The organism is Streptomyces sp. STR69 (assembly GCF_024519455.1).
In the GTDB taxonomy this organism is placed as follows: Bacteria; Actinomycetota; Actinomycetes; order Streptomycetales; family Streptomycetaceae; genus Streptomyces.
In genome coordinates this window covers 1-115,343 of the sequence record NZ_JALJRY010000028.1, presented here as the reverse complement: position 1 = coordinate 115,343, position 115,343 = coordinate 1, and the positions used below count along the sequence as shown (strand labels likewise).

Sequence of the window (115,343 nt, the reverse complement as noted above, 5' to 3'; positions counted from 1 at the left end):
TCGGGCCGACGTCCCGCACGCTGTTCGCGGCCTGGTTCACGGCGTACGACCCCGAACTCCGGTACTACTCGCCCGGGTTGATCATGCACCTCAGGATGGCCGAGGAGGCGGGCCGGCACGGCGTGCGGCTCATGGACCTGGGGCGCGGCGACAAGGAGTGGAAGGACTGGCTCAAGACCCGCGAGCTGCGCGTGGGGGAAGGTTTCGCCACCCGCCCCCACCCGGTGGCGACCGCCCACCGCCTGTGGCGCCGCCCGGTCCGCGGCCTGCGCAACACGGTCCTGGCCCACCAGTCCCTGCGCGACCCGGCGGACCGCCTCCTCAAGACGGTGGGCGCGCTGCGCACGTCCGGCCGGGCGGCGCTCAAGAAGTGACGACGCGGCAACGTCGGCTCCGAAGGGGCCCTGGGCCGGGAAGCGGGTCGAGGGCCCCTTTTTTGGTGCCCCGGGTCCGCCCGTCACCCGCACGACAGGCAGCCGTGGTAGACAACGCCGATGAAGGTCGGAGTTGTTGGGTACCCGGCCGGCGGGCGACCGCGCGACAACAGGAAGGGGCAACCCGTGCTTCTGAAGACCTTCCGCTGGTCGTTCGCGGTCACCGCGCTCGGCCTGGCCCTGGGAGTCTGGTACGGCGGCTGGACGGCGTTCGGCGTCATCGCGATCCTGGCCGTCCTGGAGATCTCGCTGTCCTTCGACAACGCGGTGGTCAACGCCGGGATCCTGAAGAAGATGTCCGCCTTCTGGCAGAAGATCTTCCTCACGGTGGGCGTCCTGATCGCCGTGTTCGGCATGCGCCTGGCGTTCCCGGTGGTCATCGTCGCCGTCACGGCGAAGAAGAACCCGATCGACGCGGTCAACCTCGCCCTCACCGACAAGGACCGCTACGAACAGCTGGTCACCGACGCCCACCCGGCGATCGCGGCCTTCGGCGGCATGTTCCTGCTGATGATCTTCCTGGACTTCATCTTCGAGGACCGGGACATCAAGTGGCTGGGCTGGCTGGAACGCCCGCTCGCCAGGCTCGGCAAGGTCGACATGCTTTCGGTCTGCCTCGCCCTGATCGTCCTGCTGATCACGTCCTTCACCTTCGCGACCCACGCCCACCAGCACGGCGGCGCCCACGCCGACAAGGCCCAGACGGTCCTCGTCTCCGGCATCGCCGGCCTGATCACCTACATGGTCGTCGGCGGGCTCTCCGGCTTCTTCGAGGACCGCCTGGAGGCGGAGGAGGAACGGGAACGCGAGGGCGAACGCCCGGCGGTGGTGCTGGCGGGCCAGGCCGCGTTCTTCATGTTCCTCTACCTCGAAGTCCTGGACGCGTCCTTCTCCTTCGACGGCGTGATCGGCGCCTTCGCCATCACCAACGACATCGTCCTGATGGCGCTGGGCCTGGGCATCGGCGCGATGTACGTCCGCTCGCTGACGGTCTACCTGGTCCGCCAGGGCACCCTGGACGACTACGTCTACCTGGAACACGGCGCCCACTACGCGATCGGCGCCCTCGCCGTGATCCTCATGGTCACCATCCAGTACCAGATCAACGAGGTCATCACCGGCCTCGTCGGCGTCCTCCTGATCGGCTGGTCGTTCTGGTCCTCGGTCCGCCGCAACCGGGCGCTCGGGGAGGCGGGGGAGACGGCGGAGGCCGAGGACGCGGATGCGGCGAGAGTGCCGTAGCCCGGAAGAAGTCGCGGACCTCGCCCCTTGGCGAACGGAGTTGCACCCCGGTGAGTCATGGCACCGTCGATGTCTTCGTCAACTACCGCACGGCCGACACCGGTTACGGAGCGGCGGCGTGCTACGAGTCGCTGGCACGCGCCTTCGGGCCCGAGCGGGTCTTCCGCGACTGTGTGTCGATGCGGCCCGGCGAGCTCTACCCGCAGGCGATTCGGCAGGCCTTGGAGGAGACCCGGATCCTGCTGGTGCTCATCGGGCCGGACTGGTTCGCCGAGGACGCGGACACCGGCCGGCGGCTGGTGGACCGCGAGGACGACTGGGTACGCCGTGAGATCCGCCGCGCCTTCGAACGGGACATCCCCGTGGTGCAGGTGACGCTCGACGGCGCTCCTCTCGTCGTAGCGGACGAACTCCCGTCGGACATCGCGCGGTTGGCGCACTGCCAGGCGAGGCGCATCGCCCACCAGGCCCTCGGGGCCGACGTACGGCGGCTGGCGGACGGGATCACCGACCTGGTGCCGGAGCTGCTGCTCCCCGATCTGTTCCCTCCCCAACGGGAGTTGCCCGCCGAGCCGCTGCCCAGCATGCTGCTCCAGGCCGACTACGGCGTGGTCCCGTTCGAGCGGGCCGACGACGAACTGCCGCGCCTGGCCGAGTGGTTGGCGGCGCCGGACCAGCTCGCCGCGCGGCTGCTGACCGGACCGGGCGGCCAGGGCAAGACCCGGCTGGCGCACCGGCTCGTCGAACAGGCCAGGGCGGAGGGCTGGACGGCGGGTCTGCTCGCCGAACAGGTACCCGGGCCGGTGCTCGACCGCATTCACGAGTTCCGCGGTCCGTTGCTCGTCGTCGTCGACTACGCCGAAGGCCGCACTGATCAAATCGCCGCCGTCGCCTCGGAGTTGATCGCCCGCCCCGCCGAGCAGGGACCGGCACGGCTGCTGCTCGCCCGGTCCTCGGGCGTGTGGCCGCATCTGCTGCGCCGCCACCGCGACGACCGAATCTCGCTTCTCTTCACCGACCTGGCCGCGCACCCGCTGCTCTCGGTCGTCGCCGCGCCGGACGACCGCCCCGCCGAGTACGACCGGGCCCTGCGTGCCTTCGCGGCCCGGCTGGGGCGGCCCGTGCCGGTGACGGCCGCGCAGGCAGCGCCGGACGCGCTCGGCTCGGCACGGTACGACCGGGTGCTGGACGTGCACGCCGCGGCGCTGGCGGCGCTCCTCGACGGGGTCGTGGCGGACGCCGTACGGGATGCGGTACCGGGTGTCGTACCGGCCCGGCGCGATCCGCTGCTGCGGGTCCTCGACCACGAACGGCGCTACTGGGCGGCAACGGCAGTGCCGCACGAGCTGCCGGTGCCCGGGAGTCTGCGCAACGACCAAGTGGTCGCGGCGGCAACGCTGTTCATGGCGCGCGGCACGGCGGAGGCCCGCACGCTGCTCACCGCGCTGCCCACGTTCGACGGCGCGGGCCACGACGCCGTGGAGCGCCACCTGCGCTGGCTCGACGCCCTGTATCCCGGTCCCGACACCCTCAACCCGCTGCGTCCGGACCGGCTCGGCGAGGATCTGGTGGCGAGCACGCTCCTCGACCAGCCGGAGTTCGTCGGGTGGGTGGCACCGGTCGTGGGGGAGGTCCAGGTCACGCGGGCGCTGACGGTGCTGGGACGGGCCGCGCCGCGCCACCCGCACGTGAGGAGGGCGATGACCGACCTGCTGACAGCGGACCCGGCGGCCAGGCTGCCGCTCGCGATCGCCGTCGCCACGCAGTTGCAGGACACCACGCTGGTAGGGGTGTTGAGCGAGGTGAGCGGTGCCGCCGCCGGGCAGGGGCTCGATCTGGCGGAGTCCGTGCTCGGCCATCTGCCCGACAGCAGCCTGGCGTTGGCCGCGTACATGGTCGTCAGCACCCGGGCCGCCCTCGACGCGGAACGGCGCAAGGAGCGGCCCGACGCGGAGACGCTCGCCCAGCTGACCCACAACCTGTCGCTGCGGCTGACCGCCGTGAACCAGCACGACACAGCCCTCGTGCATGCCGCCGAGGCCGTCCAGCTGTACTCGCAACTGGCGGACGAAGAACCGGAGTTCACCCCGGACCTGGGCTCGGCGCTGAACACCCTCGCCGGCGCCCACTCCCACTCCGGTTTCCCCGAAGAAGGCCTCGAAGCGGCGGCCCGCAGCTGCGAACTCCTGAGCAGGGTCGCCGACAACTCCCCCGAGAACCGCCAGCGTTACGCCACCGCGCTCACCAACTACGGCAACACACTAGGTGACTTGACCCGCCACATGGAGGCGGTCGCCGCCGCGGAACACGCGCTGGAACTGACGACGGCACTCCACGAAGAGGCCCCGGACGAGGACCGGGTGGAATGTCTGTACCGGCTGGCGAACGCCCAGCACAACCTCTCCGCGATCCGGGCCGGGGCCGGCCTGCACGACGGCGCGCTGGCCGCCGCCAGGGAAGCGGCCCGGATCTTCCGGGACCTCGACGCAGCCAACAGCGACCGCTTCCGGGACGCCTACGTACGGGCCCTGGGCAACCTCAGCGGAGCCCACTCCGAACTACGACAGCCCCAGGAAGCGGCCGACGTCGCGGAGACCGCCGTACACCTGGCCCGTGACCTGGTGGACCGCCACGGAGAGGGATACCTCCACTTCATGGCGGACGTACTGAACAACGGCGGAGCGGCACTTCGTCGACTGGGCCGCCACGACGAGGCCATAGCCCAACTCACCGAGGCCGTGGCCCTCTACCGGACCCTCGCCGCCGTATCCCCGGCCAACGAGCTGCCCGCGCTGGCCGGCGCGCTCCACAACCTCGGCGACTGCCTCCTCGACACCAGACAGCTCTACAAGGCGCACGACGTCTACGACGAGTCGATCGACATCTACCGCAAACTCGCCGACCCCCGCCCGGACGCCACCGAGCCCGACCTCGCCGAAACCCTCCTGGCCCAGGCCGACGTCCTGCACGAACTGGGCGACTACGAGGAGGCGTTGACACTCGCCGCGGAAGCCGCCGAGATCCTACGGCGACTGGTCGACTCCGGCGGACCGGTACTGCACCGCAAGCTCGCGAAGGCGCTGCACCTGCTCGCACTGATCCACGAGGAGCTGGACCAAGGTCCCGAAGCCGTCGACTGCGCGGCGAGCGCGGCCGGATTGCTGGGTGAGCTGGTCGCAGCGGAGCCGGAAGACCTCTTCGACCTGCGTGCCGAGTGGGCGACCACACTGTTCACCTACGGCCGCGTACTCGACGACAACGACCAACCTGACCGCGCCGTCGTACCGTTCGCGCAGGCGACAGAGGTGCTGCGCGCACTGCTCCGGGAAGCCGACGAAGCCACCGACCACGACCACGACCGGGACGGCGAGCGCGACTTGCTGGGCGGAGTGCTGAACGACCATGCCATCAGCCTCAGTTCGCTCGGCCAGCACGAAGAGGCACTTGCCTGCATCGAGGAAGCCGTAAGCATCCGCCGCGCCCTGGACCAGACCGTCCCCGCGAACCGCATCGCCCTGTGCCAGTCGCTGAACAACCTGGCGGACACACTCAACGACCTGGAGCGCCGCGCTGAAGCGCTCGTACCGGCGGACGAGGCGGTGGAACTGGCGGTCGCCCTGCGAGAGGAGGACGACGGAGAACTGCTCGTGCAGACGCTCGCGACGCGGGCGACTGTGCGGGCTGGGGACGACAGGTCTGCTGTCGGGTCAGCCGTGGCGGACCTGGTTCGGGCTTGGCATGCGGCACTCTCGGCGGAGGACGACGCCCTGTTGGACGTTGTCCGGGACATCCTGGGAGACCTCGACGCCGAGCGCCCGCGCCGCGTCCGCCGAGCCTGGCGAGCGGTGACGAGCGAGCCGTATCCACTGGGTCGCACCTGACGGCCGGCCTGCCTCGGCCAACGCGGTGACTGTGCCCCGGCAGGAGTCGAACCCCATGGATCAGATCTGGCCGAGGTCGATCTCCACCGGGAAGGGAGCTGCCACCTTGAGGATCCCCATGAACACGTCTCCGTCCCGGTAGGTCTTCGTCGCGGGGTCGAGAACGTAGGTGTACACGAGAGGAACGCCTGTCGCGGCCTGCTCGATCCGCCAGTAGAAGCCGATGCCCGCCTTGGCGTACTGGTCGACCTTCACGATCCGGTCGGTGGTCTCCGAGCCGGGCGACACCACCTCCGCGACCAGCAGCACGTGCTCAGGGCGGGTGGGGGTGATGTCGATCGTGTCGGCGCGGTACACGACGACGTCCGGGCGGCGATTCGTGAGAGGGACGTCCTGAAGCCGGACGTCGAAGTCGGTGTCGGCGTTCCACTCCGGGCCCGAGGCGGCGTCCAGGGCGTTCGCCAGAATCCGGGCCAGCCGGTTGTGCCGCTTGGACGCACTCGGGCTCACGACGACCATCCCGTCCACGATCTCGATCCCGGCGCACTGCTCCGCGGACCAGGACTGGTACTCCTCCGCCGTGATCTGCTCATGCATCCACGCCGGGGCCATCATCTCGGCCGTCATGAAGCACCTCCCGGACGCTGTGCAGCGGGCCCGATCCCGCTGCGTTCAGCGTACTGTCTGCCGTCCGTCCGCCACGCTTGTCCCGCGCGCACCCACTGGCGGCCATCCGATCAGCGCGTCCACGGCGAGAGTTACGTCCTGGCGTCCTGGCGTCCTTCGGAGTGCGGGGGTTGCACGCTTGAGGGCCGGCCTGTGGAAACGGCATGATTGTTTGGACGGGCTACGAGAAAGGGCCCGGATCCGCCCTGGCGTGGGAAGGAGCAGACGTTTGTGAGGTGGGTGGCGAGCGGATCTCCGGACTCTACGAAACCGGGGGCAGCTCATCAGCGCTCAGGCTTCGCGACTACCCATCTCCCGTCTTCACTGAGCCGGCGATCGAGCTGCAGCTGCGCCCGGTTCAGGTCTGTACTCAAAGCACTGTCGTCGAGGAGGCGCGTTACGTATTCCTGCTCCCAGTGTTGATCTCCGATGGAATGTCTGGCGACTACCGATACGGGTGGCAAGGATGCCATTACGTTCCGTGGAATCGGGCACGTTGACCAAGTGCGATGCAAGTAGCACGACATCGAATTTGCGATCGAGGCGTAGGCTCTCAATTGTTGAGCATATCGTCTCGTTCCGGTGGATGCGGGAAAGCATTTCTGCCGACTCATCGACTGCCGTCACATGATGTCCGGCAGCGGCAAGCGGATGCGTTAAGCGACCGGCACCTGCTCCAAGATCTAGAATACGGGCATTCGGCGGGAGTGCGGGCTCGATGATCGCAGGTATATCCCCGGGCGGCAGGGTGGCCCACAACGGTCTTGGTTAGGCACGACCCGAGTGGGCGGTGAGCGCTCCGGCCCCAAGTGCTCCTATTGGTATCGCAAGAGCAGAGACGGTTCTGGTCAAACCGACGAAGCAGGGGCCGAGCCCGACGACGCGAAGAAGTCCGGCCAGGAATCCGTGCCGGATGATGCTGATCCGTTGGGAGAAATTTCGGAGATCACCTCTCCGTCCGCTCACGCACCGCTCACGTAAACGGCCCCGGACGAGACGTCCGAGGCCGAGTAGGAGCCCTCCCTGAGGAGGAAACCCCAGTTTAGAGCAGTAATGCATGGTGCCCCCGGCAGGATTCGAACCTGCGACACCCGCTTTAGGAGAGCAGCTGAATCCGTGGCCCATGGCTCCTACCTGCTTCTTTCGTCTCCAGAATGGCACCTGGAGCGCCTGAGAGTGCAGGTTTCGTCTGTGGTTCATGGCTAGGAGCATGGCCGCTGGAGGGATGCCGAGGCAGCGTTGCCTGCGGCCTCGTCTGGCATGGCTGCCTTACGGCGTGCTGACCGGCTTGTTGAAGCGCAGACAATCCTTCTGCCCCTGGGTCAGTCGGAACTCCCTCAGGAAACGGTTGGGTGCCTCCACCAGTCGGAACTGTTCATCCATCAAGGTCCAGTACCGAGTGCCCGGCGGGGACCGAGCGTGGACCAGCACCTGAGAGGCCCGCGACAGATCCGCCGGGGAGGCCTGCCAGGCAATAGCTCCCCTCCTCGGCAGATCTTCGACGGGTTCAAGGCCTCCATGGCACTAGTCCGGCAGCAAGCAGGCCTTTGGCTGAGGCGGTAAGGAAGCGGTCGTAGAGGGCCTGGGGGCTGCTGAGGGCCTCGTGGCTTCGAGTTGGGTTTCCAAGTTCGAAGCCGAACCCGTACAGCACGAGCACGCGCAGGTTTCCGTTTGCGGCATTCTTCCATTTTTGGGGCGGGTTGATCCGGGTGCGGGCATGAATCGTGCCCGTCGAATCCGTAAGGATTAAGCGGCTCCGACGGTGTCGCAAGTGCCAGCCAGTCGGGGTGGGGATGGTGAACGCGGCGGGTGTCACCAGTCGAAATCCTGAGCTGCACACACGATGGACCTGAAGCTCTAGGGAAGGGCCAGCCGCGGTACCCACGGCCAACATGTGTGTGGGCTCAATGATGGCGAGAGCGATGCTCCTTCCGGCCGGCCCTGGCAGCTGCTGAGTGGCGAAACCAAAGGCGTCAAAAGGTGGCTCAGTGGTCAGCGCCAGACGGGCATGAACGTCAGCCCGTTCGAGGATGCGAGTCAGATCAGCGTTCTGTTGCCAGCCTGGCGGCAATGTCCCGAGTAGCTGGTTGGCCTGCGCCTGGTAGCTATCGTGCATGGCAATGCTGGCCAAGCGGCGCAGCCGTTCGACGAGATGGCGGCGCAGGTCCTCCCATGGTGTTTCCTCATCCGTCGCCTTGTGCAGTGGGTGTGAGCCGATTTGGTGCATCAGCTCTTCGGAGGCCGGCACATCCCCTCGGGCAGCTGCGGCCACGGCCCTGAGCAGCGTGTAGCGCGTGCGTTCGACAAGGGGCACCTGCTTGCTGAGGGCGGCTACGTCGATCTCGCCGACGATGCGGTTCAAGAGGGCTGACGCTGCGTTGTCGCCGGTGAGAAGCCAGGCAAGCGCGCAGGTCATACCCGCGTTGTGCAAAAGCATCTGTTCCGAGTGACGGTGCATAGAGCGAGGTCCGGTATGCGAGAGGAAGCGATCGAACTCTGTCCCTGCCTCTTGCCAGCGTTCCTGAGCTGCCAGGGACTCAATCAGAACGCGCTGCACGTCAACGTGATGACCTGTCCAGATGTCGCCGTTGGAAGCCAGGGCCTCCCGCGCTGCATGTTCTGCTGCCTCAACATGGCCCGCATTGATGAGACGTCCAACATGCCGCGCCTGCGCCATCTCCGTCACCGTGGAAGGCGAGGGAAGCGTGCTACTCAGAGCACTAAAGGCGTCATGGAGGTGAGCGAGGTGTTCGTTACTCCCGTGCCTGAGCTGTAGTTCTTCCAAGACTGCGGCAGCTTCTGCAGTGAGAACGGCGGCGGCGTTTTGGGCGGACTCCTCCGTGCGGATGCGCTGAACGTAAGCGAGCACAGGGGTGAGCAGCTGCACGGCCTGGTCGGCTTCCCCAGGCAGCTCTCCGCGCTGGAGCACATGCGTCAATTGGATGCGCGTCTGGACCTGTAGGACTTCGTTTGGCGCTTCGATCTCGTCCAGCCAGGCCAGCTCAAGCTTGAGGAGGTCTGCGGCCTCCTGGATGTCTCCCTGGCGCTGCTTGAACCCTGCGAGATTTCCCAGCAGAACGGCTACGTGGTTGTCCTTCACCTTCCTCCGGCGAGCATGCTCCACCAGGGCCGCCGCGTGCTGAGCTAGTTCCCAACTGCGATCCGCGTGCTCGATCTCCATGGAGAGGTATAGCCATCGGTTGGTGTGGAAAGCGCAACGTGATAGCGCCGCTGCAATACCAGGCGACTGCTCGTAGTACTGGCGGAGAATTTGCTGCAGGACTGAATTCATCGACACGGTGTCGTTGACGCCCAGAGGGTGTTTGTCGGACAAAGGTGCCAGGGGCTCTGTGAACCGAACAAAGGACACTTTGATCAGAGCGCGGAAGATCTCCCGCAGAGGAATATCGTCCTCGTCAACGGCAGTGGGGAGCGGATCCGCTGGGACGTCGTCTGGCTCGACGAAGGCGCTAACCGCAGCAAGATGGATGGGAATTCGCTGCGGGGCGAAATTGGTGAGGTAGCCAAGGACCTCGCGCACTTGCCTGGAGAGTAACTGCTGACCGGCCAGGAGCTGGACCAGCCGGTCCAGACTCAGATAAACCGCAGCAACCAGGGTGCGTGGGTAGCCGTGAGGTACGGAGAAGCGGTCGTTCAGCGCGCGTGACAGCAGCGCATGGCGGTACCGGTCCATCCGGTGGGTTGGAATACCGCAACTGTGCAGGTAGCCGCAGGCCAACTCGATCGCAAGAGGCCATCCTTCGAGAGTCTCGGCCAGCGATACTAAGGCGTCGCGGTGGTGTGCTGCGTCCTCGTCTGTGAGAGCCATCCTTCGAGTGATCAGCTCGCATGCTTGGTCGGTGTTCATCCGGTCCACCGAGACTTGGTGTCCTAGCCGCGTCCACCCGGCATCATCGATGGAAGTGATCAACACGTCCCCGCGGCCAAGTCGAGGCATCCAAGCTGCGATGGTGTCGGCGAAGGCATCGTCGAATACGATCAGCCACCGGCCAGGCATCGCGCGGAGCAGTTCGTGCACCTGCTCTCGCAAGTAGCCGGTGTCAGGCTCGGGCTGAGGCGCCGTCGGCTGGCGGTGCAGGTGCCACCACAAGCGTCGGAACGAAGCCATCAGGGATTCGGCTGTGGAGGCGTCGGCCCAGAAGACGAGGTCGTACTGATCGGCGCTCTCAGCAATGTAAGCCGCCGCTGTGCTGGACTTGCCGATCCCTGATAGCCCGGTGACTACGCAGTACTTCACACCGTCTCTAGAAACATCTCTCGTTGGCCCCAGGGCAGCGGTGAGTTCTGAAAGGAGAGACGGGCGGCCAACGTCAGGTACGGGCGCCATCGACCCGTACACGACTCCCCAGTCCTTATGGCCCAGGGCACGGATGAGGACATCGTCTTCTACCAGCACCTCCTGCTCGAAGTCCGTGATGCTCCAGCACGCTTCCTGCGGGGTGGCGGCGCGGCGCAAAACCTCAGCGGTCAGGTAGCCGAGAATCAGTCCAGCCGAGCGTTCGCCGAGGCCGGCCCGGTGTCGCGTACGCCGCAGGCGCAGTTGATCATGTAGATCGCGGCGTAGGGCGGTCTCGTCTCGCGCATCGGTGATGATCCGGCACCGCCCCAGGCGCTCGACTTCATCGGCGGACAACGTCTGTAGCAGCGAACGGGCTTTGGGAGCCTGATCCAGCAACTGCGACAGGTGAGCCAGGAGTTCGGCCGGATTGTGGCGCTCTGACTTCAAGGCCGATGACAGTGACCGGCATTTGGAATCCGGTACTGCGGACGTGATCAACTCGTAGGCCGCAGCATCACATTTAGTGACCATGCTAGCCAAGATGGTGAAGGCCTCAGGGGCGCTGACCCGTCGACCAGGCGTGGTGCTCTTGACCTGCGCCGCCAGCAGGCAGTCACCGTTTCGGTTGACTAGGTCAAAGTCGACGACGTCAACGGCATCTGTGCTCGTGCCGGGAGGCGGTCCCTCGATTCTGCATTCGCTAACCTCGGCTCGGCCCAGGGCCGACAACAGCGCTTCGAGTGTCCGTAAGTACTGGTACTGAAAGCCACGGGCGGCAATGCGGCCACCATCCAAGCTGCTCAAAGCATGCCCCCTCAGCGCGGCAACGACTGTCGCGAGACTAGCCAGCACCTCTGACCAAGGGTGTCTCGTCCTGTGTGGGCGCTGAAGGCTAGTTTGCACCTGGTGGTCTTGGCTGACGCCATACGCGGCCGCACTCTCAGCTGGCGGTCGTGCCCGCACCAGGTACCGCCTGGTGTGCATGCGCCAGTCAATAGCACCGGGATCAAATGGGTGTGCCGCAGCGGGACTTCCCCCAGCTATCCCCCAGAGACACCTTGAGCGATCAAATGGGCTGCTCGGCAGCATCGACGTCAGCCCACAGTAAGTCTGCTGGATCGGTTAACCGCACGAGTCGCATATGCCCATCGAGGGCAGTTGGACGAAGCAGCGCTCACAGACCCGTAGGGGCTCATCAGTCCGCTTGCGGCGGCGCTCTACCGAGGCCTGCAGCCTGGGTGCGAGAGCCCGTACACCACCGCCGGGCGACAAGGTCGCCCCAAAGCGGCGGTAGCAAGCAAGACGTGCCTCGGCAGCGTGGTGCTCACGCTCCAGCTCGTCCTCAACTGGCGGTTGGCCGGCAACCGCCAGAACTTCCTTATAACCGTTGCCCACCTTGCCGTCGTCCGTGTGGACCACCAGGGCTGTCAGTGGTGGGTCGCCGCGGCGATGCGCTTCACGCACTACCAGGCCCAAGATGGGACCAATCCAGTTGTGCAAAAGGGTCTTGGTTCGGATGCCCGTCCTGCTCTGGGTCTCCTCCGCCAACTCCTTGTAGGTGATCACGGCGTGATACGTCTGCGCCACTCCTACGAGGATCAAGGCCGCTTCTGCGGCCCAGACTTCGCGTGCCTCTCGGCCTGTTGGCGCGGTGCTCTCCGCAGAACGGTCATGTTCACCCTGCCTCATAGCATCGACTTCGCCCTCGAAGTCAGGTGCTGCACCGCCATCAACTGAGCTCTGACTTATAAGCCAGCGAAAACTCAGCTCATTGTGCTAGCCGCTCATAGACGAGCACCTAGCTCATGCACGACTCTTATCTATTGGGCTTCTACATCATCCTGCGCAACCACGTGTGTTATAACTCCAGACCCTGTAGGCTCATGGCCTGATCACTGCGGCAGACCGACACGGAGGACGTAGGGCTCGTCGCACATTTGCGATACACCGCCTCCACATGCGTAGCTGAGGAATCATCGCGGCATCGCTGGACGCATCCTATTTCGGGCGATAACATCCCGCATATTGATTGCCGCCGACGAGCGGAGGATGAACATGTCTCCAGCGAAGAGCTTGCCCGAGCCTGGAATTGTCATTAATTTACCAGGTGTCGACGCGAACACTAGGGTCGCGGACTTGACGCTGGAGCAACTCGTGCTGGTGATCCACAGCGTTGTCAGCCAAACTGCGGTGCGCCCTAGGGCCTTTAGCCCTGCAGAGTTAGCGGAGGCAACCAAACAGATCTCCGCGCTCATTGGTGCAGGAAAGACGGGTAAAGCTACTGCACTGCAGCAGGGAATCAACGATATGCAGGCAGCTCTCCTTAAGAAGATGCCAAAGATATCAGGCGAAATAGTCGCACAGCCGCCTAAGCGCGCAAAGAGCAAGCGCGATACCGGGGGAAAGTCATGACCGGCGTCAGTCCTTCACGGTACAACGTCATAATTCCACTTCGCCGAGGTCGATCTCTTGTTTTTAACTCTCTTAGTGGTGCAACTGCCGTGTTGGAGAAACGTGAGAATATCAAGCTGCGCCGCTTGATGACAGGTCAGGAAGTTCGCCGCGACGCCGTATTAAAGACTCTCTTATATGGTGGTTTCGCTGTCGAAGGAGGAGTCGACGAGCTAGAAGCGATTGAGGACGAATATCGGCGTGCCCGGTTTGACCCGTCAACAATGGTTCTAACTATAGCTCCAACCTTAGGCTGCAATTTTGGCTGCGATTACTGCTTCCAGGGCATCGACAAACCTTTTGACAGAATGCCTTCCGAGGTTCAAGACGAGATCGTTTCCTTAATTGTCCACAATGCACCCACGCTGCGGAATCTTAGCATCGCTTGGTACGGGGGTGAGCCCCTTCTGGCGCTTCCTGAAATCATGAGAATGTCAGAAAGATTCACTAATATATGCGAAATTGAGTCCGTGCAGTACGACTCTCTCATTGTGACGAATGGATACAGGCTTACTGAGGAGGTGGCGAATCAACTGCATCAATCGAAAGTGCAAGTAGCGCAGGTGACAATTGATGGCGCGAAGGCATACCACGATAAGCGACGAATATTGCTCGGCGGTCAAGGAACATTCGAGCGCATCGTCTCCAATATTACGGGTGTGGTGAACAGTACACCTCTTCGAGTTGTGATTAGAGTCAACATTGACTCTCGAAATAAATCCGATGTACCAGATCTGCTCCACTTCTTCCACGATGCAGGTTTGAGCCACAGGAGCAATTTTAGTGTCTATTTTGCCCCCGTTGAGGCGATCACTGAAGGCTGCCACTCGGTTGCCGATCAGTGCATTTCGAAGAGTGGTTATGCTGAACTTGAGACTGATTTGCAACATCTAGCCTTTGATCTGGGTTTGGCTTCGTTGCCTTACCCTAAGCGATTTAGGGGCCTGTGCGGAGCGATGCGTCCCAAAGGTTTTGTTGTCGTTCCAAACGGCGACGTACATAAGTGCTGGGACACTGTCTCGCTTCCGCAAATGAAAATTGGCACCATCTTCGACCTTGATGCGGCAAGGACCTCGCAAATCGCCCAGGAATGGGCTGAATGGACTCCATTCAATAATGCTAGTTGTCGAAGCTGTAAGCTCCTGCCTAACTGTGCGGGTAATTGTGCGCACAAATTCATCAATCCGCAACAGACGCTCGGTGAAGCTGGGGCACTACCATGCCCCTCCTGGAAGTACCAGTTAAAGGAGAGGGTGGTTTCTCTTGCAATCCGTCAAGGGGCTATATGTGAATCTGATTTTGATGATGCTGCGATAAGTACTGACCCAACTGAGATATGCTCCGTACCGCCTCCCGAGGATATGATTAAGAGCTCGCGTGGCGTTCGAAAGCTACTTCCTCTGATAGTGGTAAATTAGCCATGCTTTTCGTAGTCCGACCGAGTGGGACAACCACTGCCAGTGGCGGCAGTGGTGGCGTGTGGGATCCACCCTGCGACGTAGATGTATTTCCCTGCAACCAAGAATCTTGTGGCTTGGACTTCTGCGCCGTCGACGCACCGGGAGAGCAGGAGCCGGAGCCGTGCGGAATCGAGTCATGTGGACTCGAGTCATGTGGACCCTATTCTTGTGCGGCTGATGTTTGCGGCGGCATGAGCTGCTCCTATGACGTGTGTCCAGCGGACGCTTGTGGCGCGGCCGGCTGCGCAGCCGATGCATGCGCGACGAATGCCTGTGCCGCTGCTGCGTGTATAGACAATGCTTGCGCCCAGCAGGCGTGTGGCGGCGACGTCGGCGGAGCGACCGGGTGCGACCACCAGGGGTGTGGGCTGGATGCGTGTGAAGGAAACGCATGTTGGGTCGACCTGTGCGGCGGGAATGTTTGTGGTGGACAAGCGTGCGGACTTGACCTTGGCCCTGCCAACGCTTGCGTCGGGGATTTGTGTGCTGTCAACTTCTTACCAGAGATCGAAGTACCTGTTGACCCAAGTGGTCCCCCATCCATCAATGTCACCGAAGAGCTTCATGAGGACTTGGTGATTATGTCCAGGAGGATTACTATCCGGGGAGAGGTCAAGTCCGCACGACCAACGGTGCTATTCGTCTTTGACTCTCAGAAATAGGGTATTGGCCAAGAGAGGCGCAGCATAAAACCTCTGGGCAATGCTGGATCGCCGATGAGAGGTGAGCAGAAGCGAATTCTCTGCACACACTCGCGCTCGGTAATGTCAAGATTGGGCACGGCGATCAATGCCCATCCACCTCATTGTGTTAGTCGTTGTAATTGCGGTACAACCGTAGCCACCAGCGGTGGCCAGGTGAGCACAGTTCCGGACCGTCGCAGCAGGCTAGTAGCGTGAGTGAGGTGGAAAGCGCTCGGGGCAAGCGAGCGCTCGCTCACAGCGTCTGGGGCGAGTTGACGGACCGAGCCCGGTGCGGGTCCTTCCCTGCAACCTAGGCAGCAGACGCACACGGGCGAGGGTCTGTATCTCCCAGGTGTCCCCCAGGAGGCTCGACACAGAGTGGAATGCCTGCTCAGCGTCTGGGAGCCAGCCCGCTGTAAATAGGCCGATGGCACCAATGGTGCACCTGGATGACTGCATGATGAAGAGCGACCGCATCCATCTGGTGTCCGAGCATGAAGCGTGGCTGGCGCTGATGGACGCATAGCTGGAGGTGTGTGCGTTCTGGCCCTGACACCAAGCTGGGGATCCTGGAGTGAGCCGCCTGGATGCGAGCTCGGCGGCGCTGTAGCCGGTCGCGGTGGCTGCGTGCATGTTTTGATCGCAGAAAATTCGGCTGAGGGTGCCAGCGAGTAGATCTCCCTAATACGGCTCCGCCCCCTTGCCGACGGCGTATAGCGACGGGTGAACGTGGTACGCGGTGGCTGGCTGACGCCCTCGGGAGCCGTTGCGTTCGCCCCGCGTCGGCCGTAGATGCCCCTGTTCTTCGAGCAGCGAGAGTGCCGGAGTCACGGACGCGACGGTTTTGAAGCGGCGGATAGCAGCGACAACATCTCTTGCCTTGAAGACACGGATTCCTGTGCGGGTCAGCCAGTCCAGGATCGCGCGTGCATCGTCAACGGCTGGTTCGGTCGACATGAGATCGAAGGCAGCCAGGGCATGAGCGGTGTAGTACTCGCCGATGGCGATGGCCCGTTCGATCGTGGCCGCCTCGATGGGCTGGCCCCAGCGGCCGTTGACGTGGTCGCCGAGGTGGAGCAGGCCGGCGATGCGGGCGACGGCGCCGACGTACTTGCCTGCCCAGTCGTCGATGTGGGCCAGAGGGCCGTCGGGGCGGAGCTTGGGTTCGATGTCCTCCTGGAGCTTGATGACGGCCTGGTCGGCGGGGCCGGAGCACTTGATGGTGACCGGCTCGGGGAGGTCGGTGAGGGTGTGTACGAGTGTGGTGAGGCGTGACGCGTAGGCGCGGGCCGTCTTCTCGGGGACCGGTGGGACAACGATCTTTCGGTAGCCGAGAGTTGAGGCAGGTAGAGAGAAGAGGAAGCGGGCCAGGAGGCCTCGGCCGCGGGCGCCCGGAGTCTGGGCCAGGTCCATGAGGACCGGTGGTTGCAGGGTGATGCCGATGGTCAGCGCGGGCTTCTCGCCGAGGTCAGCGTCGCGGGTGATGCGTTCGGCCTGGAGGCGCTCGCCCTTGTGTCCCTGCAGGAAGACGCCGAGGTTCGGGCGGGAGCTGTAGCGGCCGGCGATGATGTCGAAGAGGTCGCCCTCCGGGGAGAGCACGCCGAGACGGCCGTGCGTGGACAGGAGCTTGGTCAGGGTCTCAGGGGTGACGTCGCCGGAGGCAGTCAGGCGGGGCTTGGGCGGGACGACGATCGCCTCGGCCTCCATGCGGAAGGTCGTGGCGTCGGCGACCAGGGTGGGCGTCGAGCGAACGTCATCGACCTTGCGAGCCTTGGTCATGATGGCCTCGGCACGAGCCTCGGCGGCTTCCTTGGCGACCTCGGCCTCGATGATGGACGATCGTGCCTCCTCCTGGAGGGCCGTCTCGATGTCGTAGATCGGGCGGGTCATGGTCGCGAAGACGTCGGATTTGCGGGAGGCCGGTGGCATGGCGACGACGAGGTAGAGGTTCGTCTGCTCGGTCCAGCCGTCTCGGATCTGGACGTGGACGCGTCCGCCGGCCGCAGTGGAGAGCGCGGCGAGCGCCATGGTGGCGGCCATGTCGGGCGGGGTCTGTGTGAACTCGGCTACAGCGGCGACCTGTTCACCGATCCAGGCGGGGAGTGCGTCGACCGGGAAGGTAGGCAGGGGCTCCTGCATGCCGAGGGGAGTTGGGGCAGGCCACTGCTCATCGACGGCGCTGTCGAGGACACCTCGGGCAGCGGCGAGCAGCTGCGTACGGTTGCCGTCGGCTCCGCGGCCCGCCTGGACGAGGTGGGTGCCGAGTTCGGCCAGCCGCCGCTCTTCCGCGCGTTCGCGGACGATGCGTGCGTAGTACGAGCCGTTTCCGGTCGTGGGGACGGCCTGGACGCAGCTGTGGAGGTAGGAGGCACCACCGACGCGCGCAAGGTCGCCGGACTTGTTGAGGGCGTCGGCGAGGACGATGGGGTCTGGCTGGATGCCAGCGATGGCCAGGTCGCGGACGGCCCGCCAGATGGTCTCGTGAGCGGGTCGGTAGAAGACCTTGGTGTCTTCCCCGAGTTCGGCTTCGATCTCGGGAAGGACCCCGGCGTCGAGCATGACGGCGCCGAGGACGGCCTGTTCCGCGGCAAGGTCGTTCGACGGCGCTGTCAGGGGGATGACGTTGTCGTCGGAGTGGTGCTGGGGCGTGCTCACGCCGTTCCTCTCGGTGCTGTGGTGGTTCTGGGCGCCGGCATCAAGTTGGACAGCCAGGCTGGCAACGGGGCGGGAGCGGCGTCATGGACGAGGGTGAAGCGACCCCAGCGCGTCGGATTGCCCGCGGCGACGACGTACGAGCCGACGGTCCGCAGGCCGATGTGCCAGCCGAGGACGCTGTTCGGGCCGGGGGAAGCGGGTGGGCAATGGCCCACTGGGTGGCTGAAGTAGAGGTGCGTTCCGCCGAAGGGGGTGCGCACTGTGTACGTCTCGGTCGGGTATGCGGCGCTGTGGCGTTCGGCGAGCATGGCTAGGACGTCGGCCCCGTCGATGACCCCGGCCAAGTCCCAGTCGGGTGTTGGCCGGAGACCTTGCGTGCGTGGGACGAGGTCGAGCACGACGAGGCCAGAGGGACAGGGAACGATGCCGACGCCGAACGCGCCCGCGCTCCAGCAGCGGCGGATGCGCTCGGGATCGGTGGTGGCGCGGTCGTGCCAGTCCCGTACCGCCGGAGTGAGACCGCCGACCTGCAGTGGGAAGACGCGCCAGCCGCGCGAGGCCGCAGCCAGGGCGGCGGCCTCCATGTCCTCCCACTCCTGGGTGCGGTGACCAGTCACAGCCGCACTTCGACGTAGACGCGTACGAGGGTGCTGTCGCCGCGGCGGTTGGCGTATGGCTCGGACACCTCGACGATGGTGACGACCTGGCGGAGGCGTTCGACGAGCTCGACGGCCTCGTCGGCGGTCGCCATAATGCGGATCTTCACGCGGGTTCTCCTTCAGACTTCAGACAGGGGGAGTTCGGTCTGACCGGGTGCGACGAGTCGAGCCGCGCGGGTGCGGGCTGCAGTCGTGGCGTGCAGATCCGCGTCGTAGGCGAGGTGGCAGGCCTGGCACATGGCGGCGAGGTTGTCGTCGTCGCAGTGCTCGGGGATGTCGTCCAGGTGCGCGACGGTGAGAACGACCAACGAGCCGGTGGTCGGATGCGGCTCGCCGTGGACGGCCGTGCACCGTCCACGGTGGCGGCGGCCGCATCGTCCGTCGCACTCGCAGCGGCTGTCGGCGCGTTCGAAGCGAATGCGGCGGCTGATCTGGGGCCAGTCGCGTGGGTAGCGGCTGCGCATCTCGGGGCGGATGGGCATCAGCCGGGTTCTCCTCGTGGTTGGGGCCGGCCTCCCGGCGCGGTAGGGCTTCGCGCCGGGAAGGGGCGTCGTGGTGATCAGGTGTGGTCGTAGCGGTGGCGGGCGATGAGGAGGGCGAGCAGGCCGGGGTCGTTGGCCTGGCCCGCGTACGAGCCGGCCGGGGACCAGGCGTGCCACCAGAAGGCGACGGTTCCGTGGTGGTCCTCGCTGGTTACGGCGACGATGTAGCCGTTCATCTCGCCGAGCTGGACCGGTTCGCCGCGGTTCTTCTTCACGGGACTCAGTCCCTTCTCTTCGTATGCGGTCTGGCAGTTGAAGCAGTGGCCGTACCGGCGGGGCAGGCAGTAACCGACGTCGCGGCGGCAGGCCAGGCAGAAGCGGCGGGCTGCGAGGGCTTTACCGAGGGCCTCGATCTGCGGCCAGGTCATGACGCGCTTGGGTTTGGCCTGGCTGCGCAGGTAGAGGGCGCCTTCGCGTCGGCCTTCTCGCCACACCAACCGGGCGACGACCGGTCCGCCCGGAGCGAGCCGGTCCGACGCGAGCTGGCGGCGGGTGGCGTACACGGCGCGGTCGGCCTCGTTCCAGCCGAAGACCGGCAGCGCGCCCGAGACAGGGAGAGGCTCGGCAGTCATGCCGACGCAGCCCGGTCCTGCACGGGAATCGCGAGGCGCGTGCGGATGTAGCCCGGTGTCAGGCCGACTCTGGCTGCCACCTCATGCAGCGGTACGCCGCAGGACAGGAGGTGTCGGGCGTCGTTGAGATGCTCAGCGGACCTCGTACGAAGGTTTCTCACCTGGCCTTCGACGTGCGGCACAGCCTCCGGGTCGTCAAGGTCGCCGTCGTCCCATGCCATAGGCGGAGGCCAGCTCTGGGATACGGCATGTCGGCGGGCCCGTTCGGCCTGGTGGGGATCCACGCCGTGGGCTGCCGGATCGGCGTCCCACCATTCGTCGTACAGCGAGGCAACCCGACGGGCCGTTGACGCCACGACGAGGAGCTCGTTCAGCTGCAACGCCGGCGCAGCCGCTCCAAGGGCCTGCGCGATGTGTGCTTTCGGCCAACCGACGGCGACCAAGGCGCGGATTCGGCGCCAGGTCCCCGTGGCATCCACCAAGGCGCCGGCGGCGAGCAATTCGGCGGAGTAGCGCACGGCGAGCAGCTGCTCGGCAGTCTCGCGTCGGATCCTGCGGCATGGTGCAACTCCGCGGCCGGGAGCGCCGTACAGGAGCTTGTTGACCGTGCCCTTCGAAACTCCAGAGGCCTCGGCGATCCTGCGCCACCCCATGCCCTGGTCCATCAGCGCCCGGACGTGTCGGCGGACCGGCTCGGCGCCGACATACGGCTGCCAGGTTCCGTAGGCGGTCCGGCGAGCTCGGTTGTTCTCATAGGACCGGTTCGCATCCCGGCAGGCAGCGCAGCGGCAACCGCGGGCGTAGCGTGCACGGCTCCCGTGCTCGGGAACGGGACGGGTGGCCATCAGCGCTCACCCCGTAGGGCGGCGACCATCGATCCCCCGTGCTTGTTGATGTTCTCGGCCAGGACCGCGACGGCCCGCTTGGCGTCATCCACCAGGCCACGGCCGGTGGTGTGCTGTGGCGTGACCAAGCTCCAGCCGTCGTCGGCCACCAGCCGTACGACGGCGGTGGTCAGCAGGGCCGGGCGCTGCGAGTCCGGCTCCCAACGGGGCCAGTACGGGCCTGAGGAGTCGGTGTCGAGGGCCGATCCTCGCTGCCAGTCGCGCCAGGTGTACGGGATGTGCGTACGGCATTCGGCGCGCAGATCGTGGTGGTCGAGCGGGACCTGGACGTCGAACAGCAAGCGCCCCTCTCCGTCTTCGGAGAAGGCGGGGGTGATGCCGCCGAGGTCAGGCCGGATGCGCACGTAGCCCGGTGACATGGCGGGCGAGCTTGCGACTTTCCAGGCCGCCGCCGCGAACTCTGCGGGAGGCAAGGGCTGGTTGGGCTCGCCGTACTCGTGGAACCAGTCGGCGCGGTTGGCGAGGTAGGCGCTGTATCGAGAGTGACGGTCGGAGGCGTTCCGCGTGTCGTAGTCGTCGTCGACGCGGACCAGGATCGTGGGCGCCCAACTCGAGGTGCGGGCAGGCATGATGGATGAGCTCCTTCGCTCTGTGGACAGGGTGAGGGGCAAGCGGGACGCGATCCGTGGGCTGTAGGAGGCAGCGGTCGCGCCCCGCTTGCTGTGTGGTGTGCCGGAGAGGACAGGGCTTGTGGGTCAGGAGTCGTCGAAGCGGATCTGCTCGCATCCGTCGCACATTGGCACTTGGTCGTCCTCGTCGAGGACGGTCCAGGCGAACGGATCCCGGCGGACCCGGACGTCCGGCTTGGCCTCGCCGCAGAACTCGCAGCGCATCACGTCGACCGCTGCCACGGTTCGCCAGCGGTGATGGGCACTCCAGTCACCTCCAGATCCACGGCTCGTCGGCGTCGGCCGCGGTAGCCGCGGCCATCGCGAAGGCCTCGGCCTCGCCCTGCCAGTTCCGGGGCGTGAGCGGGGCATGGGCGGCGCGCATCAGGATGTTCGCGATGCGGTCGGCCTCATGGGGCAGCACGGTGAAGGGATCGCCCGAGGGGCGGTTGAACACGTACGCGATCGACCGCCAGTCCGCTGCGGGGAGTACGTGGGCCAGCTGCTTCGCGAGGTTGTCCACCGAGGTGTAGGAGCGGCGGACCTCGCCGTTCGGGTTGGTCCCGTGGGAGATGTTCCAGCCCATCAGATCGTGCTCCTTCCACGGCGGGCTTCGGCGGCTGCGGTGCGGAGCAGGGTGAGGACCTGTTGCTTGGTGCGGCCGGGGGCGTCGTTCCAGGCGACGAAGGAGCCGCCGCAGCCCCGGGCGAGGACCTGGTGGAGGTGGGTGCTGGCGCGGTGGAGGGTGTCGGCGTCGCCGTAGCCCAGGCGCAGCAGGACGAACTGGGCGCCGCGGATGCAGACTTCGCCCCTCTCGCCCCGGTCGCCGTCCTTGGCCCAGCCCCAGCGCTCGATGACCAGGGCGGTCAGCTCCAGGTGCTCGGCTGTGTTCATCTGGCGGCCGCCGGCGCCGAAGCGGTTACGGACGAGAGGGATCGACAGTGCCCAATCCGGCAGGCGCCGTAGGAACGCTGGAGGCGGAGCTAGTTGCGGGGAGCCGTTGGCGGCCGGGGCGGAGGCAAGGCCGCGCAGCGCCTCGTCGATGAGCTCCTGGGTGGTCTTGGTGACGAGCGGGTGGGCGGTGGTGCGGGTCCGGGCGGCGAGGTAGCGCTCGATCTCGACGACCAGGCCGTCGACGTCGATCAGCGTCTCAACAGCGGGTTGGGGAGCCCGGCTTGCTCCGGCGAGGGCGGTTGTGCTCATCTCGTACGTACCTCCTGCGTGCGCGAGTGCGCGGGTTGGGGAGGGGCGCCCCCTGGTGCTGTCCAGGCGAGAAGGGGGCGCCCCGGTCGTTGTCACAGGTCGTTGCGGTCGGTCCGGGTGGCGTTGTAGTCGGCGATCTCCTGCAGGGAGATCCCGGCCTTCCGGGCGGCGGCGACGGCGGCCGCCATCGGCTGGGGGTCGGTGGCGCAGCCGCTCTTCGCGTGCTGCCAGACCAGGTCCGCGGCGTTCTTGAGCAGCTGCTCGCGGTCGGCGGCGTCCACGGCTACAGCCGCCAGCCGCCGAGCGGGCGGCGCTTCTTGGGGTCGCTGCCATCACGTACGCGCTTGTCCAGGCCACGGATCTCGGCCTCGTCGAGCACGGCCTCGTACCCCTCGGGCAGGGGCCCGTCGACTTGCGGGGGCGGAGTGGCGATGTTGCGCATCCCGGTCGGGGGCTCTTCGTAGACGGGGCCGAAGTTCTGGCACAGGGCATTGGCGCTCAGGTGGCCGAACATCACGGAGCCGGTGATCGGGGACTGCCAGTTCGCGGTGTACGCGCTGAAGAGCTGGTCGTCCTCGTACGGCGCGAGGTTGGTCGCCATGTTGTAGACGACGTAGACGGTGACGCCCTTGCGGGCCCACTTGGCGAACTTCTTCGCCTCGGTGGGCTGCCAGACCTTGCCTGCCATGACGTGCTCCTTCGTTGTCGGTGTGCGCGAGTTGGGGTGGGGCGCCCCTGGTGCTGTCCAGGCGGGAAGGGGCGCCCCGGCGGGACGGGTCAGTGGTGGAGGGCGGCGAGGCAGTCGAAGCGGTCGCCCTTGCGGTCGGCGTCGAAGCAGCGGTAGGCGCGCTGTTCGTAGCGCTGCCTGCACTCGGTGGCGTGCCGGTAGACGCGGTCGTGGATCTCGTCGTGGGTCCCCTCGCCCTTCGACCCGCCCTCGCCGTCGCATTCGGTGCAGGTGATCTTGTCGAAGCGATAGGTGCTGGTGTCGACCCGTTCGGCCCAGGCCACGCACTGCGACTGCCGGCCCTGCGCGTGCTTGAGGACGTTGTGGGCGGCGACCTTTTCGAGTGCCATGCGGTGAACTCCTTCGGCTCGAGATCGGGTTGGGGAGGAGCGCCCGGGTGCTGTCCAGGCGGGCGGGCGCCCCGGTCGTACGGCGGTCAGCGGCGGCCGGTCTTCTTGAGCTCGAACTGGACCTCCAGCACTGCCAGGGCGGCCCTCACGGCGGCCTCGCCCCAGCGGCCGACCCACTGGTCGACGGCGTACGCGCCGCCGTCGGTCTGTCCGGCAAGGAAGAAGGGCTCCACGTTGACCCGGTAGTCCTGGATGACGGCGGCGAGTTGAGCGGCGGGGGTCGTGGTCATTCCTGATCTCCGTTCGGTTTGTTCCGGTTTGATGGGCGGTCGGTTGGGTGGTCGACCCCTGGTCGGCGCCGCATTTGCACCGGTTTGGTGGGTTGTCGGCGGGGCGGTCCGAGTGGTCGGCCGACCGGGTGGGCGTTCAGGCCGACCGGGGTGCATACCGGGTCATTCCGCTTGTCAACCGGGGGTCGACCGGGTGTGGGACCGAGTGGTCCGTCCCTATTTGCGTGCCGCGTCGGCGAGTTGCTCGCGCGTGTAGCCGTTGGGATTGGCCATGCCGTCTATCGCGCCGAGCTTGCGGGTGGTGCCGGCGCCCGCATCGCGCAACTGGGCCTGCAGTGACGCCGGGGCGAGCTCGCCGTAGCGCAGCGGGTATTGGAGCTGGAGGAGCTCGACCAGGCGCTGGGTGCGGATCCGGTCGACGCCGTCGTGGTCCATCACGGCGAGGCAGTCGGCGAGCAGTCCGCGGGCGGTGGCCTCGGCGGCGTGGATCTTGCCGTAGTCGACGGCGTCGCCGGTGAGGGTGCCCGCCTCCTCGCGCAGCTGGCGGCCGCGCAGGCAGATCTCCTTGAACTGGGGAAGGTCGATGACGTCCGCCTTGAGGGTGACGTGGCCGTCGTCGCTGCCCTGGTCCAGGACGACGACGCCGCGGCTGGCCTCGGTCAGCAGATGGGGAGCGGCGCCGTTCGCGACGGCGTCGTCTCCGAGGACCATCTTGGAGCTGCGGTCGCCCTTGACCCGGTAGGAGGCGCGCTTGGCGCACACCTCGCGCAGCTTGGTCGGCACGGAGTCGGCGTCCGGGCGCTGGGTGATGAACGCGCCCATGCCGCCGACGAAGCGGGTCACGCGCACGTAGCGGGCGAAGCCTTCGACCATCAGATCGCGGCCGGAGCGGGTCTTGACCCGGCCGCCGGCCTCCGGGTCGCGGTCGTCGTCGACCGGCACCTGGACGAGGGCGGCGCCGTCCAGGAGCTCCTGGAGCTCGTCGACCACCAGGAGGACCGGGCCCATGCCCTTCTTCGCCAGATCCGGGGTGATCTTCCCCTCGGGGACGAGCTCGGGGTCCTCCTCGTACAGGCGGTCCAGCTCGGTGCCCCGGTCCTGCATCTCCTCGATGGTCGTGTTCATCACCCCGAGGACCTTCCGGATGATCTCGGGGGTGGCCCCGGCGATCCACTGGTGGGCGATGTGCCGCAGCGGGGCCCAGTCGGGCCCGGTTTTGCCGGTGATGACGATGATCCGCACCGTCGGGTCCAGCGCGGCCGCGGCCGCCACCAGGCGGACGAGGTAGGACTTGCCGTAGCCCATCAGCCCGCCGACGAGCAGCGAGAACCAGATCAGGTGCAGGGTGTGCCGGTTGCGGCGGGCGTCCGCCCCCAGCGGCACGCCCTGCTGCCAGAAGTCCCAACTCGGTGCGTTGATCAGCTCGGAGGGGTGGCGGTCGGTGCCGTACGGGTTGTCCTCGTCGGCGACCCACAGCACGAACCGGCCCTCGTGGCCCTCCTCCGATGTGTCAGCGGAGATCTCGATGCGGGACTTCTTGATCCGCATCGCGGACGCGAGGTCCTCGACCCGGCTGACCGCGGCGGATGCCTTGACGCCGCGCGGCAGTTCGACGGTGGCTGTCCAGCCCGGTCCGGACGGCTGGATCACTCCGGCGAGGTGGGTCTCGTCGCGCTGCGCCTCGGTAATGATGCCCGCCTTGACCAGCGCGGTGACCAGGTCAGATTCGCCCTGGACCCGGCCCGATTCCCGCTTTTGCAGGCTGACCCTGCCGAGGTCGGCCAGGGTGTCCGGCACGAACGGCGCCGCCTCCGCCGGGACGACCTCGCCCGTCTCCTGGTCCACGACCATGACTATCCCTGCGGGGTTCTTGGTCAGGTCGACCGGACCGGTCTGGTCGGGCACCGTGGTGTCGTCGATGAGCGGGCGGGAGAGGTACCACCAGCCGAAGGGTGCAGCGCCGATGGCCGCGAGGGCGGCCATCGGCTCGGCGGTCATCACGTTCAGGTACACCACGACGACGCCGATGGCGCTCGCGAGGCGGCCGGCCTTCTTCGCCCAGCGGGCACGGCTCAGGGACCGGTCGTCGACCTTCATCCGGTCCGCGTCCGCGTCTCCCGCGATGAGGTCGAGCTGGGACCCCGTTCCCGCCAGTTGCACGCCGATCCCGGCCGCCTCCTCGGGGGAGGCGGCTCGCAGCTGGGCCTGCAGCGTCTTGATCCGGCCCCTCACCTCGGCTTCCTTGCCCCGCTGGGCCAGGCGGCGCTTGCGCTCGATCTGCTCGGCGAGGTGCTCGTCGGTGACATCCGCCGTCGCGAACCACATCTGCAGCCGCTGCGCGACCCGGCCGCGCTGCTCGGCGAACGCGGCCGTGGCCCGCGTACGGCTATCAGCTGCCCACGCCTTGGCCCGCTCGGCACGGCTGGGCTCTTCGACGTCGATGACCTCGGCGTCGACGACGTCGCCGTCGTTGTCTCCCGTTCGGTGGGGGTGCATTTCGATGGCCATCGGCCTTGGTTCCCCTCTCCCGGGGCGCGTCGCGCGCCCCGGCTAGCTGGCTTGCTGACTAGTTCGCTGGTCAGTGGCCTAGAAGCCGGACCAGACGTTGCCCAGGGAGGTGGCGGCGGAGACGCCCAGGTTCTGCAGCATCGGGTCGAAGGTCGTCGGGGCCAGGACGACGCCGAACATCACCAGCGCGACCGCGTGCCAGGCGTTGATCCGGCCCTTCTTGACCATGACGAAGGTGAAGACCGCCAGTCCGATGCCGAGTGCGGCGACGACGCTGATGCTTCCCGCGCTGGCCGCCTGGACCTGCTGCTGGTTGAGGTTCGTGGGAGTGCCGATGACGGCGCCGGTGCCGGTGTTGGTGCTCGCGCGCAGGCTGGAGTCGATGCCCGCCATGCCCGGCGCGGGGCTCGCGTCGGCGGCAAGGGCGACGACGGTGGCGTGGTGCGAGGCATCGGTGCGGTAGGCGGCGGTGTCGAATCCGCAGACGTGGACGGTCTTGCCGGACGGGAGAGTTACCGGGGCGCCGGCCGCACGGTCGACGGCCGCCTCGACGGCGACGGTGGCCTGCTCGGGGGCGGCGGCGTGGACGGTGCCCGCGGTGCCCAGGAGGGCAGTGGCGGCGGCGCCGGACAGGGCGAGGGTGCGGATGATGCGAGCCATGGTGCTGATCTCCTTCAGGGAGTGGTCAGATGGGAGGGGACGAGCGGTGACTACCGGGCGGACTGCTTCGCGGTGTCCGACATCGCGGCTCGCGCAATGGGCGCGTACGGGGCCGTGTCACCCGCGGTGCGGCGGGGCGGGGTACCGCCGTTGAAGCGGCGCCCGTCGACTGCGCTCAGGTCCCTCTCCGGCTGATGCAGCTTTTGGGATTCGACCTGCGACAACGCGTCTTCGTCGGTCTCCGTCAGCAGGCCCTCGATCGCGGCCTTCATACGGGCCTGGGCGGCGCGGGAGCGGGCCTCGATGTCGGGGGTGACGCCGACCGACTTCGAGCCGGTGACCCGGTACCAGGCATCCGCCCAGATCTGCTCGGTCACGTGCTCCGCGCCGCGCGCGGAACGTAGTGCCTGGGCAACCTCCCAGACCTCCGGGTGGTGCTCCTGGCGGTCGGCGTCCTTGCGGCGCTGATCCTCCTCGGCCCGCTTCTGCGCCTCGGCTTTCTCCTTCGCACGGGACGCCTCCGCGGCCTCCTTCTCCTTCTGCTTGGCTTCGGCCGCCTCCAGTGCCGCAGCCTCGGCCTTGGTGATGTCTCGGCGCTCACGCCAGGAGGGGATGCCGTCACGGCGCTGGGCGATGCCGTGCTCGTAGGCCATGAGGACGCACGGACCACCGATGGAGGCGATCGCGCCGATCAGCCCGGCGTTCAGGCCGATCTTCGGGTCCGACAGGCCGTGCCAGAGATTGATGGTCGCCGCGATCAGGGCACCGGCCATGATGCCGACCCGGTACGGCAAGACGTCCCGCCGGTGCGCGACCGCCCAGGCGGCGCCACACGCCAGCACCAGCGCCAGGCCCTCCAGCAGTGCGGGAGCCGCGAGCAGGAAGGGGCGGTGCTCGTCCCAGAAGGCGAGGAACTGGACCGGCGCCGCGATCACCAGGCCTACGCCGTAGATGCCGCGGGCGCCCCACTTCCAGGTGCGCTCGGTACGGCGCTGCTCCTCGGCCCGCTCGGACTCTGCCTGCGCCTGTGCTTCGGCCTGCTCCTGGCTCTTCGTCGCCTCGGTCTCGGCCTTGACCCGGGCCGCTTCCTGCTCCGCCATCTTCCGGGCATGCGCGGCCTGTTCCGCCTCCAGCTTCATCGCCGCACGAGCGTTGGCGATCCGCTGCTTCTCCGCCTCCGCTTCGGCCTTGATGCGGATGGAGTCGGCCTCGGCCTGCGCCTTCAGGAGAGCCGTCTCCGTCTCGATGCCGGCGGCCGTCTCTTGAGTGTCCAGTTCTGGGACGCTCACCGGGTACCTCCCGTGAACGCTTCGAGGATCTCGGCGCTGGTCGCGCCACGGGCCGCGACGGCGGCCGCGCGCTCCAGGCGCTCAGTGATGTCCTTGCTGCGGTCGCAGGCGGCGAGGTACTCGTCGAACTCCGCACCGCACCACACGGCCAGGTCGCCGTGCGCCTGGACGAAGGTGTTCGGGGTCGGCAGGACCGTGCTCATGCCGCAACCCCCGTTTCGCGCTTGCGCTCGGCGAGCCGACGGCGGATCAGGCGTCGCTCGGCGGGGGTGGTGCCGCCGAGGACCGCGAACTCGTCGCCGTTACGCAGCGCCTGCACCAGGCAGGCCCGCATGACGGGGCAGCCTTGGCACACGGCCTTGGCGTATTCGACGGCCACGGTGTCGGTCTCGCGGGGGAAGAACAGCTCGGTTTTGTGGCCGGCGCATGCGGCCCGCTGTTCGATGTCGTTGTCGAGGCGGGGCGCGGTTCGCGCGACCCTGTCCGCCATCTGCACTCGCCAGTCGGACGAAGCCGCGAGGGGCTTCGACGCCGCGGACAGGCGCACAGCGGTGCGACGCGGGACAGCCATCTCAGACCACCTCGGCAACGGCGGTGTCGGCCCGCCAAGCAGCCGTCCAGTCGGCCGCGTCGACCAACTGCCCGGACCTGGTCACGGACTCCATCAGCAGCTCGATCGCCTTGGTGGGTACGAGGATGCGGCCGCGGATCTTGATCCCGGGGAACTCGCCCTCACGGATGGCCCGCCACAGCGTCTGGTAGCTGACGCCGAGCTGTTCGGCGGCCTCGGCGATGGTGATGGCGAGGCGGTTGGGGTTGTTGCCGCCACCCTTGACGCGCTGCAGCTTCACAGCGGGAGCGGGCTGACTAACCTGGCTGTGCATCGAGCCTCCTGGTAACAGCAGGGGGTGGGTGTTGGCCTCGGCGAAGGGCTTCGTGGTGGTGGTGCACTACGGGCCGGACTTCGCCGAGGCCGTTGTGCTTGCTGCGGCTGATCCCGTCGCCCGAAGCACATCGACGAAGGTCAACGGGGCATTGAGAACAGCGGAATGCCGCGTGCAACCAGGGGTGATCCCTGGAGCATGCTTGCTAGCTTAGTGAGATACTCATCAAGCCAGCAAGAGGGCGTGCTGAAAGATTCATCAAGCGAGTAGGCGGCTATCGTGGAACCAGACCAACGAAGGGGTAGTCGTGGCAGGTCGCATGTGGGAGTCCGACTCGGTCGCATACCTGACGCCGCGTGGTGCAGGGGAGGGCGATGCCTGGAGTGAGGAGCTGGAGCGTCAACAACGTCGGGGCTCGCAGCGGATCGTCGACGTGCGCGAGTTGGAGCCGCCGCCATCGATCGCGGCGGCCTTGCGCCTCAAGGTCGGCGAGACGGCAGTTGTACGTCGACGGATCATGTACCTGGATGATCAACCGGTGGAGCTGACTGACTCGTACTATCCGGCGGCCATCGCCCGTGGCACAGGTCTTGCGGAGGCCCGCAAGATCCCTGGAGGCGCTGTCACTCTTGTAGCCAACCTCGGTTTCGCGATCAGTGAGGTCAGCGAGGACGTGACTGTCGACATGCCCAGTCCGGCAGTCCGTGAGGCTCTCCACCTGGACGAGGGTGAACCGGTGCTCGTGCTCACGCGTACGAGCGCCACGTCCGAACAACAACCCGTCGAGGTTTCCCAGATGACCATGTTGCGCGGTCATCGCCTCACCTACCGAACCAAGGTTGGCTGATCCATGGCGAAGCACACGGACACGCGTCCGGCGCATCACAGAATCGCAGCGCGGATTCGTGCCAAGATCATGTCTGGCGATCTCGCGGCCAGTCAGCAGTTGCCGATCACTCAAGACCTGGTGACGCAGTACGGAGTTTCCAGTCAGACGATTCAGCGGGCTCTTGGGCTGCTCAAAGCCGAGGGCTTCATCGTTGGCCGGTCCGGCCGTGGTGTCTTCGTGCGGGACAGCCCGCAACAGGCATTCGACAGCGTCGCGACGATGCCGCCGGCCCGAGACGGCGAGCCGTACGTGTGGATCAAGGAAGCGGCCAAGCAGTCGAAGGCGGGGACCAACAAGATTCTTCGCGTTGCGGAGGTCCAGCCGCCGGCTCAAGTCCGTGATGCACTCGGTCTTGAGCCAGGCGAGACAGCTGCGATGCGCGAGCGTTTGCTGCTCCTGGACGAGGAGCCATCGGAGCTGGTCTGGTCCTACTACCCCATGGACATCGCCCAAGGCACCGATCTTCTTGAGCGCAAGAAGATCAAGGGCGGATCGCCCACGCTCCTGGCCAACAAGGGCTATCCACCACGAGAGATGGTCGACAGGGTGTCGTGCCGCCCCCCGACCGAGGAAGAGTTCGTCGGCCTGGAGTTGCCGAGCGAGGTGCCCGTACTCAGGACCTTCCGCGTCGTCTACTCGGACAACGCCAAGCCCATCGAGGCGACCGTCATGGTGAAGGCCGCGCACCTGCATGAGCTCCTGTACCGGGTCCCGCTCGACCTCGACTGAGCCGGCCATCTCAGACCGCCTCGGCAACGGCGGTCTCGGCCCGCCAAGCAGTTGTCCAGTCGGCCGTGTCGACCAACTGGCCCGACTGGGCGACGGACTCCATCAGCAGCTCGATCGCCTTGATGGGCACGAGAATTCGCCCTCGAATCCGGATGCCAGGGAACTCACTGTCCCTAATCGCCCGCCACAGCGTCTGGTAGCTGACGCCGAGTTGTTCGGCGGCCTCGGCGATGGTGACGGCGAGTCGATGGGGATTGCGATTGCCGTTGACGCGTTGCAGTTTCACAGCGGGAGCGGGCTGGCTGGCCTGGTTGTGCATTGGTCCTCCTGCGTACTCAGGGATGACATAGCGGGCCTCGGATAGGGCGTTCGCGGGGTACAGGAACAATCCGCGACCCGGTTTCCTCGGTCCTTGATCTCCTGAGAATGACTAGATTTGCAAGCGCGGAACGGCGGCGAGCGTCGAACTACCCGCAGGGCGGAAATCTTTCTTCTCGATTTCCCGCCGGACGGGAATGACCCCTGCCTGACCCGAGATTGACAGAGTGCGTCTGGGCTCGTGGTTGGTGCAGCAGGGCATGGCCGTGATCGTGTAGCGGGGAGAAGCCCGGCGACTGGGAACTTGGCCGGCTTCGAGGCTGCGTTGCCCCAGGTCCAGCGGGCAGAACCCAGCCACCTCTCCGACGAGGTCTAGCGTGACTCTTTGTGATCGGCAGACGGGATCTGGGAGAGGAGCGGCCAAACCGTCAGCCATGTCAGCGAAAATTACTGACCAGGACTTTTGCTGTCAGCGTTAGTGTCAGCGACCGTCAGCGTTGTCAGCGAAAAGGCCGATTTCGCTGACAACGCTGACATGCGCTGACGTTTTCGCTGACACCGTTTCCGCAGGTCGGCGATTTTCGCTGACATCACTGACGCTTTCGGGGGGCGAGCCCTTTGGGTGGTGGTGCCGTGTTACTCAGCGTGCGCGCTATAGGAGTGGGAGGCTGCTGCCCTGCAGGGCGGACGCTGTCGGGTGACCGAGACGTACCCCGTACGCCGGGGTACGTCTCGGGCCCCGGCTTGCCGGGGTTCCCCGTGGGGAACCCCCTTCGTCCTCACCTGCTTTTCGATCACTTACAAGCGCAGGCTGGCGGGTTCTTGCGTCTGGCGTGGCGTCGGCCCTGGTCGTCGGCCGGGATATGGCGCGACCAAGGTGCGCGACTCAAAGAGCGGGGCCCTCGTCACCCGGGCGGATCGGGAGCTGGCGGCGGAAGCGGTCCAGGGCGGTCGCGCGTTCGTGGTAGGGGATGCGTGACAGGCGCGAGACCATGGACCACATCTCCCGTTCTGCGGCCAGTTCTTGGGGGACATCGAGGCCAAGAGAGTTGGCGAGTGGATAGCGTCCGACATTGATCAGGGCGCGTACGGCTGCGGCCCACTCGTCGGTGGCGACGACCGCGCAGCGGTACCACACCGGGATGAGGGCCAGCAGCACGGCCGCCGTAGTGACCGCGACCGGGATGTCGGCGGCCGACGAGGCAAGCGTGGCCAGCGCACCGAGCAGCACGACAACGTGGCCATAGAGCAGGCACACGAAGAAATCCACGCTGGTGCGGGCCGTGTCGACCTGACGGCGCGCCTGCTCGGGAGCCGTGGCTGTCAGCTCGTGCCACAGCAGTTGTGAGTCGAGCCGGTAGCGGTCGTACGCGTATTCCTCAAAGCGGCGAATCGCATTGCCGAGCTGCGTTGGCGCCAGTTGGCTGTCTTCGACGGGATAGCGGGCAAGTCGCTCCTGCAGGAGGGCGCGGCGGATCACGGTGCTGCGGCGGTCGCGGTGACGGTGCCGGGCTATGCGCGGATTGCCCTGGAGCCGGGCGAGGTCCGCTACTTGGGCGGGTGGCAATGCGCCGTCATCCGCCCGCCTCTCCAGGCGCATGACCATCAAGCGGTCGGCGAGCCCGTGCCGGCGCCGGCCATGGCGGCGGACGCCGTGCTCGTAGGCGAAGGAAGGCCACAGCAGGTAGCCCTCCAGGATGCGGTAGAGCGGATTCTGAAGAGCGTTGAGGACCAGACCCAGCATCAGCGAGGCGGTGAGGAAAGCGAGCGCGCGCCTGCCCTCGGCGAGGTCCGCGAGCCGCTCGAAGGGCGGGACGTCGCGCAGACCTGGCAGCAGGGCCGCGCTGATGACGGCGAGGTTGAGTGCGGTCGGCAGGATCCATCCGACCAGCAGGCTCCAGGCGCCGCCCAGTGCTCCCTTGGCGATGTCGCCCATCAGCCGCGCGCGCTTTGCTCGGGGGACCGCGGTGTCACCAGCGGAGTGGGTGCGGGAGCAGAGGGGCTCGGGTCGGGCCACTCGTCGTCGTCCGGGGCGGGGGAGGGGCCGGGCGAGGTGTGCATGATCCGGGACGAGGCCCCGGTCCGCCTGACTTGAATCGGAGGATCTGTTGGGCTCGTTGACTTGTCGCCCTGCGGCCAGCGCGCGCGGTACGCGGCGCGGTACGCGGCGGGCGACGAGCCCAGCTGGCGGCGGAAGTGGCTGCGCAGTGCCACCGGCGAACGGAAGCCGCAGCGGACCGCGATCTCGTCCACCGAGTAGTCCGAGGTCTCCAGAAGACGCTGGGCCTGCAGGACGCGCTGGGTGATCAGCCACTGCATGGGTGCGCTGCCCGTTAGGGCACGGAAGCGACGGTCGAAGGTGCGCCGGCCCATGTATGCGCGTGCGGCGAGTGTCTCGACGTCGAACTGCTCGTGTAGGTGCTCCAGCGCCCAGGCGACAACCTCGGCGAGCGGATCATCGTCGATCCCCTCCGGCAAGGCCCGGTCGAGGTATCGCTCCTGGCCACCACTCCGCCGTGGCGGGACCACCAGGCGGCGGGCCAGCGCCCCGGCCGCCTCATTTCCGTGGTCCGTTCGCACGATGTGGAGGCAGAGGTCGATTCCTGCCGCCGTGCCCGCTGATGTCAGTACGTCGCCGTCGTCCACGAAGAGTTCTCGTGGATCCACATGCACTGACGGGTAGCGCTTGGCCAGCGTCGGCGCGTACATCCAGTGTGTTGTCGCGGGGCGGCCGTCCAGCAGGCCCGCCGCCGCCAGCACGAAGGCGCCGGTGCCCAGCCCGACTATGCGGGCGCCTTCCTCGTGCGCCCGGCGCAGTGCGTCGAGCGCCTCCTCCGGCGGCGGAGTGGTGATCGAACGCCATGCCGGTACGACGACCGTTCCCGCCCGGGATATCGCCTCCAGCCCATGGGGCGCGACGAATTGCAGACCCCCTGTGGTCCGCAGCAGGCCCTCCTCGCCGGCCGCCACCAGCAGGCGGTAGCGCGGGATCCCCGCGTCCTGGCGGTCGATCCCGAACACCGACAGCGGTATCGAACTCTCGAAGATGGGGCCGCCGTTGAACAGCAGCACCGCGACGATCTCCTTGCGGCGTCGCCCGGAAACCCTTCGGACCGCCGCTTCCATGGCACCGGCGGGCGGCGGCTCGGACCCAGCATGTGTCGCGGAGCTCGGGGCTACGGGAGGCCCGGCTTCAGGAGAGTGGGGTGACTGCTGGCGCAGGAGCGATCGGAGCCGCTCGGAGGCTGCCGGGTCGTCGCGCAGGACGCGCCACAAGCGCATGCGCCACGAGGCCTCCACATCGGCGGCAGTTCCAGGCTCCTTCCGGGCCAGTGCCCCAATGAGATCCGCACGGGCCTGTTCCAGCTGCTTCCTGGTCTCGTCCGCACGGGCGCCTTCCTGAGCCTCATTGCGCATCAGCAAGGCGGCTACGGCGTCGCGGACTGTTGGCCAGGAGTCCTTCAGCACATGCTCAACCAGCAGGGCGGCACCAGCTGCAGCGAGCTCCCTCAACGTGCCTACCCCCGTTGCCTGATGCCGGAAAAGCCGGTCATGCAATCCCCGGACCTCTTTGATCTACGGCAGCCACCGTAGGAGGCCGCAGCCGCTCTTGAACAGACAATCGGACCGGCAGGGCGCCGCGAAAGAGGGCACCGAGATGTAGTAGCCCACCACCGGTACTGCGTCGACGACGGCACCGAGTAGAAGCAACACCGGGCACGCGGTCAGACCCACCCCGCCATCTCCCGGCCCTCGGCACTGAGTTGCGCCGGGTCTCTCCCGCCTGGCGGGAATTCGAGAAGAAAGATTTCCGTCCTGCGGGTAGTTCGAAGCTCTCCGCCGTTCCGCGCTTGTAGCCCCACCCAGGCTCAGGGGATCAAGGACTGACGGAGGTGGAGATGATCCCCAACCGAGGGTGGAACGCGGCCCTTGCGCGTCTCGACGACTTGGAGCGCAAGGTCGCGGAGCTGGCTACGAGAGTGACCGCTCTGGAGGAGGAAAGCGAGCCGCCAGGATCGCAGCAGAGCCGCGCGCGGTGCCTGCGAGGAGGCCGCGAATGGCGTGGCTGACGAGGATCACCGCGGATGCGCAGGTGGAGTACCGGCTCCGGCAACAGGCCGGCTGCGCCGTGGTCGAGTCGTCCGCCGAGGAGACCGTCGTCATCGACGACGCCGAGGACGGGGCCGTCGACTACCGGCTGAGATCAGAGGGCGGCGCCGACCTGGTCTGGATGGGCTCTGGACTGGGAGCGGTCGGTCTGGCCGAGGGCGAGATCCTGGACGAGGAAGGCAAGAATGCCGCGCGCCGCCTGATGAACGGGTGCCACCCGGAAACCGGCGCCCGCCTGATCACCGCCCGGACCGCTGTCCATGCCCATCCGAAAGCACAGTTGACCACGGCCCGCGTGGTCGAGGCGATCATGGAGGCAGCAGAGAAGCAGGGTGTGGAGCCTGCGGCTCTCTTGGAGGGCAAGCCCAAGCAGCAACATGTCCTGGAGCGGATGCAGCGGATGGTGCACCGCCAGGGTGAGCGGCACCGAATGCAGGTGGAAACGCTCCACAAGTTGGTCCGCGCCGCTGACCTCTCCCTCGCTGACATCTACGGCGAGCAGGAACTCACCGACGCCTGGACGCACAAGGACATGCGTGTCGACAGCCGTGTCCGCGGCTGGGACTTCGTCTTCGACCTGCCGAAGTCCGACAGCATCCTGCAGGGCCTCATGGGCCTACTCGACGAACAGGAGTTGCGCGCCCTGGTCCACCAGGCCCAGCTCGACACGTTCCGCCAGATCGAACGGTGGTGTGGCTACGCGGTCGGCAGCGAGGACGGCGAGCCCGTACGGCTGGCTGTCGGAGGCCTGCTGGCGTGGTCGGTCGAGCACCAGAGCGCGCGCCCAGTTCGGGCAGGGGAACCTGGCGACCCGCATCTGCACCGGCACGTCACGATCGCCAACCTCGGGTTGTGCGAAGACGGCGAGTGGCGCTCGATCGCGAACTCCGGCAAGGACCTGCACGCGCACGCCAGCGCCGCGGACGCCTACTTCAAAGCTCGGGTCCGCGCCTTGCTGTACGAGCGGTTCGGCGTACGGCGCGAGCGGAACGAGCGCACCGGAGCCTGGGAGGTCGTGGGCATCCCCGCCGAGCTGCGCGACGCTTTCTCGCGACGGGCCGCCCTCGTCGACGAGCAGGCCGGTGCGGACGCCGGCCGCCAGGAAAAGGCGGCGGTGTCGATGGCCACCAAGCGAGACAAGCTCGATGTCGACGCCACGACGATGCGCGCCGCCTGGCGTCAACGAGCGGAAGCGCTGGGCATCGACATCGACGAGATGCTGGCGACAGCCGCTCCTGGACCGCCAGGCCCGGACGGCCAGGTTGGCGCCGAGGAGTCTGGCCCAACGCCGCGAATACCTCCGCCCGCCGATCTTGCCGCTGTCGTCTTCGATCCCAGAACGGGGCTGACCAAGTCTCGGAAGTCCTTCAGCCGGGCGGAGTTGCTTGCAGCCGTGGCCAACGCGCTGCCCTACGGCATCGACGCCGACCCGGACCGCCTGGAGCAACTCGCCGACCAGGCACTCGCGGTCGACGGCTATGCGGTGCGTGTACCGTCCGTGGGCTCCGCTGTCATGTCGTCCACCGCCCGCTACACCACGCAGGACATCCTCGACGCCGAGGACGCCGTCCGTACGCATTCGCTGGCCCGCTTCAACGACGGCTCCGCCCGACTGAGCGAGGTCCATGCCGACAAAGCCATCGAGAAGTTCCAGAAGGCGGCCGGCTGGCCGCTCTCGGAGCAGCAGAACGCGGTGGTGACCCGGCTGATGATGGCCGGGCACGGCATCGAGGCCGTGGTCGGAGCCGCCGGGGCGGGGAAGTCGACGCTCATGGAGGTGTGCCGGATCGGCTGGGATCTCACCGGTACCACGTACGCGGGTGCCTGCCTGAGCGCGGTTGCCGCACAGAGCCTGTACGGCGTCTCCGGCATCCCGTCGAAGACCATTGCGGCCTGGCTGGGCGAGATTGAGAACGGAGAGGGCCTGCGCGGTATCGACGTCCTGTGCATCGACGAGGCGACCATGGTCGATGACAGGGCAGCCGCCGCGCTGATGGCCGAGGCCGCGCGTACCGGGACCAAAATCGTCGCGATCGGCGACCACCTGCAGCTGCAGGCGATCGGTCCCGGCGGCTGGTTCCGCGAAGTCCACCGCCTGGTCCACGGGCTCACGCTCACGGAGAACCGCCGCCAGGAGGACGCCGCCGAGCGGGCCGCGCTGGACGTCTGGCGTACCGGCGATCACGAACAGGCCCTGCAGATGCTCGCCGCCGGCGGCCGCGTCCACGCCGCCGAGACCGCCGATGAGGCCCGATCGCAGATCCTCACGGCCTGGGATGAGCTGCGAAAGCGCTGGCCCGAAGCGTACGACCTCATCGCGAACATGGCCGTGCTCGCCGCCCGCAACAGCGACGTCGACGCCCTCAACATCGGTGCCCAGCAGATCCGTCGGGCCGCTGGCGAACTGGGCACCGAGCACCGGTACGCGCTGCCCGGCGGCGACACCGTTACCCTCGCGGTCGGTGACGCCGTCCGGGTGCGAGCCAACGACTACCGGTTGAAACGCAGCGAGGGCCCCGACCTCCTCAACGGGTACCGGGCCGTCATCACCGCGATGGACGAGAACCACAACGTCCAGATCAGCTGGCGTATGCACGTGGCCGGGGCGGAGGAGCCCCGGTACGAGTCGGCCTGGATGACGCCGGAGAGGATCGCCTCCGGCGCCCTGTCGCTGGGCTACGCCATGACGATCGCGGCGAGCCAGGGCCTGACTTGCGACACGTCGCTGCTGTACGGGCACGGCGCGAACGCGTTCGCCGCCTACCCCGGCATCACCCGCGCCAAGCAGGCGAACCATCTCTGGCTGCCGCTCGCGGTACTCGAGGACGAGCGGACGCAGGCCCGGCTCGGCGCGGCCCGCAGCGAGAAGGAGCTGCTGCAGCGCGCTATCGCCGCGTTCGCGCAGTTCCTCGGACAATCGAGGCCGGACGGCATGATCTCCGACCTGCTCTACGAACCGTCGGCTCCCGCGCAGCTGCCGCTGCAGCACGACCACGAAGCCGCCGAGGCCCGCGCGGACATGGAACGCAAGCTCCAGCGGGCACACGCGACGAGGGCGCTCCCGCCATCTGTCGAGCAGGCCGAGCATCAGGAGCGCAAGCGGCGCAAGGGCGCCCTCGCGCCGTCCGCTCCGGACCGGCACACCGTTATGACCGATGCCATCCAGGACCTGCGTGACCACAGCCCACGTGAGGTGGTCCGGCGGATCGCCGAGGCCTTCGGGATGGAGGCGCCACCGTGCGATGTGGACGAGGCCGCTGCATTTCTCGCCCACATCAAGCGGAAGGTGGATGAGGTCGACGCCCGCCTGGAGGCCCTGGAACGTAGCCAGTTCCAGGTCAGCGACGAGCAGAAGCGGCAGCTGGCCCGGATGAGCGAGGACCGCGAGCGGCTGGCCATCCCGTCCTGGAAGCGGCGTCCGTACGGAGACGTTGAGGATCTGGCCCAGGCGCTCGAAGACGCCGCACGCGAGGCTGACCGCGCCACTACCGCAGCGGGCAAGGCAGCGCAGAGGTTCGCCGAACTCACCGCCCAGGAGAGATCTGGCGGCCAGTCCCGTGGACAGGCATTCGCCGCCGAGGTGAACAGACTCCTGGACCAGGCCGACACTTTGATGGCTGCTCCCGGTGCCGAGCAGGGCAGAGTCGGGGACGCCGCGTGGGAGGTCATCCGCTCCAGCGACTTCGCTGCCGCGCTCGGCGAGGCGCCGGAGGGGATCGAAAACATCGCTATAGGGCTCGCCGAGACGCGCGCCAAAGCGGCCCGACTCGCGCACGACATGGACAAGCAGACCCGAGAAGAACTTGCCCTCATACACGGGCGGATGGTCCGAGAGCGGGAAGCCGTGCAGACGTACGAGGGCATAGTCACGGGCATAGAGGCGGAAATGGCCCTGCGTAACAAGATCATGCAAAGGTTCTTGCCGCTCCACCACGAGGAGACAGACGGCCGCCGCAAGCTGCGTCAGCAGCAGAGGCTGGAGGACGGCAAGAAGACCGGGCCACATGAAGACCAGGCGGTAACTGTCGCCCAGAACCTGCAGCAGATACGGCAGCGGGGGCCGCGCTGAGGGGCGTCCCACAGGCACCAACGCTTGCATCAAGGTGAATGTCTCGGAGATGTGCCCGACCAACAGCAGCCACGAGCATGCCCATCACGCCTCGCCCTGCCGTACTCTTCGGTCGCGCCGATCGAGGATTTTCCCTACGTTCATCAAGTGCCCGCGCAAGCGCGGGCTGGCCCCTGGGGCCGCAAGCGAGTTACCGCCCTGAGTAGAAACCTAAACGGGTACGGCCACGGTCAGAACGATGCCTCCGGCGGGGGATCGGCCGGCACCGGGATGGAGGGGGCGCCGTACGCGGCCGCGGGTCCGTAGTGGCGTGCGCGGGGAGCTCCCATCCCGTCCGCCATCGACCCAGGCAGAGCCGAGCAGACGCGGCCCCTGGCGTCCAGGTCGTTCGTACAGTGGCGCGCTCCACCTGGACGCCAGGAACCACGCCCGCTCCACGGTGTGTGGGTCAACGGCGGACGGGATGGAAGCTGGGGCGAGTGGTGGGCAGGGGCGGGATAGCCTCGGAGCCTGATCTCAGCATCCGCAAGAACGGCGGTTGATGCGTCTGGACATCAACGGACGCGGGTATAGGCCGCCCAAATCGGATCGGGGGGCCATGGCTGACAGTAGCGACGTTCTGCTTGAGCTCTGGAAAGATCAGCGTGACCAGATGCGGCAGCTTGAGAACCAGCGTGGGACGCTCACCAACATCGTGATCCTGGTGGTAGCAGCGGGGCTGGGGTTCACCACTCAGAGGGGACTAGGGCCGTCGATGCTCGCGGTCACAGTGCCCATGACGTTGCTCGGGTCATATGGAGCATTGGCATGCATGAAGTACCGGGAACGACAAGCTCTCCACGACGCACAAGCTTTGAGTCTTCGGAAGAGACTAAGCGACCTGCATCCGGGTCTCGCCATCGACTCAGAGTGGGCTGACACCTACCGAAGGCAGCAGGCCCGTTTCCCCAAACTGTTCAGATTGCGTCTCTACGCGTTGTGGGTGGCGCTTCACCTCGGCATCGTTCTGCTCGGAGGGGCGTTGTCCGTGTGGTCGCTCTTGTGACGAGTCTGATGAGTGCCCGTCGCGCGGACGCCTATGAACGACGCTCCAGACTGAAGCGCATGGCGTCGATCAGGCGATACCGCGCTTCCCGGTAAGCCCTTCGTGCCTCTACACACTCAGGATCTTCACGCATGAAGCCGTTGATCACGCTGTCCCGATAGCCCGCTAGTTCGGTTGCAGCGTTGATCGCAAGTCGTACAACCTTCACCGGCGCTGTGAGTTCGAGCTGATGCTGCCTGGCATACACGCCATGCCGACCGATGACCGTGCCCATGTTCTCGGCCCGATCTTCAGCTGTGAGGCCAGGATCACGACTGGCCTGCGTGATTTCCTCGCGTGCTTGGGCCAGCGCCTCAACGTACTGGGCGTACGAAGTCCGCATCGCATCCCTGTCACGCTCAGAAAGATCGCGTCGCCACCGAACATGGTCTGCGGCCAGAGTGCTCACAACGCCAATGACTGCGCCGATCGCAGTCGCCACTATCGCCGTCCACTGCATGACCAGCAGCGTAAGAAGTCCGAAGAGAGCCCGTTGCCCGTTTCACTTCTGTACTGGTTCACGGCCCAGTGCCGCCCAGAGCTGGGGCCGCCTGTGGGCCGTCGAAAGGCGCTCAACGACGACCAACGCTGACAACCACCGACAGCTAAGCCGCAGGTCGCAGCGTTACCGATTCCACGGCCGCAGGCCAGAGACCCGCCCCCTCACTTCTTCGGCTACTGAGCACACCCAGCGGCGCTTGACTCGCCCATTAAGACTCCACCGGCCGCTCTACACAGCAATCCGCACAGGAGGCCACGAGGACAGGGATCCGTTCAGGGGACTCGTACGGCCTTTCTGGGCGCGTTGCCGCAATCGCTGCGCATTACATGCTTAGCTGAATTTCATGCAACTCACCGTGGCGTTCGACGAGGATGAAGTGGCCGCCTTGCAGAAGGCGCTTCGCGAGGTTGCGCATGCACCCGCGTATACAGAGTTGGGCCTAGAAGAGAATACTGAAGGCCTTGCGCGCCGATTCGGGGAGGTCGTAGCAAAAGCGGGTGCAAACGAAGTATTTGACCAAGTCACCGACAGGCTTGTTCCTTTCGCGCTGACGGAATATCGGCAACTGAGGGTCTACGGTCTTCTCTGTAATGGCATGTCCGTCCTGGAGGCCGAAATTTGGATCTCGGCCATCTTTAAGATCACCACCGCCTCTGCGACGTCCCTACTGCGTGCCACATTCGCTAGATTTTACGCCGATCCCCGGCTCGATGAAAATCTTCGCAATGCCGCTCAGGCTGCCCTCTTGAGGTACAAGTATCAGACTTTCAAGGAGCACGATCTGTCCGTAGAGCGGCGTATCGTCACCATCGCATCTCGCCTGGTCAGCGAATGGGTAACCGATGTTGCCCGCCTCGCAGGCAGGCCGTCTCCGAGGAGAACGGGAAACGCGTCGCAGTGGCGGTTCTCTACCCAGACCCACGATTACCTGCTAGGTATTCTTGACGTATCGGACGAGGATCGCGTAGAGGCTGAACGTGAGGCGCGGGAGTGAAGCACGGACCGGTGCAAGTAGTCGACCATGGGATTGCCGATGCATTGCAAGTAATCGGCGTGCTTCTTGTCTTCTTCTTTGCCTATTTTTCCTATGCCGTCAGTCGATATTCGGAACTGTCGGAAGAAACAGGGTCCGATAATGACAATCTCAAGGCGGCCACTGACGCATATCGCGCATGTCGTAGACTTCTCATTTGGGAACTTCCTGCCGCAGCGGCGCTTATTGCGCTGCTAACCCCTCTGCTGGCAGATGTGTTCCGTCAATGGTCGTGGTCCAATCCGGTCCGCACTGGATTTATCCTGGTCTATTTGTCACTTATTGCTGTTGGTGGCGCTCTAGTCGGCATGATTATCAAGGCGGGCAGGGCAATCGGACGTATGAACCGCAAGCGGACGTGAACCTTGTTGTTCGCGAGCGCCCAGCAGGCCTCGGCTGGGCCGTCTGATCACGAAATCGCCCGGCTTCGGCAAGGCGGTCGGCACGGCGATGGGGCTGCGGTACAGCACAGAAGTACTGCAACCAGAGCAGCCGTAGGTAGTCGTCTTCGGCCTCTAGCGTCCCCGTGACCAGCCCCCGAGACCTCAGCGACTCTCCCGCCCGTAGTTCGCATCGAGGGGTGCACGTCGAGCGATGTCCTGACTCGGTCATCGAGACTCCACCGCCCTCGGCGACCTTTCCGCCCCAGCACAGCCAAGCTAGAATCATCTTTTATGGGGAACCGGGAGAGCTCGAACAATCAGTCGGATGTACCAAGCCCCCTTAGAGACATCCCGAAAGATCGAAAAAACACCGCCCCCGGAACACGGGCACGCTTCGAATACCAAGACGAATGCATTGCCCTATTCATACTAGATCACCTCTCGGACGATCTAGAGGGAGTACTCATTGAGCACTCTACAGATGTAATCACCCTTCCCACATCCGGACTTCCCGAACTCGTCTCCATTAAGCATCGAGAAGCGAATCGATCAGGAGATTCCTCGTGGAGCTGGTCGGCACTCAGAAAAGACAGCGTTCTTAAGGATCTCTACGATGCCTGGTGCGCGGCAGGACGGACTTGCACGGTCGCATTCTGGAGTAATGCCGGATTCTCCGGAACTGGACACGAAATTTGGCGCATCTGCACGGGAGACGCCAGCCCGGACGGCACCCTGATCGCCAAGTTAGCAAGCGTCCTCGGGGCAACCGCTTCCGAAAGCGAGGAATTCCTTCGGCATCTCAATTTGCCAGCAACACCACTTCCCCGCCGCAATGAAATCAGCGATGTTGGGATCCGGAGAACCGCAATGTATCTGGAAACGAAGGGCCGTAGCACCAATTTCTCCGAGAATAGCTATAAGGCTCTCGTTAGAGCGATTGGCGAGACAGGTACTCAGCTACCGCAATCGCGAAGCGGGACTTTCAGATCCATGAGCCCCACGATTCGGGATGACATAATAAACCGACCCGATTTCGAAGGATACTTGTCCGCAGATACACTACGAAACATTATTCTGTTCGAATCCGACAGGCAGGCAGCATGCGAATTAAATAGGCCCCCTGTTCGCTCCATTCATGAGGACTCCCTATTCACCGGAAGGTCCCATGAGATGGCACAAATTCGCGACCTCTTGCGCCCTGGCGATGCCGAATCTGTCGCGCCTGTCGTAATTCATGGACTCGCAGGAATCGGCAAAAGTTCGCTCGCATCTCATTTTGCAATATCCGAGCAGGACACTCTACGTCCGATCTTTGTGGACGGCAGCACTAAAGCAGGGCTGCTTGAGTCTCTTGCCGTGGTATCTGGAGTTCCCGCTAGCACCTCCATGAGCGGCGATTTTGGCGTCTCCACCACAAAAATTCCCCCGCTAATCGAGTCATCGGCCACTCTTCTAATTATCGACGGAGTGACGGACCCAAGCATAGTTCGAGGCGTTATACCGAGAAAATCACTGACTCGAATAATCATCACTAGCACAGCACATCATATCGACGAGGGCTTCCAATACATTGCCCTTGGGGCGTGGACGGAAGAGGAATCGAAGTCCTTCGTTGCGAAGTCACTGCCGCCGGAACTCACAGACAACGTCAGCGAACTCTTAGAGCATCTTGCCGGCCATCCTTTGGCCCTCAGCCAAGCAGTCAATTATTGCAATAGTTCACGCATCTCACTCAGCGAATACATCGTCCGGCTAGAGTCCCAATCACTAGAACTTCTGAGCCTAGGCGAAGCGAGCAGGCACCCCATCAGCGTAGCCAAGGCAATCCTCCTTGCTTTGGCAGCAGTTGACGAGGCAGGCGGTCACGCAGGCAGCCTAATTCGCACCCTTTCATTCCTCGGCGCCGAACCGATCCCCGTATCATTCTTTGCCCAAGAACCCATCCGCCCATGGGTAACAAACGGGCATCAAAAGTTGCGGATCAAAAGATTCCCATGGCAAAAGACCAAGCTCCCCGATTGGGGAGGGTGCGCAGATGACGAATCCGGCTGGAACTCCAGAATTGCCCTCTGGGATAATTTGCAACGGGATGAAGCCGTCGCATCACTCTGTGAGTATGCGCTTTGCAGGATCGATGACGGACACCTGGTAGTGCACCCTCTGGTTCAGCTAATCATCAGAGCGGCTACAACGGACAAAGTCCCCTGGATCGAATCCGCGATCGGAGTGCTAACCGGGGCGCTAATGCCTGCGGAGGAGGAAATGAGGTCCGAAGGCATTCCAATGTACCGCTATACAGGGCACACTAGGTCGGCAGTCCGATTCGCATTGATAGAGGATCTTACTGGCCCAGCTGTGATTTTCACGGCCGTCTCCGTTTGCGAGGAGCTACTCACCCTCGGAGATATCGACGGGGCAGTAACCCTAGCTACTGAAATTCATCAAGTAGGCAGAAGGCTCATACCTCAAGGATTCGTCACTACGACCGCCTTCTTCAAGATTTCGCAGACGCTGGGTAGCGCACTCGCATACCAGGGAGCCCGTGAAGAAGCTATCGACGTCGCGATGGAAAATATCTCCATTGTGTTGCACCACTATGCAGACGACCTTACGTCCAAGATGTACGCGTACGCTGACCTAGGACGAATAGCGTGCCGCCTGCACGATATCAGCCTGGCAGAGATGGCGCTCAACCGGATCCCAGACCCAACTTCAGAAGAGGATCCGCAGATCACAGAGGTCCAAATATGGACCCGCCTAATGACGGCTCACATCAAATTTAGAATTCTTCTCCTTCTAAACAGAGACGAAGAGGCATCGCAGGTCAACCTGTGGTGCCTACGGAAGATCACCGAGGAGCAGCTGAGTGAGAAACGAAATTCGATCTCAGCCGCTATATACGCTGACGCTGCCGCCCTTGCGCTCCATCGCAACAATACGGGAGATCGTCTTCAACATCAAAAGGCAGTTGTGAAGCAACTGGCAAATAGCGTGACCCGCAGCGTGATCTACATGGAGAACGTACTCGAACTGGCCGACTCGTACCTAGACGAAGCGAACGTCGCGGAGGCAACCCCTCTCCTTGAAGAAGTGGAGCGTTTCCTCACTACAATACCTAGCGGAAGCGATCTATTGAATTCCAAATACCTATCCTGCCGTGGACGGATACTGCTTCTTTCGTGTCAGCCTGGCGACAAATCCTTGTATCGAGCGAGGCAAGATATGGTGCAGGCCATCGAGATAATGGACAGGATTCCTAACGCCGCGCCGCTACCGGCGACTCTCATACACTTGGCTCGGACGCATTCCCTAATGGGAGATGAAAAACAGGCAATCGAAATTGCAAATAGGGATCTCCAGATAGACCTCGATCGGTATGGCCCTGACCATAGCGAGACTCGGATGGACGAACGGATTATTTCCTTCCTTCCTCTCGAAGCCATGGTGGCACGAAGGTTCATGCGCATGAACCGGAGACCTTAGCCCTCAGCCTCAAAGGGCCCGTCGTGCAATCCGTATAGGGGCGGTCTTTGGCCAGGACGCCCAGAATCTAACTGGCCTCCGACTCCGTGGACCATCCGTGGACAGGTTGCCTGTGCCAGGGCGGTTACACATCGGCTGACCAGGAGAAACGCAGCCATCTGAAAGGCCCTCCAGAGCCGTGTGCGCCGGCTCGAATCCTGTCGGGACACCCCTACGGTGGTGGCTGCACTCCCAAATCTTGACGCATAGCGCGACGCATCTCGCGCAGTCGGTCCCATATTTCAGACTGTGCCCGGGAGGCGGATTCCACGGTATCTCCTGGCCCGGGTTCGCCGCGCTCAAGTCTCTTGACCTGCCCGTAGACGCTGTTCAGCGCCTGGTTTGCAGCGCTGGCCAGCATCAGCACTTGATCCGGAGCGATCATCTGAACCTGTGAATGCCGGTCGCGGTGAGCGGCTTTTGCATCGTCCAGGGCTTGTTTGTCGGCGTCGTTGACAGGACGCTCGCGCATTACGTGTAAGTGATGGTTGAGTGCCGTGTTGAACATGCGCGCGTCTCGGTTGACTTCCACGTAGCAAGTACGACGAAGCGTCAACTCATCCCGAGCTTCGTCCAGCCGCCGTAGCAGGTCGATCTCTCGGCGCTTGGCTCGCTCCGCCTGACGCTGCGTGAGCAGTGCCGCGCCCAACGTTCCCGCCACACCGGCCACTGAGACGACCACAGAGTTGACATCCAAGTCCACCCTCCTCCATGCAACCCAGCCGTCTTCGACGCTCCCTAAGGGCTGTCCCGCACTGTAAACGACAGATGTACGCTCCGGAACCGGCTCCTTCTGGACCTGGCCCTGCCTTACGCCGATAACTTGGACCACCCGCGAACAATGGTTTCCGTGACCGCCTCAGGAAGCTGCGTGCCGAAGCACTTGCCCAGGCACGGCTATTGCCTGTCAGTACGTAAGCCATCGGCTGACATCACCAGCTGACATCAACGGCGGCGAACGATGCCGGATAGGGGCGGACACAACAAGGACGACAGGTGACCACGGGGACCCGGTCCGGCAGGTCGCACGCCCCGGTGATCGAACTCCTAAGGCGGGGCTCTTTACGTCACCGCGGGCCGTATGAGGGCAGCAGCACCACCCGGCGCCCCAGGCCAGGAGCCGAGCCGTCGACCTCAGTCGAGGTCAGCCCATGGTCCGTTGGTTTGATCCTTCGGGATCCACAGCTGAGGTTGACTGGCGCGGCAGTACTCCTGCGCCTGGTCGTCCCACGGAAACCGGCCTTCCTTGTCGGGCCAGAACAGCTGCACGAGCGGAAGCGGGGGCGCCTGGTAGAAGTCGATGCCGGCGCCGAAGAAGTCCCGGTACCAACTCGGGTGCACCGGCCGGACAGCCACCGAGTAGCCGTTCAGGATGTCGTCACGCAGCTGGTCGGGTTCCAGCGGGTGACCGTTGCGGATCTCTTCCCCTGCAACGTTGAGGATGGGCATCATCGTCTCGACCCGCAGACCGAAGATGCAGACCTCAGGGCTGCGCAAGGTGTGCCACAGGCCAATGGAGTAGGCCCAGTCCGCCGGCGTCTCACCGCCAGCGCCGACGCCCATCACATGCCAGCCAAAGTCGGACCCGCTCGCGGCTATGCGGCCATCGCGTTCATCCCAGGCGGGGCCACCCGCGGGAGGCGCGCACAGAAGACAGAAGCAAGAGGAGTCGTCCACCTGAGGAGGTTACGACGCCCTTGACCAGGGCCAGCGCGGGGCCGTCTCTGGTCCGTGCGAGGGCGCCCGGAGGTGACCAATGACGACCGACGGTGACTGAGAAGCCAAAGCCGCCACCAGTGAAACCCCAGGTCAGGGAACCTTGGTCATACCGGTCACCACCCAAGACTGGACCTCAGGCAAGATCGGGTGTTTCTTGCCAATCGGCATGTCACTGCGCCCACTCTCTGTGCCGCGCTAATGCCGTAGTGAACTGCGCCTGGCCGCTACGCGGAGCAGCCAGGCTTACGCGGCATCGACGGCCTCCTCCTGGCGCGAGCAGACGATGGCGCGGCGGCCGCGGCTGACCTCGATCAAGCCGTCCTTCTTCAGCTGAGCGAAGGCGCGGTGTGCGGTGGCGACGGAGACGCCGTGCGCCTGGGCGATGTCGGCGACGGTGGGGATTTCCTCGCCGGGCGGCAAGGTGCCGTCGGCGATGGCTTCCTTGAGCTCCTCGGTGAGCTCTTCCCAGGGCGCGAGTTTCCGCGCCGGCACGGCATCGGCCTTGATCACGCGGCCGGGCAGGTGCCCCAGCGAGGTGTCCAAGCGGGCCACGACTGTGGCCTCGCACTGGCCGCATAGCGCTTCGGCGCCGTCATCGGTGACGACGACCATGGCCCACAGAGACTCGTTGCCGCACTCGCACGCCAGGCGTAGCTCGTTGATGGTGGTGGTCACGGGCCGTTCGGTGAGCAGGGCCTCGGGGACCGGTAGTTGCTTGGCGAACATGGTCACCGCCTGGCGGTCGGCGGTGGCCAGGAAGGCCGCGTAGTACTTGAGGGTGGTCGCCCCTCCGTTGCCGTGGCCGACGCGGCCGGCGACGGTGCGGACGTCGGCGCCGCCGCCGAGCAGTTCGGTCACGTTGTACGAACGCAGGTCCTTCAGGCGGTGGGTGTGGATCGCCAGCTTCTCGGCCAGGCGGCGGTAGCGCTGGCTGACGCTCGGGGGCAGCAGGGGGATGGTGGAGTCGGCCTCTTGGGAGAAGACGAAGGCGTCGCGGGCCAGTTCACCGCCCAGTGCCCTGCAGCGTTCCTCGGCCCGGGTGCGGTGGGCGAGCAGGACCGAGCGCGTGATCACGTCGATGGACTGCTTGCGGCGTTGGTGGGTCTTCGTGTCCTTGATGCGCCGGCGGTTGTTGGAGTGCTTCACGAAGAGTTCGAGCCGGTCGAAGTTGATGTCGGACCAGCGCAGGGCGCACATTTCGCCCCGCCGGGAGCCGGTCACCATCGTCATGAACAGGAACGTCCCCCAGTCCAGGTCCCGTTGCCAGGCGGTGTTGAGAACGAGCGCTGCCTCTTCGGGAGTTGGCGGGTCTGGGTTGGGCTTTGGCTGTGAGGGCGGATCGGCGAGGGCGGCGACGTTCGTTGTCACGTAGCCCCAGCGCATCCCGCGGTCGAGGGCAGGCAGCAGGATGAAGTGAATCTTGCGTACGGAGTTCGGCGCGAGGTGCTTGCAGACGTGCTTCTTCTTCGTCTTCGGGTCGGTCTTGCCGTTGCGCCGGCCGTCGCACTGTTCCCTGCAGCGCCGCAGCCGGGCGTAGAGCAGCTCCAGCATCTCGGCGGTCAGCTTGCTCGCCTTGAGGTCGCCGAACGTGGGCTTGAGGTAGTTGCGGATCAGGCCCTCGGCCCGCTCGTACGAGGACTCGTCCAGCTCGGCCACGCCGAGCCAGCGGTCGAGCAGGAACGACAGAGCGACCTGGCTCTTGGGGTGCCGCTGCTCGTCGACCTCGTGGAGGAGTTTCGTGCGGAGCTTTTCCGCTGCCTCCGGGTCGCCGGCCTGCCCGTGGAGGTAGAGGTCCTTCTTCGTGAGCGGGTCACGCCCCGCGTAGACCCGCACCTGGAAACCGTCCCCGTGGGGGCGGATGCTGCCGCGCTGACGTCGCCTGGACCTTGTGTTCGCCATGACTACGGAACCTATTCATGGTCAATGCCATGGCCACGAAGACCAGCGCGCCCACCCCGACAGGGTGAACGCGCTGGTCAGAGGTGGTGCCCCCGGCAGGATTCGAACCTGCGACACCCGCTTTAGGAGAGCGGTGCTCTATCCCCTGAGCTACGAAGGCGGGGGCTTGTGGGAGACCTTGTCGAAAACCCGGCTGCGGATCTTCGACGAGGAGCACAAGCCCGCTGGTCGGACGTGGTCCTGCGCTCTCTGCCCTGTCACCTGAGCAGACAACGCGACGTACCAACGGCTGACCAGGGACAGCCTAGCGGATGCGCGTCGGCGGCTGTCCTCTGTATGGGGGAAGGAGAGCGGGGAGGCGGGCCGGAGTGTCCATGTGAACGACCCGCAGCCGCCGGCGTGAAGGGTGCGCGGCGGCTACCGGTGTGTGCGGAGTCCGTCGAGGATGAGGGCGAGCATGTGGGGAGCCCGGTCCTCGGGGGTGGACGCGGCGCGCCAGAGTGCGCCGGTGAGCTGGAGGAAGTCGGCGGGATCGGCGTCGGCGCGGATGGTGCCGTCCTTCTTGCCGGCGTCGAGGAGTTCTGTGAGGGCGGCGATGACGGGGCCGTAGCTCTGCTCGGTGATCGTTTGTTGCGCGCCCGCGCTGAGGGCGTCTCCGAGGCCGTGCTTTCTGCGCATGGCCTCGACGAGGTCGGTCGTCCAGTGGCGGAGCGCTTCCAGTGGCGTCAGTCGGGTCAGCAGGTCGGGCACGGTGGCGGTGATGCGGGTGACCTCGTCCTGGTAGACGGCCAGGAGCAGCGCCTCGCGGGTGGGGAAGTTGCGGTACAGGGTGCCCGCGCCGACTTCGGCGCGCTGGGCGATCTGGTTCATCGACGTGCTGCCGTCCGCTGCGAGCGCTTCGCGCGCGGCGGCGAGGATGCGTGCCCTGTTCTCACGGGCGTCCGAACGGACCACTGGGCCTCACCTTGCTAAGTGGAGAGCTCTCCACTACGGTATTCGGAGAGCTCTCCACTTATCTTAAGGAGCGTCATGCGATACATCAAGCTCGGCATGACCGGCCTCGACGTGTCCCCGATCGCGATCGGCGCGATGACCTACGGCGAGCCCGACCGCGGGCACCCCGTCTGGTCGCTGGGCGAGGAGGACGCGCGCCCGCTCGTCAAGCACGCGCTGGAGGCGGGGATCAACTTCTTCGACACCGCGAACCTGTACTCCAACGGTTCCAGTGAGGAGATCCTCGGCCGGGCGCTGAAGGACTTCGCCGACCGGGATGCCGTGGTGATCGCCACGAAGCTGCGCCATCCGATGCGACTGGGACCGAACGGACGGGGGCTGTCGCGCAAGGCGGTCATGACCGAGGTCGAGCACTCGCTGCGCCGCCTCGGCACGGACTACATCGACCTCTACCAGATCCACCGCAACGACCACTCCACCCCGTGGGAGGAGACGCTCGAGGCGCTCAGCGACCTCGTGAAGGCGGGCAAGGTCCGCTACCTCGGCGCCTCGTCCATGCACGCCTGGGAGTTCGCGAAGGCGCTGCATCTGCAGAAGCAGCACGGCTGGGCGCGGTTCGTGTCGATGCAGGACCACTACAACCTGCTCGCCCGCGAGGAGGAGCGGGAGATGATCCCGCTGTGCCTGGACGAGGGTGTCGGCACGGTCGTCTGGTCGCCGCTGGCCCGCGGCCGTCTCGCCCGGGGCTGGGACGACGCCCGCTCCACGGCGCGCTCCGAGACCGACGGAGCGTACGCGGACCTGCTCTACTCGCCCGAGCAGGAGGCCTCCAACCGCGCGATCGTCGACGCGGTCGGACAGATCGCCGACACCCGCGGCGTGAGCCGTGCGCAGATCGCGCTCGCCTGGCTGTGCCACCAACCGGTCGTCACCGCACCCCTGGTCGGCGCCGGTTCGATCAGCCAGATCGACGACGCCGTGGCCTCCCTCGACGTCGAGCTCACCGACGACGAGGTACGCGCCCTGGAGGCCCCGTACACACCCCGGTACGACTGGCAGGGCGTCTCCGACGAGGCCGAGTTGGAGGCCATCCGCAAGCGTGTCCCGGGCATGGCCCTCGCATGAACCCCATCGTCCGCTCCGGCGCCGCCGCCCGTGCCGGAGCGCTCCTCATCCTCCTCGGCCCGCTCGTGTCCTGGCTCGCCGAGTTCGTCACCGCCGCCGCATGGCAGGACCCGCCGTACTCGCCCCTGTACAACTGGGTCAGCCACCTCGGCCTGACCGGCCCGGCGCAGACCGCGTTCGGCCAGGTCGCGAACTCCCCGCTCGGTGCCGTCATGGACACCGGCTGGGTGGTCTACGGCATCCTCCTGATCGTCGGCGCGTTCCTCGTGTTCGACCCGCGCAAGGGCACGCGCCCGGTCGTCATCGTGATCCTCGCCGTCCTCGCCGGTGCCGGGGTCTCACTCGTCGGCATCTTCCAGGGCTCCGAAGCGAACGTCGACAACGGCCTGATCGCCTTCCACACCGTCGGCGCGCAGGGCGTCATGCTCGCCGGCAACATCATGGCGATCGTCGTCGGAGCCGGCGGAGCCCGCATCGGTCTCACCAGGAGCCGTTCGATCGCGAGCATCGCGCTCGGCATCGCCGGACTGATCGCGTTCCCCCTCTTCATGGCCGACGTGTTCACCGGCTGGATGTGGAACGTCGGCATGTTCGAGCGCGCCGTGATCTACCCGATCATGATCGGCCACGCCCTCCTCGGCAGCAGCGTGGCCGCCGTACAGCGACGTCGTACGACGCATCCGCTGCCCCCTCTTGACGCACGATTCGCGAGCTGAGGAGATCCACATGTCACGAGTACTGGTCACCGGAGGGACGGGCTTCATCGGGAGCTGGTGCGTCCTGGCGCTGCTCGACGCCGGACACACCGTGCGCACCACCGTCCGCGACCTGCGGCGCGAGCCGGCCCTGCGCTCCTGGCTGCAGGCGGCGGCACCGTTCGACGACGACCGTCTCACGGTCGTACGCGCCGACCTCGAACACCCCGAGGGCTGGGACAAGGCCGTCGCCGACTGCGACTACGTCCTTCACGTCGCCTCACCGACCCTGCGCCACACCCCGGCGAACGACGACGAGCTGGTGGTCCCGGCACGGGAGGGCGTCGTACGGGTGCTGCGCGCCGCCCGCGACGCCGGGGTGCGACGGGTCGTCCTCACGAGCGCCTTCGGTGCCGTCGGGATCGGACACCCGCCGCGCTCGACCCCGTTCACCGAGGAGGACTGGACCGACGTCGACAGCGACATCCCGCCCTACCAGCGCTCCAAGACGCTTGCCGAGCGTGCCGCCTGGCAGTTCGTCGAAGAAGAGGGCGGCGGTCTGGAACTGGCGGCGGTGCATCCCGTCGGGGTCCTCGGACCACTGCTCGGCCCCGACGACCCACCGTCCCTGCGTCTCGTGCGCAGAATGCTCGAAGGACGGGTTCCCGCGTGCCCGCCCTTCGGGATGGGATTCGTCGACGTGCGCGACGTCGCGGACCTGCACCTGCGCGCGATGACCGATCCGAAAGCCGCCGGCCAGCGCTTCCTCGCGATCGCCGGGCACAGCCTGCGCATGGTCGAGATCGCGCGCGTTCTCCGCGACCGCCTGGGCGAGCGGGCCGCGAAGGCCCCGACCCGTGAACTGCCCCTGTGGCTCGCCCGCGCCCTGGGCACAGTGAATCCGGAACTGCGGCTGCTGAGGCACCAGTTGGGCCGGGACCTGGACGCCACGAGCGCCAAGGCCGAGCAGCTCCTCGGCTGGCGGGCACGTCCTATCGAGGACACCATCACGGAAACCGCCGAGAGCCTCCTCGCCCATCCTTGCTAAAATCCCCCCAGTTCGTTCCTTCGGGTCGACACCTCCGGTCACCAACCAACCGGACCGGGTGTCGACCCTTTTTCATGCCCTGAACCCACTCCGGTTCCGGCACCCCGCAGCACCCCGCACCGCACCGACGGCCCACTCCGCGCCCGCCGGTCCTTCGTCATGGAGTTCGACAGATGACCGACAGCGTCACCGACGCAGACACCACCCCGCCCATCCCTCACGTCCCGCCCCTCCGACGGATCCCAGGTTTCCGGAACTTCTGGCTGTCCCGCGCCGTCTCCGGACTCGGCTCCGCCGTCACCACCGTCGCGCTGCCCGTCCTGGTGTTCCAGCAGAGCCGGTCGCCGTTGCTGGTCTCCCTGGTCGCTGCGGCCGGGACGTTGCCCTACCTGGCGTTCGGTCTGATCGCGGGCGCGGTCGCCGACCGGGTGGACCGGCGGACGATGATGATCGTGACCGACTGTCTCAGCGCCCTGTGCCTCGGCTCCGTGCCGGTCGCGCAGGCCCTGGACGCGCTGACCGTGGGACACGTCGTCGTGGTCGCGTTCCTCTGCTCCAGCCTCTCCCTCTTCTTCGACGCGGGCGGGTACGGGTTCGTCCCGGCCGTCGTCGGCAAGGACAGACTCACCGACGCCAACAGCGCGCTCTACGGCGCCGAGACCGTCGTCCGTATCGTCGGCAACGGCCTCGCGGGTGTCCTCATGGCCCTGTTCCATCCCGTGGGCACGCTCACCCTCGACGCCCTGAGCTTCGCCGGCTCTGCGCTGTTCCTCAGGGCCGTCGCCAACTCCCCTGCCCGCACTGCCGGTTCGGGTCGGCGACCGGGGTTCCGGGAGTCCGTCGGTGAAGGGCTGCGCTTCCTGGCCGGGCATCCGACGCTACGGGTCATGACCGTGGTCGGCACCCTCCAGTCGTTCTCCGGCGGAGCCATCGTCGGTCAGCTCGTCGTCTTCGCCGACCGCGGCCTCGGCATCCACGGCTCCGACGGCCGTATCGGCCTGCTCTACATGGCGTGGAGCGCCGGCGGCATCGGCGGCTCCCTGCTGCTGCCCCGGCTGCGGCGCCGCTACGACGCCTTTCCGCTGCTGCTCCTCGTGCTGCCGGCCGGCGCGCTGCTCGGACTCGTGGTGGTGCTCAGCACCGACTGGCGGATCGCGCTGGTCGCGCTGGCGGCCTGGGGAACCGCCTATCTGGTCGTGCTGGTGAACACGATGACCTACTCCCAGGAGGTCACCCCGGCCGAGCTCCAGGGCCGGGTCAACACCACCCGCCGCATGCTCTCCTCCGGCCTGGGCGTCCCGCTCGGGGCCCTGGTCGCGAGCGGCATCACGGTGTCCGCCGGCATCCGGGCCGGTATGGCCACCGCCGTCGTCTCGATCACCCTGGCCGCGATCGTGGTGTGGGTGGTGCGGCTGCGCGGTCTGACCGAACCGGCCGCCGGGGCGTAGGCGTCACGCCGGTTCCCTCCGGGCATCAGGTCCCGGCGACCCCACCCCCCGAGGTCACGACTCCACCCCCCGAGGTCACGACTCAGTCACCCGGGTGAACCGCCCCGCCACCCGCAGATCCGCCTCGATCCGCCCCGCCGTCGCCAGCAGCTCGGGCAGGACGTCCCCGACGTACTCCTCGGCCGACCGGCGTGCCACATGCGTTGCCGTGTTCAGCGCGGCGACCACCCGGCCGGTGCGGTCGCGGACCGGGACGGCGAGTGAGCGCAGGCCCGCCTCCAACTCCTCGTCCACCAGGGCGTATCCCTGGGTCCTGACCCGCTCCAGGGCCGCCGAGAGCGCCTCGGGGTCCGTCAGGGTGCGCGGGGTCAGGGGACGCGGGTCGGCCAGGGCCTGCCGTAGCGTCGCGGGCGGGGCGTCGGACAGGAGGACGCGGCCCAGTGCCGTCGCGTACGCCGGGAAACGGGTGCCGATCGCGATGTTCACGCTCATCACGCGGCTCGTGGCGACCCGGGCCGTGTACTGGATGTCGCCGCCCACGAGGATCGCCAGGGACGCCGACTCGTGGATGCGGGCGGCGAGGGCGGTGAGGTGGGGGAGGGCGAGGTCGGGAAGGGTCGTACGGGAGAGGGGCGGGAAGCCCAGCGACAGCACCCGGGGCGTCAGGGTGAAGCGGCGGTCGCCGGACGCGGCGACCAGGCCGAGGTGTTCGTAGGTGATCAGCGCCCGGCGGGCGGTCGCCCGGGCCAGGCCCGTCGCCTGGGCGATCTCCGTGAGGGTCAGCTCGGCGCGGCCCTCGCCGAAGGCCGTCAGGACCGTCAGTCCGCGGGCCAGCGACTCGACGAACTCCCGGCCCAGTTCCTGCTTGGACGCGCCCGTCCAGGTCGCCAGGCCCGAGGGCGCGGCCACCGAGTCCGACCGGGGTGCGGCGCGCAGGTCCTCCTCCATCGCCTCGACCGCCAGGCGCAGCCGCGGCAACAGCGTGGTCCGCAACTCCGCCGCCGTATGGCGGCTGGTGTGGCTCACCACGCTCGCCACGCACGCGATGGTGCCGGTGCGGAGATCCCGTACCGGTACGGACACCGCCACCAGGCCCGGTTCGATCAGCTGGTCGTCCAGTGCCCAGCCGTTCTCGCGGGCCAGGACCACGGAGCGTTCGAAGTCCGGTCCGGGGGACGAAGGCGACCGCGGGGGTACGGCCGGGAAGCCCCGGTCCTCCGGGTCCGCGGCCCGGCGTTCGCGCCAGCGCGCCCAGTCCCGTTCCGTCCACTCCGTCGCGAACAGCGGTCCCGGCGCGGTGCGTTCGGCCGGCAGCAGGTCGCCGATGCGGAAGCTCAGGGACATGGCGCGGCGGCGGGTCGCCTGGTGGATGAAGCGGATGCCGTCCCGGTCGGCGACGGCGAGGGACACCGACTCGTCCAGTTCGTCGGCGACGGCGTCCGCGCGGGCGTCCAGGACGGACGGCAGCCGCAGGGCGGCCAGGTAGGCGTTGCCCAGTTCCATGATCCGAGGCGTGAGAACCGTGTCCCGGCCGTCGAGACGGACGTATCCCATGCGGGCGAGCGTCGCGGTGATCCGGTCGACGGTGGAACGGGCGAGTCCGGTGGCCCGTTCCAGCGCGCTGAGGCTCAACGTGCCGCCTGCGTCGGTGAGTTGACGCACCACGGCGACCCCGCGGATCAACGGGGCGACCGCCTCGACGGGCACGGCTCCGGCACGGTCGTCCAACGTGGTCTCAGCGGGCATCGGCTCTCCGGTACGGCGATCTCGGCAGCCCTACGGTAAGCCCGTAGGGGCCGGAGCCCGGCGCCTCGTCCCAACCCGGGTCCCCGCCCCCGCGCCCGGCACCGCTACCGCGTCCGCGTAACCGTCACCCGGTAATTCCCCGCCGCATCGGCCCCGGTCACCGCGACCCGTACACCCCTGCGCGGATCGTTGAACGATTCCCCCGCCGTGAACGGCGCGTCCGACAACTCGGCGTGGACATTGGGACTTCGGGTGCAGCCGCCGCTGTCGCGATGGGCGTCGTAGACCTTCACCGGGCCCATCCCGGTGTCCACGTCCGCCTCCACCTTGTAGATGAGGACCCCGGGTCGGCACACCGCCTCGTCGTTGCCCTCGTGCGTCCGCAACTCCAGGGCATAGCCCGTCCGCCGGGAGAGCGGGACGAAGACCAGCCGGGTGCCGTCGCCGCCCGGGCGCTCCAGCGGGGTCAGCGTGTACTCCGAAGTGCCTCTGGTCAGCGCGCAGTTGACCTGGGACGGGTCGAGCCAGCCGAGCTTCCACTTGTGCCAGCCCAGGAGGTCGTTGTCGGCGCCCCAGTCCTCGCTCATGATGTCCCAGTGTCCGACCGCGCCCCCGCCCTCCTGGGTGTAGAGGTCGGGCAGGCCGAAGACATGGCCGTTCTCGTGGGGCAGGACGCGGTAGCCGGTGCGGGAGTAGGAGCCGGAGCCGTCGTCCTGGCGGGAGTAGACGAACGAGGCGTTGGAGACCGGGACTCCGTCGGCCACCGGGGCCTCCGTGTTCCCGGCGAACGTCACCGACAGGACCGTGTCCAGGGCGGAGGGGCCCGCGTTCGGAGTGACCAGGACGTTCAGGAGGTCGTACGACCTGAAGTCCACGGTCGGGTCGGCCGCGGCCACGATGTCCTGGACGAGCTGCCGGTACCCGGGGTCGAAGGGCGCGCCGCGCTCTATGCCGTAGGACCTGAAGGGCTTGGGCATGCGGAGCCAGTGGTCGACCGGGGCTTCGGGGCGGTAGTCGAGACGGCCGTAGGAGCTGGTGCGGAACCACTCCTGGGTCTGCGGGAAGAACTCGTGGTAGCGGTCCATGGCGGTGCCCTGGCCGGGGGCGTCGGAGAAGTCGACCATCAGGGTCAGGGCGCGGACCGTGCCGGTGGAACGGGAGTAGCCGCCCGGGGTGGGGATGCCCTCGGACATCTCGGTGTCGAGGGGGCCGTTGATCATGCAGGCGCCGAGTGCGGAGGTGCGGGCGAGCGCGACCGGGCCCGCCGCCGTCATGGCGCCCGGGGTGAGGTGTCCGGTACCGGCCGAGGTGCTGACCGCGAGGGTCAGGACGGTCACGGACGCGAGGGCGGCCACGCGGCGCGGGCGTATCCGACGGCTGGGCTGCATGCAGGGAGACCCTTCGCGCCACGGCAGCCGCCGGTCTCCGGCTGCACCCTTTCGATCACCCTGTGTCGTGCGGTGCGAGGGCGCGCGCTGGAGGAGACCGACCGTGTGGTTGTGGTGGGACGAGGGCGAAGAAAGAGCCAAACGAGGTGTGACCCAGGTCACATGAATTGTCCCGCTGAGTGGGAAATAACCGGGGACCGTTTCCCCGTTTAGCCATGTGTCCGAGCGAAACGGGGAGTCCTTCCCCGGATCGCCACCCGCAAGTCAAGGAGTCGACCGTGACGACCGCGATGACCCCCGTACAGCGAAAGGTGACCCGGCCGCGCGCCGACGCTTTGCGCAACCGGGAGCGGATCGTCACCGCCGCCCGCGAGATGTTCGTCGAGTTCGGCCCCGATGTGCCGCTCGACGAGATCGCCCGCCGGGCCGGCGTCGGCAACGCCACGCTCTACCGCAACTTCCCCGACCGCGACGCCCTCGTCCGCGAGGTAGTGGTCTCGGTCATGGACCGTACGTCGGAGGCCGCCGAGCAGGCGCTCAACGAGACCGGCGACGCCTTCGCCGCTCTGGAGCGCTTCGTGCACGTGTCCGCCGACGAGCGGATCAGCGCGCTGTGCCCCATGATCTCCAGCACGTTCGACCAGTTCCACCCGGACCTGGAAGCCGCGCGGGAGCGGGTCGAGCAGCTCATCGACGAGGTCATGGACAGGGCCAGGCGGTCCGGACAGCTCCGTACGGACGTGGGTGTCGGCGATGTGATGGTCGCCGTGGCCCAGCTCAGCAGGCCCCCGGCCGGCACCGGTTGCCTCAGCGCCGACCGCTTCGTACACCGACACCTGCAGCTGTTCCTGGACGGACTACGGGCCCCGGCCCGCTCGGTCCTGCCCGGCACGGCCGCGACCATGGAGGATCTCCGGCAGCCCTGACCGATTAGTTCAGAGCGTCACGCCCGTCTCAACAACAAGCACCGGCTCTCGTCGTCGTAGCGACCGCAGAGTGTCACTCGTCGACGAGCCGTCCCCGAACACGTCCTTCTTCCGTATTTTTCCGTCACGAAGTCCCGAAGTGGGTACCACCATGTCTGAAACAGCTCGAAGCGCCCCCGGCGCTCTCGACAAGGCCTCCGAGGCCGCCGAGCACGAAGCCCATGCCAACCGCTGGAAAGCGCTCGCGTTCATCGCGCTCGCCCAGCTGATGGTCGTGCTCGACGCCACCATCGTGAACATCGCCCTCCCGTCCGCCCAGACCGACCTGGGCATCTCCGACGGCAACCGGCAGTGGGTCGTCACGGCCTACGCCCTCGCCTTCGGCGGTCTGCTGCTCTTCGGCGGTCGTATAGCCGACCTGTGGGGGCGCAAGCGCGCCTTCGTCGTCGGTCTGACCGGCTTCGCCGCCGCGTCCGCCCTCGGTGGCGTGGCCACCACCGGCGCCATGATGTTCGGCGCCCGTGCCCTCCAGGGCGCCTTCGGCGCACTGCTCGCGCCCGCCGCGCTCTCCCTGCTCGCCGTGATGTTCACGGACGCCAAGGAACGCGCCAAGGCGTTCGGTATCTACGGCGCGATCGCCGGTGGCGGCGGCGCCGTCGGCTTCATCCTCGGCGGTGTGCTGACCGAGTACCTGGACTGGCGCTGGACGTTCTTCGTGAACATCCCGTTCGCCATCGTGGCCGCGCTCGGCGCGTACTTCGTCATCCGTGAGCCGGAGGGCGGCCGCAACCGCAACCCGCTCGACATCCCGGGTGTCCTGCTCTCCACCCTCGGCCTGGTCTCGCTCGTCTACGGCTTCACCCGCGCCGAGTCCAACGGCTGGGGCGACTCCTCGACCATCGCGCTGTTCATCGCGTCGGCGGTCCTGCTGGTCTCGTTCGTCGTCGTCGAGGCGAAGGTCAAGGCCCCGCTGCTGCCGCTGCGCGTCGTCACCGACCGCAACCGCGGCGGTATCTACCTCTCGCTCGGCATCGCCATCATCGCGATGTTCGGCACGTTCCTCTTCCTCACCTACTACCTGCAGGTCGTGAAGGGCTTCTCGCCGATCAAGACCGGCTTCGCCTTCATGCCGATGATCGTCGGCATGATGGTCGGCTCGACCCAGATCGGCACCCGCCTGATGACCCGCCTGCCGGCCCGCCTGCTCATGGGCCCCGGCTTCCTGGTCGCCGCGGTCGGCATGCTCCTGATGACGCAGCTGGAGATCGGCTCGTCGTACGCCTCGATCATCCTGCCCGCGATGCTGCTGCTCGGTCTCGGCATGGGTACGGCGTTCATGCCGGCCATGTCCCTGGCCACCCTGGGCGTCGAGCCCCGGGACGCGGGTGTCGCCTCCGCGATGGTCAACACCTCGCAGCAGGTGGGTGGCGCCATCGGTACGGCCCTGCTGAACACGATCGCCGCCTCCGCGACGACCGCGTACATCAAGGACCACATCGCCGGTGCCGGTACGTCCAAGACCCAGCAGCAGCTCGTCGCGCTGCAGGGCCAGGTGCACGGCTACACCAACGCCATCTGGTTCGCCGTCGGCATGCTGGTGACGGCTGCGGTGATCGTCTCGGTCCTCGTCAACGCGGGCAAGCAGGGTTCCGACCCGGTCGCCTCCGGTGACGGCGTCGAGGACGAGTTCAAGGTCCCGGTCGTCGCCCACTGACGACGCCCGACCCGGTCGTACCCCCTTCGCACCATCCGTACGTACGGGGAAGGGGACGCCCCGTACGTACGACTCCCAGGAACTGCCCTGGTTTCCGCCTGAGTTGAGCGGCTCAGCGGAGCCAGGGCAGATCCGCGCCCGCTTCGTTCGGCTGAAGTCCCTCGGCGACGATCTCCATGATCTCGCCGAGGGACTTCTGCTGTTCCGGGCTCAGCCGCTCGAACAACGCCTGCCGTACGGCGGTCACATGGCCCGGGGCGGTACGGCTGAGCACCTCGTACCCCGCGTCGGTCAGCACCGCGAACTGGCCGCGCTTGTCGGAGGGGCAGTCCTCGCGGCGCACCCACCCGTTCTTCTCCAGCCGCGCGATCGCGTGCGAGAGGCGGGAGCGGGTGATCTTCGCGTTCATGGCCAGCTCGGTCATCCGCAGCCGGCGGCCGGGCGCATCGGCGAGCTGGACGAGAAGGCCGTAGTAGATGTGCGGCATGCCCGCGTCCCGCTGGAGCTGACGGTCCAGATGGTCCTCCAGGAGGGTGCTGGCGTGCATGTAGAAGCGCCAGACACGCTGCTCCTCGGCGGTGAGCCAGCGGGGTTCGTCAGCGGGTGCCGCTGCGTCAGCGGGTGCGGGTGCCGTGTTCATGCCCTCCACTGTACGAGAGCTCTCCTTGAAGGTTAAACAAATGCGGCGTAGGCTGGCGCACAAGAAGTTTGAGAGTTCAAGTATCGAGTTCGAGTGCCATGTTCGATCATGGTTCGACCCTGGGGAGTGACCGTCATGTCCACCGCCGCACCGGAGCGCATGCCCGCCCTCTATCTCAGCCACGGCGCGCCGCCCCTCGCGGACGACCCCATCTGGCCCGGCGAACTCGCCGCCTGGTCCGCCGACCTCCCCCGCCCCAAGGCGATCCTCATGGTCTCCGCGCACTGGGAGGAGGCCCCCCTCGCCCTCGGTGCCACCGACCCGGTCCCCCTGGTCTACGACTTCTGGGGCTTCCCCGAGCACTACTACCAGGTCCGCTACGACGCCCCGGGCGCACCCGAACTCGCCGAGTCCGTACGGAAGTTGCTGCGCGCCCCGGGCATCCCCGTGCAGGACGTCCCCGACCGCGGCCTCGACCACGGGGCGTACGTCCCGCTCGTCGAGATGTTCCCGGCCGCCGACATCCCGGTCCTCCAGGTCTCCATGCCGACCCTCGACCCGGTGAAGCTGATGGAGATCGGCCGCAAGCTGGCACCCCTGCGCGACGAGGGTGTCCTGATCGTCGGCTCCGGCTTCTTCACCCACAACCTGGCCGCCCTGCGCCACACCGGCGGCGGAGTGCCCACCTGGTCCTCCGAGTTCGACGACTGGGGCAGGCGGGCGCTGGAGGCACGGGACTGGGACGGCCTGCTCGACTTCCTCCACAAGGCACCGGCCGGGCGTTACGCCCACCCGCGCACCGAGCACTTCGCCCCGCTGTTCGTCACCATGGGCGCGGCGGAGGCCGCCGGTGAGCTGGACGCGCCGGAGGCGCTGAACCCCTCCGTGATCGACGGGTTCTGGATGGGGATGGCGAAGCGGTCGGTGCAGTTCGGCTGACGGCCGTAAAACCTGAGACCGAGGACCTGCGGGAGCTACAACTCCTTCTCGTACCAGGCGACATCCCAGTAGCGGCCGAACTTGCGGCCCACCTCCCGGTGGGTGCCGATGTACCGGAAGCCGAAGCGTTCATGCAGCCGCGTGGACGCTTCGTTGGGCTGTGCGATGCCCGCGTACGCCCGGTGCACGTCCTCGGTCTCCAGGGACTCGAACAGCGCCTTGTAGAGCAGCGTGCCGATACCGCGCCCGCCGGCATCCGGGGCGAGGTAGATCGTGACCTCGACCGAGGTCGAGTAGGCGGGCTTCACCCGGTAAGGGCTGGATGTGGCGTAGCCGAGGATTCGCTGTGAGTTTCCTTGGAAGATCCCGTCCACGGCAACCTTCAGCCGGTATGGGCCGTCTTCAGGGTGGGAGAGCAGCCAAGGGCGGCGCTCCTCCGGCGAGAAGGCGGCGGTGTCGAAGGTGATCGGGGTCTCGCGTACGTAGTGGTTGTAGATGTCGGTGAGGGCGTCGAGGTCACTCTCGACTCCTGGCCTGACCTGCACCTCTGTACGTTCCGACGACATCGGACCTCCCTTGTGGCCGGACAGGGTACTGCAAGATCAGAAAAATAGGGGAGTGGGTCGGGAATTCTGTCCGGATTCCAGTCGTTGTTTCCATCAGATGCAGGGCACACGAGAAGAGTGCCGAAGCATCCGACGAACACCTGCTGACCCACCATCGCAAGGGAGCACGCATGGCAACCCGTGCCGTCGCCCGTCGTAAGTCCGCCTCCGGCGAGACCTCCGGCGTGGCGCGCAGTGTTCGCGCCCATGGCGGCGAGATCGCCGACCGCGACCTGGTCGGCATGTATCTCGACGAAATCGCGCGCACACCGCTGCTCGACGCCGCCAAGGAAGTCGAGCTTTCACAGACCATCGAAGCGGGCGTGTTCGCGCGCCAGGTCCTCGACGGCGAGGAGGTGTCCCAGGCGGACGCCACCCGCGAAGAGCTGGAGGCCCTGGTCGCCGAAGGGGAGCGTGCCAAGGACGTCTTCATCCGGTCCAACCTCCGTCTGGTCGTGGCCGTGGCCCGCCGTTACCCCCGTAGCGGCCTGCCTCTGCTCGACCTGATCCAGGAGGGCAACGCGGGCCTGGTCCGCGCGGTCGAGAAGTTCGACTACCGCAAGGGCTTCAAGTTCTCGACGTACGCGACCTGGTGGATCCGTCAGGCCATCACCCGCTCGATCGCCGACCAGTCCCGGACCATCCGGCTCCCCGTCCACCTGGTGGAGGAGCTGGGCCGGATCCGGCGCGTGCAGCGCGAGTTCAACCGCAAGAACGGCCGCGAGCCCGAGCACGCGGAGATCGCCGCCGAGCTGGACACGACGCCGGAGCGGGTGACGAACGTCCTGGACTGGGCGCGCGACCCGGTCTCGCTGAACATGTCGGTGGACGACGACGGCGACACGCAGTTCGGTGACCTCCTGGAGGACACCTCCGCGGTCTCGCCCGAGCAGTCCGTCATGACCCTGCTGCGCAGCGAGGAACTGGACGACCTGATCGGCCGCCTCGACCAGCGCACGGCCTCCATCATCAAGATGCGGTACGGCATGGAGGACGGCCGGGAGCGCACGCTCACCGAGGTCGGCAAGGAGCACGGCCTGACGCGCGAGCGCATCCGCCAGATCGAGAAGCACGCCCTGCTGGAACTGAAGAAGCTGGCCAGCCAGACCGGGTTCGACGCGGCGGCGTAGGGCAGGCACTGAGCAGCAACCCCTCCGGCGGGGGCGCCGGAGGGGTTGCCGGGGGCGTGACTTCCCGGCTCCCCGTCCGGCGGCCCGGCAGCCCCGGGGCGCGTACGACTCCGGGTGCACGCCCGGCCGCGTACGCCCGGTGGCGCGAGACCGCGCAAACATGGCTGTGCAACGCCGCTTCAATCCGTGGGGCCTGGGGAACAAGACTTCAGGGCCCAGGAGTTGAGGCTTGAGGGCGCTGCTCCGTGACCCCACTGAGCCAAGTCCCGACGCAAATCCCCCCCCGGCGCCGGGACTTTCCCGAGCCGGGCTTCGGCGCCTGTCCCCCCAGGCGTCGGGGCCCGGCTCTTTTCACGGGCGGGCGGCGCGGGCGAGGTGCGGACATGCTGGGATGGCGGGGCACCCCGTACCTGAACCCCGGGGTGGCCCGCCGAATGGCAGATTGTGCCACAGCGGCATAGCCTGCCGGTGTGAGCAGCCCCACCCCAGCACCGGATTCCCGCCCAGCCTCTCCCTCCGCACCGCTCTCGCTGACCGAGCGGCGCAAGGCCGAGACCCGGATGGAGATCGCCCGGGCGGCGGCCGGGCTCTTCGCCAGACACGGGCTGCGGGCCACCCGCGCCGAGGACATCGCCCAGCGTGCCGGTATCGCCCCGCGCACCTTCTACCGCTACTTCGCCACCAAGGAAGAGGCCGTCGCCCCGCTCTACGCGGCCGGCGCCCAGCGCTGGGCGGACGCGGTGCGCGCGGCCCCGCCCGCACTGTCGGTGCCGGAGGCCCTGGAACACGGCGTGCGCCACACACTGACCCCCGGGGTGGGCGTCTCCACGTACTCGTGGACCTGGGCGCGCACCCTGATCGGCATGGCGGAGTCCAGCCCCGGCCTGCGGAAGGTGTGGGCGGAGGTCTGCCAGGCGTCGGAACGGACCCTGGGCGAGGTCCTGTTGGAACGTGTCACCAGCGGCGACCCCACCCTCGCCGTCCGCGCCCCGAGCGCGACCTCCCCGGAGCTGCGCTTCGCCGCCGCCGTCGCGAGCGCCGCCGTACGGACTGCGGTCGAGGGCTGGGCCACCGGAAAGGAACACCCGGGCACACTCACCGGCCCGGCGGAGTCGGCGCTGCGGAACCTGCGGGCGCTGCGGGACTTTCCCTGGGGGGAGATCGGGACGGCTCGGGGGGTGGGGTGAGCCGTCATGGAGCGGGGCGAGGTCGCCTCACTCGTGCCGTACCGGCCCGCCCCCTGCCGCCCTGCTCAGCCGTTCCCCCAACTCCCTTACGCAGCGCACCAGTTCCGCCGGCTCCTGGACCGTGAACTCGAACTCCAGCAGGGCCAGCCGGGCGGCCAGCCAGCGCACCTCGTCGCCGGTCGTGGCGCGCAGGCGGCACCGGTGCGCGTCGAGCGGCTCGGGTGTGCCCATCCAGGCCGGGACGCGTGCGGCGACGACGTCGGCGGGCGCGGCGAAGGTCACGGTGTACTCGTAGGCCCGCTGCTGCCGGTACATCGACTGCCGCAGATACTCCGCGGCACTTCCGGTGGGCAGCTCGCGCGGCGCGAACCGCGCCCCCGTCGCGAACGGCTCGCTCACCCGGTCGACCCGGAACGTCCGCCAGTCCTCGCGGTCGAGGTCGTAGGCCACGAGGTACCAGCGCCGGCCGGTCGAGACGAGTCGGTACGGCTCCGTCACCCGGCGCGACTCGGTGCCGTCCTTCGCGCGGTACGCGAACCGCAGCCGCTCGTGCCCGGCCACCGTCGAGGCCATCACGGTCAGCGTCTCGGGCGCGATGCTCGCCCCGTCGCCACTGGTCAGCGCCGTCGTGGCGGCCTGGAGGGTGGCGACCCGGTGCCGTAGCCGCGCGGGGAGCACCTGTTCCAGCTTCGCCAGCGCCCTTACGGACGCCTCGTCCACGCCCTCGACCGCGTGCCCGGCGCCCGCCCGCAGGCCGACCGCGATGGCCACCGCCTCCTCGTCGTCGAGGACGAGCGGCGGCATCGCCTTGCCCGCGACCAGCCGGTAGCCGCCGTCGGCGCCCAGGGTCGCCTGCACCGGGTAGCCCAGTTCGCGGAGCCGGTCGATGTCCCGCCGGACCGTGCGACGGGAGACCCCGAGCCGGTCGGCCAGCTCTCCGCCCGGCCACTCGCGGGGCGTCTGGAGGAGGGAGAGGAGCTGGAGGAGCCGGGCCGGAGTGTCCGTGGTCATGAGTGCTCCGTCGTCGTCACCGCTGTTGTCGCCGCTGTCGTCACCGTCGTCGTCATGAGTTCGAGGATGCCGTAGAACTAGGACACGATCTGACCTAGTGGCGTCATAGCTTCAAGCCATGACCTCCACCGAACTCCTTGCGGACAGCCCGGCCGTCTCGACGGAACCGGCACGTACGGCCGACCGGCGGCGCTGGTTCGCCCTCGCGATCGTGATGACCGCGGCCTTCATGGACCTCGTCGACGTCACGATCGTCAATGTCGCGATCCCGTCGATCCAGCGGGACGCCGGCGCCTCCTTCAGCCAGATCCAGTGGATAACGGCCGGTTACGCGCTCGCCTTCGCCGCCGGACTCATCACCGGCGGACGGCTCGGCGACATCTACGGCCGCAAGCGGCTGTTCCTGCTCGGGATCGGCGGCTTCACGCTCGCCTCCGCCCTGTGCGGCTTCGCCGCGAACCCGGAGATGCTGGTCGCCTCGCGCATCCTGCAGGGCGGGATGGCCGCGATGATGGTGCCGCAGGTGCTGTCGATCGTGCACGCCACCTTCCCGGCGCACGAACGCGGCAAGGTCTTCGGGCTGTTCGGCGCGATCGTGGGCCTGGGCGCGGTCTCCGGGCCGCTGCTCGGCGCCCTGCTCACCGAGTGGAACCTCTTCGGTCTCGAATGGCGCCCGATCTTCCTGATCAACCTGCCCGTCGGCATCGCGGGCCTGATCCTGGGCAGCCGTTTCATCACCGAGTCGAAGGCGCCGCGCGCGCTGAAGCTGGACCTCGTCGGCGTCGCCCTGGTCACCCTCGGGCTGCTCATGCTGCTGTATCCCCTCACCCGCGGCGACGAACTGGGCTGGCCCGCCTGGGGGTTCGTGTCGATGTCCGGTTCGATCGGCGTCTTCAGCGGACTGGTGGCGTACGAGAAGCGGAAGGCCGCGCAGGACGGTTCCCCGCTCGTCGAACTCTCCCTGTTCAAGGTGAAGAGCTTCGCGGCCGGCATCGCCGTGCAGACCGTCTTCGGCGTCGGACTCGGCATCTTCTTCCTGGTCTGGACGCTGTACATGCAGACCGGACTCGGCTGGAGCCCGCTGCGGGCGGGGCTGACCGGCGTGCCGTTCTCGATCGCCTGCTCGGTGGCCGCCGGGATGTCCGTCCAGAAGCTGGTCCCGCGTGTCGGCGGACGCAACGTCCTCCAGGCCGGTGCGCTGGTGATGGTGGCGGGCGTGCTGCTCTACCTCTGGGAGTCCGACCGGTACCAACTGGCCATCGCCTCCTGGCAGATGGCGCTCCCGCTGGTCGTGATGGGCGCCGGCATGGGCCTGATCTTCGCCCCGCTGACCGACACGATCCTCTCCGAGGTGCCGCGCGAGTACGCGGGTTCCGCGTCCGGACTCATCAACACCGTGCAGCAGATGGGCAACGCGCTGGGGCTCGGGCTGGTGTCGGTGGTCTTCTTCGGCTCGATCGGCGACCGGCTGACCCCGGCCGAGGTGGGCCCGGCGTTCGTCAACGCCTTCCAGAACGCGCTGGGTTGGGTCGCCGCGGTGATGGGCCTGATCTTCCTGCTGATGTTCGCGCTGCCGGGGCGGACGGCCAAGGGGGCTGTCTCCGAAGGGAGTTGATGCGATCCGCTGACGGACGCACCGCAGTCGAGCGCCCCGCCCCGAGGCCGTACCGGGGGCGGGGCGCTCGACGCGAGCCGTCGGAGTTGGCGTACGCCGGTGCGCGAGGGGAGGCGCACGCCGGGCAGATCCGACGGCGGACTCGGTACCGAACGACACGCTGTGTGGCGAAATCACCGCATCTGGACCGGACACTCCGGCTTCGGAGCGGCTCGGGCGCCCAACTCGCCTGCCCCGCAAGAAAACTGACAGAGTGAAAGATGGGGCGGGAGTGAGGGTGGGAGGGGCGTGGTGATGCGGCCGAACGGTCGTGCCCTTATCCATTAGTCGATATTTGGTGATGTGCTGTGGTGAACCGTTGATTCATGGACGGGAATCCGTTCCTGGCGCGGATTGGCCGTATTTCCTGTCGGCTTGGATTGCCTCTCGGAAAGTAATTGCCGAGGTGTCGGCCGGTTAATTCGGCGGGCGTACTGTCGGCCGAATCGGGCGTCGGCGGGGCGGGGGTGCTTTGGCCGAATCTGTTTGGTCTTGATCGGTTGCTGTCACGTGGGGAAGTCGTCCCACCCCGGTGAGGATAGGGGCGGTCTTGCTCGCGCGTGCATAAAAGGGGTAAAGCGCGCGGCCGGGCGGGATGTCTCGACGGCGCGTGCGGAAAGGTGCGCTGTCGGTGACACCCCCACGGTTGGGGAATTGGGTCGGCCGTCCGGCGGTGCGGGCCGCTTCCTGCCTGATGGGGAGTGACCCAAAGCGGGTCCGTGGTGTTTACTGGGCAGCGGTCTGATCCTGACGGGTCCGGACCTTTCCGGGAGGTCCTGGGGGTGGTGCCCCGGGGCCTCTCGTCTTTGCCGCCCGTTTGTGTGGACGTCATATGTCGCCCGGCGGAGAAGGTCCCTGCCGCGTCCCGGGGGGCACGCCGATAACGGGGATAAGCGGATTGGTAATTACGCAATGGGTGGCTACTTTTCCATTCGGAGCGCGCGTGATCTCCTGTCGTAAAACCCCATGGCGAGGGGGTTTCGACCATGATCGCTAACCGTCCCGGCGCCTTCGGAATGCCGACTGGCTTATCTCTCGCGACCAGCGGTACGGTCTGTCCCGCTGCTGTTTCCGCCCGCCCGGCCTCACCAACCGGGCGGTTGCCGTACCTCCCGGAGAGGGAGGCCGGACCCGTCACTCCGGAACCTCGCCGACCAGTGGGGTTCCAGAGCCTCAACAGAACAGAGAAACAGGGAAAGGAATTCAGACCCCATGCGTACCGTGATACCTCGCCACCAGCGCGTACCGCAGGGCGCGTACGCCGGAGCGGGGGAGTGAGCATGCCCTCGACCGTCGACACCGCCCGTCCGCCCGATCTCCTGCTGGCCCCCGAGAACCAGCCCGAGGGAAGCTTCCTGCGGTGGCTGGCGGCCGAGGACTGGCGCTCGCTGCTGCGGACCGGCCTGCGCGGCCGTGCCTTCGCGCGCGACGAGCACCTGCCGATCGGGCCGGCCGACCAGGACGTGTACATCATCTGGGACGGCGTCGTACGCCAGGACCGCTTCCCGCTGGGCGCTGGGGAGAACGTCCCCACCGTCACCCGGTTCCGGGGCCGCGGCCAGCTGGTCGGCGAGGCCAAGCTCGTCACCGACGACTCCGCCGTCCGCACCAAGTGCCTGACCGGGACCGTCGTCATCCCCTGCCGCGCCCACTACTTCAACGCCCTGCTGCGCAAGTGGCCCGAGGTCCAGCGCGCCCTGCTGCGCAGCCTGGAGGACCGCAACCGCAGCGACGAACTCGTCTACACCATGGCCACCAGGCCGCCCCTGGAGCGGGTCAGCAGGCTTCTCGCGCACCTCGCCGACACCGCGGGCTGCCCCGACCCCCGGGCGGACCGCGTCAGGATCACCGGCCCGAGCCAGAAGGACCTCGCCGCCGCTCTCCAGCTCGCCGTCTCCACCACGGAGAACGCGATCAGGACCCTGCGCTACCACGGGATCGTCGAGGCCGGGTACCGCCGGTTCGTCGTCCACGACGTGGACGCGCTGCGTCACCGTGCCGCCGGGAACGCCCACCCCTGAACGGACCACAGCATGATGACCAGCACCCTCCTGGCGCCCCTTGCGTCCGCCCTCGGCGGGGGTGTCATCGGCGTTCTGATGTACCAGCACCAGCGACGAGTCTTCGCCTGGACCCGGAGGATCCGTCGCAAGGACGAGACGAACGCCGAATACGACAAGCCCGCCGAGTGGCTCGCCGATCTCTACAAGGCACAGTGCCGCCTCACCCGGAAGCCCTGCGCGGCCGACGACTTCGCCGAGATCTCGCAGACCGGCAACATGATCGAGGGAATAGCCGACACCACCGAGGCCGTCCGGTCCGAGCTGAGGAAGGTCGTCGAGTGCGTGAAGGACTACGTCGCCACCGCCCTGCCCGAGTCCGGCCCGGCGGCCGTACGCATCGGTGTCCAGGAGCACCGCGCCCAACTCGTCCAGGCCATGCGGCAGGAGACCGCCCGGGGTGACCTGGTGCGCGCCGTCCTCGCCGCCGAGAAGAAGATCAAGGACCTGCGCCGCAACTGATCCCCGTTGATGTTGCCTCTCTGCCCGTTCATGTCCGCCTGATGCCCGAACCTGTTTACTTTCCGGAAATGTGGGCGTAGCCTCCGAGCGAAACCACAAGTTCGGGCACTGGTCGGAGGCGAACGGACATGTACGCACCGGAGCGGCAGCAGGAGATCCTCCGGCTGGCCCGTGACGGCGGCCGGGTGGACGTCGTATCGCTGGCCGAGGAGTTCCAGGTCACGGCGGAGACGATCCGCCGCGACCTGAAGGCCCTCGACCGCGCGGGTCTGCTGCGCCGGGTGCACGGCGGGGCCATACCGGCCGGACGGCTCGACTTCGAGCCCGACCTCGCCGAGCGCGAGTCGACGGCAGCCGACGAGAAGGACCGCATCGCCAAGGCGGCCCTCGCCGAACTGCCCATGCAGGGCACGGTGATCCTCGACGCCGGTACGACGGTGGCCCGCCTCGCGGGCATCGTCCCGCTGGAGGCCGAACTCACCGTCGTCACCCACTCCCTGCCCATCGCGGCCCGCCTCGCCGACCACCCGGGCATGCAGCTCCACCTCGTCGGGGGGCGCGTGCGGCACCGTACGCGCGCCGCCGTCGACGCCTGGGCGCTGCGGGCGTACGGCGAGATCCGCGCCGACGTCGTGTTCGTGGCGGCCAACGGCTTCTCCGCCGAGCACGGGCTGACCACGCCCGACCTCGCCGAGGCCGCGGTCAAGCACGCTGCGATGGGCGCCGCCCGCCGGGTGGTGCTGCTCGCCGACTCCGCCAAGCACGGCCAGGAGCACTTCGCCCGCTTCGGAGCCCTGAGCGATGTGGACCTCCTGATCACCGACAGCGGGCTGAGCCCAGAAGACGCCACCGCCATGGAGCGCGGCGGCATGGAAGTAGTGCGCGCATGATCCTCACGGTCACCCCGAACCCGTCCCTCGACCGCACCTACGAGGTCCCCTCCCTCGACCGCGGTGAAGTCATACGGGCCACCGGCGAGCGCATGGACCCGGGCGGCAAGGGCGTCAACGTCTCGCGTGCCGTCGCCGCCGCCGGACAGCGCACGGTCGCGGTGCTGCCGCTGGGTGGTGCGCCGGGCGCGCTGGTCGCCAGCCTGCTCGACTCGCAGGGCATCGAGGTCGCGCCGGTCCCGGTCGCCGGGGCCACCCGCTCGAACATCGCCCTCGCCGAGGCGGACGGCGTCCTCACGAAGATCAACGCCCCCGGCCCCGAACTGACCGCTGCCGAACAGGAGTTGCTCCTGGAGACGGTCCGCCGGCAGTCCCGTGACGCCGACTGGATCGCCTGCTGCGGCAGCCTCCCGCGCGGCCTCGCGCCGTCCTGGTACGCCGAGTTGGTCGCCCGCGCGCACGCCGCCGGTGTCCGTATCGCCCTGGACACCTCGGGCCCCGCGCTCATCGAGGCCCTGCGCGAACGCCCTGACGTCGTCAAGCCCAACGCCGAGGAACTCGCGGAGGCCGTCTCCCGCCCCCTCGCCACCGTCGGCGACGCGGTCAAGGCAGCCGAGGAACTGCGGGAGCTGGGCGCGGGCGCGGTCCTCGCCAGCCTCGGCGCGGACGGCCAACTGCTGGTCGACGCCTCGGGCGCCTGGTACGGCAGCGCGCGCGTCGACGTCGTACGCAGCAATGTCGGCGCGGGGGACTCCTCGCTGGCCGGCTTCCTGATCGCCGGCGGCCACGGCCCGGAGGCGCTCGCCTCGGCGGTCGCCCACGGCGCGGCGGCCGTCCAGCTCCCCGGCAGCGTGATGCCCACCCCGGCCGACCTCGACCCGTCCGCCGTGACCGTCACGGCCGACGTCCCGGTGGACCTCGTACTGACGGAGCCGGTCGCATGAACGTTTCTACGGCCTCCAGGACACCCCTCGAACCGGCCACGAAGCGGCGGTACTCCCCGTTGACCGCCGCGGCCGAAGGGAGGCGGGGCACCCCGAGCCGCCCTGCCGCCCGGTGGAGGCGGAGTTTCCCCGACCCCGCCTCCACCACCACCTCCGCAATAACCCGCTTCACCCCCGTCCCCACCCCCGCCCACAGCACCACCCGGGCGATACGCGTGCGAAGGAGCCCGCGATGAGCGAGATGATCACCGCGGACCTGGTCGACCTCGACCTGTCCGCCGATACCAAAGAGGCGGCGGCACGTGCCCTCGCCGAGCGCATGGTCGCCCAGGGCCGGGTCACCGACCTCGACGGCTTCCTCGCCGACGTGGCCGCCCGCGAGGCGCAGATGCCGACCGGCCTCGACGGCGGCATCGGCATCCCGCACTGCCGCAGCGAGTACGTCACCGAGCCGTCCCTCGCCTTCGGGCGCAGCGCGGAGGGCGTCGACTTCGGCGCCCCGGACGGCCCCGCCGACCTGATCTTCCTGATCGCCGCCCCCGCCGGCGCCGACGACGCCCACCTCACCATCCTGTCGGCGCTCGCCCGGCAGCTCATGAACGCCGAGTTCACCACCGCGCTGCGGTCGGTGGCCGACGCGGAGAGCGCGGCGGCGCTGATCCGCGGCGACGAGCCCGAGGGCTCCACAGACTCCGTCGCGACGCCGGCGGCGGCCTCCGCCGGCGCCGCGACGGGCAGCACGGACACGGCGGGGGAGGGCGACCGTCCGTTCCGGATCGTCGCCGTCACCTCCTGTCCGACCGGTATCGCGCACACCTACATGGCGGCCGAGTCGCTGGAGAACGCGGGCCGCGAGGCCGGTGTCGAACTCGTCGTGGAGCCACAGGGCTCGGCCGGTTTCACCCGGCTCGACCCGGCGGTGATCGCGGCGGCGGACGCCGTGATCTTCGCCCACGACGTACCCGTACGGGAGAAGGAACGCTTCGCCGGCAAGCCGACCGTCGACGTCGGTGTGAAGGCGGGCATCAACCGTCCCGCCGAACTGATCACCGAGGTCCGCGGCAAGGCGGAGCGCGGCGAGGTCAGCGGCGGATCCGCGCCCACGCCGGTCGAGCGCGGCGGCGAGGCGGGCGAGGGCTACGGCTCGATGCTCCGCAAGTGGCTGATGTCCGGCGTCAGTTACATGGTCCCGTTCGTCGCGGCCGGCGGTCTGCTGATCGCCCTCGGCTTCGCGATCGGCGGCTACGAGATCAAGTCCGCGCCCTCGGTCATGCAGCACTTCGTGTGGACGCAGACCGACAGCTGGGCAGCGCTGATGTTCCAGGTCGGCGCCGTCGCCTTCGGCTTCCTGGTCCCGGTGCTGGCCGGCTACATCGCCTACGGCATGGCGGACCGGCCCGGTCTGGTGCCGGGCTTCGTCGGCGGCATGATCGCCTCCACCATCAACGCCGGGTTCCTGGGCGGTCTGGCGGCCGGTCTGATCGCCGGTGGCGTGGTGCTGGCGATCCAGAAGGTGAAGATCCCCAAGGCGGTCCGCGGGATCATGCCGGTGGTGGTGATCCCACTGATCTCCACGGCGGTCGTCGGGTTCCTGATGTTCGTGGTCATCGGCAAACCGATCGCCTCCGCGCAGAAGGGCATGACCGACTGGCTCAACGGCCTCAGCGGCTCGAACGCCATCCTGCTGGGCGCCCTGCTCGGCCTGATGATGTGCTTCGACCTCGGCGGCCCGGTCAACAAGGTCGCGTACACCTTCGCCACGGCGGGTATCGCGGTCTCCAACCCCAGTGACTCGGCGATGAAGATCATGGCCGCGGTCATGGCGGCCGGCATGGTCCCGCCGCTGGCGATGGCCCTGGCGACGACCGTGCGCGGCAAGCTCTTCACCGAGACCGAGCGCGAGAACGGCAAGGCCGCCTGGGTCCTGGGCGCCTCCTTCATCTCCGAGGGCGCCATCCCGTTCGCGGCGGCCGACCCCCTGCGGGTCATCCCGTCCTCGATGGTGGGCGGCGCGATCACCGGCGCCCTGTCGATGGCCTTCGGCGCGACCCTGCGCGCCCCGCACGGCGGCATCTTCGTGGTCCCGCTGATCGGCAGCCCGTTCCTCTACCTGATCGCCATCGCGGTCGGCATGTCCGTCACGGCGGGCCTGGTCGTCGTACTGAAGGGCATGCGCAAGCCGGCCGCCGGTGCCACGGCCCCCGGAGCGCCGAAGGACATATCCGCCCCCACGGCGGAGGCCAAGCAACCGATCGCCGCCTAGCCGCTTTTGGGCGACCGTGAGGTGTTCACGGCAACTGCGAGATTCATCACGGTCCGGGACCACGGTCCCGGACCGTGGTGTCTACTGGAACGCATGCCTGAGCACCTCTCGATCCTCCAGCTGACCGGTGTGGCCGTTCTCGCCCTGGCGACCGTCGCCTGGGTGCTCGGCCTGACACGCATCCTGCGCCGCGCCCTCGTCGAGCCCACCGTGTGGCACGCGGCCCACCCGCTCCACGGCCTCCCGGGCCGGCGCGACACCGCCCCCCACCTGGAGTCCGTCGAACTGACCCCCGCGGAACGCGACGCCTTCGCGGGTCTCGTACGACAGCTCGGCGACGGGCGCTGACACTCGCCCCGCCTCAGGAGAACTGCGCCGCCCGCCGCTCCATCGCGTCGCGGGCCGCATCCTCGCTGACGTACACCTCGCACATGTGACGGCCGTCCGGCGTGGCCGTGTGCTCGACCTCCCACAGGGAGATCTCCGCGCCGTCGGGCAGCAGGAACGCGTGCTCGTAGAGCGAGAAGCAGACCGCCGCGCGGCCCGCTCGGTAGGGGCGGCCGAAGGCCTGGATGATCTGGTGCGCGAACGCCGTCGCCAGCAGCGCCGCCGTCTCCTCGTCCGGCCGGTCCGCGTTCTCCGCGCGGCGCAATAAGCGGCGCGCGTGGTCCGCCGAGTTGTCCGCCAGATAGGCGTGCCGGGGCTCCGGGATCGGTGACAGGTGCACCAGCACCGGGAGTTCGAAGTCCGTCGTGTCCGGCGGCATCGGCAGGCGCGCGGTCGCCGTGCGCAACTCCTCCTCGTCGACATACACCTCGTGCTGCGCCTCACGGCCCAGCACGGTGTTGTGGACGAGCTCCCACAGGGTCAGCGCCGAACCGTCACTGAGCAGCCACGTGTGCCGGTACGTCTCCCGGTGCAGACCCGCGCAGTGATGCGCGGAGTGCAGCGAACTGTCGTATGCCAGCGCGCAGTCCAGGACCAGCCGTATCGTCTCGTCCGGCAGCTCGAAGGAGTTCAGGGCACGGCCGAGCAGTCGCGCGAGGTGCTCCTCCGGAGACTCGTGCGACTCGGGTGGTTCGTACGCTGCCGTGTCGTACGGAACGCTCAAGGCTTCTCCCGGCGTTGCTGCATGTCACCTTGTGGGTGCATACCGTAGCCCCTCGGTCGGACATCGTGCCCAGGAACCGAGAAAACGTATGACCGGAAAACGCGCGGGCCGCGCGAGATGTTCCCGCGCGGCCCGAAGATCCGTCAAAACCTGCCGGTCAGGCGGCACTTCCGGCGGTCCACTCGCTCCACGCCAGGTTCCAGCCGTTGAGCCCGTTGTCCGGGGCGACCGTCTTGTCGGGGGAGTTCTTCACGATCACGACGTCCCCGATGAGGGAGTTGTCGTAGAACCACTTGGCGTTCGTGGCACCCTGCGCGCCCTGCACGTCCGCGAGCCCCACACAGCCGTGACTGGTGCCGGTCTGGCCGAAGGGCGGATTGGCCTTGTTGTACCAGTAGTTGCCGTGGATGAACGTCCCCGACGAGGTCAGCCGCATCGCGTGCGGCACGTCCGGGATGTCGTACTCGCCACCCAGACCGACCGTCTGGCTGTTCATCCGGGTCTGCGTGAACTTCTCGGAGATCACCATCTGCCCGTTGTACGTGGTGTGTTCCGGGCTGCCAGAGGAGATCGGCAACGACTTGAGGGTCTGACCGTCCCGCACCACCGTCATGGTCTGCGTGTTCACATCGACCGTGGAGACCTGCGAACGGCCGACGGTGAAGGTCACCGTCTTCTTCTGCACGCCGTAGACGCCGTTCGCGCCCTCCACACCGTCCAGGTCGATCTTCATCGTGACCTTGGAACCGGCCTTCCAGTACTCCTGCGGCCGGAAGTCGAGCCGCTGCGCCCCGAACCAGTGCCCCACGACCTGCTGCCCGCTGCTGGACGTGACCGTGATGTGCGACTGCACGGCCTTCTTGTCGCCGATCACCTTGTCGAAGGTGAACGACACCGGCATCCCCACACCGACCGTCGTCCCGTTGTCCGGCGTGTACGTCCCTATGAAGCTGTTGCTCGAACTGACCGTCGTGAAGATCGAGTTGGCCGCGGAGGTCTTGCCGCTCGCGTCCTTCGCGGTCGCCGAGATCTGGTACTTCGTACCGCGCTCCAACTGCTCCTTCGGCTTCCAGCTCCCGCCGTTCGCGGAGACCACGCCCTCCACGGCCTGCCCCGAACCGGCCACCGTCATCTTCACGTCGGTCAGCTTGCCGTTGCTGACCTGCACGCCCGTCGCGTTGATGGACGCGTTCGTCGAACCGTCCTTCGCCGAGATGACGATCTTCGCGGTGGACGTCTTGGCGGACGTCCCGCCGCCGCCCTTCCCGCTGGTATCGGTGTCCGCACTGGCGTTGCCGCCGCACGCGCTGAGGGTGAGGGTGCCGACCACCAGGGCGGCGATGGCCCCCAGTACGCGCCGCGCTGCTATGTCCGGCGTTGTCACGGGCTGCTCCAGGTTCGTGTGGTGTGCGAAATGCGCAGTGGTGATGTGTGTTGCGTGATCCGCTGCGATGCGTGGACAAAGAGCGCCCCAACCCCCACACGGGTTCCCGCCGTTCCCCACGAACGCCATCCGGTGACAGAACCGCGACAAACACCGGGACGGATCCCCGGAAACACCGGATGCCCACCGCCACAGGCCCCCTATCGCCTCCCGTACAACTCCTCGTACGACGGCCACGCCCCGCCCGGCCCGTCCACCGACTCGGCGGCCCGCACCGCGCGCACGATCGCCCGGGTCACCACGTCCGCGCCGGCCGCGAGGATGTCGTTCAGGGCGAGGGGGCGTTCGGCGTCGAGCGGGCGGGCCCCCGTGGCCAGCGCGAACACCGTGTCCCCGTCGTTCAGCAGATGCACCGGCCGTACGGCACGCGCGATGCCGTCGTGCGCGGTGCCGGCCAGCTTCTGCGCCTGCGCCTTGGACAGATCCGCGTCGGTGGCGACCACCGCGAGCGTGGTGTTCAGCAGGGGAGCGGCGTTCTTCGCGGCGGTCTCGGCGAGGCGCCGGCGCGCGGCCTCATGGACGTGCGCCTCCGGATACGTCACGCGCCCCTGGAACAACTCCCCGTACAGGACGCCCGTTTCGGGATCCGTCACCGACCCCGCCGCGTTGGCCACCACCAGCGCCGCCACCGTGATCCCCGACTCCAGCACGATGCTCGCGGTCCCGACGCCGCACTTCATCGGCCCGACCGCGGCGCCCGTACCGGCGCCCACGCACCCCTCGCGCACCCGCACCCCCGGCCCGCTGATCGCGGCGGCCTCCACCGCGGCCCGCCCGGTGGCCGCGTCCGGCCTGGCCCTGAAGTCGCCGCCCCGCCCCAGGTCGAAGACACAGGCCGCGGGCACCACCGGCACGACATGCGTCGGTTCGACGCCCACCCGCACCCCGCGCCCCTGCTCCTCCAGCCAGGCCATCACCCCGGACGCGGCGTCCAGCCCGTACGCGCTGCCGCCGGTCAGCACGATCGCCTCGACGCGCTGCACCACGTTGCGCGGATCGAGTGCGTCGGTCTCCTTGGTGCCGGGTCCGCCGCCGCGCACGTCCACGGCGGCCACCGCCCCGCCCTCCGGCGCGAGCACCACGGTCGTGCCGCTGAGCCAACCGTCCCCCGACCGCGTCGCATGGCCCACCCGCACCCCGGCCACGTCCGTCAATGCGTCTACTGTCATGGAGCCCAGTCTCACGCAGCGTGCGGCGGATTCGGGGACCGGCGGTGCGGTGGGGGTAGTTGTTGGGGTGCTGGTCGGCCGGGTGTGGGGGGTTGTTCCGCTGGTGGTCGGCCGGTTGCGGGCGCCGGTCAGCCCACCGACGCCGTCGCCTCGGCCCCGCTCTTCTCGCCGGCCGTGAGTGCGGTCAGGGTCGTGCCGACCGCCACCGTCAGCGCCGACACCAGGCCCGCCGCGAGCACCGCCCAGGAGCCCAGGAAGGTGCAGCAGATCACCAGCAACGCAGCCACGGGAAGCACCAGTTGCTGGGCGACGCCCACCTTGTAGTGACGAGCGTGCAGCGCCCACACGCTGAGCAGGTACAGCGCCGTCGGCAGCGTCACCGCGGCGGACGCGGCCGACGTGGAGATGTGCGCCTTGCCGATGGCCTCCGTCACCGCCACCTCCAGGCCGGCGCCGATCGTGGCCGCCGACGCGAAGATCAGATAGTGGCCGTAACCCCACAGGAACGCCTGCTGGCTGGACCGGAGATGGCCGTGGATCGGCACCACGAAGTAGATCCACCAGGCGGCGAACACGATCAGCAGCCCACCCGCCGCGATGGGCAGCAGCTCGCCCAGCGCGTCGTGCTCGTCCACCCCCGACTTCACGGCGACCGTGGCCGCCGCGATCGTCTCGCCCAGCACGATGATCGTGAACAGCCCGTACCGTTCCGAGATGTGGTGCGGATGCCACGGCGTAGGGAAGTCTTTCTCCGCGTAGCGCGGCACGCACATCTCGGCGATCACCATCACGAGGAACACCCAGCCCCGGGCCGGTTCCGGCAGGACCACCAGACCCGTCCAGCCGACCATGCAGAGCAGCACGCCGCCCGCGTACCGCAATGCCATCGTCCGCTCCGGCCCGGCGGCGGTCCGTGCCGCCCGCAGCCACTGCGTGGCCATCGCCAACCGCATGATCACGTAGCCGAGCCAGACCACCAGGTAGTCGTGCTGCTCGAAGGCCCGTGAGACCCCGGCCGCGAGGACCAGGACGCCGGAGATCTGCACCAGGGTGACGACCCGGTAGAGCACGTCGTCGTTGTCGTACGCCGAGGCAAACCAGGAGAAATTCATCCAGGCCCACCAGATCGCGAAGAACTGCATCGCGTAGCTGAGGACGCCCTCCCCCACGTGCCCCTCGGCCACGGCGTGCGCCAGTTGGACGCCCACCTGTGCGATGGCCACGACGAAACACAGGTCGAAGAAGAGCTCCAGCGGCGAGGCGACCCGGTGCGGTTCGTCTCGGCCGCGGGCGGTGAGCGGGCGCAGGGGTCTTGGAATCTCGGACGTCATGCGCACAAGCACAGCAGATTACGTGCCGGATTTCAGGGGCGGCCGGGTCGGCCGGGACCGACGGGTTGGCCCGCGGCGCCGTCAGACGCCCCCTCGGCCGTACCCTTGAGGTATGAGTACCGCCCCCGAGCCGCGCGATCCGAGCAGTCCGAAGCCTGCGTTGGTCTTCGACGACCCGTTGACCCGGCCCTCCTCGGACGACACGGATCGTGGGTGGGGCGAGCGGGCCGAGGGCGACAGCCCCGCCGATCTCAAGCGCTTCCTCGACGAGAAGCCGCCCCACCACATCTGAGCCGCCGGCTACGGCTCCCGATACGTCTGAGCCGCCGGCTACGGCTCCCGATACGTCTGAGCCGCCGACTACGGCTCCCGATACGTCTGAGCCGCCGGCTACGGCTCCTGGTACATCCGAGCCGTCGGCTACGGCTCCCGGTGTCCGTCGCCGCGCTGGGCGACCAGCGCGTCGCGGATCTCCTTGAGGACCTCCAGCTCGGTGATCTCGATGACCTCGTGCGTGCCCTCCTTGGCCCTGCGCTGGGCCTCCTGCCGGGCCAGGTACTTCGACATGGGCAGGACCATCAGGAAGTAGACCACCGCCGCGGTGATCACGAAGCTGAGGGCGGCGCCCAGGACCGAGCCCCACATCAGCTGGATGCCCTTGTCGCCCGAGCAACTGTCGCTCAGGCACGAGCTGTAGCTGTCGAGGTTCTGCGTGCCGATCGCGCCGACGAGCGGGTTGATGAGCCCCTTCACCACCGAGTTGACGATGTTCGTGAAGGCGGCGCCGATGACCACCGCGACTGCCAGATCGACGACGTTCCCGCGCATCAGGAAGGTCTTGAACCCCTGCCAGACGCCCAGTTCCTTCTTCTTCTCGCTCAACTCGGAGCCTCTTCTCGCACGTGCACGGTGTGGAACGAACAGCTCCGCAACCTACGTCAAGGCGTGGCCGCCGTGTCCAATTCGGTAGCTCGAACGAGGGACTTGACACGAATTCGCACAGGCGCCGGAACGCGCGGCTCACGACACGGAGAGCGCGGCTCAACACATCGTCACCGCCAGCCTCGCCGTGGCACTCGCACCGGCCAGCCGCGCCGCCGTGGCACGCGGTACCGAGAGCACCACCAACGCCCCGCTGCCAGCCGCCTCGTCGAGCGGCTCGGGCACCTTCGTCACCCGCGCCCCGCGCGCGACCACTTCGGCGTCACCGCCCGCCGCCGTGTCCTGTGCCGCGATCACATCGACCCGGTCGCCGGACCGCAGCAGCCGGACCGTACCGGCGTCGGCGATCCGCACCGGCGCCGACACCCACTCGACCGCCCGGCGGTGTTGCCGTACCGGATCGGCCACCGGATGCCCGCGGGGCCGGTCGCCGTGCCGCGCCTGCGTCGCATCGCGTGGGCCGGCCGCCACGAGGGCGACCGCTGTCACCGCGAGCCCGGCGGCCACGGCCCGCCTCCGGTGCCGTAGCAGCCGGCGCAGTTGGTACCAGCAGCCGCGCACCCGCACCGGCGCGAAGTGCGGCACCTCGCACGTGGCCGGAGCATCGGTGCCCAACGGGCGCGGAAAGGGAGGGGAGATGAGGGGAGAGCCAGGAGGGGAGAGGGACATGTGGACCACCGCCTGCGACGAGGGATCGGTTTGCGGTCCCACGATGCGGGAATTCGTCGCGGTCCGCCGAAGCCCGTGTACTACCCGCCGGTTGTGGACAACTCCCTCACCCGAACGGGAAGTTCCGCAGCAGGGAACCCTTCACCGTCCCCTCCCCACGATCCCCTGCTACGGCAGCTCGAACCCGGGATCCATCCCGCCCAGCGCGTTCGCGCACAGGCAGTCCCGTGCCCCGTTCTCCGGCAGCGCGGCCACCGTGTCGAACAGCACGCCCCGCAGCCGGTCCACGTTGGCCGCGAACACCTGCAGCACCTCGTCGTGGGAGACGCCCTCGCCGGTCTCGGCGCCCGCGTCGAGGTCGGTGACCAGGGTCAACGAGGAGTAGCAGAGTTCCAGTTCACGGGCGAGCGGCGCCTCGGGGTGGCCGGTCATGCCGACCACGGACCAGCCCTGGGCCTGGTGCCAGAGGGATTCGGCGCGGGTCGAGAAGCGCGGCCCCTCGACCACCACGAGCGTGCCGCCGTCGACCGGTTCCCAGTCCTGCCCGCGCGCCGCCTTCAGCGCCGTCGCCCGGCCGGTCGGGCAGTAGGGGTCGGCCAGGGACACGTGCACCACGTTCGGCACCGTGCCGCCGGGCAGCGGCAGTCCGTCGAAGTACGTCGCCGCCCGGGACTTCGTACGGTCCACCAGCTGGTCCGGCACCAGCAGCGTGCCCGGCCCGTACTCGGGGCGCAGCCCGCCCACCGCGCACGGACCGAGGACCTGGCGCACACCCACGGAGCGCAATGCCCAGAGGTTGGCCCGGTAGTTGATGCGGTGCGGCGGCAGATGGTGGCCGCGCCCGTGCCGGGGCAGGAACGCGACCCGCCGGCCGGCGATCTCGCCGAGGAAGAGGGAGTCACTGGGTGGCCCGTAGGGCGTGTCCACCTGGATCTCGGTCACGTCGTCCAGGAACGAGTAGAAGCCGGAGCCGCCGATTACGCCGATCTCTGCGTTCGCCATGACCAGCACACTAGCCGCCGCCGAAAAGACGCAGGAACCGGCTCAGGAATCGGTACAGGAACCGGCGTAGAAACCGGCTCGGAAAACACCGAGGACCCTGTCGTCGTGCGACGACAGGGTCCCGCGGTCGAGAAGTCCTGCGCGGTCTAAGCGGCGGAGCTGCTGCCGGTCGAGGAGCCCGAGCTCGACGACTTCGACTTGGAGTCCGAGGACGAGGGAGCGGTCGACGGGGTGGACGGCTTCGCGTCCGAGGACGTCGACGGCTTCGAGGTGGCCGGCGAGCTGCTCGACGAGGAGCCGCGGCTGTCGTTCCGGTAGAAGCCGGAGCCCTTGAAGACAATGCCGACCGCGGAGAACACCTTCTTCAGGCGGCCACCGCAATTGGGGCACTCGGTCAGCGCGTCGTCGGTGAACTTCTGGACCGCTTCAAGGCCCTCGCCGCACTCGGTGCACTGGTACTGGTAGGTCGGCACTGTGTCTTCCTCCTGGCACTCTCACTCAATGAGTGCTAACGAGCGTCCATAGTGACGTATTCCCGAGGATCAGTCCACTGCCACCGGCACGCGGTGACCGACGCCACGTGCCACGGTGCGGCTGCGGGGCCGGGTCGCGAGGTGCGACCGGAGCGCGATCAGGGTCCCCAGGGCGAGCACCGTACCGGCCATCGGCACCAGGAAACCGGCGCCGCCCCACAGGCGGTCTTCCAGCTGTCCGGCGACGGTGACGGCGGCGGCCTGGCCGAGGGCGACCGCGCCGGTCAGCCAGGTGAAGGCCTCGGTGCGGGCGCCTGCCGGGACGAGCCCCTCGACCAGCGTGTAGCCGGTGATCAGGGCGGGCGCGATGCACATGCCGACCAGGAGACCGAGGCCGGCCAGGAGCAGCACCGAGTGGGCGGTCCACAGTGCGGACGCGGTCAGCGCGAGGGCTGCGTAGCCGACGAGGAGGCGGCGCTGCGGGGCGACCTTCCAGGCGACGGCACCACACACGACCCCGGAGAGCATGTTGCCGGCAGCGAAGGTGCCGTAGAGGACGCCGTTCAGGCCGGGTTCGCCGATCGACTCGGTGAAGGCGGCCAGGGAGACCTGCATGCCGCCGAAGACGGAACCGATGCCCAGGAAGGTCACGATCAGCACGCGCACTCCGGGGATGCGCAGTGCGGAAACGTGCTCCACGCGTGCGTGCCCGTCGGTGGTCACGGTGGGCTGGGTGCTCTTCCGGGCGGCGAACAGCAGGCCGCCGACCAGAGTGAGGCCGGCCTCCGTGACCAGGCCGGCCGCCGGGTTCACGGTGGTGCACAGGGCGGTCGCGAGCAACGGGCCGAAGACGAAGGTCAGTTCGTCGGTGACGGACTCGAAGGCCGCGGCGGTCGTCATGAGGGGCGAGTCCTGGAGCTTCACGCCCCAGCGGGCACGCACCATGGGCCCGATCTGCGGCACCGAGGCGCCGGTCGGCACGGTCGCCACGAACAGCGCCCACAGGGGAGCGTGGCCGAGCGCGAGCGCGGTGAACGTCAGGCCCGACAGGGAATGCACCAGGACACCGGGGAGCAGCACGGCCCGCTGCCCGTGACGGTCGGCCAGACGCCCGCTGTAGGGCGCGAAGAGGGCCATGGAGACGCCGGTGACGGCCGCGGCGGCGCCCGCAGCGCCGTAGGAGCCGGTGGTGTGCTGCACCAGCAGCACGATGGAGATGGTGAGCATCGCGAACGGCTGACGTGCCGCGAAGCCGGGAAGCAGGAACGTCCAGGCGCCGCGCGTACGCAGCAGCTGTCCGTATCCAGGACGGGATCCCGTCCTGGAGGTGACCGTGGATGCCACGGCCCGTGCCTTTCTGCCACCTGGTAGCGCGCCCTGTGCGGGGGGCGCCGAGCACTGTCCTCTTGCGCGGAACTGCGGTAGATACCGGTGCCCACTGCGGAGGAGGGATTCGGCCGCCATACGGTCGCGCCAGCACTGCGTCAGGCAGAGTTGGTTCGATCAGAATGTGCCTTCATCGTACAGGGAGCAAGCCCCGGTGGGCCTGTGAAAACGGGCACCACGCGCGCGTTCACCTGCGATTGGTGAATGTGTGAACCGTACGAAACATGCCCTTAATGACCGGCCGTGGTGTTGTCCGTGCCCAGCCATCCCGCCAGCTTCCCGCCGCGGCCCACCGCCCGCAGCCGCCGTTCGGCCGCGTCCCGGACCGGGTCCGTCGCCACGACCAGGAGTTCGTCGCCGCGCCGCAGGACCGTCGAGGGCAGCGGAACAAACGATTTTCCGTCGCGTACGACCAGGGTGACCGCGGCGCCGGCCGGCAGTCTGAGCTCGTTGACCTCGACACCGTGCATCTTGGACTCCGCGGGGATCGCGACCGACAGCAGATGCCCGCGCAGCCGCTCCAGGGGTGCCGATTCGATGCCGAGGTCGGCGGCCTCCGGTCCCTCGCCCAGCTTCAGCTTGCGCGCCAGCCAGGGCAGCGTCGGTCCCTGGATCAGGGTGTAGACGACGACCAGGACGAAGACGATGTTGAAGATGCGACGGCTGCCGGTGACGCCGTTCACCATGGGGATGGTCGCCAGGATGATGGGCACGGCGCCACGCAGCCCGGCCCAGGACATCAGCGTCTGCTCCTGCCAGGGCACCCGGAACGGTGTGAGGCTGAGCACCACGCTGAGCGGCCGGGCCACCATCGTCAGCACCAGGCCGATGATCAGCGCCGGCCAGACGTCGTCACCCAGTTCGTGCGGGGTGACCAGCAGGCCGAGCAGGACGAACATGCCGATCTGGGCGATCCAGCCGAGCCCGTCGGCGAAGCCGCGCGTCGCGGGCCAGTGGGGCAGCTTGGCGTTGCCGAGCATCATCGCGGCGAGATAGACCGCGAGGAAGCCGCTGCCGTGCGCCAGGGCGCCCGCCGCGTAGGCGGTGACCGCGATCGCCAGCACGGCGATCGGATAGAGGCCGGAGGCGGGCAGCGCCACGTGCCGCAGCCCCCAGGAGCCGAGCCAGCCCACCGCGAGGCCGATGGCCGCGCCGATGCCCAGCTCCAGGGCTATCTCGCCCACCAGCGCGTACCAGTGCTCGACCGGGCCCGCGGTGGAGAAGGCGACGACCAGGATGACCACCGGGGCGTCGTTGAAGCCGGACTCGGCCTCCAAAGTGCCCGTTACGCGCGCGGGGAGGGGGATTCTGCGCAGCACGGAGAAGACCGCCGCCGCGTCCGTCGAGGACACCACCGCCCCGACGATGAACGCCTGCCGCCACTCCAGTCCGACCAGATAGTGCGCGCCCGCGGCCGTGACGCCGACGCTCACCGCCACCCCCGCCAGCGCCAGCGTGGCGGCCGACGACAGGACCGGCCTGACCTCCGTCCACTTCGTGCCGAGGCCGCCCTCGGCCAGGATCACGACCAGGGCCGCGTATCCGATGACCTGGGTCAGCTCGGTGTTGTTGAAATGGATGTCGCCGACGCCGTCCTGGCCCATGGCGATGCCGATCCCCAGGTAGACGAGCAGGCTGGGGAGCCCGCTGCGCGAGGAGATCCGGACCGCCGCGACGGCGACGAGCAGGACGAGCGAGCAGACGAGCAGAAGCTGGTCGAGGTGGTGGACAGTCAGAAGCCTTCCCTTCCTCGGCTGACGCGCATCCGGGGCGGCAGCACATGTACAGGGGACGCGAGGCCGCGGCGCCACACATCCAAGTACTTCGTTACCTTACCTAACTCTTGACGCTTTCTTGACACTTCACAAGGCAAGATCGAACGCCCGTCCGCGCCGGTACCCGACACCGCGTCAAGTCGTTCGGAAGCCTGCGCCTATGGTTGCTCCAGCGCTCAGTCAAAAGCACAGCCCGCCCTGCCGCTCGCGTTAGGACAGCAAGGACAGCGATGCCCCCCAACACCACCGCCTCATCGGGTCATAAGCCCGGCAAGTCCGGCAGGAAAAAGGGGCGCAAAGCCCGTCTATTGGTTCTCGTCCTGGTAATGGCCATCATCGGGGGCATCGCCTACGGCGCCTACTGGTCCGTCAGTACGGTCCGGGCATCCCTGCCGCAGACCACGGGCTCGATCACCCTCGAAGGCCTGTCGGGGCCCGTCGACGTCAAGCGCGACAGCTACGGCATCCCGCAGATCTACGCGTCCTCCGACGCGGACCTGTTCATGGCGCAGGGCTACGTCCAGGCGCAGGACCGGTTCTACGAGATGGACGTGCGCCGGCACATGACGTCCGGGCGGCTGTCGGAGATGTTCGGCAAGAGCCAGGTCAAGGACGACGAGTTCCTGCGCACCCTGGGCTGGGACCGGGTCGCCAAGAAGGAGTACGACACCACGCTGTCGGCCTCCACGAAGACGTACCTCCAGGCCTACGCCAAGGGGGTCAACGCCTACCTCCAGGGCAAGGACGGGAAAGACATCTCCCTGGAGTACGCGGCCCTCGGTTTCACCAACGACTACAAGCCCGAGAAGTGGACCCCCGTCGACTCGGTCTCGTGGCTCAAGGCGATGGCCTGGGACCTGCGCGGCAACATGCAGGACGAGATCGACCGCGCCCTGATGACCACCCGCCTCGGCCCCCAGCAGATCGCGGACCTGTACCCGGAGTATCCGTACAGCCGCAACGAGCCGATCGTCACCGTGGGCGAGTACGACGAGTACACGAAGACGTTCAACGGCGGTGACGGCTCCTCCAGCACGTCCACGAGCGGCACGACGGGTTCCACGTCGTCCTCGTCCGGTTCGGCCCTCACGAGCCAGCTCGCGGGCCTCTCGAACGTCCTGGACGACCTCCCGACGGCCGTCGGCGTGAACGGCCAGGGCATCGGCTCCAACTCGTGGGTCGTCGGCGGCGAGCACACCATCACCGGCAAGCCTCTGCTGGCGAACGACCCGCACCTGGAGGCGTCGCTGCCGTCCGTCTGGTACCAGATGGGCCTGCACTGCCGCGTGATCTCCAGCAAGTGCCAGTACGACGTCACCGGCTACACCTTCGCGGGCATGCCCGGCGTCGTCATCGGGCACAACCAGAACATCGCCTGGGGCATGACCAACTCCGGGGTCGACACCACCGACCTCTACCTGGAGAAGCTCTCCGGCGACGGCTACCTGCACGACGGCACGACCAAGCCCTTCACCAGCCGCACGGAGACCATCAAGGTCGCAGGCGGCGCGTCCAAGAAGATCGTCGTCCGGGAGACCAACAACGGCCCGCTGCTGTCCGACCGCAACGACGAACTCGTGAAGGTCGGCAAGAAGGCCACCGTCGACACCGCGGCCCCGGACAGAGGCGACGGCTACGCCATCTCCCTGCGCTGGACCGCCGAGGACCCGGGCACCACCATGGACGCCGTCTTCGCCATCGACAAGGCGTCCGACTGGAGCGAGTTCCGCTCGGCCTCCACGAAGTTCGACGTGCCCTCGCAGAACCTCGTCTACGCCGACACCAAGAACAACATCGGCTACACGCTGCCCGGAAAGATCCCCGTGCGCGGGAAGGGCGACGGCTCGCTGCCGGTGCCCGGCTGGGACTCCAAGTACGACTGGACCGGCTACATCCCGCAGGCCGCCCTGCCGTACGAGTACAACCCGAAGCGCGGCTACATCGTCACCGCCAACCAGGCCGTGATCGACAAGGACAAGTACCCCTACACGCTCACCACGGACTGGGGTTACGGCACCCGTAGTCAGCGCATCACCGATCTGATCGAGTCGAAGATCGGCGGCGGCGGCAAGATCTCCACCGACGACATGCGGCAGATGCAGCTCGACGACAGCAGCGAGATCGCCAAGCTGCTCGTGCCCAAGCTGCTGAAGATCGACGAGCCCGACCCGGACGTGCGCCAGGCGCAGAAGCTCCTGGAGGGCTGGGACTACACCCAGGACGCCGACTCGGCGGCTGCCGCCTACTTCAACTCGGTCTGGCGCAACATCCTCAAGCTCGCCTTCGGCAACAAGCTGCCCAAGGAACTGCGGGTCAAGGGCCAGTGCCTGTTCGTCTCGCCGGTCGACACGACTGGTCCCGCAGACGAGGACAACCAGAAGGTGCGCGAGTGCGGCGAGCGCGACGCGGACCAGGCGCAGCCGGACGGCGGCGACCGCTGGTTCGAGGTCGTCCGCAAGCTCATGGACGACCCCACCAGCGACTGGTGGACGACCCCCAAGTCGGGCACCCGCCCGGGCGCGAGCAACATGAACCAGCTCTTCAAGCGCGCCATGATCGACGCCCGCTGGGAGCTGACCGCCAAGCTCGGCAAGGACATCGACACCTGGAGCTGGGGCCGGCTGCACCGCCTGTTCCTGAAGAACCAGACCCTGGGCACCGAGGGCCCCGCCATCGTCCAGTACATCCTCAACCGCGGCCCCTGGAAGCTCAGCGGCGGCGAGGCCACGGTCAACGCCACCGGCTGGAACGCGGCCGGCGGCTACGGAGTGGTCTGGGTGCCGTCGATGCGCATGGTGGTCAACCTGGACAACTTCGACAAGTCCAAGTGGATCAACCTCACCGGAGCCTCCGGGCACGCCTTCAGCGCGCACTACACCGACCAGACCGGCAAGTGGGTCAACGGCGAACTGCTGCCGTGGTCCTTCTCGTCCAAGGCGGTCGACAACAGCACGAGCGACACCCTGGTGCTGAAACCGTAAGCGGCTGACATCGGAAATGGCCCTCCACGCACGCGTGGAGGGCCATTTCAGTTCCCCGGGAACCGGTGCACACCGCTCGGTGTCACCGCTGCCCGCACCGGCCGGTCGTGCGCCTCGGAGGGGACATGCTCGACGACCTCGGAGTCGTACAGCAGCACCACCAGCGCGGGGTGCGCGCCCGCCCGCTCCAGTCGCGCCAGCACGCGGTCGTACGACCCCCCGCCGCGCCCCAGCCGCATCCCGCGCCCGTCGACCGCAAGACCGGGCAGCAGAACGACGTCGGCGGCCGTCACGGCGTCCGGACCGAGCCGCTCGCCGGACGGCTCGAACAGGGCCATCTTTCCGCCGTGTTGGACCTGGTCGAGCGAGCTCTCGCCGTCGTAGGCGCCCCAGTCCAGGTCGTTGTCCGGGAGGAGTGCGGGGAGCAGGACGTCGATGTCCCGCGCGCGGAGTGCGTCCAGCAGGGCGAGCGTTCCCGGTTCGCCCCCCACGGAGACGTACGCCGCCACTGTGCGCGCGTGCGCCAGTTCGGGCAGCTCCAGCGCGCGGCCGGCGAGCGCGGTGGCGGCTTCCCGCACGTCACCGGCCGTCAACCTGTTCCTCACCGCAAGGAACTCTCGTCGCAACATTCGCTTGTCAGGCTCGTGTTCAGGTCCTAGGTGACGCACAGGTCCCACCCGTATCCTTTCCAATGTGCTCATATGAGAGTGTATTAACCGGAGCCACAGATTCTGCACAAAGGCACCGGATAGGGTTCGGACATGACTCAGTCGCACCCCAGGATCAGCAAGGCTGTCATTCCCGCAGCCGGTCTCGGCACCAGGTTCCTGCCGGCCACGAAAGCAACTCCCAAGGAGATGCTGCCGGTCGTGGACAAGCCCGCGATCCAGTACGTGGTCGAAGAGGCCGTGTCGGCGGGGCTCGACGACGTTCTCATGATCACCGGACGCAACAAGCGCCCTCTTGAGGACCACTTCGACCGCAACTACGAGCTCGAATCCGCCCTCCAGAAGAAGGGCGACGCGAGTCGGCTGGCCAAGGTCCAGGAGTCCAGCGACCTCGCGACCATGCACTACGTCCGCCAGGGCGACCCCAAGGGCCTCGGCCACGCGGTGCTGTGTGCGGCCCCGCACGTCGGCCACGAACCCTTCGCCGTCCTCCTCGGGGATGACCTGATCGACCCCCGGGACCCCCTTCTCGCGCGCATGGTCGAGGTCCAGGAACAGCACGGCGGCAGCGTCGTCGCCCTCATGGAGGTCGCACCCGAACAGATCCACCTCTACGGCTGCGCGGCCGTAGAGGCCACCGCGGACGACGACGTCGTCAAGGTCACCGGCCTGGTCGAGAAGCCGGACGCGGCCGACGCCCCGTCGAACTACGCGATCATCGGCCGCTACGTCCTCGACCCCCACATCTTCGACATACTGCGCAAGACCGAACCCGGCCGCGGCGGCGAGATCCAACTCACCGACGCCCTCCAGCAGTTGGCGACCGACGAGAAGGTCGGCGGACCGGTGCACGGCGTCGTCTTCAAGGGCCGCCGCTATGACACCGGCGACCGGGGCGACTATCTGCGTGCCATTGTCAGACTCGCGTGCGAACGTGAAGACCTGGGCCCGGACTTCCGCGCCTGGCTTCGCAGTTACGTAGCCGAGGAGATGTAGCAACGTTGAGCACCGCCGCGAACCGCACCACAGGACCCGACCACCTCTGGACGGTGGACGAGCACCTGGAGGACATCCTCGCGACCGTCCGCCCCCTGGAACCCATCGAGCTGCAACTGCTCGACGCCCAGGGCTGCGTCCTGGTCGAGGACATCACGGTGCCGGTCTCGCTCCCGCCCTTCGACAACAGCTCGATGGACGGCTACGCGGTGCGGGTCACGGACGTCGCGGGCGCGAGCGAGGAGTACCCGGCCGCCCTCACGGTCGTCGGCGACGTCGCGGCGGGTCAGGCCGAACCGCTCCACGTGGGCCCCGGTGAGGCCGCCCGCATCATGACCGGCGCCCCGCTCCCGCCCGGCGCCGAGGCCGTCGTCCCCGTGGAGTGGACCGACGGAGGCCTCGGCGGCGGCCCGGTCACCGGCATGCGGGCCCACAGCCAGGCCCCCGAGGCGGCCGGCGGCCAGGTGCAGGTGTACCGCTCGGCCGAGGCACGCGCGCACGTGCGCGCGAAGGGCAGCGACGTGAAGGCGGGCGACCGCGCCCTGGACGCCGGCACGATCCTCGGCCCGCCGCAGATCGCCCTGCTCGCCGCCATCGGCCGCGGCACGGTCCGCGTCCGCCCCCGCCCCCGCGTGGTCGTCATGTCCACCGGCAGCGAACTCGTCCAGCCCGACGAGCAGTTGGGCGACGGCCAGATCTACGACTCCAACAGCTTCGCCCTCACCGCCGCCGCCCGCGACGCCGGCGCCATCGCCTACCGGGTCGGCGCCGTCGCCGACGACGCCGAGACCCTCCGCGACACCATCGAGGACCAACTCGTCCGCGCCGACCTCCTGGTCACCACCGGCGGCGTGAGCGTCGGGGCGTACGACGTCGTCAAGGAGGCGCTGTCCTCCGTAGGGGACGAGGACGAGGAGGGCGCCGGGATCGACTTCCGCAAGCTCGCCATGCAGCCCGGCAAACCCCAGGGCTTCGGCTCCATCGGCCCCGACCACATCCCGCTGCTCGCCCTCCCCGGCAACCCGGTGTCGTCGTACGTCTCCTTCGAACTGTTCGCCCGCCCCGCGATCCGCACCCTGATGGGCCTCGGCGACGTCCACCGCCCCAGGACCCGGGCCACCCTCACCACGGACAAGGCGCTGAGCTCGCCCAAGGGGCGACGACAGTTCCTCCGCGGGACGTACGCCGACGGCGAGGTCACCCCCGTGGGCGGTGCCGGATCGCACCTGGTCGCGGCCCTGGCGCTGGCCGACGCGCTGATCGTCGTCCCCGAGGACGTCGAGTCCGTGGAGCCCGGGACCGAGGTCGAGGTGGTCCTGCTCGGCTGAGCACTCCTGGTTGGCGGTACCGTGTCGCGCACAACACGCCCGGACCGGGAGCGCCGCACAGCATGACTGAGCCTTTCCGGGGGGACACCCCCGGACCCCTTGAGCAAGACCGCCTCACCCACATCGACGACGCGGGCGCCGCCCGGATGGTCGACGTGTCCGGCAAGAACGTGACCACGCGCACCGCCACCGCCACCGGACGCGTCCTCGTCTCGCCCCGCGTGGTCGAACTCCTGCGCGGCGAGGGAGTCCCCAAGGGCGACGCCCTGGCCACCGCGCGCATCGCGGGGATCATGGGCGCCAAACGCACTCCCGATCTGATCCCGCTCTGTCACCCGTTGTCGGTGTCGGGTGTGAAACTGGACCTGTCGGTCGCGGACGACGCCGTACGGATCCGGGCCACCGTGAAGACGACGGACCGCACGGGCGTCGAGATGGAGGCCCTCACCGCGGTCTCCGTCGCCGCGCTCACCGTGATCGACATGGTCAAGGCGGTCGACAAGGGAGCGGTCATCACGGACGTACGCGTGGAGGAGAAGACGGGCGGCAAGTCGGGGGACTGGAGCCGGACATGAGCCCCGACGATTCGGCCGGCGGCGCGCTGCCCGCGCCGTACCGGGCACTGGTGGTCACCGCCTCCAACCGTGCTGCCTCCGGGGTCTACGAGGACAGAGGCGGCCCCTTGATCGCCGACGGCCTCAAGGGCTTCGGCTTCGCGGTCGAGGGACCGCAGGTGGTCCCCGACGGCCGCCCGGTCGAGGCCGCCCTGCGCGCCGCCGTGGACGCCGGCTACGACACCGTCGTCACCACCGGCGGCACCGGCCTCTCGCCCACCGACCGCACCCCCGAGGCCACCCGCGCGGTGATCGACTACGAGGTGCCGGGCATCGCCGAGGCCATCCGGGCGTTCGGCCGGGAGAAGGTGCCGACCGCAGCGCTCTCCCGCGGCCTGGCCGGAGTCGCCGGGCGCACACTCATCGTCAACCTGCCGGGTTCCACCGGCGGGGTGAAGGACGGCCTCGCCGTCCTGGAACCCCTGCTGGCGCACGCCGTCGACCAGATCCGAGGCGGCGATCACCCCAGACCCGCCGACACCAGTGGGGGTGCGAGCTGAACAGCCCATCCTGGCCCGCCGTACTGGCGGACGGCGACATCGTCCTGAGGCCGATAAAACTCCGCGACCAGCGGGACTGGCGCGAGGTCAACCGGCGCAACCGGGACTGGCTGCGCCCCTGGGAGGCGACGATTCCGCCGCCCACGCCCAGCGGGCCGATCGCGCACCGGCCGACCTACCGGCAGATGGTCAGGCACCTGCGCTCCGAGGCGAACTCGGGCCGGATGCTGCCGTTCGTCATCGAGTACCAGGGGCGCCTGGTCGGGCAGTTGACGGTCGCCGGCATCACCTGGGGCTCCATGTGCTCGGGCCACATCGGCTACTGGGTGGACGAGTCGGTGGCCGGGCGCGGAGTGATGCCGACGTCCGTGGCACTTGTCGTCGACCACTGTTTCCGGTCCGTGGGACTGCACCGCATCGAGGTCTGCATTCGCCCGGAGAACGGCCCGAGCCGCCGGGTCGTCGAGAAACTCGGATTCCGTGAGGAGGGGCTCAGGCCCCGTTATCTCCACATCGACGGTGCCTGGCGCGACCATCTCGTCTTCGCGCTCACCGCGGAAGAGGTGCCCGAAGGGCTGCTGGCCCGCTGGCAGCGGGCACGCTCCCGGAGCACACCGCACGACAATCCCGCGTAGCGGGGAGCCTGTTTGGGTCCGGGCGGTCGGAAGGCCGGATGCCCGGAAGCGCGGATCCTCGGAAATGGAATAAGTGTTCGAAAGTGATCGACGGATGACCGCCTTGGGGCAATGAATTCGCCAACTCCGCGGCCTGTTGATCGCATCGGTCACAAAAAAAGCTCGAAATATCAGCCAGATCGTGCGACACACCGGCTCAATTGGCAGATGGCCTCACGCAAACCCCTCTACCGTGTGAGGCGTGAGCAGCAGCGGCCTCATCTACGCAGTCATTGTCGGGGCCTGGGCCGCCTACTTGGTGCCGATGTGGCTCCGTAGGCAGGACGAGCTGAACGAGGCCCGTCCGACGGAACGCTTCAGCACCGCCATCCGGCTGCTGTCCGGACGGGCGGGAATGGAGCGCCGGTACGCCAAGGACCTGCGGGCGCGCTCCACCGAGGAGGGGGAGCCCAGCGCCGTCGTGCCGGACGCCGTCACCGACTCGGTGGACGTCCGGGCCTTCGCCATGCCCCCGGCCCGTCCCCAGGTGCACGCACAGGTCCGCCGGCCGGGCCCGGACCGGTCGGAAGCGACGCGGGAACCGGAGCGCGAAGCGGCACGCGAACCCGCGCGTGAGCCGGGTCGCGAACCGGCGCGCGACCAGGCCCGCGACCAAGGCCGGGGTCAGGTCCGTGATCAAGCCCGGGACCAGGCGGCCAAACCGGCACCCCAGCAAGCCGCCGTCCCCGCCCCTTCCTCCGCCCAGGCCTCCAAGTCCGCGCCCAAGTCCGCCCCCGCGTCCGCCCGTAAGCGCGTCCCGGTCGGGCGGCGTACGCCCGCCGAGGAAGCCGCCGCGGCGCGCGCCCGGCGTGTGAAGGTGCTCGCGCGCCGTCGACGTACCACCGTGATGCTCTTCCTCGCCTTCACGCTCGGCGCGATCGTCGCGGCGGTCGGCGGGCTCGCCCTGCTCTGGGCGCCCGGTGTGCCGGCGGTACTGCTCAGCGGGTACATCGCCTACCTGCGCTCCCAGGAACGCAGCCGCTTCGCCTACCAGATGGACCGCCGCCAGGCCGAGGCCGCCGCGCAGCGACTGCGGGAGCGTCAGCCGCGCCGGCGCGCGACCGTGGACGCCGGGATCGACGACGCCGAGGAGGGACCCGAACCGGAGACGGACCCCGGGATGTCCGCCCTCGCCGCCGACCGCCGTGCCCTCGTCGAACAGACCGACCACGCCGAGTGGGTCGACCAGCAGCGCGAACGTCAGCGCCGACCGGGCCAGGGCGACAGCTGGGACCCCGTACCCGTACCGCTGCCGACGTACGTCACCGCGCCGGTCGCACCGCGCGCCACCTCCGACGTGGACCTCGGGGCGCCCGACGCGTGGAGCTCCGCGCGCTCCAGCGCGGTGGCACCGGAGCAGGAGGCGCAGCCGACGGCACGGGACGAGGAGGCGGAGGACTTGTCGGACGACGACAAGGCGACGCCGGACGGCCGCACCGACGCCCGCCGCGCCGCCTCCGCCCGCCGCGCCCGTGAGCGGGGCCGCACCCCCCTGTTCGACCAGTACGAGGACGGCGAGCGGCCCCGCGCGGCCAACGAGTGACCAGGCAAGGAACGGATTTCCAAGCACCCTGAGGGGGATGCTAGAGTTTCACTCGTTGCAAGGGCCTGTGGCGCAGTCTGGTAGCGCACCTCGTTCGCATCGAGGGGGTCTGGGGTTCAAATCCCCACAGGTCCACACAGCAACGAGATCCCGTCCGATCTGTTGATCGGGCGGGATCTTTCGTTTTCCGGGACTTGTTCGATGGGCCTCCCGCGCGCCGAGTCAGGCCGGGAGCCCGGTGTCCCCGGGCCGGACCAGCCCGGACTCGTGGGCGTGGACGACGGTCTGGACGCGGTCGCGCCGTCCCAACTTGGCCAGTACCCGGCTGACATGGTTATGACGGTGCCTTCGGTCGGGTGCAGTGTCTTTGAGCAGGAACCGGCCGGCGTCGGCGAGGAGCGCGGAGTAGACGTACTCGTGCAGGTCGATGGTGGTCAGGACCAGCACGCGGGTCCGTGCCCTGGCCGCCGTGCGGCAGATCCGGCGGGTCGCTTCGACTCCGTCGACCTCGGGCACGCGGATGTCCATCAGCACGACGTCCGGCCGCAGCTCGACGGCCATGGCGACGGCCTGTGCGCCGTCGCCGGCTTCGCCGATCACCCGCATGTCGGGCGCCCGCCCTGTCGGTTCCGGGGCCGTTCGAGCCTGTCCGGAGGGGAAGTCGGAGGGTGGGCCGGAGCAGCGTGGCGGAGGCGGGTGGGAGATGCTGTGGCGGGGGACCGGCTCACCAAGGGAGTGCGGTAGGCATGCCGGAGGGGTTGGCCCAGTGGGGGCAGGAGCTGTTCCTGCGGCGCGAACGGGAGCGGCGTCGAGGCCTGGCGCCGGAGAGCGTCGCGGGACAGGGCTTCGTACGAAGGGGGTTCGAGCCGTGTCTGCTGGCCCTGCTCCGGTTGTCGGCGAGCGGGGACGTTGGGACCGGACTCACCGGCGGGTGGTTCCCGGGGGCGCTGGCCCGCACCGGCCATCTCGTCCGCGCGGCTGAGCTGGCGTACACGATCAGCGGCGAACTCAAGCAGGGCGAGGCGCTGTTGGCGCTGGTACAGGCCGCGGCCGGTGCGGGAGATCTGAGCGGCGCCCAGGCACTGGCCGAGTCGATTCCCCTGCGGCAACTGCGGGACGAAGCGCAGGTCGCCCTCGTACCGGCGTGGGCGCTCGCGGGCGAACGCGACCGGGCGGTGACGGCGGCGGAAACGATTCGCTATCCGCACAACTGGGCGTGGACCTGGGCCGTACTGGCGAAAGCGGTGGCGGACGGCGGCGACACCCATGAGGCGCTCAGGTTCGCTGCTCGCGCCGAGGACGAGGCCCGTGCCTTTGTCTTCGAGGGGACGGGACAGGTGCTCGTCCTTCTCATGGAGGTGGTCGCCGCCACGGGCGATCATGTCCGGGCCGCCGTGTTCGCTGACCGCGTCGAGGACTTCAGCCGGTCCCACAACCGGACGCCGTCGTCCCGGTCCCGGCCCCTGGCGGCGGTACTGGCCCGGGAGACCATGACAGGAGACCTGGACCGGGTGGATGCCCTGCTGTGTCCCCCGCCCAGGCCACCCGTCGGCGCCGGGGGCGAGGTATGCGGCTGGGCGCTCACCGGAAGCGCCGACCAGGACGCCGCCCCGGAAGGAGACCTCGACGAGATCGACGACGCCCGCCCGCTCCCACCGCGATCCTTCCTCGGCGCCGGCGACCTGGCATACGTGCTGGACACCGTCGCGGAAACCGCCGACCAGGAGGTGGCCCTCGCCCTGGCCGACCGGGCCGAGGCGCTGCTCGAAACCGGCGACGGCCGTGATCACGACGTTCTGCTGAGGGCCGTAACACTCCTGCTGGCCCGGCACGGGCAGGCCGAGCGGGCCATGGCCCTCGCCACCCGGATCGATCCCGAACCGCGCGTGGGGCGGCAGGCGGAGATCGTGGGCGAGTTGGCCCGCTACGGCGACACGGACGCGGCCGAGGCCCTCGCCCGCGCGATCACCGACCGCCGCGCACAGGCCAGGGCGTTGATCGAGGTGGTCCGGGAATTGTCCGAGCGCGGCGACGCGGGTGCGGCCGAGACCCTTGCTCAGGGGATCACCGACCGCTGGGCACGAGGCGAGGCGCTGGTGGCGGTCGTACGGGAGTGCGCCCGGGGTGGAGACCTGGGCCGGGCCGAGGCCATCGCCCACTCGATCGCCCACCGTGCGACACGGGCCCGCGCACTGGCCGCACTTGTGGAGGCGTCCGTGGAGGTGTCCGAGCCGGCCCACGCTCGCAGGCTCGCCGCGCAGGCCGTGGTGCTCGATGGCTGGGGTGCTGCCCTGCCGGTCCTGGAGTCGATCGTGCCCCGGGCAGTGGCAGTCGTCGTCGAGCAGATGATGATGCGCGATGGGGTGTGATGTCCTGCCGAGCCACACGTCACCCCTTCTTCCGGCGCACGGCATATCAACGGCATATCAACTGACGTGCGCACCGGCCGGGTTGCCGGAAGCGGCGGCTTGCCCGACCTTCCCCCTGCTGTCACCGCTGATTGCGAGGCTCACTCCATGATTCCCAAACTGCCTTTGCACAGCCCTCGTTGGCGTGACCTCGACGGTGTGACGGCCGGGGGCGTGGAGATGCTGCTTCAGCAGATGGCCTCCACCGCCGCCACCGGGACCGGCGACGCATGGAAGCGGACTTGGACCGACCTGTCCGGAGGACTGCTGGACGACGGGACCGTTTTCGACGGGGCGTATGCGGCCCTGCCGTATTTCGTCCAGGCGGCTGCGGACCTGCCTCCGGGGCAGACCGTGGATTTCTGGGTGGACCTGGGATGCATCGTGACCGCGGAGGACAGGTCCCCCGTCCCGGCCGATCTGGAAGCGGGGTTCGGCGCCGCGCTCCGGCTGGCCGAGCAGGCGGCCGTACGGAGCCTTCTTGCCGCCGATGCTCCGGCCGAGGTCCGCGTCTCACTCGCGCTGTCCTGTGTGGCTTTCGCCGGTCACCACATCGGTACAGCGCTGTGGTCTCTCCAGCTCCAGGAAGGGCACCTCGGGGTGTTGTGTCCCGGGTGCGAGGCCGATACCGAGATTCCGGAGTTCTTCGTGGATCCGGTGCGTCCGCCTTTCGATGCGCCGGGACTGACTGATTCGTTGCGTGTCCGTCCGGGGGAGCACCCGTGGGGTGAGGTCGCGGCGGCATTGCGCGACGAGGCCCTCGGGGAGGGATGGGAGCCCTTCCTGCGGGTGGCGCGCGAGGTCGCGGCGGCCGGAGTACCTCCCGAAACTCCGGGGCAGGCCGTCCTGTGCCTGGTGGCCGGGATGGTCGCGGCCGAGGGCACTCCACGGGGCGCCGGGAGTGCCCTCGGCCGCGAACTGATGCTGCTCACCGGGCACTTCCGCTGCTGGAACTGCGAGCGAACCTGGACGATCGCTGACGGCCTGGCGGAGACCCCGTACGGCGCACACCCGCAGACCCCGTACGGTGCGCACCCGCAGACCCCGAACGACGCACCGGCTTCCACGGTGACGTCGGCGGAGACGGAGATGGAGGTCGGCCGGACAGGCGAAGTGCCGAACCGGCTTCGGCAGGAAGGGACGGCCCTGGTCGCGGCGGACGGGACACCGTGGGGCCACCTGACCGTGTTTTCGGGTTCCGCGTTTTCGGATTCCGTGCCCCTGCCCGGCGGGGGCGTCGACTCGCTGACGGTCGTGTCCCGTCCCGGTGGGCCGGTGCTCGTCGCCGGCGCCGGGGACCAGGGCACGGTCCGACTGTGGGATCCGGTCGACGGCCGGCTCGTCCATGACCCGCTCCCGGCACATCCTGACCGCGTTCGGTCGATGACGACCCTGCCCCTGCCCCTGCCCGACGGCCGCGTCCTGCTGGCGACCGGAGGCGAGACAGGGACGATCACCTTGTGGGATCCGGCGACCGGCCGGCCGGTCCGTGAACCGGTCGGCCATCGGTTCGGCGAGGTGATCGGGATGTGTGCCGCGACCGTTCCCGACGGCCGGACCCTGCTCGTCACCGCCTCGCCCCGAGGCGCGGTCCGGTTGTGGGATCCGGCCACCGGCGAGTCCGTGGGGAGCCTCAACCCCTATGGCAGTCCGATCCTGTCGATCGCCGCCGTCCCGGTCTCGGCCGGTCACACGCTGATCGCGGCCGTGGACACCGGGCATCGTATTCACGTGTGGGATCCGGCCGTCGACGACCCCTGGGAACGGGGCGCGGCCGTGCCGCTGAGCAAGAGCGCCCTCAGCGATGCCGACCACCGGGCGGCAGACGTGACGGCTGTGCCGCTGCAGGGCCGTACCGTGCTGGCCAGCGGAGACGATCTCGGTGCGGTCATGCTGTGGGACCTGACGACGGGTGACCCGGTCGGCGACGCCCTGCCATCCGCGTCGGGTACCGCCGGTCTCCCGGTCATGGCCGCCACCACGCTGGACGGCGGGCGCTCCGTCCTGGTCGCCGGCAGCAGACTCAGGAGCAGCCTGCGGGTGTGGGAACCGGAGACCGGAGCAGTGCGGCACATCGCCCTGGAGGTGGCGCTCAGCTGTCTGGCCGCCGCGGGTCCGGACCTGATCGTCGGGCACGACCGCGGAATTCTCGGAATCCCGCTCACGCGACATGCCGGGTGATCTCCTGTACGTCATCCACGCCTGACACCCCGCGGGATCCCGACAGGTATGGCTGCCCCCACCCCCACCCCACCCCCTGGACCCCTGTCCCCCAACTGCCCCGCCTCCTACGGTGATCCGTATGCGTACCGTGTGGCAGGCCCTGGCGAGGCCCGGTTTCCTGTGGTCGGTGTGGCCCTGGCGGGCCGTGCTGTATCTCGGGAGCGGAGCCGTGGCCGGGGCCGTCGTGCTGGTGCTGCTGCTGGCCGGGGTGGTCGGCGGGGGTGTGCTGGCCGTCGTCCTGGTGGGGATACCGCTGCTCGTGCTGACCGCGCTCGCCGGGATACCCGTCGCCGCGGCCGAGCGGTACCGGCTGCGGATCGTCGACCGGGAGCCGGTGCCCGGCCCGCACCGGGTGCCGGACCTGCCGGGGCTGCGCGGCTGGCTGACGACCCGGCTGCGCGAGCAGGCGACCTGGCGGGAGTTGGCGTACACGCTGCTGTTCGCGCTGGTGCTGTGGCCGCTCGACGCGTTCGTCCTCGTGGTCGGGCTCGGCGGCCCGCTGGCCATGCTGGGCACGCCCGCGCTGATGGGGGACGGCGAGGTGAAGGTGCTCAAGCTGTGGACGGTCACCACCTGGCCGTCCGCCGCCGGGATCGCCGTTCTCGGGCTCGTCCTGCTGGCGCCCGGGCTCTACGCCCTCGCGGTCGTCGCCGGGGCGCGCGCCGGGCTGACGCGGCTGCTACTGGCGCCGGAGGAACGGGAGTCGGCGCACCGGGTCGTCGAACTCGCCCGCTCCCGGCTGCGGTTGGTCGACGCCTTCGAGGCCGAGCGCCGCCGCATCGAGCGCGACCTGCACGACGGCGCCCAACAACGGCTCGTCGCCCTCACCGTGACCCTCGGTCTCGCCCGCCTCGACGCCCGGCCCGGCCCGCTCGCCGACCAGCTCGCCAAGGCCCACGACGAGGCCGGACGCGCCCTCGCCGAACTCCGCGAACTGATCCACGGCATCCATCCCCGCGTCCTCGTGGACTACGGCCTCGAAGCCGCCGTCGCCGACGCCGCCGACCGGGGTGCCGTACCCGTGGACGTCCAACTCGACCTGCCCGAACGGCTTTCGCCGGCCGTCGAGGCCACCGCCTACTTCGTCGTCTGCGAGGCCCTCGCCAACATCGACCGGCACAGCGGTGCCACCCGGGCCGGGGTGCGGGGCGGACACCGGGACGGACGGCTGGTGCTGGAGGTGTACGACGACGGGTGCGGGGGCGCGGACGCCGGGCGGGGGAGCGGGCTGACCGGGCTCGGGGACCGGGTGTCAGTGCTGGATGGTTCACTTCTGGTGTCGAGCCCGGTGGGCGGTCCGACGGTTCTGCGGGTGGACATTCCGTGCGCGGACATTCCGTGCGGTGCGGAGGGGGAGCGGGGGGAGTGATGGCCGAGGGGGAGCGGCCGGCGCTGCGTGTCGTGCTGGCCGAGGACAGTGTGCTGTTGCGGGACGGGATCGTCGCGCTGCTCGCCCGGTTCGGCCACAGGGCGGTGGCCGCGGTCGGGGACGCGGACGCGCTGCTGGCCGCCGTCGCCGAGCACGCGCCGGACATCGTGGTGACGGACGTGCGGATGCCGCCGGGCTTCCAGGACGAGGGCCTGCACGCGGCGGTGCGGCTGCGCACGGAGCGCCCGGGACTGCCGGTGCTGGTGCTCAGCCAGTACGTGCAGCGCGCCTACGCCGCCGAGCTCCTCGACTCCGGTGACGGCACCGGCGTCGGCTATCTGCTCAAGGACCGGGTGGGCCAGGTCGAGGACTTCGTGGACGCGCTGAGCGAGGTCGCGGCCGGCGGCACGGTCGTCGACCCGGAGGTCGTACGGCAGTTGCTGCGCCGGCGTCGTGATCCGCTGGCCCGGCTGACCCCGCGGGAGCGGCAGGTGCTGGGGCTGGTCGCGCAGGGCCGGTCCAACGGCGCGATAGCCCGCGAGCTGGTGGTCACCGAGGCCGCCGTCGGCAAGCACATAGGCAGCATCCTCGCCAAGCTGGACCTGCCGCCGGCGGAAGACGCGCACCGCAGGGTGCTGGCCGTGCTCACCTACTTGAGGAGCTGACCGGCGCACGGTGTCTTCCCGCGGTCACAGTGCCTTCGCGAAGCACCGGCTGTCGTCGAAGAGGCGGTAGTAGCCGAACTTCACGCACGGCTCGTAGCCGCTGGACGTGTAGAGGGCGATGGCCTCGGGCTGCTTGGTGCCGGTCTCCAGGACCATGCGGCTACGGCCGGCCGCGCGGGCGTCCGCTTCCAGGGCGGCCAGCATGCGGCGGGCGAGACCCAGGCCGCGCGCCTGCTCGATCACGAACATCCGCTTGAGCTCGGCGTCGCCGTCCTCGTTGCCCTCGCCGTTGGCGTCCTGGGCGCGCCAGCCGCCGGTGGCGACGGGGTCGTCGTTGTCGTCGTACGCGATGAAGTACACGCCGTTCGGCGGTTCGAAGTCCGTCGGGGCGAGCGGGGTGGAGTCGCCGCCGTCGCCGTAGCGGACGTGGTACTCCGCCTGGACCTCGTCGTTCAGCTTCACGGCGTCGGGGTGGTCGAAGGGAACAGTGCGTATATTCATGCCGAAAATCGTATACCTACTCGTAAGGGGGATCCGGGCGGATCCGGACTCCGTCCAGTGTGCCGGTATCGTGCCGGAGTGCTCACTGTGACCTCTGCCAATGTGAACGGACTACGGGCCGCCGCGAAGAAGGGCTTCGTGGAGTGGCTCGCCGGGACCTCCGCCGATGTGCTCTGCCTCCAGGAGGTGCGAGCCGAGCCGCAGCAGCTGCCGGAGCACGTCCGCACCCCCGAGGGCTGGCACGTCGTGCACGCGCCGGCCGCCGCCAAGGGCCGCGCGGGCGTCTCCCTCTACACCCGTCGCGAGCCGGACCGCGTCCAAGTCGGCTTCGGATCGGCCGAGTTCGACGACAGTGGCCGCTACGTCGAGGCCGACCTCCCCGGCGTCACGGTCGCGAGCCTCTACCTGCCCTCCGGCGAGGTCGGCACCGAACGGCAGGACGAGAAGATCCGCTTCATGGACGAGTTCCTCGCCCATCTGAAGAACCTGCGCGAGCGGGCCGCCGCCGACGGCCGCGAGGTGGTCGTCTGCGGCGACTGGAACATCGCCCACCAGCAGGCCGACCTCAAGAACTGGCGCGCCAACCAGAAGAACTCCGGCTTCCTGCCCGAGGAGCGCGAGTGGCTGAGCCGGGTCTTCGACGCGGCGGACGGAGCGTACGTCGATGTCGTACGGGCGCTGCATCCGGACGTGGAGGGGCCGTACTCGTGGTGGTCGTACCGGGGGCGGGCCTTCGACAACGACAGCGGATGGCGCATCGACTACCACGTGACGACGCCGGGGCTCGCCGCCAAGGCGGTCAAGGGGTATGTCGAGCGGGCGGCCACGCATGACGAGCGGTGGTCGGACCACGCGCCGGTGACGGTGGTCTACGACCTCTGACGGTGACGGTCGGCTACGGCCTCTGAGGGCCCTGGCGGGTCTGCAGTCGCCTGTCCATCGCCATCGACAGTTCCGCCTCCACCACGCTCTTCGCCAACGGCCGCAGCCGTTGCAGGTCCTCCGGTGTGCCGCCCTGGGCGAGCACCAGGTCGCCGAAGAGGTCGGCCAGGGACTCCGTGTGTTCACGGACGCGGCGGCCCGCGTTCAGGACGTCCGCGAGGGGGATGCCCTCGCGGACCAGCGCGGCCGTGATGTCGAGGAGGCGGCGGCTGATGTGGACGATCTCGCTGCCGTCGGTGCCGAGGTAGCCGAGTTCGAGCGAGGCGGCGAAGTTCTCCGGTGTGGCCTGGTCGCCGAAGTAGTCGGCGAGGGCCTCCGGGGTGAGCCGGACCGGGGTCTCCTCGGTCGGCGCGCCCAGCCCCAGCAGTTCGCCGACGTTGCGGCCGTGGTCGAAGGCCTCGGCCAGTTCCGCGATGCCGTTGAGGGTGTGGCCGCGTTCGAGGAGCGCCGAGATCGTGCGCAGGCGGGCGAGGTGGTTCTCGTCGTACCAGGCGATACGGCCCTCCCGGCGTGGCGGGGGGATGAGTTTGCGCTCGCGGTAGAAGCGCAGGGTGCGCACCGTGATGCCGGCCTGCTCGGCCAGTTCCTCCATGCGGTACTCGCGCTTGTGTTCTGCCTTCTCCGCCACGCCCGCACCCTACGTCGTACCCCGGGTAACTTTCCTGGTACCGCCCCCTACCCATCAGTACGGAGCTGCTCTACGCTCCGATTGCGCCAGTGTTCACTGGCGTGGTTGTGGTCGTATGGGAGGGCACGGGATGACCGAACACGAGCATGTGCGGGTGGCGGTGATCGGCTCCGGGTTCGGCGGGCTGGGGGCCGCGGTGCGGCTGCGGCGCGAGGGCGTCACCGACTTCGTCGTCCTGGAGCGCGCCGACAGCGTCGGCGGGACCTGGCGGGACAACAGCTACCCCGGGTGTGCCTGCGACGTACCGTCCCATCTGTACTCGTTCTCCTTCGCGCCCAACCCCGACTGGCCGCGCACCTTCTCCGGGCAGGAGCACATCCGCGGCTACCTGGAGCACGTCACGGACGTCTTCCGGCTCCGCCCCCACCTCCGCTTCAACTCCGAAGTGAAGATGATGACCTGGGACGCGGAGCGGCTGCGCTGGGACATCGAGACCAGCGGCGGTTCCTACTCCGCCGACCTCGTGGTCTCCGCGACCGGACCGCTCTCCGACCCCAAGGTCCCGGACATCCCGGGCCTCGACTCCTTCCCCGGCAAGGTCTTCCACTCCGCCCGCTGGGACCACGACTACGACCTGCGCGGCAAACGCGTCGCCATGGTCGGCACCGGCGCCTCCGCGATCCAGATCGTGCCGTCGATCCAGCCCGAGGTGTCCCGCCTCACCCTCTTCCAGCGCACCCCGCCCTGGGTGATGCCCCGCGTCGACCGCGCCATCAGCGGCGCCGAACGCGCCCTGCACCGCGCGCTGCCGTTCACCACCCAGGCCCGCCGCGGACTCCTGTGGGGATTGCGGGAGTTGCAGGTCCAGGCGTTCACCAAGCGCCCCAACGAGCTCGGTATGGTCGAGCAGTTGGCCAAGCGGAACATGGCCCGCTCCATCAAGGACCCGGCCCTGCGCGCCAAGCTCACCCCCGACTACCGCATCGGCTGCAAACGCATCCTGCTCTCCAGCGCCTACTATCCGGCCCTCGCCCAGCCCAACGTCGACGTCGTCACCAGCGGGTTGGCCGAGGTGCGCGGCTCGACCGTCGTCGGCGCAGACGGCAGTACGGCCGAGGTCGACGCGATCGTCTTCGGTACCGGCTTCCACGTCACGGACATGCCGATCGCCGACCGGGTCGTCGGCGCGGACGGACGGACGCTGGCCGAGGCCTGGCAGGGCGGAATGCAGGCGCTGCGCGGCGCCTCGGCGGCCGGGTTCCCCAACTGGATGACCGTCATCGGGCCCAACACCGGCCTCGGGAACTCCTCCATGATCCTGATGATCGAGTCCCAGCTGAACTATCTCGCCGACTACGTACGGCAGTTGGACGTCCTCGGCGGACGTGTCGCCCTCGACGCCCGGCCCGCCGCCGTGGACGCCTGGAACCGGCGTGTGCAGGAACGCATGAAACGGACCGTGTGGAACACCGGCGGCTGCACCAGCTGGTACCTCGACGCGAACGGCCGCAACACCACCATCTGGCCCGGCACGACCACCGAGTTCCGCACGGCCACGCGGCGTGTGAACCTCGCGGAGTACGAGGTCGTACGGGCGCCCGCCGAGAAGAAGGCCGAGGCCGCCGTATGAGCCGTCTCCTGCACGTCACGTCCGGGCCGTACGCCCCGCCCGTCCCCGTCCGCGAACTGACCGTCACCTCGGCCGACGGCTCCCGGCTGCACGTCGAGGTGCACGGCCCCGAGAGCGCGCCGGCCGTCGTCCTCGCGCACGGCTGGTGCTGCTCCACGGCCTTCTGGGCCGCGCAGACAAGGGACTTGGCGGTCGACCACCGGGTCGTCGTCTACGACCAGCGGGGCCACGGGCGCAGTCCGGCGGCCCTCTCCTACAGCACCGACGCACTCGCCGACGACCTGGAAGCCGTACTCGAAGCGACGCTCACCCCCGGTGAGAAGGCCGTGGTCGCCGGGCACTCCATGGGCGGGATGACCGTGCTGGCGGCGGCCGGGCGGGCGCGGTTCCGGGAGCACGCGGTGGCCGTTCTGCTGTGCAGTACGGGCAGTTCGCGGCTGGTCGACGAGTCGCTCGTGGTGCCGATGCGGGCCGGGCGGACCCGGACCTGGCTGACCCGGAAGGTCCTCGGCACCCGGGCGCCGCTCGGGCCGGTCACGCCCGCCGCGCGCCGGATCCTGAAGTACGGGACGATGGGACCCGGTTCCGCGCCGCACATGGTCGAGGCGTGCGCGCGGATCGTGCACGCGTGTCCGCGGACGGTGCGGTACGCGTGGTCGCAGGTCCTCGATTCCCTCGATCTCGACCACGGCGTACGGGAGTTGGCGGTACCCACAGCCGTCGTCGTCGGTACGGCGGACCGGATGACACCGCCGGTGCACGCACGGGCGCTGGTCGCCGCGCTGCCGCAGTGCGTGGGGAGCACCGAGCTGACGGGGCTCGGGCACATGACCCCCGTCGAGGCGCCGGAGCTGGTCAGCCGGAAGATCCGCGAACTGGCCGCCGCCTACATCGAGTTCGACCCGAGCGAGCAGATCAAGGAGGGCGCATGAGAACCAAGGTCAGCCTGGAGGGCCAGGTCGCGGTCGTGACCGGGGCCGCGCGGGGCGTCGGCGAACTGCTCGCCCGCAAGCTGTCCGCGCGCGGCGCGAAGGTGGCGCTGGTCGGGCTGGAGCCGGACGCGCTCAAGCAGGTCGCCGAGCGGCTGCACACCGACAGCGCCTCCTGGTACGCGGATGTCACCGACCACGAGGCGATGGTGCGGGTCGCGGCCGAGGTCAAGGAGCGGTTCGGGAAGGTCGACATCGTCGTCGCCAACGCGGGGGTCGCCAGCGGCGGGCCCTTCGTCGACTCCGATCCGGTCGCGTGGCGGCGGGTGATCGAGGTGAATCTGATCGGGTCCGCCATGACCGCGCGGGCGTTTCTGCCGGTGCTGATGGAGAGCCGGGGGTATCTGCTGCAGATCGCCTCGCTGGCCGCGATCACGCCCGCGCCGATGATGACCGCGTACTGCGCGTCCAAGGCGGGCGTCGAGGCGTACGCGCACAGTCTGCGCGCCGAGGTCGGCTACAAGGGCGTACGGGTCGGGGTCGGGTATCTGTCCTGGACCGACACGGACATGGTGCGCGGGGCCGATCAGGACGACGTCATGCGGGAGTTGAGACAACGGTTGCCGTGGCCGGCGAACAAGACGTATCCACTGGGGCCGGCCGTGGACCGGATCGTCGCCGGGATCGAGCGGCGGGCGAGTCATGTGTACGGGCAGGGGTGGCTGCGGGGGACGCAGGGCGTGCGCGGGTATCTGCCGGGGATCATCGGGGCGGTGGGTCAGCGGGAGATGCGGCGGTTCGGATCTCGGCTGGACGGGATGCGGTCGGGGCTTGTCGGGGCGGGCGGAGCCGCTGATGAGGAGGCTCGCGCTACGGAACGTAGCTGACCGAAATGCGAACTGTGTCCGCCCGTGTGAATCTGGTCGAGGCCCGGTCAAGGGCCGTTTCCCCCCCCCACTACGGGAGTGAACCCACATGGGTATGAAGGACCAGTTCCAGGACAAGGCCAAGGACCTCGCCGACAAGGCCAAGGACCGTATGGACCAGGGCAAGGACCAGGCGCGGGACCGCGGTCAGCAGCGGGAAGAGGACGCTGAGCGTACGGGGCAGGGTACGCGGGAGCGTATGGACCAGGAGATGGACCAGGACTACGACGTGTAGTTGAGGTCTGATTGCGTGGGGCGCCCTGGTTTTTCGGGGCGCCCCACGTTTCGTCGTCGGGTGCGGGTTCGTGGGGGCCGGTCGCGCAGTTCCCCGCGCCCCTGGGTGGGTTGGCCCCTCCGTTTCTCAAGAACGTGGGGGGAGTTTTGGGCGGGAGCGGTCTGGGACGGCCGAGTAGTCGGGCGGAGTCGCTGCCGGGTGGATGGCCAGCAGATCCAGTGCCAGCCTGATTGCGTCGTCCAACTGGGCATGTCTGCCCTCTGCCCAGTCCAACGGCGTACGGAGGATCTCCAAGTCCGGTGTCACACCCCGGTTTTCCACCGACCAGCCGTACGCGTCGAACCAGGCCGCGTTCATCGGGACCGTGATCACCGTGCCGTCGCCGAGTTGGTGGCGGCCGGTCATGCCGACCACTCCGCCCCAGGTGCGCTGGCCGACGACGGGGCCGAGCTTCAGCAGCTTGAAGGCCGCCGTGATCATGTCGCCGTCCGAGGATGTCGCCTCGTCGGCGAGGGCAACCACCGGTCCCCTCGGGGCATTTGACGCGTACGACACCGGTTGGGCGTTGCGGGTCAGGTCCCAGCCGAGGATCGTGCGGGTGAGTTTCTCCACGACAAGTTCGCTGATGTGGCCGCCCGCGTTGCCGCGTACGTCGACGATGAGGGCAGGGCGGGAGACTTCGAGGCGCAGGTCGCGGTTGAACTGGGCCCAGCCGGAGCCGCCCATGTCGGGGATGTGCAGGTAGCCGCAGTGGCCGCCGCTCAACTCCCGTACGACCGCCCGGCGTTTGGCCACCCAGTCCTGGTAGCGGAGGGGGCGTTCGTCGATGAGGGGGACGACGGCGACTCGGCGTGCTCTGCCCTCGCCCTCCGCCGGGGTGAACGTCAGCTCCACCGTCGTACCGCCCGAGCCTGCCAACAGCGGGTAGGGGCCGGTGAGTTGGTCGACCGGGCGGCCGTCCACGTGGGTCAGGACCGCGCCCTCGCGGATGCCGGTGCCGGCCAGCGGGGAGCGGGCCTTGGAGTCCGAGGACTCGCCGGGGAGGATGCGGGTCACCGTCCAACCTCCCTCCCTGCGTACGAAGTTGGCGCCCAGCAGGCCCTGGCGGCGCTGGTAGTGGGGCGGGCCCTCGTTGCGGCGGGACGCGGTGACGTAGGCGTGGGACGTACCCAACTCGCCCAGGACCTCGCGGAGGAGGTCCGCGAAGTCGTCGGGGGTCGCGACGCGTTCGACCAGCGGGCGGTACTGGTCGAGGACACCGTTCCAGTCGATGCCGCACATCTGCGGGTCCCAATAGTGGGCGCGGATCAGACGGCCCGCCTCCTCGTACGACTGGCGCCACTCGGCGGGCGGGTCGACCTCGTGCAGGATCCGGCGCAGGTCGATCCAGACGGTCGAGTCTCCGTCGCCGGACTCCGTCGAGGGGACCGCTCGTAGTTCGTCCTCGTCGACCACGACCAGGCGCGAGCCGTCGCCGCTCACCGCGAACCAGTCGAGGTGGTCCACGAGTTCGGACTTCTTCGCCTTGCTGATGTTGAAGTGTTCGAGGGTCGGCCGGCCGCTGGTGTCGTCCGGGTTGGCGAAGGTCTCGCCCAGCGCGCCGGAGATCGGCCAGCGCAGCCAGACCAGGCCGCCGCCCGAAACCGGGTACAGCGCCGAGTACTTGGAGGCCGAGACGGGGAAGGGGGTGACCCTGCTCTCCAGGCCCTCCACCTCCACCGTCACCGCGCCGTCCGCGCCCTCGTCGTCCTCCGCCGCGTCGAGTCCGCCGGCGGCCGGGCGGCCCTCCGGGGTCAGGGCGAAGGGAGAGGGGGTGGCCGAGGAGAGGGGGACGAGGTAGGGGCGGCAGCCCAGCGGGAAGGACAGGTCGCCGGTGTGGACGTCGTAGACCGGGTCGAAGCCGCGCCAGGAGAGGAAGGCGAGGTAGCGGCCGTCCCTGGTGAAGACCGGATTCTCGTCCTCGAAGCGGCCGTTGGTGACGTCGACGATCAGGCGGTCCTTTATCCGGGCCATCTTGATCTGGCGGAGGGAGCGGCCGACCCCCGGGTGGGACCAGGTCAGCCAGCTGCCGTCGGGGGAGAAGGCGAGGTCCCGCACCGGGCCGTTGATCGAGCAGATCAGCTCCGTCACCTCGCCTCCCCCCGACTCCGTCCGTGAGGTACCCCCAGAGTCCTCGGTCGCATCCAGCAGGAGCAGCCGCCCATCATGTGCCGCGATGGCCAGCCGCTCACCCGCCGGGTCCGACACCAGTTCCAGTACGCGGCCCACCTCGCCGGAGGCGAGCCGGCGGGGGGCGCGGTCGCCGGTGGCGCGGGGGAGGTAGGCGATCTCGATCGCGTCCTCGCCGTCCGCGTCGGTGACGTAGGCGACCTGTCCGCCCGAGCCGAGCATCTCGGGGAGCCGGACCCGTACGCCCGGAGTGTCGGTGATGGTGCGGGCGGGGCCGTCGCGGTGCGTCAGCCAGTACAGACTTCCGCGGATGACGACGGCGCTCGCCCGGCCCGTCTCGTCGACCGAGATGCCGTCGACGTGCTGGGCGGCCGGGACCTGGTACGTACGGCGGCCCGCGCGTGGGCCGCTCAGGCGTACGTCGAGCTTGCGCGGGAGTGAGGCCGCCGCCAGGTCGTCGACGATCCACAGGTCACCGGCGCACTGGTACACGACCCGGGTGCCGTCGCTGGCCGCGTGCCGGGCGTAGAAGGCGTCGTGGTCGGTGTGGCGGCGCAGGTCGGAGCCGTCGTAGGCGCAGGAGTAGAGGTTGCCGATGCCCTCGTGGTCGGAGAGGAAGGCGATGCGGCCGTCGACGAACATCGGGGAGTGCAGATGGCCTTCGAGGTCGGCGAGGAGGCGGCGGCCGTGCAGCCAGAGGCGGCCCATCGCGCCGCCGCGGTAGCGCTTCCAGGCGGCCGGTTCGTGGGGTGGGGTGCCGGTGAGGAGGAGGGTCTGGCGTTCGCCGGCGATGTCGGCGAGCTGGATGTCGGAGACCGGGCCCCAGGGGAGCCGGCCGCCGGGGTCGCCGTCGGTGGGGACCTTGTGGGCCCAGGTGAAGTAGGAGAACGGTTCGCCGTGCGAGGCCACCGCGAGAATGTCGCCTTCGGGAGTCCATCCGCAGACCTGGGTGTCGGCGCTGCCCCAGTAGGTGAGTCGGCGGCCGGGGCCGCCGTCGACGGGGACGAGGTGGATCTCCGGGACCAGGCTCCGCCAGGTCGTGTACGCGAGGTGGCGGCCGTCGGGGGAGAAGCGGGGGTGGCCGACCTTGGTGCGGTCGACGGTGAGCCGCCAGGCGCGGCCTCCGCCGTCGAGCGGGGCCAGCCAGAGGTCGTCCTCGGCGACAAAGCTCAGGAGGTCTCCGTTGAGGTGCGGCAGGCGCAGATAGCTCACGTCCCTATGCTTTTCCGCGGGACGGGCCGGAGCAACTTGTGAAATTACGCAGCGGGTGACCCAGCACACGTACGAAACGGTTTCGTTTCGTAGGAGGGTGCGCTACATTCGTCATGTACGAAACCGTGTCGTTCGGAGCTGGAAGGTGAGTGGCATGACTGAAGTCGCAACGGCGCGTCGCAGTCGCATCACACCCGAGCGCGAGGCCGAGCTGTACGAGGCCGTGCTCGAACTGCTCCGCGAAGTCGGCTACGACGCCCTCACCATGGACGCCGTGGCCGCCCGCACCCGTTCCAGCAAGGCGACCCTCTACCGCCAGTGGGGCGGCAAGGCCGAGCTGGTGGCGAAAGCGGTACGGCACAGCAAGCCGGGCCGGGGGACCGACATCGACACCGGAACACTCCGTGGCGACATGCACGCCATGGTGGACCGCGAGGACGACTGCCGGATCGAACAGAACTCCGCGCTGATGCGGGGTCTGGCCATGGCGACGCACAACAACCCGGACCTCCTGCAGGCGTTCCGGGAGCTGCTCGTCGAACCGGAGATGGAAGAGTTCCGCCGGGTCACCCAACGCGCCATCGACCGGGGTGAGGTCCGTGCGGACTGCCCCGCGCTGAAGTTCGTGGTGCACATGATGATCGGTGCCTTCGCCACCCGCACGGTGATCGAGGACCTGCCGCCGACCAAGGCCTATCTGACCTCGTACATCGACGCCGTAGTGCTCCCCGCACTGGGCGCACCCACCACCTGACAGACCCGCGACACCCCACACCCAGCACGCCCACCTGACGTAACCGCTCACGTCGTCGGGCCGATCAGCCGTGTCCCCAACCGGCCGGTCACACCTGCCCCGAAGAACCCCACGACCTGACCGGGAGTACGCCCTCGTGGCCACGTTCCTCTACAAAGTCGGCCGTCTCGCCTTCAGGCGACGCCACTTCGTCGCCCTCATCTGGATCGCCCTGCTGACCCTCGCGGGAGTCGGCGCGGCCAGCGCGCCCGCCGCGGGCTCCACCTCCTTCTCCATACCCGGGACCGAGGCCCAGAAGGCCTTCGACCTCCTCGACCAGCGCTTCCCCGGCTCCAGTTCGAACGGTGCCACCGCGCGGGTCGTCTTCAAGGCGCCGAGCGGCGAGAAGATGACCGACGCCGACAACAAGGCGACCGTCGAGAAGACGGTGAAGGAGCTGGCCGACGGTTCCGAGGTCGTCTCCGTCAGCGACCCGTTCACCACGAACGCCGTCAGCAAGGACGGGACGGTCGCCTACACCTCGGTGAAGTACGACGTCGCCGGCATGGAACTCAAGGACTCCAGCAAGGACGCCCTGGAGGACACCGCGGCCCAGGCCCGGGCCACCGGACTGACCGTCGATGTCGGCGGTGACGCGCTCCAGGCCGCCGCGGAGATGGGCGTCGGCGAGATCATCGGTATCGCCCTGGCCGCCGTCGTCCTCCTCATCACCCTGGGCTCGCTGGTCTCGGCCGGCCTGCCGCTGCTGACGGCGATCATCGGGGTCGGCATCGGCGTCTCGACGATCACGGCCCTCGCGAAGACGCTGGACCTGGGCTCGACGACCTCGACGCTGGCGCTGATGATCGGCCTCGCCGTCGGCATCGACTACGCGCTGTTCATCGTGTCCCGCTACCGGGCCGAACTGGCCGAGGGCCGCGAACGCGAGGAGGCGGCCGGCCGGGCCGTGGGAACGGCAGGCTCGGCGGTCGTCTTCGCCGGCCTCACCGTGGTCATCGCCCTGGCCGGTCTCGCGGTCGTCAACGTGCCCATGCTGACCAAGATGGGGGTCGCGGCGGCGGGCACGGTCGTGGTTGCGGTACTCATCGCGCTGACCATGATCCCGGCGCTGCTCGGCTACGCGGGCCGCAGGATCAAGCCCACCGGCGAGAAGGCCAAGTGGCTGGGCGGCGGCAGCGCCAAGGAAGCGGCCAAGGCGGCCAGGCCGAACATGGGCACCCGCTGGGCGAGCTTCGTCGTACGGCGTCCCGCGGCCGTCCTGGTCCTCAGCGTGCTCGGCCTCGGCGCGATCGCGCTGCCGGCCAGCCAGCTCCAACTCGGCCTGCCGGACGACAGTTCACAGCCGACGTCCACCACCCAGCGACGGGCCTACGACCTCCTGGCGGAGGGCTTCGGCCCCGGCTTCAACGGCCCGCTGATGATCGTCGTGGACGCCAAGAACAGCGACGCGCCCAAGGCCGCGGCCACCACGGTGACCGACAAGATCAAGACCCTCGACGACGTGGTCTCGGTCAGCCCGGCCATGTTCAACAAGGCCGGCGACACCGCGACGATCACGGTCGTGCCCGACTCCAAGCCGTCGTCGGTCACCACCGAGGACCTGGTGCACTCCATCCGGGGCGAGGGCGCCGGCATCAAGGCCGACACCGACGCGCAGGTGCTGGTCACCGGCACCACGGCGATGAACATCGACTTCTCGCAGAAGCTCAACGACGCCCTGATCCCGTACCTCGGCCTGGTGGTCGGCCTCGCCTTCCTCCTCCTGATCGTGGTCTTCCGCTCGATCCTGGTCCCGCTGAAGGCGGCCCTCGGCTTCCTGCTCAGCGTGCTCGCCTCGCTCGGCGCCGTCGTCGCCGTCTTCCAGTGGGGCTGGCTGTCGGGCCTGATCGGCGTGGAGGAGACCGGCCCGATCATGTCGATGATGCCGATCTTCCTGGTGGGCGTGGTCTTCGGCCTGGCGATGGACTACGAGGTGTTCCTCGTGACCCGGATGCGCGAGGCGTACGTCCACGGCGAGAAGCCCAGCCAGGCCGTCGTCACCGGGTTCAAGCACGGTGCCCGGGTCGTCACGGCCGCGGCGGTCATCATGATGGCCGTCTTCGCGGGCTTCATCACCTCCAGCGAGTCCATGGTGAAGATGATCGGCTTCGGCCTCGCGGTCGCCGTCTTCTTCGACGCGTTCGTCGTCCGCATGGCGATCGTCCCGGCGGTACTGGCCCTGCTCGGGAAGCGGGCCTGGTGGCTGCCGAAGTGGCTGGACCGGGCACTGCCCAACGTCGACGTCGAGGGCGAGGGCCTGCGCGCCCTCGACGCCAAGGACTCGGATCCCGACGAGGACCGGGAGTTGGTCCGGGCCTGAGGCGGCTGCCGCGAGGCACTGAGGCACCGGACAACTGATCTGCCGCGCCACCGAGTTCGGGTGGCGCGGCAGATCGCGTCGGTGACAGGGTTACGGCCGTGACAGCGCTGGACGATCTGGTACGGCTGCTCGGCCCGTCGACCGTGGCAAGGACGCCGTCCCCCGACGACTGGACCGAGATCGAGGCATACGTCGCCTCGCCACTGCCCACCGACTTCAAGACGTTCCTCGACACCTACGGCACGGGCGCGGTCTGCGACGAGCTGGTTGTCTTCCACCCGCGGGGCACGAGCCCCCTCCTGGACCGGATGCGCCAGATCCACGAGAGGCGCGCCGCGGCCCGGCGCCGCGCCCCGGACCTGCACTCCTTCCCCGTCCACCCGGAACCCGGCGGCCTGATCTCCTGGGGCTACGACCACTCCGGCAACGAGCACTTCTTCTGGCCCTGCGACCCGGACCCGGACCGGTGGAAGGTCGTCACCGACAACCACGGCCTGGAACTGGAGGTCTTCGAGGGGCCGTTCACCGCGTTCGTCCTCGACTTCATCGAACGACTGCGGACCGTGGACCCGGACGACGAGCTCGACCCGAACGACCTGGACGAACTCGACGAACTCGACGAACCGAAATCCGTGGAACCGAGCTTCAGACCGATCTGAACCGAACCGATGTCAGTGGACCGGATCTGAACCGAACCGATGTCAGTGCACCGGACTAGCGTGTCGAACATGACCACACTCGCAGAACGGCCCCACACCGCACTCCTGCTGATCGACGTCCAGGTCGCCGTAGTGGACGACGCGTACGAGCGTGACGCGGTCGTCGCCAACATCGCCGCCCTCGCCGACCGGGCACGCGAGGAAGACGTCCCCGTCATCTGGGTCCAGCACTCCGACGAGAACGTGCCGAAGGGCAGCGAGGGCTGGCAGTACGTCCCCGAACTGACCCTCCGCGACCACGAACCCCTGATCCACAAGCGCTACCCCGACTCCTTCGACGACACCACCCTGGAAGAGGTACTGGCCGCCGCCCAGGTCGGCCGCCTGGTCGTGGCAGGCGCGTCCACCGACGCGTGCATCCGCTCCACGCTCCACGGCGCGTTCACGCGCGGCTACGACGTGACACTCGTCGGCGACGCCCACACCACGACCGACCTCAGCCAGTGGGGTGCGCCGCCGCCGGAGCAGGTCATCGCCCACACGAACCTCTACTGGAAGTACCACACCGGCCCCGGCCGCACGGCGGGAGTAGAGATCACGAAGGACGTCGCCCTCACAACCTGACCTCGGCCCAGCCTGTCTTGCGCGGACGTGCACCTGGGGGCTGTTGTCGGTGGCGAAGGACCGGCGCCCCGGGCGGAAGCCGTGCGGCTGATGCCGAGTGCCCGGAGTTCCGGGGCCAACCACCAAGCTGACTTTGGCGCCAGGTGACTGGGGCGTGGCGAAAGGGCCGGAGGCCCCATTGCGGAGCCAATGAGGGGGTGGGGGGTCTAAAGAAGTGTGACACTTTGGGTGGAAAGCGTCACACCTTTTTGGACCCACCCCCACCCCCCTCGGGCCCTGTCCCTGTTCCTTGGATCCGCCCACTCGGGGTTGGCCGCTGAGCCGGCCCGGCGTGCTGGCGAGGCGCCGTTGCGTCCCGTAGCGCCGGTTGCGGACGCAGCCGACGTAAGGGGCCGGCGTACCTGGGACCCCCATTCCTCCCGGCCGCTCGCTCGCTTCTCAAACGGGCT

102 protein-coding genes and 3 tRNA genes (1 of these 105 running past the window's edge) are annotated in these 115,343 nt (G+C 68.3%); 51 read left to right on the top strand and 54 right to left on the bottom strand.

Annotated features, from left to right (window positions below; genetic code table 11):
* The 3 genes from OC490_RS38250 to OC490_RS38240 form a co-directional block, all read left to right on the top strand.
* Positions 1 to 374, top strand: the final stretch of a protein-coding gene (locus OC490_RS38250; protein ID WP_262062650.1) for a GNAT family N-acetyltransferase. It extends 757 nt beyond the left edge of the window; the window shows 374 of its 1,131 coding nt (coding positions 758-1,131); its start codon lies beyond the left edge, outside the window; it ends in the stop codon at positions 372 to 374.
* A 186-nt stretch (positions 375 to 560) separates the two neighbouring features.
* Positions 561 to 1,676, top strand: coding sequence for a DUF475 domain-containing protein (locus OC490_RS38245; protein ID WP_262062649.1), 1,116 nt, complete (start codon positions 561 to 563; stop codon positions 1,674 to 1,676).
* A gap of 50 nt (positions 1,677 to 1,726) precedes the next feature.
* Positions 1,727 to 5,557: a toll/interleukin-1 receptor domain-containing protein gene (locus tag OC490_RS38240; protein WP_262062648.1), complete on the top strand. Its 3,831-nt coding sequence runs from the start codon at positions 1,727 to 1,729 to the stop codon at positions 5,555 to 5,557.
* Between the two features lie 60 nt (positions 5,558 to 5,617).
* Here OC490_RS38240 and OC490_RS38235 read toward each other — a convergent pair whose 3' ends face one another.
* From OC490_RS38235 to OC490_RS38215, 5 genes are all read right to left on the bottom strand, one after another.
* The gene (locus tag OC490_RS38235; RefSeq protein WP_262062647.1) at positions 5,618 to 6,184 is read right to left on the bottom strand and encodes a Uma2 family endonuclease; all 567 of its coding nucleotides are present in this window, start codon (positions 6,182 to 6,184) and stop codon (positions 5,618 to 5,620) included.
* Between the two features lie 360 nt (positions 6,185 to 6,544).
* Entirely contained in the window at positions 6,545 to 6,982 is a 438-nt protein-coding gene (locus tag OC490_RS38230) for a class I SAM-dependent methyltransferase (RefSeq protein ID WP_262062646.1), read from the bottom strand.
* Between the two features lie 299 nt (positions 6,983 to 7,281).
* A tRNA-Ser gene (locus OC490_RS38225) sits at positions 7,282 to 7,351 on the bottom strand.
* A gap of 379 nt (positions 7,352 to 7,730) precedes the next feature.
* A complete protein-coding gene (locus OC490_RS38220; RefSeq protein ID WP_262062645.1) occupies positions 7,731 to 11,327 on the bottom strand; it encodes an ATP-binding protein in 3,597 nt (1,198 codons plus the stop codon).
* A gap of 318 nt (positions 11,328 to 11,645) precedes the next feature.
* Complete coding sequence (locus OC490_RS38215) at positions 11,646 to 12,110, bottom strand: hypothetical protein (RefSeq protein ID WP_262062644.1); 465 nt, start codon at positions 12,108 to 12,110, stop codon at positions 11,646 to 11,648.
* A 549-nt stretch (positions 12,111 to 12,659) separates the two neighbouring features.
* On the opposite strand from OC490_RS38215, the gene OC490_RS38210 reads away from it, so the two are divergent.
* Genes OC490_RS38210 through OC490_RS49650 form a run of 3 tightly spaced genes read left to right on the top strand, consistent with a single transcriptional unit; the run spans position 12,660 to position 15,096 of the window.
* Positions 12,660 to 12,935, top strand: coding sequence for a hypothetical protein (locus OC490_RS38210; protein ID WP_262062643.1), 276 nt, complete (start codon positions 12,660 to 12,662; stop codon positions 12,933 to 12,935).
* Positions 12,932 to 14,392 carry a TIGR04463 family radical SAM/SPASM RiPP maturase gene (locus OC490_RS38205; protein WP_262062642.1) on the top strand — a complete coding sequence of 487 codons (1,461 nt, stop codon included), beginning with the start codon at positions 12,932 to 12,934 and terminating at the stop codon, positions 14,390 to 14,392. The genes OC490_RS38210 and OC490_RS38205 overlap by 4 nt, the downstream gene beginning before the upstream one ends.
* A gap of 2 nt (positions 14,393 to 14,394) precedes the next feature.
* Positions 14,395 to 15,096 carry a Cys-every-fifth RiPP peptide CefA gene (locus OC490_RS49650; protein WP_410099223.1) on the top strand — a complete coding sequence of 234 codons (702 nt, stop codon included), beginning with the start codon at positions 14,395 to 14,397 and terminating at the stop codon, positions 15,094 to 15,096.
* Between the two features lie 702 nt (positions 15,097 to 15,798).
* Here the strand turns inward: OC490_RS49650 and OC490_RS38200 are convergent.
* From OC490_RS38200 to OC490_RS38105, 20 genes are all read right to left on the bottom strand, one after another.
* Positions 15,799 to 17,772 carry a DUF3987 domain-containing protein gene (locus OC490_RS38200; protein ID WP_262062641.1) on the bottom strand — a complete coding sequence of 658 codons (1,974 nt, stop codon included), beginning with the start codon at positions 17,770 to 17,772 and terminating at the stop codon, positions 15,799 to 15,801.
* Positions 17,769 to 18,389, bottom strand: coding sequence for a bifunctional DNA primase/polymerase (locus OC490_RS38195; RefSeq protein WP_262062640.1), 621 nt, complete (start codon positions 18,387 to 18,389; stop codon positions 17,769 to 17,771). The genes OC490_RS38200 and OC490_RS38195 overlap by 4 nt, the downstream gene beginning before the upstream one ends.
* Complete coding sequence (locus OC490_RS38190; RefSeq protein ID WP_262062639.1) at positions 18,386 to 18,538, bottom strand: hypothetical protein; 153 nt, start codon at positions 18,536 to 18,538, stop codon at positions 18,386 to 18,388. Before OC490_RS38190 ends, OC490_RS38195 begins: the two co-directional genes overlap by 4 nt.
* A gap of 12 nt (positions 18,539 to 18,550) precedes the next feature.
* Positions 18,551 to 18,913 carry a hypothetical protein gene (locus OC490_RS38185; RefSeq protein WP_262062638.1) on the bottom strand — a complete coding sequence of 121 codons (363 nt, stop codon included), beginning with the start codon at positions 18,911 to 18,913 and terminating at the stop codon, positions 18,551 to 18,553.
* 77 nt (positions 18,914 to 18,990) lie between these two features.
* Positions 18,991 to 19,545, bottom strand: coding sequence for an RRQRL motif-containing zinc-binding protein (locus tag OC490_RS38180; RefSeq protein ID WP_262062637.1), 555 nt, complete (start codon positions 19,543 to 19,545; stop codon positions 18,991 to 18,993).
* Entirely contained in the window at positions 19,542 to 20,390 is an 849-nt protein-coding gene (locus OC490_RS38175) for a hypothetical protein (protein WP_262062636.1), read from the bottom strand. Before OC490_RS38175 ends, OC490_RS38180 begins: the two co-directional genes overlap by 4 nt.
* Entirely contained in the window at positions 20,390 to 21,019 is a 630-nt protein-coding gene (locus tag OC490_RS38170) for a hypothetical protein (RefSeq protein WP_262062635.1), read from the bottom strand. Before OC490_RS38170 ends, OC490_RS38175 begins: the two co-directional genes overlap by 1 nt.
* Before the next feature lie 126 nt (positions 21,020 to 21,145).
* Positions 21,146 to 21,301, bottom strand: coding sequence for a hypothetical protein (locus OC490_RS38165; RefSeq protein WP_262062634.1), 156 nt, complete (start codon positions 21,299 to 21,301; stop codon positions 21,146 to 21,148).
* A 28-nt stretch (positions 21,302 to 21,329) separates the two neighbouring features.
* On the bottom strand, positions 21,330 to 21,644 hold the full coding sequence (locus OC490_RS38160) for a hypothetical protein (protein ID WP_262062633.1): 315 nt from the start codon (positions 21,642 to 21,644) through the stop codon (positions 21,330 to 21,332).
* Entirely contained in the window at positions 21,644 to 22,261 is a 618-nt protein-coding gene (locus OC490_RS38155) for a hypothetical protein (RefSeq protein WP_262062632.1), read from the bottom strand. The genes OC490_RS38160 and OC490_RS38155 overlap by 1 nt, the downstream gene beginning before the upstream one ends.
* A 92-nt stretch (positions 22,262 to 22,353) precedes the next feature.
* On the bottom strand, positions 22,354 to 22,542 hold the full coding sequence (locus tag OC490_RS38150) for a hypothetical protein (protein WP_262062631.1): 189 nt from the start codon (positions 22,540 to 22,542) through the stop codon (positions 22,354 to 22,356).
* 2 nt (positions 22,543 to 22,544) lie between these two features.
* Positions 22,545 to 22,949, bottom strand: coding sequence for a hypothetical protein (locus tag OC490_RS38145; RefSeq protein WP_262062630.1), 405 nt, complete (start codon positions 22,947 to 22,949; stop codon positions 22,545 to 22,547).
* Between the two features lie 89 nt (positions 22,950 to 23,038).
* Positions 23,039 to 23,338: a hypothetical protein gene (locus OC490_RS38140; protein WP_262062629.1), complete on the bottom strand. Its 300-nt coding sequence runs from the start codon at positions 23,336 to 23,338 to the stop codon at positions 23,039 to 23,041.
* 86 nt (positions 23,339 to 23,424) lie between these two features.
* A complete protein-coding gene (locus OC490_RS38135) occupies positions 23,425 to 23,628 on the bottom strand; it encodes a hypothetical protein (protein WP_262062628.1) in 204 nt (67 codons plus the stop codon).
* 216 nt (positions 23,629 to 23,844) lie between these two features.
* Positions 23,845 to 26,136 carry a hypothetical protein gene (locus OC490_RS38130; protein ID WP_262062627.1) on the bottom strand — a complete coding sequence of 764 codons (2,292 nt, stop codon included), beginning with the start codon at positions 26,134 to 26,136 and terminating at the stop codon, positions 23,845 to 23,847.
* Positions 26,137 to 26,214: 78 nt separating this feature from the next.
* Positions 26,215 to 26,796, bottom strand: a complete 582-nt coding sequence (locus tag OC490_RS38125; RefSeq protein WP_262062626.1) for a hypothetical protein — start codon at positions 26,794 to 26,796, stop codon at positions 26,215 to 26,217.
* Between the two features lie 50 nt (positions 26,797 to 26,846).
* Positions 26,847 to 28,085 (bottom strand): hypothetical protein, encoded by a 1,239-nt coding sequence (locus tag OC490_RS38120; RefSeq protein ID WP_262062625.1) that lies wholly within the window; start codon positions 28,083 to 28,085, stop codon positions 26,847 to 26,849.
* On the bottom strand, positions 28,082 to 28,288 hold the full coding sequence (locus OC490_RS38115; RefSeq protein ID WP_262062624.1) for a hypothetical protein: 207 nt from the start codon (positions 28,286 to 28,288) through the stop codon (positions 28,082 to 28,084). The genes OC490_RS38120 and OC490_RS38115 overlap by 4 nt, the downstream gene beginning before the upstream one ends.
* Complete coding sequence (locus OC490_RS38110; protein WP_262062623.1) at positions 28,285 to 28,656, bottom strand: WhiB family transcriptional regulator; 372 nt, start codon at positions 28,654 to 28,656, stop codon at positions 28,285 to 28,287. Before OC490_RS38110 ends, OC490_RS38115 begins: the two co-directional genes overlap by 4 nt.
* 1 nt (position 28,657) lies before the next feature.
* Positions 28,658 to 28,969, bottom strand: coding sequence for a helix-turn-helix domain-containing protein (locus tag OC490_RS38105; RefSeq protein WP_262062622.1), 312 nt, complete (start codon positions 28,967 to 28,969; stop codon positions 28,658 to 28,660).
* A 307-nt stretch (positions 28,970 to 29,276) separates the two neighbouring features.
* Here OC490_RS38105 and OC490_RS38100 point away from each other — a divergent pair, with 307 nt between their 5' ends.
* On the top strand, positions 29,277 to 29,816 hold the full coding sequence (locus tag OC490_RS38100) for a GntR family transcriptional regulator (RefSeq protein WP_262062621.1): 540 nt from the start codon (positions 29,277 to 29,279) through the stop codon (positions 29,814 to 29,816).
* Between the two features lie 3 nt (positions 29,817 to 29,819).
* The gene (locus OC490_RS38095; RefSeq protein ID WP_262062620.1) at positions 29,820 to 30,587 is read left to right on the top strand and encodes a GntR family transcriptional regulator; all 768 of its coding nucleotides are present in this window, start codon (positions 29,820 to 29,822) and stop codon (positions 30,585 to 30,587) included.
* A gap of 10 nt (positions 30,588 to 30,597) precedes the next feature.
* Here the strand turns inward: OC490_RS38095 and OC490_RS38090 are convergent, their stop codons facing one another.
* From OC490_RS38090 to OC490_RS38080, 3 genes are all read right to left on the bottom strand, one after another.
* The gene (locus OC490_RS38090) at positions 30,598 to 30,906 is read right to left on the bottom strand and encodes a helix-turn-helix domain-containing protein (protein ID WP_262062619.1); all 309 of its coding nucleotides are present in this window, start codon (positions 30,904 to 30,906) and stop codon (positions 30,598 to 30,600) included.
* A gap of 885 nt (positions 30,907 to 31,791) precedes the next feature.
* Positions 31,792 to 32,841: a hypothetical protein gene (locus OC490_RS38085; protein ID WP_262062618.1), complete on the bottom strand. Its 1,050-nt coding sequence runs from the start codon at positions 32,839 to 32,841 to the stop codon at positions 31,792 to 31,794.
* Positions 32,841 to 34,031 carry a GlxA family transcriptional regulator gene (locus tag OC490_RS38080; RefSeq protein WP_262062617.1) on the bottom strand — a complete coding sequence of 397 codons (1,191 nt, stop codon included), beginning with the start codon at positions 34,029 to 34,031 and terminating at the stop codon, positions 32,841 to 32,843. The genes OC490_RS38085 and OC490_RS38080 overlap by 1 nt, the downstream gene beginning before the upstream one ends.
* Before the next feature lie 931 nt (positions 34,032 to 34,962).
* Here OC490_RS38080 and mobF point away from each other — a divergent pair.
* Together mobF and OC490_RS38070 are read left to right on the top strand one after the other, a co-directional pair.
* The gene (gene mobF / locus OC490_RS38075; RefSeq protein WP_262062616.1) at positions 34,963 to 39,084 is read left to right on the top strand and encodes a MobF family relaxase; all 4,122 of its coding nucleotides are present in this window, start codon (positions 34,963 to 34,965) and stop codon (positions 39,082 to 39,084) included.
* Positions 39,085 to 39,682: 598 nt separating this feature from the next.
* Positions 39,683 to 40,129, top strand: coding sequence for a hypothetical protein (locus OC490_RS38070; protein ID WP_262062615.1), 447 nt, complete (start codon positions 39,683 to 39,685; stop codon positions 40,127 to 40,129).
* 31 nt (positions 40,130 to 40,160) lie between these two features.
* On the opposite strand, the gene OC490_RS38065 is transcribed toward OC490_RS38070, so the two are convergent.
* The gene (locus tag OC490_RS38065; RefSeq protein WP_262062614.1) at positions 40,161 to 40,628 is read right to left on the bottom strand and encodes a hypothetical protein; all 468 of its coding nucleotides are present in this window, start codon (positions 40,626 to 40,628) and stop codon (positions 40,161 to 40,163) included.
* 385 nt (positions 40,629 to 41,013) lie between these two features.
* On the opposite strand from OC490_RS38065, the gene OC490_RS38060 reads away from it, so the two are divergent.
* The 3 genes from OC490_RS38060 to OC490_RS38050 all read left to right on the top strand — a co-directional run bounded on the left by OC490_RS38060 (position 41,014) and on the right by OC490_RS38050 (position 45,569).
* On the top strand, positions 41,014 to 41,664 hold the full coding sequence (locus tag OC490_RS38060; RefSeq protein WP_262062613.1) for a hypothetical protein: 651 nt from the start codon (positions 41,014 to 41,016) through the stop codon (positions 41,662 to 41,664).
* Positions 41,661 to 42,065, top strand: coding sequence for a hypothetical protein (locus OC490_RS38055; protein WP_262062612.1), 405 nt, complete (start codon positions 41,661 to 41,663; stop codon positions 42,063 to 42,065). The genes OC490_RS38060 and OC490_RS38055 overlap by 4 nt, the downstream gene beginning before the upstream one ends.
* 312 nt (positions 42,066 to 42,377) lie before the next feature.
* A complete protein-coding gene (locus OC490_RS38050) occupies positions 42,378 to 45,569 on the top strand; it encodes an ATP-binding protein (protein WP_262062611.1) in 3,192 nt (1,063 codons plus the stop codon).
* A 211-nt stretch (positions 45,570 to 45,780) separates the two neighbouring features.
* Here the strand turns inward: OC490_RS38050 and OC490_RS38045 are convergent, their stop codons facing one another.
* The 5 genes from OC490_RS38045 to OC490_RS38025 form a co-directional block, all read right to left on the bottom strand.
* Positions 45,781 to 46,305 carry a hypothetical protein gene (locus OC490_RS38045; protein WP_410099222.1) on the bottom strand — a complete coding sequence of 175 codons (525 nt, stop codon included), beginning with the start codon at positions 46,303 to 46,305 and terminating at the stop codon, positions 45,781 to 45,783.
* A gap of 437 nt (positions 46,306 to 46,742) precedes the next feature.
* A complete protein-coding gene (locus tag OC490_RS38040; protein WP_262062609.1) occupies positions 46,743 to 47,285 on the bottom strand; it encodes a DUF4262 domain-containing protein in 543 nt (180 codons plus the stop codon).
* A gap of 285 nt (positions 47,286 to 47,570) precedes the next feature.
* Positions 47,571 to 49,226, bottom strand: coding sequence for a GntR family transcriptional regulator (locus tag OC490_RS38035; RefSeq protein WP_262062608.1), 1,656 nt, complete (start codon positions 49,224 to 49,226; stop codon positions 47,571 to 47,573).
* A gap of 84 nt (positions 49,227 to 49,310) precedes the next feature.
* Positions 49,311 to 49,386 (bottom strand) — tRNA-Arg (locus OC490_RS38030).
* A 257-nt stretch (positions 49,387 to 49,643) separates the two neighbouring features.
* Positions 49,644 to 50,180: a TetR/AcrR family transcriptional regulator gene (locus tag OC490_RS38025; protein WP_262062607.1), complete on the bottom strand. Its 537-nt coding sequence runs from the start codon at positions 50,178 to 50,180 to the stop codon at positions 49,644 to 49,646.
* A gap of 75 nt (positions 50,181 to 50,255) precedes the next feature.
* Between OC490_RS38025 and OC490_RS38020 the strand changes: the two genes are divergently transcribed.
* The 4 genes from OC490_RS38020 (at position 50,256) to OC490_RS38005 (ending at position 54,496) form a co-directional block, all read left to right on the top strand.
* Positions 50,256 to 51,305 (top strand): aldo/keto reductase, encoded by a 1,050-nt coding sequence (locus tag OC490_RS38020; RefSeq protein ID WP_262062606.1) that lies wholly within the window; start codon positions 50,256 to 50,258, stop codon positions 51,303 to 51,305.
* Entirely contained in the window at positions 51,302 to 52,021 is a 720-nt protein-coding gene (locus OC490_RS38015) for a DUF998 domain-containing protein (RefSeq protein ID WP_262062605.1), read from the top strand. The genes OC490_RS38020 and OC490_RS38015 overlap by 4 nt, the downstream gene beginning before the upstream one ends.
* A 10-nt stretch (positions 52,022 to 52,031) precedes the next feature.
* On the top strand, positions 52,032 to 53,048 hold the full coding sequence (locus OC490_RS38010) for an SDR family oxidoreductase (protein ID WP_262062604.1): 1,017 nt from the start codon (positions 52,032 to 52,034) through the stop codon (positions 53,046 to 53,048).
* Between the two features lie 173 nt (positions 53,049 to 53,221).
* Entirely contained in the window at positions 53,222 to 54,496 is a 1,275-nt protein-coding gene (locus OC490_RS38005; protein WP_262062603.1) for an MFS transporter, read from the top strand.
* A gap of 75 nt (positions 54,497 to 54,571) precedes the next feature.
* On the opposite strand, the gene OC490_RS38000 is transcribed toward OC490_RS38005, so the two are convergent.
* Positions 54,572 to 56,242 (bottom strand): IclR family transcriptional regulator C-terminal domain-containing protein, encoded by a 1,671-nt coding sequence (locus OC490_RS38000; protein WP_262062602.1) that lies wholly within the window; start codon positions 56,240 to 56,242, stop codon positions 54,572 to 54,574.
* A gap of 104 nt (positions 56,243 to 56,346) precedes the next feature.
* A complete protein-coding gene (locus OC490_RS37995) occupies positions 56,347 to 57,630 on the bottom strand; it encodes a M6 family metalloprotease domain-containing protein (protein ID WP_262062601.1) in 1,284 nt (427 codons plus the stop codon).
* A gap of 290 nt (positions 57,631 to 57,920) precedes the next feature.
* On the opposite strand from OC490_RS37995, the gene OC490_RS37990 reads away from it, so the two are divergent.
* Both OC490_RS37990 and OC490_RS37985 read left to right on the top strand, forming a co-directional pair.
* Complete coding sequence (locus tag OC490_RS37990; protein ID WP_410099227.1) at positions 57,921 to 58,556, top strand: TetR/AcrR family transcriptional regulator; 636 nt, start codon at positions 57,921 to 57,923, stop codon at positions 58,554 to 58,556.
* A gap of 151 nt (positions 58,557 to 58,707) precedes the next feature.
* Positions 58,708 to 60,270 (top strand): MFS transporter, encoded by a 1,563-nt coding sequence (locus OC490_RS37985; protein ID WP_262062599.1) that lies wholly within the window; start codon positions 58,708 to 58,710, stop codon positions 60,268 to 60,270.
* Between the two features lie 112 nt (positions 60,271 to 60,382).
* Here the strand turns inward: OC490_RS37985 and OC490_RS37980 are convergent, their stop codons facing one another.
* On the bottom strand, positions 60,383 to 60,910 hold the full coding sequence (locus tag OC490_RS37980) for a MarR family winged helix-turn-helix transcriptional regulator (protein ID WP_262062598.1): 528 nt from the start codon (positions 60,908 to 60,910) through the stop codon (positions 60,383 to 60,385).
* 135 nt (positions 60,911 to 61,045) lie between these two features.
* Between OC490_RS37980 and OC490_RS37975 the strand changes: the two genes are divergently transcribed.
* A complete protein-coding gene (locus OC490_RS37975; protein ID WP_262062597.1) occupies positions 61,046 to 61,849 on the top strand; it encodes a dioxygenase in 804 nt (267 codons plus the stop codon).
* A 35-nt stretch (positions 61,850 to 61,884) separates the two neighbouring features.
* Here the strand turns inward: OC490_RS37975 and OC490_RS37970 are convergent, their stop codons facing one another.
* A complete protein-coding gene (locus tag OC490_RS37970; protein WP_262062596.1) occupies positions 61,885 to 62,415 on the bottom strand; it encodes a GNAT family N-acetyltransferase in 531 nt (176 codons plus the stop codon).
* Positions 62,416 to 62,585: 170 nt separating this feature from the next.
* Here OC490_RS37970 and OC490_RS37965 point away from each other — a divergent pair, with 170 nt between their 5' ends.
* Positions 62,586 to 63,584 carry an RNA polymerase sigma factor RpoD/SigA gene (locus tag OC490_RS37965; RefSeq protein ID WP_262062595.1) on the top strand — a complete coding sequence of 333 codons (999 nt, stop codon included), beginning with the start codon at positions 62,586 to 62,588 and terminating at the stop codon, positions 63,582 to 63,584.
* A 470-nt stretch (positions 63,585 to 64,054) separates the two neighbouring features.
* The gene (locus tag OC490_RS37960; protein ID WP_410099221.1) at positions 64,055 to 64,771 is read left to right on the top strand and encodes a TetR/AcrR family transcriptional regulator; all 717 of its coding nucleotides are present in this window, start codon (positions 64,055 to 64,057) and stop codon (positions 64,769 to 64,771) included.
* A gap of 27 nt (positions 64,772 to 64,798) precedes the next feature.
* Here OC490_RS37960 and OC490_RS37955 read toward each other — a convergent pair whose 3' ends face one another.
* Positions 64,799 to 65,782, bottom strand: a complete 984-nt coding sequence (locus tag OC490_RS37955; RefSeq protein ID WP_262062594.1) for a helix-turn-helix transcriptional regulator — start codon at positions 65,780 to 65,782, stop codon at positions 64,799 to 64,801.
* Between the two features lie 118 nt (positions 65,783 to 65,900).
* Between OC490_RS37955 and OC490_RS37950 the strand changes: the two genes are divergently transcribed.
* The 7 genes from OC490_RS37950 (at position 65,901) to OC490_RS37920 (ending at position 74,403) form a co-directional block, all read left to right on the top strand.
* Positions 65,901 to 67,397: an MFS transporter gene (locus OC490_RS37950; RefSeq protein WP_262062593.1), complete on the top strand. Its 1,497-nt coding sequence runs from the start codon at positions 65,901 to 65,903 to the stop codon at positions 67,395 to 67,397.
* Between the two features lie 1,319 nt (positions 67,398 to 68,716).
* Entirely contained in the window at positions 68,717 to 69,457 is a 741-nt protein-coding gene (locus tag OC490_RS37945; protein ID WP_262062592.1) for a Crp/Fnr family transcriptional regulator, read from the top strand.
* Positions 69,458 to 69,469: 12 nt separating this feature from the next.
* Positions 69,470 to 69,958, top strand: a complete 489-nt coding sequence (locus tag OC490_RS37940; protein ID WP_262062591.1) for a hypothetical protein — start codon at positions 69,470 to 69,472, stop codon at positions 69,956 to 69,958.
* Between the two features lie 128 nt (positions 69,959 to 70,086).
* Entirely contained in the window at positions 70,087 to 70,848 is a 762-nt protein-coding gene (locus OC490_RS37935; protein ID WP_093628483.1) for a DeoR/GlpR family DNA-binding transcription regulator, read from the top strand.
* Positions 70,845 to 71,792 (top strand): 1-phosphofructokinase, encoded by a 948-nt coding sequence (gene pfkB, locus OC490_RS37930; RefSeq protein WP_262062590.1) that lies wholly within the window; start codon positions 70,845 to 70,847, stop codon positions 71,790 to 71,792. Before OC490_RS37935 ends, pfkB begins: the two co-directional genes overlap by 4 nt.
* A 232-nt stretch (positions 71,793 to 72,024) precedes the next feature.
* Complete coding sequence (locus OC490_RS37925) at positions 72,025 to 74,055, top strand: fructose-specific PTS transporter subunit EIIC (protein ID WP_262062589.1); 2,031 nt, start codon at positions 72,025 to 72,027, stop codon at positions 74,053 to 74,055.
* A 93-nt stretch (positions 74,056 to 74,148) separates the two neighbouring features.
* Entirely contained in the window at positions 74,149 to 74,403 is a 255-nt protein-coding gene (locus OC490_RS37920; protein ID WP_262062588.1) for a hypothetical protein, read from the top strand.
* A gap of 13 nt (positions 74,404 to 74,416) precedes the next feature.
* Here the strand turns inward: OC490_RS37920 and OC490_RS37915 are convergent, their stop codons facing one another.
* The 4 genes from OC490_RS37915 to OC490_RS37900 all read right to left on the bottom strand — a co-directional run bounded on the left by OC490_RS37915 (position 74,417) and on the right by OC490_RS37900 (position 79,110).
* The gene (locus OC490_RS37915; protein ID WP_262062587.1) at positions 74,417 to 75,166 is read right to left on the bottom strand and encodes a DUF6227 family protein; all 750 of its coding nucleotides are present in this window, start codon (positions 75,164 to 75,166) and stop codon (positions 74,417 to 74,419) included.
* A 157-nt stretch (positions 75,167 to 75,323) separates the two neighbouring features.
* Positions 75,324 to 76,550, bottom strand: coding sequence for an Ig-like domain-containing protein (locus OC490_RS37910; protein ID WP_262062586.1), 1,227 nt, complete (start codon positions 76,548 to 76,550; stop codon positions 75,324 to 75,326).
* A gap of 200 nt (positions 76,551 to 76,750) precedes the next feature.
* Positions 76,751 to 77,779 (bottom strand): P1 family peptidase, encoded by a 1,029-nt coding sequence (locus tag OC490_RS37905; RefSeq protein WP_262062585.1) that lies wholly within the window; start codon positions 77,777 to 77,779, stop codon positions 76,751 to 76,753.
* 128 nt (positions 77,780 to 77,907) lie between these two features.
* Positions 77,908 to 79,110: a low temperature requirement protein A gene (locus OC490_RS37900; protein WP_262062584.1), complete on the bottom strand. Its 1,203-nt coding sequence runs from the start codon at positions 79,108 to 79,110 to the stop codon at positions 77,908 to 77,910.
* A gap of 112 nt (positions 79,111 to 79,222) precedes the next feature.
* Between OC490_RS37900 and OC490_RS37895 the strand changes: the two genes are divergently transcribed.
* A complete protein-coding gene (locus OC490_RS37895) occupies positions 79,223 to 79,402 on the top strand; it encodes a hypothetical protein (RefSeq protein ID WP_262062583.1) in 180 nt (59 codons plus the stop codon).
* Between the two features lie 128 nt (positions 79,403 to 79,530).
* Here OC490_RS37895 and mscL read toward each other — a convergent pair whose 3' ends face one another.
* From mscL to OC490_RS37865, 6 genes are all read right to left on the bottom strand, one after another.
* Positions 79,531 to 79,992 (bottom strand): large conductance mechanosensitive channel protein MscL, encoded by a 462-nt coding sequence (mscL, locus tag OC490_RS37890; protein ID WP_262062582.1) that lies wholly within the window; start codon positions 79,990 to 79,992, stop codon positions 79,531 to 79,533.
* Positions 79,993 to 80,151: 159 nt separating this feature from the next.
* The gene (locus tag OC490_RS37885; RefSeq protein ID WP_262062581.1) at positions 80,152 to 80,721 is read right to left on the bottom strand and encodes a hypothetical protein; all 570 of its coding nucleotides are present in this window, start codon (positions 80,719 to 80,721) and stop codon (positions 80,152 to 80,154) included.
* Between the two features lie 168 nt (positions 80,722 to 80,889).
* Positions 80,890 to 81,723 carry an S-methyl-5'-thioadenosine phosphorylase gene (locus tag OC490_RS37880; RefSeq protein ID WP_262062580.1) on the bottom strand — a complete coding sequence of 278 codons (834 nt, stop codon included), beginning with the start codon at positions 81,721 to 81,723 and terminating at the stop codon, positions 80,890 to 80,892.
* 146 nt (positions 81,724 to 81,869) lie between these two features.
* On the bottom strand, positions 81,870 to 82,196 hold the full coding sequence (locus OC490_RS37875) for an FmdB family zinc ribbon protein (RefSeq protein ID WP_262062579.1): 327 nt from the start codon (positions 82,194 to 82,196) through the stop codon (positions 81,870 to 81,872).
* 69 nt (positions 82,197 to 82,265) lie between these two features.
* Positions 82,266 to 83,540, bottom strand: a complete 1,275-nt coding sequence (locus OC490_RS37870) for an MFS transporter (RefSeq protein ID WP_262062578.1) — start codon at positions 83,538 to 83,540, stop codon at positions 82,266 to 82,268.
* Positions 83,541 to 83,812: 272 nt separating this feature from the next.
* Entirely contained in the window at positions 83,813 to 85,393 is a 1,581-nt protein-coding gene (locus tag OC490_RS37865) for a potassium/proton antiporter (protein WP_262062577.1), read from the bottom strand.
* Positions 85,394 to 85,587: 194 nt separating this feature from the next.
* Between OC490_RS37865 and OC490_RS37860 the strand changes: the two genes are divergently transcribed.
* On the top strand, positions 85,588 to 88,338 hold the full coding sequence (locus OC490_RS37860; protein ID WP_262062576.1) for a penicillin acylase family protein: 2,751 nt from the start codon (positions 85,588 to 85,590) through the stop codon (positions 88,336 to 88,338).
* A gap of 47 nt (positions 88,339 to 88,385) precedes the next feature.
* Here the strand turns inward: OC490_RS37860 and OC490_RS37855 are convergent, their stop codons facing one another.
* Positions 88,386 to 88,967 (bottom strand): 5-formyltetrahydrofolate cyclo-ligase, encoded by a 582-nt coding sequence (locus tag OC490_RS37855; protein WP_262062575.1) that lies wholly within the window; start codon positions 88,965 to 88,967, stop codon positions 88,386 to 88,388.
* A 132-nt stretch (positions 88,968 to 89,099) separates the two neighbouring features.
* Between OC490_RS37855 and galU the strand changes: the two genes are divergently transcribed.
* The 7 genes from galU to OC490_RS37820 all read left to right on the top strand — a co-directional run bounded on the left by galU (position 89,100) and on the right by OC490_RS37820 (position 94,796).
* Positions 89,100 to 90,002 (top strand): UTP--glucose-1-phosphate uridylyltransferase GalU, encoded by a 903-nt coding sequence (galU, locus tag OC490_RS37850; RefSeq protein WP_262062574.1) that lies wholly within the window; start codon positions 89,100 to 89,102, stop codon positions 90,000 to 90,002.
* 5 nt (positions 90,003 to 90,007) lie between these two features.
* Positions 90,008 to 91,330, top strand: coding sequence for a gephyrin-like molybdotransferase Glp (glp, locus tag OC490_RS37845; RefSeq protein WP_262062573.1), 1,323 nt, complete (start codon positions 90,008 to 90,010; stop codon positions 91,328 to 91,330).
* A gap of 62 nt (positions 91,331 to 91,392) precedes the next feature.
* Complete coding sequence (moaC, locus tag OC490_RS37840; RefSeq protein WP_262062572.1) at positions 91,393 to 91,905, top strand: cyclic pyranopterin monophosphate synthase MoaC; 513 nt, start codon at positions 91,393 to 91,395, stop codon at positions 91,903 to 91,905.
* Positions 91,902 to 92,444, top strand: a complete 543-nt coding sequence (locus OC490_RS37835) for a molybdenum cofactor biosynthesis protein B (protein WP_262062571.1) — start codon at positions 91,902 to 91,904, stop codon at positions 92,442 to 92,444. The genes moaC and OC490_RS37835 overlap by 4 nt, the downstream gene beginning before the upstream one ends.
* Complete coding sequence (locus OC490_RS37830; RefSeq protein ID WP_200715049.1) at positions 92,441 to 93,079, top strand: GNAT family N-acetyltransferase; 639 nt, start codon at positions 92,441 to 92,443, stop codon at positions 93,077 to 93,079. The genes OC490_RS37835 and OC490_RS37830 overlap by 4 nt, the downstream gene beginning before the upstream one ends.
* A 241-nt stretch (positions 93,080 to 93,320) precedes the next feature.
* On the top strand, positions 93,321 to 94,661 hold the full coding sequence (gene glpR / locus OC490_RS37825; protein ID WP_262062570.1) for a gephyrin-like molybdotransferase receptor GlpR: 1,341 nt from the start codon (positions 93,321 to 93,323) through the stop codon (positions 94,659 to 94,661).
* A 61-nt stretch (positions 94,662 to 94,722) separates the two neighbouring features.
* Positions 94,723 to 94,796, top strand: a tRNA-Ala gene (locus OC490_RS37820).
* A gap of 87 nt (positions 94,797 to 94,883) precedes the next feature.
* Here the strand turns inward: OC490_RS37820 and OC490_RS37815 are convergent.
* Positions 94,884 to 95,267: a response regulator gene (locus OC490_RS37815; protein WP_410099220.1), complete on the bottom strand. Its 384-nt coding sequence runs from the start codon at positions 95,265 to 95,267 to the stop codon at positions 94,884 to 94,886.
* Between the two features lie 140 nt (positions 95,268 to 95,407).
* Here OC490_RS37815 and OC490_RS37810 point away from each other — a divergent pair, with 140 nt between their 5' ends.
* The 4 genes from OC490_RS37810 (at position 95,408) to OC490_RS37795 (ending at position 101,326) form a co-directional block, all read left to right on the top strand.
* Complete coding sequence (locus OC490_RS37810) at positions 95,408 to 97,030, top strand: hypothetical protein (protein ID WP_262062569.1); 1,623 nt, start codon at positions 95,408 to 95,410, stop codon at positions 97,028 to 97,030.
* 147 nt (positions 97,031 to 97,177) lie between these two features.
* Positions 97,178 to 99,250 (top strand): WD40 repeat domain-containing protein, encoded by a 2,073-nt coding sequence (locus OC490_RS37805; RefSeq protein ID WP_262062568.1) that lies wholly within the window; start codon positions 97,178 to 97,180, stop codon positions 99,248 to 99,250.
* A 115-nt stretch (positions 99,251 to 99,365) separates the two neighbouring features.
* Positions 99,366 to 100,661, top strand: coding sequence for a sensor histidine kinase (locus OC490_RS37800; RefSeq protein WP_410099226.1), 1,296 nt, complete (start codon positions 99,366 to 99,368; stop codon positions 100,659 to 100,661).
* A complete protein-coding gene (locus tag OC490_RS37795) occupies positions 100,661 to 101,326 on the top strand; it encodes a response regulator (protein ID WP_262062566.1) in 666 nt (221 codons plus the stop codon). Before OC490_RS37800 ends, OC490_RS37795 begins: the two co-directional genes overlap by 1 nt.
* Before the next feature lie 24 nt (positions 101,327 to 101,350).
* On the opposite strand, the gene OC490_RS37790 is transcribed toward OC490_RS37795, so the two are convergent.
* The gene (locus OC490_RS37790; protein WP_262062565.1) at positions 101,351 to 101,827 is read right to left on the bottom strand and encodes a GNAT family N-acetyltransferase; all 477 of its coding nucleotides are present in this window, start codon (positions 101,825 to 101,827) and stop codon (positions 101,351 to 101,353) included.
* A 78-nt stretch (positions 101,828 to 101,905) separates the two neighbouring features.
* Between OC490_RS37790 and OC490_RS37785 the strand changes: the two genes are divergently transcribed.
* The gene (locus OC490_RS37785) at positions 101,906 to 102,709 is read left to right on the top strand and encodes an exodeoxyribonuclease III (protein WP_262062564.1); all 804 of its coding nucleotides are present in this window, start codon (positions 101,906 to 101,908) and stop codon (positions 102,707 to 102,709) included.
* Between the two features lie 13 nt (positions 102,710 to 102,722).
* Here OC490_RS37785 and OC490_RS37780 read toward each other — a convergent pair whose 3' ends face one another.
* Entirely contained in the window at positions 102,723 to 103,361 is a 639-nt protein-coding gene (locus OC490_RS37780; RefSeq protein WP_410099225.1) for a MerR family transcriptional regulator, read from the bottom strand.
* A 166-nt stretch (positions 103,362 to 103,527) separates the two neighbouring features.
* On the opposite strand from OC490_RS37780, the gene OC490_RS37775 reads away from it, so the two are divergent.
* The 4 genes from OC490_RS37775 to OC490_RS37760 all read left to right on the top strand — a co-directional run bounded on the left by OC490_RS37775 (position 103,528) and on the right by OC490_RS37760 (position 107,117).
* Positions 103,528 to 105,027 carry a flavin-containing monooxygenase gene (locus OC490_RS37775; protein ID WP_262062562.1) on the top strand — a complete coding sequence of 500 codons (1,500 nt, stop codon included), beginning with the start codon at positions 103,528 to 103,530 and terminating at the stop codon, positions 105,025 to 105,027.
* A complete protein-coding gene (locus OC490_RS37770) occupies positions 105,024 to 105,959 on the top strand; it encodes an alpha/beta fold hydrolase (RefSeq protein ID WP_262062561.1) in 936 nt (311 codons plus the stop codon). Before OC490_RS37775 ends, OC490_RS37770 begins: the two co-directional genes overlap by 4 nt.
* Positions 105,956 to 106,843: an SDR family oxidoreductase gene (locus tag OC490_RS37765; protein ID WP_262062560.1), complete on the top strand. Its 888-nt coding sequence runs from the start codon at positions 105,956 to 105,958 to the stop codon at positions 106,841 to 106,843. Before OC490_RS37770 ends, OC490_RS37765 begins: the two co-directional genes overlap by 4 nt.
* 88 nt (positions 106,844 to 106,931) lie before the next feature.
* A complete protein-coding gene (locus OC490_RS37760; protein WP_262062559.1) occupies positions 106,932 to 107,117 on the top strand; it encodes a hypothetical protein in 186 nt (61 codons plus the stop codon).
* A gap of 126 nt (positions 107,118 to 107,243) precedes the next feature.
* Here the strand turns inward: OC490_RS37760 and OC490_RS37755 are convergent, their stop codons facing one another.
* Positions 107,244 to 110,498 (bottom strand): S41 family peptidase, encoded by a 3,255-nt coding sequence (locus tag OC490_RS37755; RefSeq protein ID WP_262062558.1) that lies wholly within the window; start codon positions 110,496 to 110,498, stop codon positions 107,244 to 107,246.
* 154 nt (positions 110,499 to 110,652) lie between these two features.
* Here OC490_RS37755 and OC490_RS37750 point away from each other — a divergent pair, with 154 nt between their 5' ends.
* From OC490_RS37750 to OC490_RS37735, 4 genes are all read left to right on the top strand, one after another.
* A complete protein-coding gene (locus OC490_RS37750) occupies positions 110,653 to 111,252 on the top strand; it encodes a TetR/AcrR family transcriptional regulator (protein ID WP_262062557.1) in 600 nt (199 codons plus the stop codon).
* A 136-nt stretch (positions 111,253 to 111,388) separates the two neighbouring features.
* Positions 111,389 to 113,611 (top strand): MMPL family transporter, encoded by a 2,223-nt coding sequence (locus OC490_RS37745; protein WP_262062556.1) that lies wholly within the window; start codon positions 111,389 to 111,391, stop codon positions 113,609 to 113,611.
* Between the two features lie 98 nt (positions 113,612 to 113,709).
* Entirely contained in the window at positions 113,710 to 114,270 is a 561-nt protein-coding gene (locus tag OC490_RS37740) for a hypothetical protein (protein ID WP_262062555.1), read from the top strand.
* Positions 114,271 to 114,339: 69 nt separating this feature from the next.
* The gene (locus OC490_RS37735; RefSeq protein WP_262062554.1) at positions 114,340 to 114,894 is read left to right on the top strand and encodes a cysteine hydrolase family protein; all 555 of its coding nucleotides are present in this window, start codon (positions 114,340 to 114,342) and stop codon (positions 114,892 to 114,894) included.
* Positions 114,895 to 115,343: the final 449 nt, after the last annotated feature.

Coding starts and splice junctions, on each gene's coding strand:
- OC490_RS38170 (WP_262062635.1), bottom strand. CDS start 21,019: ATGCCTGCCCGCACCTCGAGTTGGGCGCCCACGATCCTGGTCCGCGTC.
- OC490_RS38140 (WP_262062629.1), bottom strand. CDS start 23,338: ATGGCACTCGAAAAGGTCGCCGCCCACAACGTCCTCAAGCACGCGCAG.
- OC490_RS37955 (WP_262062594.1), bottom strand. CDS start 65,782: ATGACCACGGACACTCCGGCCCGGCTCCTCCAGCTCCTCTCCCTCCTC.
- OC490_RS37905 (WP_262062585.1), bottom strand. CDS start 77,779: ATGACAGTAGACGCATTGACGGACGTGGCCGGGGTGCGGGTGGGCCAT.
- OC490_RS37940 (WP_262062591.1), top strand. CDS start 69,470: ATGATGACCAGCACCCTCCTGGCGCCCCTTGCGTCCGCCCTCGGCGGG.
- OC490_RS37935 (WP_093628483.1), top strand. CDS start 70,087: ATGTACGCACCGGAGCGGCAGCAGGAGATCCTCCGGCTGGCCCGTGAC.
- OC490_RS37780 (WP_410099225.1), bottom strand. CDS start 103,361: ATGGAGGAACTGGCCGAGCAGGCCGGCATCACGGTGCGCACCCTGCGC.
- OC490_RS37810 (WP_262062569.1), top strand. CDS start 95,408: ATGCCGGAGGGGTTGGCCCAGTGGGGGCAGGAGCTGTTCCTGCGGCGC.
- OC490_RS38175 (WP_262062636.1), bottom strand. CDS start 20,390: ATGGCCACCCGTCCCGTTCCCGAGCACGGGAGCCGTGCACGCTACGCC.
- moaC (WP_262062572.1), top strand. CDS start 91,393: ATGACTGAGCCTTTCCGGGGGGACACCCCCGGACCCCTTGAGCAAGAC.
- OC490_RS37790 (WP_262062565.1), bottom strand. CDS start 101,827: ATGAATATACGCACTGTTCCCTTCGACCACCCCGACGCCGTGAAGCTG.
- OC490_RS49650 (WP_410099223.1), top strand. CDS start 14,395: ATGCTTTTCGTAGTCCGACCGAGTGGGACAACCACTGCCAGTGGCGGC.
- OC490_RS37895 (WP_262062583.1), top strand. CDS start 79,223: ATGAGTACCGCCCCCGAGCCGCGCGATCCGAGCAGTCCGAAGCCTGCG.
- OC490_RS38125 (WP_262062626.1), bottom strand. CDS start 26,796: ATGGCTCGCATCATCCGCACCCTCGCCCTGTCCGGCGCCGCCGCCACT.
- OC490_RS37795 (WP_262062566.1), top strand. CDS start 100,661: ATGGCCGAGGGGGAGCGGCCGGCGCTGCGTGTCGTGCTGGCCGAGGAC.
- OC490_RS37765 (WP_262062560.1), top strand. CDS start 105,956: ATGAGAACCAAGGTCAGCCTGGAGGGCCAGGTCGCGGTCGTGACCGGG.
- OC490_RS37770 (WP_262062561.1), top strand. CDS start 105,024: ATGAGCCGTCTCCTGCACGTCACGTCCGGGCCGTACGCCCCGCCCGTC.
- OC490_RS37970 (WP_262062596.1), bottom strand. CDS start 62,415: ATGTCGTCGGAACGTACAGAGGTGCAGGTCAGGCCAGGAGTCGAGAGT.
- OC490_RS37815 (WP_410099220.1), bottom strand. CDS start 95,267: ATGCGGGTGATCGGCGAAGCCGGCGACGGCGCACAGGCCGTCGCCATG.
- pfkB (WP_262062590.1), top strand. CDS start 70,845: ATGATCCTCACGGTCACCCCGAACCCGTCCCTCGACCGCACCTACGAG.
- OC490_RS37805 (WP_262062568.1), top strand. CDS start 97,178: ATGATTCCCAAACTGCCTTTGCACAGCCCTCGTTGGCGTGACCTCGAC.
- OC490_RS38185 (WP_262062638.1), bottom strand. CDS start 18,913: ATGCCCATCCGCCCCGAGATGCGCAGCCGCTACCCACGCGACTGGCCC.
- OC490_RS38035 (WP_262062608.1), bottom strand. CDS start 49,226: ATGGCGAACACAAGGTCCAGGCGACGTCAGCGCGGCAGCATCCGCCCC.
- OC490_RS38080 (WP_262062617.1), bottom strand. CDS start 34,031: ATGGAAGCGGCGGTCCGAAGGGTTTCCGGGCGACGCCGCAAGGAGATC.
- OC490_RS38060 (WP_262062613.1), top strand. CDS start 41,014: ATGCAACTCACCGTGGCGTTCGACGAGGATGAAGTGGCCGCCTTGCAG.
- mobF (WP_262062616.1), top strand. CDS start 34,963: ATGGCGTGGCTGACGAGGATCACCGCGGATGCGCAGGTGGAGTACCGG.
- OC490_RS37975 (WP_262062597.1), top strand. CDS start 61,046: ATGTCCACCGCCGCACCGGAGCGCATGCCCGCCCTCTATCTCAGCCAC.
- OC490_RS38110 (WP_262062623.1), bottom strand. CDS start 28,656: ATGGCTGTCCCGCGTCGCACCGCTGTGCGCCTGTCCGCGGCGTCGAAG.
- OC490_RS38095 (WP_262062620.1), top strand. CDS start 29,820: ATGGCGAAGCACACGGACACGCGTCCGGCGCATCACAGAATCGCAGCG.
- OC490_RS38130 (WP_262062627.1), bottom strand. CDS start 26,136: ATGGCCATCGAAATGCACCCCCACCGAACGGGAGACAACGACGGCGAC.
- OC490_RS37965 (WP_262062595.1), top strand. CDS start 62,586: ATGGCAACCCGTGCCGTCGCCCGTCGTAAGTCCGCCTCCGGCGAGACC.
- OC490_RS37855 (WP_262062575.1), bottom strand. CDS start 88,967: ATGTTGCGACGAGAGTTCCTTGCGGTGAGGAACAGGTTGACGGCCGGT.
- OC490_RS37880 (WP_262062580.1), bottom strand. CDS start 81,723: ATGGCGAACGCAGAGATCGGCGTAATCGGCGGCTCCGGCTTCTACTCG.
- OC490_RS38050 (WP_262062611.1), top strand. CDS start 42,378: ATGGGGAACCGGGAGAGCTCGAACAATCAGTCGGATGTACCAAGCCCC.
- OC490_RS38015 (WP_262062605.1), top strand. CDS start 51,302: ATGAACCCCATCGTCCGCTCCGGCGCCGCCGCCCGTGCCGGAGCGCTC.
- OC490_RS37835 (WP_262062571.1), top strand. CDS start 91,902: ATGAGCCCCGACGATTCGGCCGGCGGCGCGCTGCCCGCGCCGTACCGG.
- OC490_RS37985 (WP_262062599.1), top strand. CDS start 58,708: ATGTCTGAAACAGCTCGAAGCGCCCCCGGCGCTCTCGACAAGGCCTCC.
- OC490_RS37945 (WP_262062592.1), top strand. CDS start 68,717: ATGCCCTCGACCGTCGACACCGCCCGTCCGCCCGATCTCCTGCTGGCC.
- OC490_RS37735 (WP_262062554.1), top strand. CDS start 114,340: ATGACCACACTCGCAGAACGGCCCCACACCGCACTCCTGCTGATCGAC.
- OC490_RS38145 (WP_262062630.1), bottom strand. CDS start 22,949: ATGGCAGGCAAGGTCTGGCAGCCCACCGAGGCGAAGAAGTTCGCCAAG.
- OC490_RS37760 (WP_262062559.1), top strand. CDS start 106,932: ATGGGTATGAAGGACCAGTTCCAGGACAAGGCCAAGGACCTCGCCGAC.
- OC490_RS38070 (WP_262062615.1), top strand. CDS start 39,683: ATGGCTGACAGTAGCGACGTTCTGCTTGAGCTCTGGAAAGATCAGCGT.
- OC490_RS38205 (WP_262062642.1), top strand. CDS start 12,932: ATGACCGGCGTCAGTCCTTCACGGTACAACGTCATAATTCCACTTCGC.
- OC490_RS38135 (WP_262062628.1), bottom strand. CDS start 23,628: ATGACCACGACCCCCGCCGCTCAACTCGCCGCCGTCATCCAGGACTAC.
- OC490_RS37925 (WP_262062589.1), top strand. CDS start 72,025: ATGAGCGAGATGATCACCGCGGACCTGGTCGACCTCGACCTGTCCGCC.
- OC490_RS37995 (WP_262062601.1), bottom strand. CDS start 57,630: ATGCAGCCCAGCCGTCGGATACGCCCGCGCCGCGTGGCCGCCCTCGCG.
- OC490_RS38105 (WP_262062622.1), bottom strand. CDS start 28,969: ATGCACAGCCAGGTTAGTCAGCCCGCTCCCGCTGTGAAGCTGCAGCGC.
- OC490_RS38090 (WP_262062619.1), bottom strand. CDS start 30,906: ATGCACAACCAGGCCAGCCAGCCCGCTCCCGCTGTGAAACTGCAACGC.
- OC490_RS38020 (WP_262062606.1), top strand. CDS start 50,256: ATGCGATACATCAAGCTCGGCATGACCGGCCTCGACGTGTCCCCGATC.
- OC490_RS37920 (WP_262062588.1), top strand. CDS start 74,149: ATGCCTGAGCACCTCTCGATCCTCCAGCTGACCGGTGTGGCCGTTCTC.
- OC490_RS37980 (WP_262062598.1), bottom strand. CDS start 60,910: ATGAACACGGCACCCGCACCCGCTGACGCAGCGGCACCCGCTGACGAA.
- OC490_RS38180 (WP_262062637.1), bottom strand. CDS start 19,545: ATGACTGCCGAGCCTCTCCCTGTCTCGGGCGCGCTGCCGGTCTTCGGC.
- OC490_RS38065 (WP_262062614.1), bottom strand. CDS start 40,628: ATGCAGTGGACGGCGATAGTGGCGACTGCGATCGGCGCAGTCATTGGC.
- OC490_RS37885 (WP_262062581.1), bottom strand. CDS start 80,721: ATGTCCCTCTCCCCTCCTGGCTCTCCCCTCATCTCCCCTCCCTTTCCG.
- OC490_RS38155 (WP_262062632.1), bottom strand. CDS start 22,261: ATGAGCACAACCGCCCTCGCCGGAGCAAGCCGGGCTCCCCAACCCGCT.
- OC490_RS38085 (WP_262062618.1), bottom strand. CDS start 32,841: ATGGGCGACATCGCCAAGGGAGCACTGGGCGGCGCCTGGAGCCTGCTG.
- OC490_RS37750 (WP_262062557.1), top strand. CDS start 110,653: ATGACTGAAGTCGCAACGGCGCGTCGCAGTCGCATCACACCCGAGCGC.
- OC490_RS37900 (WP_262062584.1), bottom strand. CDS start 79,110: ATGACGTCCGAGATTCCAAGACCCCTGCGCCCGCTCACCGCCCGCGGC.
- OC490_RS38115 (WP_262062624.1), bottom strand. CDS start 28,288: ATGAGCACGGTCCTGCCGACCCCGAACACCTTCGTCCAGGCGCACGGC.
- OC490_RS38235 (WP_262062647.1), bottom strand. CDS start 6,184: ATGACGGCCGAGATGATGGCCCCGGCGTGGATGCATGAGCAGATCACG.
- OC490_RS37860 (WP_262062576.1), top strand. CDS start 85,588: ATGCCCCCCAACACCACCGCCTCATCGGGTCATAAGCCCGGCAAGTCC.
- OC490_RS38010 (WP_262062604.1), top strand. CDS start 52,032: ATGTCACGAGTACTGGTCACCGGAGGGACGGGCTTCATCGGGAGCTGG.
- OC490_RS38160 (WP_262062633.1), bottom strand. CDS start 21,644: ATGGGCTGGAACATCTCCCACGGGACCAACCCGAACGGCGAGGTCCGC.
- OC490_RS38000 (WP_262062602.1), bottom strand. CDS start 56,242: ATGCCCGCTGAGACCACGTTGGACGACCGTGCCGGAGCCGTGCCCGTC.
- OC490_RS37775 (WP_262062562.1), top strand. CDS start 103,528: ATGACCGAACACGAGCATGTGCGGGTGGCGGTGATCGGCTCCGGGTTC.
- OC490_RS38005 (WP_262062603.1), top strand. CDS start 53,222: ATGACCGACAGCGTCACCGACGCAGACACCACCCCGCCCATCCCTCAC.
- OC490_RS37950 (WP_262062593.1), top strand. CDS start 65,901: ATGACCTCCACCGAACTCCTTGCGGACAGCCCGGCCGTCTCGACGGAA.
- galU (WP_262062574.1), top strand. CDS start 89,100: ATGACTCAGTCGCACCCCAGGATCAGCAAGGCTGTCATTCCCGCAGCC.
- OC490_RS37990 (WP_410099227.1), top strand. CDS start 57,921: ATGACCCCCGTACAGCGAAAGGTGACCCGGCCGCGCGCCGACGCTTTG.